Here is a 100,038-nt window from a genome sequence, read left to right on the forward strand (position 1 = left end):
CAGAACAGGCTGCATTGTTTTTCCAGCTCATCAACACCCGGTATGAACGTGGATCTATCATCCTCACTTCAAATAAAACTTTTGGCAAGTGGGGTGAGATTATGGCTGATGATGCAGTCGCCACTGCAACTCTGGATAGGCTCTTGCATCATTCCCATGTGGTGAGCCTTAAAGGCGATTCGTATCGTATGAAAGACAGAATGAAGATTGGAGCCGTTGGCTTCTAAAGATTTTTGCCGGAACTCTGCAATTTAACTCCGATGAAAAACTGCAATTTCATTCCGGTGTTGACAGTGTACATTAGCGTAGTCTCTTCCAGGCACTGCTGATATAGTTTGGATGAACCTCCTATTCCTCGGCCAATTCCTGTAGGGGTCATAGCAATACACTCCTTTTTTCTTTGTTCATTTGGAGCCTCTGCTATTTCCCGTTTCCTATACAGATGGTGTTTCTGAAGCGCTTACGTTCTTATGTCTGTTTATCTCACTACCTAAACCACATTTTGAGGTAGTCCTGGCAATTATGTAGTTTAAACTCCGTAATTCGATACTCCTGAATCCCCGCTTTTACAAGAGGATCACCATCGCAGAACTTTTCAATATCATCGCATTTAACAACGATAATGCCGCCGCCTATTTCTGCTTTGGGGCCTGATACAAGGATTGAGCCATCATCGAACCCAGATTTTAAATACTCAAGATGTGCGTCAATTGCTTTTTGCAGCTCACTTTTTTCAGGGAGGTCTTTTGCAAACGTTCCTTCCAATACATAATATTTCATGTCCTTTCTCCTTCTCCATTTTGCTTGTTTTTTCCACAACAAGACAAGCAAGTATGAATTCTAATGATTTTTGGCAATAGAAATTGGAATCCTGATGAAACTTATCATAAGTGCGATTGACAGTATCATCGCAAAATGGAATGGCATTTGCAGGCCTTGTAAATGAAAGAGTGATCGAACACCATCAATAAAAATGGGGGATGAAAATTGCCCCAAATACAGCATCGCGCTCATAATTGCCATTGCAGAAGTCATTTTTTCCTTATCAACATGTAAGGCTATTTGGGCATTTAATAGTGGTACCATTATGCCCAAACCAACGCCAAGGGAAAACAGACCGAAAATAATCGTAATAACATGATTCATAGAACTCAAGCCTAAAAGGCCCAAGGCCAACATTCCAGATGCAAAATATTTCGTATACCTACCAACATTTTTTACAATAGAGTACAGTGCCAATCCGATTATAAAAGAAGTGATATTTTGTACCGACATAAGTAGTCCGATGAACGAGGTGGGAACCAGATTCTCTTTTGTTACAATTATCGAGAAATTGGACGGTACAGTGTAAAATATGACCATGGTTATAAACATGGCGAAAACATAAGGTGCTATTTTGCGAATACTTTTTATATCAATGCTGCTTTTTGTCTTGCCCATCTTCGATTTCGGTAGAATCCAAATTACCAGAATCACAACAAACAGCCCGAGAAGGTAGATGGCGAAACTGTACCGCCAATTCAATGAAACCAGATATCCCGAAAGCACCGTGGCCATGATTCCTCCAAGGTTGTTCATGGCCGAAGAATAGCCCATCAATTTCGATTGCTCATTTTTATCAAAAAAGTATGCGATCAACCCGGTCGACAAGGGCATAATCAGCCCTACGCCTATCCCCAAAATGCTTCTAAATGCCAAAAGTAAATAGATGTTATTTACAAAGCCTGCCCCACATCCACCGATAAGATAAAGGAACAGACCGCTGATGGCGATTGTTTTTGATGACAGCCTGCTCGATATTAAACTGAAAAGCAGCGATGTAAAAATGATAAATAGTGCTGGCAAAGTTATAATCAGTTTAATCAGTAGAGGATCTACTTTGCTGAAATAGTTTGCTATCTCACCTAATGCGGGTGCCACAGCAGCGCCTGACATTACCGTAACCAATGACAGCGATAGTATAGTAATTTTAAGTTTTCTCATCTTATTTCCCCTGCGTTACTTTTAACGCGTTATGTGACATTACCGTGAGCTTTTGAATGATAGAATCTCTTTCCGCATCATTCATGCCTTCGCCGATAATATCCGTCCAGTTTTTAAGTACTTTAAGAATGATCGGTTGTATCTCAATCCCTTTCTTTGTCAGCCGGATATTATAGGATCGTTTATCGATCTGGCTTTTTTCTCTAATGATATATCCTTTGTTTTCAAGGTTTTTCATTACTCTAGTTGTAAGAGCGTCGTCAATGATAATCATATCGGACAAGTGCTTTTGATTAATCCCATCGCCTTCAGCGCCAAGATTGACCAGATAGATATACTCCGAGGAACTTAAGCCATATGGTTTTAATTCCCTATTAAGATAAATCTGTGCTTGCCTGTGAAGAATGGAAATCCATTTACCAATGCTTTTTATTTCCTGTCGATCCAAGGATACCTACTCCTTTTTATTTGACATATCAAGTAAATTGTAAAAAAAATTACCTGATATGTCAACCATATGCAAAACATTCTACACTACATCTAAAGTTTCAGCTAATCGATACATAATGGGCGAAGTGCTTTTTCTATATACCTTTTTGCTGGTTATGTTGACCAATTGTCTATTTCCAGCTCTTTACTCGCTACAAGAATTACATTTTACTTTTTTCATGCCTCGTTATGCTGTAAATAAAAGGATCTGCATCGATCGCCTATCATTTGATGACAAGACACCGCAGTGTATCATAGAGTTTGATAGTGATCATCTTCCCCGTACAAAAAAGCTCTAGGGGGAAACCTCACCGACGGTATCATCGCGAAAATGGATTACAACCTCTTCACGGCTTCTTTTATGCCGCACCTTCAAATAGAGGGTCCTCGAATCGCGGTCGTAATACCAGCCGCCGGCATCGTAATATTGAAACTGTCTGGTACCGTTCCATCTGATACCATACAACTCGATATAAGCAAACGGAGGCACGTTCTTAATCACCATATGATGGGTGGAGCCCGTCGGGAAAGAAAAGCTGATGGTATAGGCGTCCTGTGACCGACTGGCCGAAATGCTTTGTGCAACGGTCCAGAGTGCGACATCGGAACCCAATTCCTTATAAAGAAAGGTATGCCTGGGATAATAGCGGTTCTCCGCAAGAAGCGAATAGACCATTTCGGGAAGCAAATAGCCCTCTTTCCGCTCTTTTTCGTTATTTCGTAAGGGACTCAGTGTCGCAGGCAACACGCCGTTCTCATCCGAAAGGGAAAGGACCGAAACCACCATTGTTCGACCCAGCTCTTCGAAGAGCGCTCGATTTTCCCCCCTGCCGATCTCCTGTAGGTAGTAGCCCGCTTTCAATGTAGCCTTCACATCAACCTTGTCGTTATCGAAAAGAAAGAGACCGTCATCCGCACGCCCCAGCCGCGGCAGTAATAGAGAATCTATCAGCCCATAAAGCTCTTCGTATCCGGGAAACCGTTCCGGATAAAGATTGCCCACATCAACATAGACCTCCACCATACCCGCCAGCTGAAGCGCAGTCATCTTTTTCCCCTCGAAGGCATCTGTTTTAAAGCACTCGGAAACCGCCCGCAGCAGTGCTTTATCACCGGAAAAGAGTAGATACTCGGCAAGATGATCAACCTCGGAAAAGAGTGCCGGGTTGGAACTGCGTGCATAATTTCTTAATTTTGTATTGATAGTCGAGGCCTCTGCAGACCTCGCCTCATCCGTCATGACAAGGGATCCCACATAAGGGGCCGAAAGGTAGGTGACATTCTCTTTATGACGAGTGCTGATACCCTTTATCGCATTCAGATCAACAGTATCTCTGCGACGAAAGCCTTCGGCAACCATGCCAACCAAAGCAGACTCCTGAAACTGTCGACCGCCGTCAGGGCTGCTCCAGGTATCGCTTCCCGGATTGTATCGTCCGCTCTTCCAGCCCACATAGGCCTTTTCAAGATAATCACGTAGGTTTTTTTCATAGTTGTCTCTGGAAACCGAAGGATTTCCCTGAAAAAACCAATAACGAACTGGATTTTCTCCTGGATTTTGGAAAAAACTAAGACGGCTTCCCTCGCCCTCAAAGCTGATGGTACCATCCTCGGCAATATCACTTTGCTGCAAATTAATGAGCACCGAACCCTGCTCCCGATCAAGAAGCCTTGCGGGAAGAAAATCCAGCGAAGAAAGAGTCCAATCGCTTTCCGGGGTAATAAGAACACGACTAACACCACTCTCTTTCGGGAAAAGGGTCTGAATCATAAGGAGCTGATCACCATTTTCCCGGAGAGATGAACTGATTTCCAGGGTAACTCCCTCTTTGTACTCAACACGAATTTTTTGTTGTTCACCAATAACGTCGGCAAGGGTGAGGGCTTTTGGTTCCGACGCATCACCGATGTAACCGAACACCTGGCTGTCGAGATCGATGGTGCTGCCGAAAAGTTTCAACGTGGCAGATACCCCTCCGCCACTTCTGGTGCCCGATACCGCGGCCTGAGATACCTGATAACTGAACCCCTGTCGGGCCCCGGAGGTTTCAAGATGAATAAAGGCTCCGGTGAGCAGAAGATAGATCACCGGTATAAGGTAGTAGTGAAATCCCAGCTTTGTCTTCATTTCAGATGATTGTATCAATGAGGCCCGCCCTGTTCAACCTTGTCTTAAACACCCCGCGGCGGGTATAGTACGAGGAATGAAACCGATAATCCGAATGATGGAGGCGGCCCTTGCCGCCATCGCGATGTTGCTCCTTTTTTCTCTCTTGATCACTGCTTGTGCAGGCACGAAAGAGGCGGAAAAAACGGTCCAACCTGAGGTGGAGATTCCTCCTTACGAAAGTATCAGCTCCCTCCTCGCAGCAGGAAAGCCCGAAGAGGCCTTGGAAGCCTTTGAAAAAGCCTATGCCGATGATCCCGATTCATTTGAAACTGCGTTGCTCCGCTCAGGGCTTTTAGTAAGTATCGGTAAAACCGATGAGGCAAAAGAGGCCCTGAAGACGGCTCTCGAAAAAGAACCTGATAACCCCGATGCTCTATTCACCGGTGCCTTGATTGCCGGACTTGACGGTGAGCGAAGCCAGGAGAAAGCATTGCTGGAATCCGTTGTGGAAAAGGCGCCCGACCATGGCAGAGCCCTTGCCGCCCTGGGTGAGTTGTACATGGAGGATAAGGAATACGATAAGGCTGAAGACTCCTTTGAAAAAAGTATCGAAGCGGAACCGGATAATTTCGTTGCACGGGCAGGCTACGGAAACCTGCTACTGAGGCAGAAAAAATATGAAGAGTCCGTCGAACAGCTCAACAAGGCGGTAGAGGAGTTTCCCGATTACCCCTTTTCCTATGTGGACAGAGGCAAGGCAAAGGCGGGCCTGGGAGATACACAGGATGCAGTCACCGATCTAAGCAAGGCGATAGAACTCGATCCCGAACACTACTGGCATTATATCGATCGGGGTAAACTTTATTTGTATCAAGGCGACATAGAAAAGGCTGAAGCAGATTTCACCTCTGCAAAGAAGATCGATCCCGATTACTTTCTCTCCTACGTCTACCTCGCAGGGATCAACAGCGACAAGAAAAATTGGTCCGGAGCCCTTGCCGACTACAAGGCCACGATGGAACGGCGGCCCGATTACTACTACGCCTACGAACCGGCAGCCACGGCGGCTTTTCTTTCGGAGGATTATGCCTGGGCCGCAGAAATGTATCAGAAAGCCTACGAAAACGAGCCTGATGAACACGGCTACGCCCTTATGCATGGAATCAGTTTGTTTGAGGCGGGAAAAGAGCAAGCAGCACAAGCATATTTTAGAGAAAAGATGGGAACGCTGCCCCGGGATACCTATTACTATGATATTGCACGGACTTTTGTCGAACGGGGATATGACGGCTATCTTGTTTCAAAGTTGAATCTGGAAAAGCAAATGCCCTTGAAAATCAGGGCCTATTTCTACCTTGGCCTCTTCTACCGTTGGGCCGGAAGCGATACCCTGGCAAACCGTTACCTCGGAGAGGTCAGGGACAATGCTCTCTTCGGAATGTTCGAAACCGAAATTGCCGAAAATCTGCTTGAAAAGGAAGGACCTTCTGAAGATGCAAAGAATTGACGAAAGCGACACCATTACGCGCTTACAGTTTGAAGGGAGAGAGATCATCCTCCTCGGTACGGCCCATGTCTCCAGAGAAAGCGTCGATGAGGTTCGAGGTACCATCGAGGCAGAATCTCCGGATCATGTTTGCGTAGAGATCGATGCCGGCCGCTATCGCTCCATGACCGAGGGACAAAACTGGCAAAGCATGAGCATCGGAAGCGTACTGCGCCAGCGCCGGGGCTTTCTTCTTCTTGCAAACCTTGCCCTCGCCTCCTTCCAGCGTAAGCTTGGAAGCGAGCTGGGAAACAAACCGGGAGAGGAGATGATGGCAGCTATCGAGGCGGCAAAATCGGTGGGTGCCGATTTTAGCTTCTGCGACCGAGAAATCCAGGTAACCCTCCGCAGGGCCTGGGCAAAAAGCTCCTTTTGGAACAAAAACAAGATGATTGCCAGCCTTTTCGGATCCGTTTTCGGTTCGGAAAAATTGAGTGAAGAAGAAATAGAACAGCTAAAGCGGAAAAACGCGCTGGAAGAGATGATGGGAGAGCTGGCCGGGTATCTTCCTTCGGTCAAGGAAGTTCTTATAGATGAGCGGGATCGCTATCTTGCAACAAAAATCTTTGAAGCACCGGGAAAAAAAATCATTGCGGTCATAGGTGCAGGCCATGCGGAAGGAATCGTTCATATCCTGGACGAACTCTCCAAAGGGAATATGGACCGAGACCTTTCCGCAATCGAAGCGGTACCTCCTCCGGCAAAGATAACAAAGGCCCTGCCGTGGATCATTCCGGCAATCGTTATCGCAATCATCGCCTACGGCTTCGCCCGTTCGGGTCTGGGCCAGGGGATCGAGATGTTCGGCTACTGGGTTGCCGTCAACGGGGCCCTGGCCGGCCTTGGAGCGATTATCTCCCTCGCCCATCCTATTACCATTCTGGTGACCATTGCTGCTGCCCCCTTTACAAGCCTCAATCCGACCATCGGCGTCGGTATCGTCTCGGGCATCCTGGAAGGGGCCTTGCGGAAACCGCGGGTTTCCGACTTTGAACACCTTCACGACGATATTCTTTCGGTAAAGGGCTTCTTTCGGAACCGTTTTACCCACGCCCTGATTGTCTTCTTTCTCACCAGCATCGGAAGTTCAATCGGCACCTTTGTTGCCTTTCCCTTTTTGCTGAGCCTTCTCCACTAAGGCTTGGCGGACCCGGCCTTGAATATTGCCTTAACAGCCTCGCCGATGGTGGCAACCCGGACCTCGCCGCCATCGGAACGGGACCTCTCCTTTCCTGTCGATTCCGGACCGACAAAACGCTGAAAGCCCAGCTCAGCTGCACTTTTACGCCGACGGTCCATATGCCCGGTGGGGCGAATCTCACCGGCAAGACTAACCTCACCGGCAACGGTGACCCCCTTCGGTATGGGAATCCCGGTCCTCGCCGAATAGAGGGCCATGGCCAAAGGCAATTCTATTCCCACTTCGCTGATCTTCATTCCCCCCGCAACATTGACGTAGATATCCTGATCGGAAAAGCGTAAGGAAAGATGGCGTTCAAGCACAGCCGCAATTCTGCTCACCCGGCCAGGATCGATGCGGTCCGAATAGACCCGACTGTAGCCCCCTTTTGCAGGAACCGTCAGGGCCTGAAGCTCAACCATGAGAACCCGGCTCCCCTCATAAACAGGTGCCGCAGCAATACCTGGAGGGATCTCGCCCCCCCGCCGTACCAGGAATATCTCCCCGGGATCGGCAACCTGATGAAGGCCGTCGGCCTCCATGGAAAAAAGTCCCAGCTCATCCACCGATCCAAAGCGGTTCTTTGTCGAGCGAACAATGCGCAGGCCGCCATCGGCAAGGTCGAAATAAAGGACCGTATCCACCATGTGTTCGATCACCTTCGGCCCGGCTATCGAGCCTTCCTTAGTCACATGGGCCACCAGAAAAAAAGCGGAATCCTCCTCCCGGGCCCAGTCGATCAATTCGTGACAACCATACTTCAGCTGATTCACCGTACCGGGAACCTGTCCCGCCTCCTGGCTGATAAGGGTCTGGATCGAGTCCATCACCACCAGTTGGGGACGGGTTTTACGGAGAACCGACATGATGCGATCAAGATCGGATTCACAAAGAAGGTCGACGGCGGAGGCATCAAGGCCCAGGCGATCGGAGCGCATCTTAATCTGAGCAGCCGACTCTTCACCGCTGATATAAAGGGCCCTGGTACCGGGAAGGGCCGAGGCCACAAGCTGCATCATCAGGGTTGATTTCCCAATACCCGGCTCTCCGCCAATGAGAACGGCGGAACCGCGCATCACCCCTCCGCCGAGAACGCGATCCAGCTCCTCAATCCCGGAAGAAAAGCGAAGCCCCTCGGCCGCCGCTACCTGGTTCAGGGCAATCTCCGATGCCGGTAGCTTTCTTGTTTTTTCGTGAGCCTTGCTTCCTCCACTGCTCACGCTGCTGCTTTCCTCCCGAAAGGTGTTCCAGCCTCCACAGGAGGGACACCGTCCCAACCATTTCGGCTCCTGATGGCCGCACTGTTCACAGGTAAAGAGGGTCCGCTTTTTTGCCATTGTTGCTGCTCCTTTCTTGCACCGTCGTTCCGGCAGGTATAGTATCATACCATGGTACGGAAAAAGAACGACAAAGCAATCGGTGCCGGCTTTGTGCCCCAAGAATTTCTCCGGGAAGGAGAAGATGAGTATCGATTCAGGAACGCCGGAGACCTATCCCGCTCCTACCGCGCCCTTTCGGCCCGGGAAGTGGAAATTCTCGTACGAAACGGCAATTGTGCCGACGACTGGAACGCCATTCTTGTCGCCGAGGGGTTCAACCCCGAGCGAGTGGAACGGTGTACCTTCCACGGCAAGATTAGAATCGGTGCCCTGGAGGAGGGGTACCTCGAATATCACGATCTCAAGCTTCCTATCGGTATCAGGGATTCGGTGATCATCTCCTCGGACATCGGTGACAACGTGGCCATCAGGAACCTCGGTTACCTCGCTTTTTACATTATCGAAAACGAGGTAATCCTTATGAGTATCGAGGAAATGGTCACCACAAACCATGCAAAATTCGGAAACGGCATTGTCATGGAAGGAGAAGATCCCAATGTAAGGATCCGGCTCGAGATAGGAAACGAGAACGGCAAACGGGCGATCTATCCCTTCGACGGCATGCTCTCCGCCGATGCCTACCTCTGGTCCCGTTTTCGTGATAACCAGTCACTTATACAAGCTTTTGAAGCCATGACAGATGCCGCCTTTGAGCATCGTCGCGGCACCTACGGCAGGATAGGCACCGGATCGGTCATAAAAAGCTGCAGGATACTCAAGGATATCAAGGTCGGCGAGGGAGCCTACATCAAGGGTGCAAACAAGTTAAAGAACCTCACCGTCAACAGTAGCGCAGAGTATCCAAGCCAAATTGGTGAGGGAGTGGAGCTGGTAAACGGCATCATCGGTTATGGTTGCCACCTCTTCTATGGCGTAAAGGCCGTTCGCTTTATTCTTGCAAACCATTCGAATTTGAAGTACGGAGCACGACTGATCAACAGCTATCTCGGTGAAAATTCAACCATAAGCTGCTGCGAGGTTCTCAATGCCCTGATTTTTCCGGGCCACGAACAGCACCACAACAACAGCTTTCTCTGTGCAGCCACGGTTCTCGGCCAATCCAATATCGCCGCCGGGGCAACGATCGGCTCAAATCATAACAGCAGAGGCCCGGACGGAGAGCTCTTCGCCGGAAGAGGATTCTGGCCGGCTCTTGCGACAAGCTTGAAGCATAACAGTAAATTCGCAAGCTATACCCTCCTGGCAAAGGGTGCTTACCCGGCAGAGTTGCATATTCCGCTTCCCTTTACGCTGGTTTCAAACAACGAAACAAAGGGAAGGATCGAAATGATGCCGGGTTACTGGTTCCGCTACAACATGTATGCCCTTGCAAGAAACTCCTGGAAATACGGAGTCAGGGACAAACGGAAGGACCCGGACCAGAAGATTGAATTTGACTTCCTCGCTCCGGACACAGCCGAAGAGATGCGAAAAGCTCTTTCGCTTCTGGAAATCTGGGCGGGGTTATATATTGATAATATCATTATATCATCTGATGACAATATTAAAACATCACTTCTCGATTACACCTTTGCGTTTCATCCCCTGCCGGAAATTCCGCCGGTATTGCGGCCCATTGCAGCTCGAGGCTCAGCTTGGTTCGAAATCCAGAAGGAAGCGGCCGACGAAATCCCTGTTCCCGCTTACGGCATCGAAAAGAGCAAGAGAGATACGATCATCATACGAGCTTTTACAGGGCGTCGCTGGTACAGGGAGATGATACTGCTCTACGGCGTGGAACAACTGGCGGCCTTCTGCTCACGACACGGCTTCTCCCTTTCGGACGGAATCGCCGTTCTGGAAAAAAAGGCCGCAGGGGTCCAGACCGTATGGCACAATATCGGCGGACAACTCATAAGTGATGCCCAAATGCGGAAACTCCAATCAGATATCGTCAGCGGCGATATCGATAGCTGGCACGGTCTCCACCAACGTTACCGGGAACAGGGAATAAGCTACCCCGATGAAAAAGCGGCCCATGCCTTCTCTCTCTTCAGGACGTTTCATTCAGGTCCCATTGAAGATGCTCTTGATCGGGCAGTCGAAATCCGTGAGCTCATTGCCCGGAATACAAGGCAAAGCAGGGAGAAGGATTACCAAAACAACTTCAGAAAGATGGCTTACGCCTCACAGGAAGAGATGTATGCGGTGCTTGGAACCATTAAGGACGACTCTTTTATCAAGAGCATAGAAGAGAAGGCTGTAAGCTTTCGAAAAGAGCTGAGGCGCTTAAAAAAGGGTATCTCGGTTACTGATAATATCGAATAGCCGTTCAAGATCGTCCATCGAGTAGTAGGCGATCTCGATCTTTCCTTTTTTAAGGCTACCACGAATAGTTACTTTGGTTCCCAGGGCATCGAGAAATTTCTGCTCTATGGAGCGCAGTTCCGGAGCGCGGTTGGCAGGAGTCTTTTCCTCTTTCTGCTCCGTCGCCCGCATGCCTTTGTTTAAAGCGGAAGCCTGGTCCTCGGTCTCCCTGACCGAAAGCCCGTGCTGAAGGATTCTTCCGTAGAGAATCCGCTGATCCGCCGGATTGAGGACCGACAGGATGGCCCGGGCATGACCTGCGGTCAATTCTCCCTTTACCAGAGAATCCTGGACATCTTCCGGCAGCTTTAGCAAACGAAGACTATTGGCAACCGTCGAACGCTTCTTCCCAACCTTCCTGGCAACTGCATCCTGGCTCAAATTCATCGCGTCCATGAGGTGACGATAGGCCTGAGCCTCCTCAACAGGATTCAGATCCTCTCGCTGTACATTTTCTACCAAAGCGATTTCCAGCTTATCCTCTTCGCTGAAAGCGCGAATAATAACAGGAATCTCGCTCAGGCCGGCAAGTCGGGCCGCCCTGAAACGTCGTTCTCCCGCTACAATGGTATGAAGGCCGTGCGCCGACTCCTCATCCACGATAATCGGCTGTATGACTCCTTGGTTCCTAATCGAATCTGCAAGCTCCCGCAATGCTTCCTCATCGAAATGCTTTCGAGGCTGATCGGGATTGGTGCGGATCTTCCGCAAAGGGAGGCTTGAGACATCCCCCTTGAGCTCTTCAGGAAGCTCCAGAGAATCATCAGCCTGATGAATAAGGGCCTCAATGCCCCGGCCCAGGGCTTTTTTAGACACGATGAATTACCTCCTGGGCAAGTTTTTGATAGCTTTTCGCACCAATACAACTCGCATCATACTGGTTGATCGGAACGCCATGGCTCGGTGCCTCGGAAAGACGTACGTTGCGGGGAATAATGGTTTTAAACACCTTCTCCTTAAAATAACCTGCAACCTCCTGAACCACTTCATTGGCTAATTTTGTTCTGGAGTCATACATGGTGAAAAAGATGCCACCTATACCCAGATTGGGATTCAAAGACTTCTGGACTCGCCGAATCGACTGTAACAGAAGACTTAGGCCCTCAAGGGCAAAATATTCGCACTGCAAAGGAATAAAAACATGAGAAGCCGCTGCCAGCCCATTGAGGGTCAATAAACCAAGGCTGGGAGGGCAATCAATAAAGATATAATCAAACTCCAGCTTTGAGGCAGCAAAGGCATTCCGAAGAAAAAACTCCCGATCCTTCTCTTCAATCAATTCGACATTGGCACCGGTAAGATCGATGTTGGACGGTACGACAAAAAGGTTCCGCACCGTCGTCTCCTGAACGGTTTCATCCAAAGGGCTTGTACCCATAAGAACATCATAGGCCCCCGGTCGTCCCTTATCTGCACCGACGCTGCTGGACAAATTTCCCTGGGGATCAAAATCGACCAGAAGAACTTTCTTATCGGCTTCGGCTACATAAGCCCCGATATTAACGGCCGAGGTCGTTTTTCCGACACCGCCTTTTTGATTTGCATATGCAATGATCTTACCGCTCATACAAGCGATTATACATGAAAACGTCGGTGTAGGAAACTCCTCTTGACTTTATCCTACTGAAACACTACGTTATCATAAGCATATATGCAAGGAGATTTCCATGGAACTGGAACTTGAAGGAAAGGTAAAAAAGGCCATTCAAGATATCCGACCTTCGTTGCAAGCAGATGGTGGCGATATTGAATTGGTTACGGTAGGAGAAAACGGGAAGGTCTCCGTTCGACTCACCGGGGCTTGTAATGGCTGCCCAATGGCCCAAATCACCCTAAAGCAGGGCGTAGAGCGCTATCTGAAAGAGACCATCCCCGAAATCAAATCGGTGGATGCCGTCTAATCTGCTTTTACGTCTCAAAAGCCCGGTCGAAATACTTAAAAGCGGCGGGCTTTTTTTATATCCTTTTACTTTGAAAATAGTATAATCTGGTATAAGCTAAATATATAAACTTTATCAGGTAAGTGACCGATAGAATATCTAAAGGACTTCACATGATAACAACCAGGCTTGAGCGGGAACGAGTGGAATCTCTGATTCGTGCCATTCCAAAAACAGAAATACACCTCCACCTCGAAGGTATGACTGGTGTGGAAACCGTTTGGAAACTAAAAGAAAAAAATCATCTTGATTTCCCCGGTATCACCACCCGTGAGGAGTTGGTGCGACGTTTCCAGGTCAAAAGCCTTGATGAGTTTATCGACCTTTTTATCAATGTGATACAAAATTGCTTTCAAGAAGAAGAGGATATCGCTTATCTGATCGACGATGCCAGTCGCTACCTTATTGAAAACAATGTCTCCTACGCTGAAATATTCTTTGCTCCGAGCAAGTTTGTCCAAAATGGGTTTAGCTTTTCTCGCATCGCAGACCTTTTGGACGAGGGAGCGGCAAAGCTAAAAGCCGAAAAGCAGATCGAGGTGAAATTCATCATAGATGTTTCCAGAAGCTTTGGAAAAGAAAACGCCATGCGGAATTTGAATCTGACCCTTTCCAATCCGAAATCATCGATCATCGGAATCGGGCTTGGCGGGGCTGAAAGCCAAGGACCTGCTATAGATTATATTGATGTTTTTACCCAAGCAAAAACGGCTGGTCTACATGTTGTCGCTCATGCTGGTGAGGATGTCGGACCGGAGTCCGTATGGAGCGCTGTGCAAGACCTGGATGTGGAAAGGATTGGTCATGGCATCAGTTCAATACAGGATCCAAAACTGATGAAACTGCTTGCCGATCGCCAGATTCCACTTGAAGTTTGCCCGACCAGTAATGTCTTCACTAGAAAATATGTCAGTGCCTATGAGCAACATCCGATTAGGCCTTTTTATGAACAAGGTTTGTATGTCACCCTTAATACCGATGATCCTTCGATTTTCGGTGTTGAGCTTGTAGAAGAGTATTATAAAATGTATGAGCACGGTCTGTTTTCAATTCAGGAACTTATCGCCATCATGAAAAACGGGATCTACGCAACTTTCCTTGCCAAAGAAGAACAGGATAGGCTTTGGAATAATGCAGAGAAAGCAATAGCAGCGTTTCCCGATCAGGATGTCCTGAAGGGATAGTTGCGCTTTTACTACTGTCCGGAATCGTGGTGGCCCCTTCTGCCCCAATCCTATTGCCTCAATCACTTCTCTCCAAAAGGCCACTGATTCTTTAGAACAGGGCATGAAAAAGCATGTGCACCATAAGGATTCGGAATACTACCTAAAAAAACGCCCCATCTCTGGGGCGTATTGTTTCACGTGAAACACTTTCTATGTTTGAGGCTGATCCTCTTCTTCATCTTTATCATTCATGACACGAGCAACATCCACCACTACATCGGGAGCAGTAATGGTAACGATATTTACGCCCTGTGCTGTCTTCCCCTGAACAGGAACATCTGAAACATGTAACTTTATGGTATTTCCCTGACTTGTGATGCAGACAAGATCGTCTTCCTCCAAAACAGAAAGAACTCCAACGATTTCACCGCTTCTTTCACTTGTCTTATAGGCTATTTGCCCCCGTGTACCTCTTCCATGAAGAGAAAAGTGATCATATTCAACCCTCTTCCCCAGTCCATTCTCACTAAGAAGGAGCATCTTCTCGTTATCCTCAACACGGAGGATACCGGCAAGCTCGTCATCTGATTGAAGTCGTATTCCGGTAACTCCCCGGCTGGCACGCCCCATGGCACGTACCTGATCCTCATGAAAACGAAGAGCATTTCCATTACGGCTGACAATAACAATTTCACTGTCTCCGTGGGTAAGAACCGCGGTAATTAATGTATCTCCGTTGTCAAGTTTTATGGCGATAATTCCACGTGTCCTAGCATTACGGAAATCACTGGTTTTTACCTTTTTGACAATACCCCTGGCCGTTGCCATGAAAAGATAATGTTCCTCGCTGAATTCCTGCAAACTCACAATAGTGGTAATATCCTCATTTGCAGATATTTCAAGAAGGGCCTTTATGTGGGTCCCACGACTTGCCCGGCTGCCTTCGGGGATCTCATGGACCTTCATCCAGTAGGCTTTCCCTTCATTTGTAACAAAAAGGATATAATCGTGCGTACTGGCGATGAAAAGGTGCTTGATGAAATCCTCGTTGATCAGTTTTGCAGAAGAAGAGCCCTTTCCTCCCCGCCCCTGGTTTCGATAACTGGAAACGGGAACACGTTTGATAAAGCCTTTATTGGAGACCAGCACGACCATATCCTCTTTTTGGATAAGATCCTCGATGTTGATCTCCTCGACCTCATCGGCAACTATATCGGTTTTTCGGTCATCTCCGTACTTCTGGGCGATCTCCTCCGTTTCATCCCGGACAACACCCAATATTTTCTGTTCACTGGAAAGAAGGTCCTTGAGATAGGCAATAAGGGCGAGAACTTCACGAAGTTCTTCTTCGATCTTTTTCGTTTCCAAACTGGTGAGCTTCTGAAGCCGCATATCGAGAATTGCCTGAGACTGCCGCTCGGAGAGCTTAAAACGCTCCATCAAGCGTTCGCGAGCCTGATTAACATCACTGCTTGATTTGATGATCTGAACCACTTCATCGATGTTATCAAGAGCAATTTTTAAGCCTTCGAGGATATGGGCCCTTTCCTCAGCCTTTTTCAGATCATAACGGATACGCCTGGTAACGACCTCAACCCTGTGACGAACAAAATAGTGGACCAGCTCCTTTAGGTTGAGCTGCTTTGGCATACCGTCGACCAAGGCAAGGTTGGTAACATTGAAATTCTGCTGCAACGCCGTGTGGCTGAAAAGCTGATTCAATACGATCTTGGGTACTGCTCCCCGTTTCAGTTCTATAACAATACGCATTCCGTCGCGGTCCGATTCGTCCCGCAGATCGGAAATACCGTCGATTCTTTTCTCTTTTACCAGATCGGCAATCTTTATGATGAGATTCGCCTTATTGACTGCATAGGGAATCTCGGTCACGATGATCCGATCCTTCCCGCTTTTGGTTGTTTCAATAACAAACTTAGACCGAACGGTAATTTTACCCTTTCCCGTTCGAAATGCCTGTTTAATGCCCCTTCTTCCGAAGATGATACCACCGGTTGGAAAATCAGGCCCCTTGATGTATTTCATCAAATCATCAATGGAGATATTGGCATCGTTGATGTAGGCAACTATTGCCGCACACACCTCGCGTAGGTTGTGGGGAGGCATATTCGTTGCCATACCGACGGCAATTCCGCTTGCACCATTGGTAAGTAAATAGGGAAAAGCCCCGGGAAGAACCAGAGGTTCTTGCATCGAATCATCGTAGTTGGGACCGTAATCGACGGTTTCTTTCTTGATGTCCTTGAGCATCTCCTCCGCAACACGGTCCATCTTCGCTTCCGTATATCGCATTGCCGCCGGAGGATCACCATCAACCGATCCGAAGTTACCCTGAGGCCTAACCACCGGATAACGCATGGAAAAATCCTGGGCAAGCCGAACCAGGGCATCATAAATCGACTGGTCGCCATGAGGATGGTATTTACCAAGAACATCACCGACAATACGTCCACACTTTTTAAAGGCTCTATCCGATCGAAGACCCATCTCACTCATCGAATAAAGGATACGACGATGAACAGGTTTTAAGCCGTCCCGTACATCAGGTAGGGCACGGCTGACGATGACGGACATCGCGTAGTTGAGGTAAGATCCCCTAACCTCTTCTTCTATTGAAATAGGAATTACTTCTCCCTTTATCTCTTCCACTCGAGCAACCCTTATCCTTCTTAACTATATCACTATGCTATATATCGAGATTCGATACCATCAGAGCATTATCTTCAATGAACTTTCTCCTGGGCTCGACATCCTCACCCATCAATGTAGAAAATATCTGATCTGCTTCAACAGCATCTTCAAGTCGTACCTGCATGATTTTTCTTGAATCCGGATCCATGGTGGTCTCCCACAGCTGATTCGGATTCATCTCACCAAGACCCTTATACCGCTGAATGGCAACCTTCTCGGTCTCCTCGGCAAACAGGGATTTCATGATCTTCTCACGATCCTTTTCGTCGTATGCATACGTAACTGTTTTTCCCAGCTGCATCTTGTAAAGAGGAGGCATAGCAATATAGACATAACCCCGCTCGACCAGTTCCGGCATATAGCGAAAGAAAAAGGTAAGCAGCAAGGTTCTGATATGACTTCCGTCGACATCGGCATCCGCCATGATGATCACCTTATGGTATCTGACCTTACTAACGTCAAACTCTTTTCCGGCTCCCGCTCCCAGGGTCGCAATGATAGGCTGTAGCTTGTCGTTGGTGAGTACCTTGTCGGCCCTGGTCTTTTCGACATTTAGCATCTTTCCCCAAAGGGGCAATATGGCCTGAAACTGACGATCTCTACCCTGTTTGGCACTACCACCGGCACTGTCTCCCTCAACGATATACACTTCGCTTTTGGAAGGATCCTTTTCGGCACAATCGGCAAGCTTTCCAGGAAGACTTGAACTCTCTAAAGCGCTTTTACGGCGGGTAAGATCACGGGCTTTCCGCGCTGCAATACGAGCACGAGCCGCCATGGTAATCTTTTCGAGGATTTTTTCTATCAGCTTGGGATTTTCCTCAAAATAGTAAGTCAAATGCTCGGCAACAAGAGATTCGACAACGCCCCGTACCTCGGAGTTTCCCAATTTGGCTTTTGTTTGCCCTTCAAACTGGGGATCGGGGACCTTCACGGAAACCACGGCTGTCAGACCTTCCCTGACATCATCACCGGAAAAGGTCTCGTCCATTTTTTTGGCAAACTTTGATTTTTTCAGGAAATCATTAAAGGTCCTGGTAAGGGCCGTTTTAAAGCCGACAAGATGGGTTCCGCCTTCCCTTGTGTTGATATTATTGACAAAAGAAAAGATATTCTCGCTGTATCCCTCGTTATATTCAAGGGCACACTCCAGATCGATACCGTCACGGATTCCCTCGAAGTAAATAGGCTCCTTATGAATCGGCTTTTTGCTTTCGCTTAAGAAACTAACGAAGCTTTTTACACCGCCCTCAAACTGGAACTCCTTTGTCTTCTTCTGAGGAAGGCGCTCATCTTCTATGATGATCCTGATGCCCTTATTTAAAAAAGCAAGTTCCCGAAGACGACGGGAAAGGACATCAAAACTAAATTCCACCGTTTCAAAGATCTCACCATCCGGCTTAAATCGAGTAATCGTACCGTGACGCGTGGTCTCACCTACAGTGGCGACATCTTTCTCGGGATTTCCCCGATCATATTTTTGATAGAAAATAGAGCCGTCACGATGAACAAATACGTCACACCACTCGGATAATGCATTTACAACGGAAACACCAACACCGTGGAGCCCTCCGGATACCTTATAGGTATCCTTATTGAACTTTCCACCGGCATGGAGCCTCGTCATGACGATTTCGAGAGCGCTTACACCCTCTTCTTTGTGGAGATCGGTTGGAATTCCTCGTCCGTTGTCTTCAACACGGATGATGTTTCCCTTTTCAATGACAACTAAAATTTCGTCGCAAAAACCGGCAAGAGCCTCATCAATGCTGTTGTCAACAATCTCATAAACTAAATGATGCAGCCCTTCCGGACCGGTAGAGCCAATGTACATTCCCGGCCTTTTTCGAACTGCATCCAAACCCTTTAACACTTGAATGTTCTGGGCGGAATAACTGTTTTGCATGTGTGATACCTGCGTAAAATCTGATAGAGAATAGTTAAGTATACCCTCTTCCACATAAAAAGTAAACGCCTTGCAAACTCCATGGGGCTGCGCTAAAATAAACCTTTCTACTAAACTTCATTGATATATGACCTAAGTGTTGATAAACTGTGGATAAATTATGGAAAGAGTCAGCTGGATAGGTAACAGCAGACCACTTTTGTGTATAGTTGTTTATCTATTTATAATTTCTTTACCAATATGGAATTAATAATGACGGTAAAGCAATTGGAGGTATTTGCGACCTTTTAAGTTCTTTTGGCTCCGTACATTAGTAAAAAGCAGCATGTGTATAACTTGTGAATAATTCTTATAGTATTGAGGCTTTTAATGAATACACAAAGCAGGTGGGACTTTTCCATCTTCTGGCAGGAAGCATTGAACCAGTTGAAAAACGAACTATCGGATCAGGAGTTTGTTATGTGGTTCAGTAACATCTCCTATCACTCCTCCGAAGAAGGAAAGCTTATCCTTTCGGTTCCCTCGGCATTCTACCGGGATCAGGTAAAACAGCGCTATATCAGTATAATAAAAGAAAAGCTCTACGAACTATCAGGTTTTCAACTTGAAGTCGATTTTATCGTTACAAAGCGGGTAACATCGGAATCCCAGAAGGATAAAAATGAAGTTGCTAACCCTCCTCATCCCCCCATGGCGGCAGAACCGCTAGCCGGATCACTCCCGTCGGTCAAGAATGATCCTCCAAAAAAACACCCCGATCTCAGACCCGATTACACGTTCGAGAATTTCGTTATTGGTGAGAATAACACCCTTGCAGCAAACGCTTGCATGGCCATCAGCAAAAATCCGGGAACTGCCTATAATCCCTGTCTGATATACGGGGGAGTCGGCCTTGGAAAGACGCATCTCATTCAGTCGATCGGAAATTATGCATGGGCACATAATCCCGACATAAAAATTGCTTATGTCACGGCAGAAACCTTTACCAACGAATTTATAGAGGCGATTCACCATAACAAAAATCATCAATTCAAAAATAAATATAGAAAGGTCGATATCCTGCTCATCGACGATATCCATTTTCTCCAGGATAAAACGGGGACTCAGGAGGAACTCTTTCATACCTTCAATGCCTTGTATGAAACAAATAAGCAGCTTGTTTTTACCTGCGACCGTCCGGTGTCAGAGCTGAAACAGCTGACCGATCGCCTGAGAAGCCGATTTGAACGTGGACTCAACGTCGACCTTCAGGCCCCCGCTTTTGAAACAAGGTTTGCCATTTTGAAGCAGAAGGTAGAAGAGAAAAAGGTACCGATAAACGATGAAGTTATCGAACTCATTTGTCGAAACGTCACTACAAATGTAAGGGATCTCGAAGCTGCACTAACACGACTTATTGCCTATGCAGATCTCTTGCATAAGAAAGTGACCCTCGATATTGCCAGGCAACAACTCAAAGATGTCTTTTCCAATCCAAAAATGAGTAATATCACCGTTGAAATGATACAGCGCGTCACTGCCGAATACTTCAATCTCTCCCCTAACGACCTTCGTGGTAAAAAAAGGACAAAAGCCATTGCCTTTCCCCGACAGATCGCCATGTATATTACCCGGGAAATAACCGAATTCAGCACTACGGAGGTCGGTCTGGAATTTGGGGGAAGAGACCATACTACGGTTATGCACGCCTGCCAACGAGTAGAAAGCAGAATGCAAACCGATCCCAGCCTGGAACCAATAATCCAACGCATTGTACGGCAAATCAAAGAGTACGGGACAAAATAATGAAAAGATGGTACAACTATGAGGAAGATATGTGCATGAATGCCGAAGGCTGTGGATATGTGCATTTTCATGGAATAACCTTTACAAGTTATTCAGATGGGCAACTATTTCTTTCAAAAGAAATTATGGCGGATATTAACATATTCACCGTGCCTATTATTACTACTATTAATTAATATATACTGTAGGTAGGAGAGGAAAGATGAAATTTACCTGCGAAAAAAACGCATTGTTGAAAGAAATTTCCATTGCCCAGGAAATCATCTCTACAAGAAATGCACTTTCAATTCTTTCGAACGTACTTCTCGAAGCCGACGATGGGTCCCTGACCATAAAAGCGACAGACTTGAAAGTAAGCTTCGAGACCAGAATACCAGTTGAAATTGCTGCTCCCGGAAGTACTACGGTCTTTTGTGACAAATTTTTGGGAATTCTTCGTTCCCTACCGGAAGGTGATATCGAGGTTGAACTGGTCGACAACAGAGTTATGATACGGCCCCTCTTTCAGAAGATCAACTTTCAGCTTAAGAGTATTGCCGGAGATAAATTCCCCGAACTGCAGGAAGTATCCGAAGATCTTTATTTTGAGATTCCTCAAAAGGATCTTATTGAGATGATAGGCCAGACGATCTTTGCTGTTTCCGATGATGAGACTCGTTATTACATGAACGGAGTCTATGTGGAACAGGATGGTGAAAGTATTTCCATGGTGGCTACCGACGGGAGAAGGCTTTCCCTTATCAAACGGCGAATAGAATCCGAATTGAAGGAATTCGACGCCGTGATCATTCCTCCAAAGGTTCTTCAGCTTATCAGAAAGCTTTCATCGGGAGAGGGAAATCTGAAAATTGCCATTTCCGACCGGAATATATTCGTTCAGTTCGATGATCAGCGGATTACCAGCAACCTCATTGAAGGACAATTTCCTAATTATCGTCGGGTCATTCCCGACAGTCAGGACTACCAGTTGGTTGTAAATCGTGATCAGCTTGAAGAGGCGCTTAAACGTGTATCGCTTTTGGTTGAGCAGAAATCAAGAAGGGTCTATCTCAGTGTTGAGAACGCAATGATGCGACTTACCAGTGAAGAGAGCGATATCGGTGTCGCCAAGGAAGAACTTTCCTGTAGTTATGAGGGACCCGAGACCACCATAGCGTTGAATTATCTTTACCTTGCCGAACCTTTGAAGGTTATGCGTTGTGAAGAAGTCGTTCTTCGTTTTACTGAAGCAAATAAAGCGATCACCCTCGAACCGGTTCCTGAAGGCGATTATTTCCATATCATTATGCCGATGCAGCTGGATTAAGTGAAGCCATGGGGTTTTTGGCCCTGAAAACATATCAATATAGAAACCTAAAGGACGCGGAGGTGTGCCTTGATGCACCCCGCGTTTTTCTTGTAGGGGAAAACGGCCAGGGAAAGAGTAATCTGCTCGAGGCTATTTATCTATTGAGTTTTGGTTCTTCTTTTAGAACAAGGCGGGATCAGGAGCTTATCCGCCGGGGATGTGGCGAACTTGCGCTACATGGAAAAACCGCCGAGCATGATATATCCTTTTTGCTTTCAGGTAAGAATGGGACAACAAAGAGTATTAAACTCGATGGAAAGCCAATTACCGATCGAAAAGAGCTTGTACGTATATTTCCTGCCATTGTTTTTTGTCACGACGATATCTCATTTGTAAACGGATCGCCGGAAAGAAGACGCTGGTTTTTCGACCAGACAATGAGTCTTCATGAACCGCTTTTCATCGATACCCTTCGATCCTATCGCAAAATTTTAAAATTACGAAATATGGCTTTAAAAGGAGATCGCAGAGATCTCCTTGATGTTTATGATATACAGTTGGCAAGGGCCGGGATGGAGATCCAGGAAAAGCGGAGAGAGGCAATAGAAGGCTTTAATACAACATTTTCTTCACTCCATGAGAAGGTTTCGGGTCTGGAGGGGGAAATGAAGATTGCCTACCGTCCCAGTTGGAAGGGATGTAAAGGCGAGGAAGATGTTGTTTTCCTTCTTCATCGCAGGAGGGAGAGTGATTTCGAGATGAAGACCTCCGGTTCCGGTCCGCATCGAGATCGTTTTGCCTTTCTTCTTGAGGGAAAGGATTTTTCTTCCATTGCTTCCACCGGTCAACTTCGGCTTCTTTCCCTGCTTCTTAGGGTTGGACAGGCCCGGTTTTTTTATGAGAAGTGCGGGAGACGGCCGGTGCTGCTACTTGATGATGTACTTTTGGAGCTTGATCCGAAACGGAGGCAGCGCTTTTTGGAAACGCTGCCGGAGGCCGATCAGATTTTTTTTACCTTTCTTCCCGATAGGCAGTATTCTGAACTGAAGGGAAACGATACCATGCTCTTACGGGTAAAAGAGGGTGAGTTTATTGAAGAAGAATAGGAGGCCGAATGAAAAAGGCATCGGAAATTCTGTCTCAGTTTTTTGATCAGGCACAGCTGGAAAAAGCCCAGAAATACAGCTCTTTTTTCCGTAGTTGGAGAACAATCGTCGGTATTGATATTGCGAGTCACACTCGGGTAAGGGAGATAGAGCGGGATGTTTTAATTGTGGAGGCGGATCATCCGGGTTGGGCTCAGATGATAGAATTGAAAAAAAGACGAATTCTTCGGGATATCAATAAAAAGTACCCGGAATTTTCTTTGAGTAATATCAGGGTATGGATTGTACAGCAATTAGGGGCTGGCGATTCGGTAGAACGAGAAGAAGGCAATAGAAATGAGTGGCACTATGAGCCTCTTCTTTTCGGTGAGAAAGAAAAAAATGAGAAAAAAAATGCCGGTGATGACGGCCGTTTGCAGCAGATGCTTGATAGTATTGGGAAGATGGTCAAGGCCTCTGAGAAGGATAATCGCCATTGACATTCCCGACGGATGCAACGTATACTTTGTCACTCATTGGGACAAAAGCGCTGTATAGCGATACAATAAGGAGTTGCTTCTATGAAAAGGACTTACCAGCCTAGCAGGGTAAAGCGCAACAGAAAATTCGGCTTTCGAGCACGCATGAAAACCCGCGGCGGGCGGCTTGTTCTTGCCAGACGCCGAAAAAAAGGCAGAAAAAAGCTTTCTGTTGCTGATGAGAAAAAGCCTTACTAAGAGGGATAGATTGAAACACTCGGCCGACATCGGCCGAGTGTTCTCTTCACGAACCAGGGTGTCCTGCCTTGGCGCGAAACTGATGTATCGAATAAACAATACAAAAAGGAACCGTTTTACGGTTACCCTGGTTAGAAAGTATGGAAATGCCGTTCAGAGAAATCGGGCGAAACGAGTAGCCCGAGAGTCTTATCGGCTCATTAAACCGGAAATCCGACAGGGATATGACATGGTTCTGCTTTTGTATCGATCTGAAGATACATTGTCCAATCGTAGCCGTCAATTGAGCGACTTATTACACAAGGCACAACTTCTTGGAAAGCGGCACCCGCTTCTTCCCTCGACCAACGACCAGTAGGAGAAGGTATGGACAAAAGAACTTTGCTGGCGGTTATTCTTTCAACCATTGTTATTTCCGTCGGTTTCATGATTCAAAACACGTTTTTTGCTCCTCCCCATCCCGAGGTACCGGCTGTTACAGAACAGGCGGATGCTTCCAGGGATACAAATGCTTCCGATAGATCAGTTTCATCGAATGAGAATTCTCAACAGCAGCCGACGGCTCCTGTTTTACAGGCCCAAGGTATCACTCCTTTTGGTGATGAGCCTGGAGAGAAGATGATTTCTCTCGAGACAAAGGTATTTAAAGCAACCTTCAGTAGCCGGGGGGCTCTTTTGACCAGCATGAAGTTGAAAGAGCACTTTGAGAATGGAAAACCGCTGGAGATGATTTGGCGGGGAAACGATGAAGAGGGGGCTTTTGGTATATCTTTTGGTGGACCGGAAAGAGATATAACAAATGTTCCGTTTTTTGTCCGGAATATCGATGAGAATACGCTCGAGTTTTACCGTGAGTTTGCGGTACAGACCTCTTCAGGTCCCGTTCCCTTCACTTTGACCAAGCGCTTTCGCTTTGCTCCTTCCGATTATCTTTTCGAGGTTTCGGTTAAGATTGAGAATAGTGTGAATGCCTATCCGGCTCTCGACGAGGATGGCTATGCCTACACGCTATCCTTTGGTCCTCAGATTGGTCCCCAGGTTGAAAAAATGGATGGTAGATACGCCTATCGTCGTTATTTTACCTATGAAAACGGGAAACAGAAAAATTATCGAATGAAAAATGGTTCTGTTTCTGTCGATAATCGGGTAAGTTGGGCCGCTGTACTTGGAAAGTATTTTGCAGTTATCGGAGTTCCCGATGCAACCGATTATGATCTTCTTTTTACCGAAGGTTCCGAGCCCGGTTTGTCGACAACTTCGCGGCTTTTCTTTTCCAGACCTCTTCTGAAAAGTAGCGTAAGCGAGGATGTTTTTCGTTTTTACATGGGACCGAAGATCAGCCGTGTCCTGACAAGGTATAACGATCCGGATAAAAATGGCTTTGGAACTCGTGACCTTCATCTTGAGGATGTTATGGACCAGGGGCGTCTGCTTGGCTGGCTTGAAGTCATAATGAAAAAGATTCTTGTCTTCTTCTATTCGATTATTCCCAATTGGGGTGTAGCCATCATTCTTCTTACTATTTTAGTCAAGGTCGTACTGTTTCCGATAACACATAAAAGCTACGAATCGACTAGTAAGATGCAGATGCTGCAGCCCAAGATGAAGGAGATTCAGGATAAGTATCGGGACAATCCAAACAAAATGAATCAGGAAATGGCGGAGCTTTATAAACGGGAAAAAGTGAATCCTATGGGAGGATGTCTTCCCATGCTTCTTCAAATGCCGATGTTCATTGCTATGTACGGCCTTTTTAACAAGTATTTCGACCTTCGTGGCTCCTCGTTTATTCCTGGTTGGATTACCGACCTTTCGAGCCCTGAGTCAATATATAGTTTTGCACCCTTCAAGATTCCGATTCTGGGATGGAGCGATATACGTTTGCTTCCTATGCTTTTTGTTGCAACGATGATCCTCTCCAGTAAGATGATGCAAAGTCCCTCTTCTGCAGGAAGCCAGAACAGTAGCATGAAGATGATGACCTACATGATGCCTATCTTCTTCTTCTTCTTTCTTTACAATGCTCCCTCCGGGCTGCTGGTTTACTGGATTGTTACCAACGTGCTGACGATAGGACAGCAGAAGGTAATCTCAAATATGCAGAAGCGTAAGGAGGAAGGGTGATGAATGTGACATCCCGTTTACTCCAAGGAGATAAAACATATGGTAAAAGAATTCGAAGGAAAGACCGAAAAGGAGGCGATCGATAACGCAGTTTCAGCACTGAATATTGACCGTGAAGAGTTTGACGTTGAGGTTGTCGAATCCGTTAAGGGTGGCCTTTTCCGAAAAGGTGCGGTAAAGATCAGGGTTTTCATTGAAGATGACGATGATGGCTTTGATGTCGGTGATCGTTACAGCGAAGATGTTGATCCTCAGGCCCAAGATGATTTTGAAAAGGCCTCGGTGACGTTTCTTGAAACACTGATCGAAAAAATGGGTTTTCCTGGTACGGTTTCTATCAATTTCCGGGAAGAAAAGAAAATTGGTTTGACGATTGATTCCCAACATTCCGGTATTCTGATAGGAAAAAAAGGAAAAAATCTTGATGCTTTGCAGCTTTTGGTTAATGTTTATTGCGGGAAGCTGCATGAGGGACGCCGGGTTATTGTCGATGCTGAGAATTATCGAAGCAGACACGAGGAAAGCATTATCCGTCTTGCCGACAGAACAGCGGCACAGGTGCGGAAGACTAAGCGTTCCCGACTTCTTGAACCGATGAATCCCTTTGAAAGGCGATTGGTCCACACTACCTTGAATGATATCGATGATGTGGAAACCAGGAGCGAAGGCGAAGGCCTTTATAAACAAGTCCGGATCATTTACAAGGGTTCGGCAAACTATTAAAATTATTATCAATATGAGTTAAGGATGACCCCGACCTGCTTAGTAGGTTGGGGTCGTTTTCTCTTTTTCGTATGTAGGAGAAAAGCTATGGATACAAAAAGGAAAGTACTTTTTACTTCAGAGTCTGTCAGTGAAGGACACCCCGATAAGGTATGTGATCAAATTTCCGATGCCGTTCTTGATGCCTGTTTGCGGGAGGATCCCACTTCGAGGGTTGCCTGTGAAACCTTTACAACTACGGGGATGGTTCTTGTCGGTGGAGAGATCAGTACCTCTACCTACGTTAATCTTCAGGATGTGGTTCGAGGTGTTGTGAAGCGGATAGGGTACGATCGGCCGGAGTATGGCCTTGATTGGGAATCCATGGCTGTTATCGATACGATTCATAATCAGAGCAGTGACATCTCTATGGGCGTTACCGCAGGTGAGAATAAGTATAAATCCCAGGGAGCCGGGGATCAGGGAATGATGTTCGGTTTTGCCTGCAATGAAACCGAAGAGCTTATGCCGGCACCCATCATCTTTGCCCATCGGTTGTTGCAAAAAGCGGCAGCGGTACGAAAGTCGGGAGAATGTTCCTGGATGCGACCGGATGCAAAGAGTCAGGTTACCGTTCAATACGAAGGGGGAAAGCCGGTGCGGATCGATACCATCGTCATCAGCCATCAGCATAGCCCTTCTGTTTCAATAAAAGAGATAGAAGCGAGTCTCCGTAAACGGGTTGTGGAACCTGTTCTCGGTGATACGGGACTGATAGACGAGAAGACGCGGTTTTTCATCAATCCGACGGGACGCTTTGTGATAGGAGGTCCTCATGGTGATTCGGGACTTACCGGTAGAAAGATTATTGTCGATACCTACGGCGGTATGGGGCGTCACGGCGGAGGGGCTTTCAGCGGAAAGGACCCAAGCAAGGTAGATCGTTCGGCCGCTTACATGGCCCGTTATGTGGCGAAGAATATTGTCGCGGCAGGATTGTGTGATCGTTGTGAGTTGGAGCTCTCCTATGCCATTGGTGTCCCCTTCCCTATTTCCATTATGGTGGATACCTTTGGAACGGCTGTTGTGTCCGAAGAACGAATTGAGACTGCTGTTGAGAAGGTTTTCGACCTCTCTCCAGAGGGTATTATCCGGGAATTGGGCCTTTTGGCGCCTATCTACGAAGCGACGGCGGCATACGGTCACTTTGGAAGAGACGGTTTTTCCTGGGAACGGGTAGACAGGACCGAAGAGCTGAAAAAGGCCGTTGGTTGATACGGCCATAGATGGAAGGAATTACTTCTCTCTTAATTCTCCTGGCTTTTCTTGGTGGGGGAATGGTTTGTGCCAAAAGCACATTTGCACCCAAGCCAAAAGGGGTCACGTGCATAATTGCCGTTATACTCCGTGTCTTACTGCTTTTCATGGGTATTAGAATCGGCCGTCTCGGTATGAATATCCGGGAAGTACAAACCATTGGCCTTCTTGGCTTGGTATTTGGGATTGCAACGATTTTCGGAACAGTCTTGTTTCTTATCATTCTAAACGGACTGTCGGGCGGAAACGAGTCGAAACATAAAAGAGGACGTTCCGAGTCACGACGTCCTTCTCCTAAAAGGTTTCTTTGGGAATCTCTTGGATTGTTTTCTTTTGTTATTGTCGGCATTGTGGCGGGAATGGTTCTTCCTTTTGCTTCCCTCATCCCGAATGAAGCCGGAACCTGGACGCTTTATTGTTTGCTCTTTTTCATCGGAATGCAGATGATGCAAAGCGATATGAAGTTTGTCTCTCTGCTTCGGGACCGAAGAATGCTTCTATTGCCTCTTGTTACGGCATCAGGATCGATTTGCGGTGGGATCGTGGTCTCTCCCCTCTTTCACCTCTCAGTGGGAGAAGCTGCGGCTCTCTCGGCCGGCTTTGGTTGGTACAGTTTATCGGGGGTGCTTATCTCTGATCTCGGAAATCCGTTGCTTGGTTCCGCCGCATTTCTTGTCAATCTTGTAAGAGAGAGCCTTGCTCTTTTCATGATACCCCTTTTGGGAGGCTTGGGCCTTCCCCATCTTGCTATCGGCGTCGGAGGGGCCACTTCAATGGACGTCACCCTTCCCCTTGTGGAAACCAGCTGCGGGGCAGGGTATGTTCCTCTATCTATTGCCCACGGGGCACTTCTTTCGCTTCTTGTCCCCTTTCTCGTTCCCTTTTTTTGGGGTTTTGCCTGATTTATGTGAGAAGTCTGATTTTGGTAAAGATGTAATCAAGAGAGTCTCGTTTTAGTACCGTTCGAAAAAAACCGGTGTCATCCAGTTGAGAGGTGTTTTTCCCGTCGTTTTTCCGGTATTTTTCATCGACGTCTTCATTGAACCAGTGAACAAGCGATATTTTTCCTCCTTTGATTTCTATCGCCGTCATTCCTCGTTTTCCGATTACGCAGCCGGAATTAAAAACGGAAGGAGCAAGGGTCTGGCTGCTGTATAAAGAACTTATTGCCTGCTCTTTGCCCTTTGTTATGATGGATTTGTCGATCTCTTTTTTGATTTCCTCGATTTGCTTTTCAAGAATTTTCTGTTTTTCGTCGCCGGATTTTGCATATCTGCGTAGAAGATTTTCGATTTTGTATTTAAGAGAGTCAAGTTTTGAAAGGGATTCAAAAAGGGGGCGATGGGTATGGCCGATGATGGATACTATGTTTTTTTCAATGGAAAATTCGTAGGTCCGCTTTTCGATTTTAAAGCGCCTGCTCTTGTCGTGTGCGACCGAATAGTGTTTGATTCGTAAGGGTTTTGCAATGAAGCGGAGCAAAAGACCCGATATTTCATTGAATTTTTCGTAAAAATAGCTGGGCTGATGGCCATGGAAGAGAAAAAGCGTCATACCCTTATAATTCAACTTGAGTGATTCGTAAAGTTTGTAGCGCAGGGGCTCTCCAGGGAGATTAAAAAGTTTCGAATCATGATTACCCGAAAGCTTATAAAGGCGGTTTTCTGCATCGAATGCATCAAAAAGCGAATATAGGTTCTTCCATGTAGAGCGGATTTCGGCAAGTGTATAACGATGAAGCTCCTCAATATCTCCGTTGAGGATTAGGGTATATCCCTTTTCGTAGTAGTAGTCATGGAGAGCAGTCTGGAAGAGTTCGGCATTGGGACGAAAGTCGTCTCCATATTTTCCGTTTCCGACGTGAAGATCGCTGAAGATGACAAACCGCTGATTGTCATGTATCTCAATCTCTTTTGCCTTTGCATAAAGCTCTTCGAGTTTGAGATGGTAGAATTGCTTGTTCATACTATTCTTAATTATAAAAAATTGATGACTCTTTTGTGAATAGCATATGAAAAAATGATTAGTTGAAGTGACGGCTATGCTCGTATCGGAATGGTGCAGCCTCGTCGCTTAAAAAGAAGGTAAACCTGCTCGGCTGTAACACAATGCATGATTTTTTCCCTGAATGAATCGTTACGGAGCAAACGGACAAGGGTTGAGAGGGCGCTTAAATATTCTAATTGTGTTTCCGGAGGATTTGCAACAAGAAAAAGAAGGTGAACGGGTTGAAAATCGATGGCATCATACTCAATTCCTTCCTGACTGATTCCCAAAGCGACATAAACTTGATCGATTCCCTGACAGGTTCCGTGAGCAACCGCAATACCTTTGCCGAAACCGGTACTCTGTAGCTGCTCCTTTCTCATTACTTCACGATAAAAATCATCGGCCCAAGGCTTGTTAGCAAATTGTCTTGCATGAGAAACGAGCTCACGAATGGCCTGGGATTTATTTGTCTTGGATAACTGACAGATGCCGTTTTTCCCAATCAACCTGCACAAGGTAACCATAAAACCACCTACAGTATAATATCGACATTTTGTAGCTTTTACAAACAAAAAAAAGCAGATAATCTTTTCTTATGGCAACACTTATTGTAGAAGGATACGACAGGCTTATTACCGCAAGCCCGGCAATTTCTTTGCTTAATACCTTGCTTAGGGAAGGCATCCCAATTTCTCACCTTTGCGGAGGAAAGTCCCAATGCGGTACCTGCAGGGTGAAAATCCTTGACGGGGAGTCTTTTTGTAGTCCGATGGGTGAGAGGGAACGTCTGCGGCTTTCCGGAAAAGAAGGAACACTTCCGGCGTCTGTCAGGCTTGCATGTCAAACCTATATCAGAGGCAAGGTTATGATACGGATACTGGCCTCCGGTCGTTCCTTTGACAAAAAAGAATAGACAGGTAACGATCATTCGTTTATGATCGTAATGGAACCGGTTCCAATTAATCGATTGAAGCGTGTCATGAAAAAGCAAACGATAAATGATGTTGCCCGCCTTTCGGGCGTGGGTAAGGCTACGGTTTCTAGAGTTTTTTCAGGTTCTCCTCTTGTTTCTGAAACCACAAGAGAGAAGGTGCTGGAGACGGCACGTGAAATTGGTTACCGCCCCAATCCCGTTGCCCGTGCTTTGACCACCGCAAAGACCGGGAATATTACCATCGTTCTTCCGAGCCTTCAGTCCTTTGTCATGTCACAGATCGTTAGGGGTGCCATGTTTGCAGCTAACAAAAACGGCTATAGCCTTTTTGTTCTTGATTCGGGTGAGGATTCGGATAAATCCGGAGCCGATTACTCGAACCTACTCCATGAACACGCCAGCGACGGTGTCATATTCTGCTATGAAAGTGCTCGTCAGCAGATGGAATCGGTTTCATTACGTCGTCCGGTACTTTTTCTGGAAAGTACTCCTACAAAGGAGAGTCTGGATTGCATACGCACGGACAACAGGACAGGGATGCGGCTTTTGGTTGAGCATCTTTCCGAACTTGGACACAGACGCATTGCCGCTGTTTTTGGAAGGCGGAGTGCCTACTCGGAAAATCGCTATATCCATTTTATTGCTGCAATGGAAGGCGTGGGTTTACCGGTAACCGAGGATCAGCTTTTGTTCAGTAATTGGGCCATTGAAGATGGATATCGAGATTTCCGATCTCTCATGGAACTTCCATTCTCTTCCCGGCCGAGTGCTATTATTTTTATATCGGATTTTATGGCAACCGGTGCACTTCGTGCTGCAGCCGATATGGGAATTGCGGTACCAAATGAGGTCAGTATTGCTGGCACCGATGATGCCGAGACAAGTGCTTTTCTTATTCCCAAGCTGACTACCCTTGGTTTTGACCCCCATGGGCTTGGGGAAAAGTCAGTGCAGCAGCTGATACGGCGAATCCAATATCCCGATGAGGAGGCTCTGCATCTTGTTGTGCCGGTTATGTTACGAAAACGGGGTTCCACCGGCCCGGTGAGATGTTAATCCTTTTGTCTATTATCCGGCCGTGAGGTTGGAAATAAATCCGGATTTGGTAAGGAGCATATGCAATGAAAAAAGCAATTCTGAATCTCCCCACCGCCCTCTACACTGGGCGGGGTTGTCGCTCTGGCCTTGCGGAGTGTATTCCTCAAGGAGCAAAAGTTGCGCTGGTAACGGATAAGGGGCTGGTCGGCGCCCCACCCCTCGATTTGGTGACAACAATTCTCGATGAGGCAGATATTTCCTGGAAACTAATTTCCGATATCGATCCCAACCCCGATGAGGAAACGGTGCTTAGGGTAGTCAAAGCGGTTAAGGCGATGAAGGCCGACGTTATAGTCGCCATAGGCGGAGGAAGTCCCCTCGATACTGCGAAGGCCGCCGCTTGCATGGCACGGAACGATGGGCCGCTTTCAGACTACCAGTGGGAGGGAAAACCCTTTGCAAACGCTCCCCTTCCGCTCTATGCACTGCCGACAACCGCAGGTACCGGCAGTGAGGTGACGGGAGTGGCCGTCATCACCAGCAGAAACATGAAAAAGGGCATTAATGCCAGGGAGATTTTTCCCAAAGCCGCTTTTGTGGATCCTGAGTTGATGCTAGGTCTTCCACCCTATCTTACCGCGATCACCGGAATGGATGCCCTGACCCATGCCATAGAAGCCTATGTCGGCTTAGGGGCCAATCCATTTTCCGATGCGCTTTGTGAAAAGGCCATCGAATTAATTGCGGATCATCTTCCCCGGGCCTTTTCTTATGGCGGTGATATTGAGGCGCGGGAGGCGATGGGTACTGCCAGTTCTCTTGCCGGTCTTGCTATGGACCAGGCAGGGCTCGGCATCGTTCATAGCCTTTCAAGTCCTGTTTGTGCCTATCTTCATGTTTCTCATGGCTTGGCAAATGCCATGCTGCTACCGCATGGAATGCGATACAATCTGCCTGCCAGACATGAGAAATTTGCCGTTGTTGCCGAATTGATGGGTTACGATACCACTGGAATGAGTCCCCGGGATGCGGCTGAGGCGGCTGTTGTTGCTGTGGAAGATTTGCTGGAAGAATTGGAGCTCGGCTCCGCAATTGAGGAGGTCGTACACAATGCGGTCGACTTCGAGGAGTTCGGAAACAATGCCTCCAAGATGTTTCTCATCCGAAACAACCCCCGGGGTGCCGATTCCAAGGCCTGCCGTTCGATCTTTGAATCAATTTTCTAAGAAGTAGCAACGATGAAATTCAGGGATACCGAATTGATGCAGTAGCGTAAGCCTGTAGGCTGCGGGCCGTCTTCAAAAAGATGGCCGAGATGGCATCCGCACCGGGCACAGAGCAGCTCGGTGCGGATCATGCCGTGACTACTGTCGGTACGGCGTTCCACTCTCTCCTGATCGATGAGATCCATGAAACTGGGCCATCCGCTTCCCGAGTCGTATTTTGCTTCCGAACGAAAAAGTGGTGTCCCACAGCCGGCACAGTGGTATGTTCCTTTCCTGTGTTCATCCCATAGGTTCCCGGAAAAGGGGGCCTCCGTCCCCTTCATCCTGCACACATAATATCGTTCCGGGCCGAGTTTGTCCCGCCATTCACTTTCACCGTGGGGCATCTTACTGGACGATTCCATAATAGCCTCCTTATATTCTTAACATACTCATGTTAAGCAAAAGGAGTCCACATCGATGAACCAAATTATCGAAACCATTTTGCAAAGAAAAAGTGTACGCCATTATGGGGCCGGAGAGATCTCAAAGGAAGACCTCGAGACGATTATGCGTGCCGGAATGGCTGCTCCTTCGGGAATGAATAAACAGCCGTGGGCCTTTGTTGCCGTACAAGATCGGCAGCAGCTCGATATGCTTGGCGATGCTCTTCCCTATGCGAAGATGCTTCTTCAGGCAACAGCGGCCGTTATTGTCTGCGGGGATCTGCGCACGCTTTCCGATGAAGAGGCAAAGCTGTGGGTGCAGGATACCTCTGCGGCAACCGAAAACATCCTTCTGGCGGCAGAAGCTCTCGGTTACGGAGCCGTCTGGACCGCCGTGTATCCGGAAGCCGACCGGATGAAACCGGTGGTTGAGATTTTAGATCTTCCTGAGCGCGTCATTCCCCTGAATGCTATTGCTGTCGGCCGACCTCTCGAGGATCGTGACCGGCCCAAAAATAAGTGGAAGCCGGAAAAGATTCATTACGATCGCTGGTAGAAAATAAAAGGCCGACCCAGTTTCCGGGGCCGGCCTTTTGTATTGAAAATTCTTAAACGAATTCTTAGATCTGGATACGGGCGTTCAGACCGCCGCCTAAGGACTGAGTGGTAAAATTGTACTGGGCGTTCAGGTCCAGTTTCAGTATCGTCAGATTGAAGCTTAGCCCGCCGAATGCCCTAAAGGATCCGCCGCTGGCATCGGAGTAGACCACAAAACCGTCATCGGTGATTTCCACATCGTAATTATCTTCCACAGCATCTACATCGCCAGTTATATCAGCATTAACACCGCCACCGGCCCGCGACCATCCGTAGGAATAGCCTGCCCCGAGGTAGGGGGTGAGGATGAGCAGAGACTTGCTTGCCTGGATCGAGAGGTCTATTGCGTGGGTCTTCCATGCAAAGACAGCATCGGGATTACCTATATTAAGGGTTTCTCCGCCGGGGAAATTAATCTGATTTGACATTCCTGTGGTTTCCATGGCAACCGAGCCGTTGAGGTAGGTATAACCGAGACCCACGCTGACTGCGGGAATAAGCAGACGGCCTTTGAGAAGGGGATAACGAACCTGAAGCCCTGCCAGGATATATTCAGCGGTAAGGCCGGTTGAACCTTCAAGGGCATCACCCATCCCAGGGGTGAGATAACCGAATTTTGCGCCAATATCGAAGGGGATAAAAGGAAGTCCCAGTCGTGCGTCGACAGCGTAGCCGGGTAGGGGAACTCCCAAGCCGGAATCCGTTATCTCGCTGGGAAGTTCAAAGCCTAACGCACTTGCAACATCCTCAAAGGCCTCCTTGGGAATGGTAACCGCTGACACCGAAAGGCCGATACCAAAATGGGGGAAGCCCTTTACCCTGGCATCCGACCAGGTGAGGCCGGTGGCAGCAGCCGCGAACGGCAAGGCCTCGGCAACATCATCGGCAAAGGTGGCAAAGGATGATTCAAGATCGGAATATTGTATATCCCCAAACATCGGCACTGCTATCAACAGGGCCAGGATCATCACTGTAATGACTCTTTTCATAAAACCTCCTTGGTGTTGATACCGCTATTCTACTATAACGCACTTTCGAATCGGTTTCAGGAACCCTTTGCGTTCTTTTTCGCTTAGCGCTACTATGTAAGCGTAAGTGATTTTCGAAATAAAGTCCAAGGAGAGAGTCATGCAGGCAATACGGATACGCGACGGTATTTATCGCATTAGTGCCAACATAGGAAATAAAGATCTCTTTGAAGGAATTTGGCCCCTTCCTAATGGAGTGAGCCTCAATTCCTATCTTGTAAAAGGAGAGAAGGTAGCGCTTATCGATCTTGTGAAGGATTGGGACGATGCTCCGGGACAAATTGCGTCTCAGCTTGCATCGGTAGGTGTCTCTTTTGATCAGATCGATTATTTGATTATCAACCATATGGAACCGGATCACACCGGGTGGTTGCGGGAGCTTCGTGAAAAAAACCCGAAGCTGCAGATTCTTGCCAGTAAGAAGTCAATTCCCCTGATAAAGAATTTCTACGGCATTGAAGAGGGTGTGAAGGCCGTAAGTTCAGGCGATAGCCTTGAACTTGGGAACGGTAAGACGCTGCTCTTCGAGGATACGCCAAATGTTCACTGGCCGGAAACGATGGTTACCTGGGAGCGTTCTTCAAAGGTACTTTTCAGCTGCGATGCGTTCGGTGCTTTCGGCGCCATGGGAAACAAGGCCTTTCATGATGAACTTTCCGCCAGTGAAAAGGATTTTTTTGATCGCGAAACCCTCCGCTACTATGCCAATATCGTTTCCACCTTCAGCCCCTTTGTCGAACGAGCAATTAAAAAGCTTGAAAATCTGGAAATCGATGTAGTGGCGCCAAGCCATGGCCCTGTTTGGCGGGAAGAACCCGAAAAAATCATCGAACAGTACGCTCAGTATGCCTCCTGGATGAAAGGGCCTGCTCTTCCCGAGATTACCTTTGTCTGGAGCAGCATGTACGGCAATACCCAGAGAATGGTCGAACCGGTTTTGGAAGGGATACAATCTGAAGGGGTTCCTGTCCATGTGCACCGGGTGCCTCAGGAACATGTCTCTTTTGTTCTGGCGGATGCGTGGAGATCAACGGGTATTGTGCTTGGTATGCCTACCTATGAGTATAAGATGTTCCCGCCGATGGCGCATGTACTTGATATTCTTGATCGAAGTCATGTCCAGAATAGAACCGCTTTTAGATTCGGCTCGTACGGCTGGTCGGGGGGTGCACAGAAACAGCTTGAAGAGTTTGCTTCCTCGATGAAATGGAACTGCATGGAGGCTCTTGAGTTCGCAGGTGCACCTGATGCAGACGACCTGGCATTGGGGCGCAAGCGAGGGGCTGAACTTGCCCGTGCCGTAAAAAAAATGTGTCAAGCCGACAAATAAGAGCGTTTGTTTGTTCTTCTTGGCATGGTACAATTCAGCGTATGAAAATTCGTGCCGGGCAATTATTACTTGAACGTCCAGGTTTGATCTTCATCCTTTTCCTTGGGATGGGGATCAACCTTGTCGGCTACTACATTGTGTATTGGCTGGAGCTGCCGCTGTTTCTCGATAGCGTAGGAACATTTTTGGCTGCTGCCGTTTTAGGTCCGTGGTTGGGTGCCGCCTGCGGCCTCTTTTCAAATCTCTTGATTGGACTTATCGACAATCCTGTTATGATCCCCTTTGCCCTGGTCAATATCGTTATTGGAATTATTGTCGGTCTTTTTTCCTGGCATTTTCGTTTTCGTTCTCTTTTTGTGGTTATTATTGCGGCGCTGGTTTCTGCCCTTGTTAGTTCATTATTGGGTACCGTGATAACTGTATTTGTTTTCGGCGGAGTCAGCGGAGGGGTTATCGACGCTTTTGTTGCAGGTATGGCAACTTCCGGTAGAGAAATTTTTTCATCCACGTTCCTTGTCAGGCTTCCGGTCAACATTGGCGATAAATTGTTCAGCGCCTTTCTCATCCGGATTTTCCTGCTGTTATTTCCGGAACGGTGGAAAGGCTATGCTTAATGAGGAAGTTCTTTGCCGCTTTATTTTTTTCTCTCGTTATTTGTGCTCCGGAGATTTTTTGTCTACAGAATCTGACGGTAGTGGGGGGAGCAAACGGTAACGTTCCCTATGAATACCTTGATGACAAGGGCCGCCCCAGGGGAATACTGGTGGATATATGGGATCTTTGGTCAAAAGAAAGTGGGGTTGAGGTTTCCTATCTCCTGGTTGATAACATCAAAGATGTCATTGATCTTGCCGGAAAAGATACATCCGGTCCTATTGTGCTTGCTCATGATCGTATCCCCGGTTTTTCCGATGATGCCGGCCGGTTTGAACATGGTGAGGTCTATTATGAGGTTCGACCTTCCATTTTCTATCACAAAAGGATCAGCGGTATTGTCAGGATTGAGGAGATGGCCGGATATGTGGTGGGGGTTGCTGCCGATTCCGGGATAGAAGAGCCCCTTGCAGAGGCGTATCCTTATTTGGTGATCAGAAGCTATGACAGCCGACAGGCATTGTTGGCTGCCGTCCTGAGCCATCAAATTCATCTTTTTGTCGGTTACCCCCCCTCAATTATTCATGAGATTGGTATCACCGGAAATGCTCGTGCATTTCGTTCGGGGAAGGCTCTTTCGTTTTCAATGCCCTTTGCACCTGTGCTGGTAAAGGGCCCGAAAGAGCTTCTGGAAAATATTCAAGAAGGCTTTTCCTCAATGAACGCCTTTGCTCGCAGTCTTGCAATTCACCGGCAAACTGGTTTCTTCAGGGGATGGTCGATCCGCTGGCCGCTAATAGCAGCGGTGGGCCTCGTTCTTATGGTTGGCTTGCTTTTTTCTCTCTTTTGGTTCTGGAAGCTTCAATTGGACAATCGCATTCGTCAGGCAACCGATGCTCTTGTCGAGCAGCGTCGGCAGTTGGAGACTTCCAGGGATGCACTGGCACATGCCCTTCGTGAGAAAGAAATTCTTCTCAAGGAGATTCATCATCGAGTTAAAAACAATCTCCAGATTATTTCAAGCTTGGCCAATCTTATCCGGAATACAGGAGGTACCACCGACGAGGGACGGGATCCCTTTGCCGAACTTCAGAGCCGTGTTGTATCGATGGCGAAAGTACATGAAGTGATCTATACCAACGAGCAGTTCGAGCAGGTTCCTCTGCGGGATCTCATTAAGGAGATAAGTGAATTGCTTATCTCTTCCATCGGGATGGGCCTGGCTATTCGTTTGTCGGTCACGTGCGATAACCTTGCCATAAATGTTGGTGATGCGACGGCTTTTTCTCTGATTATTCACGAGGCGGTGACGAATGCAATTAAACATGCCTTTGCTTCGGGGAGAAATAATATACTAGAAATTCTTGTACGCGAGATTAACAATACGGTTGTTTTGTGCATAAAAGATAATGGTGCGGGCTTTCCAGCTGAACTTGATTTTGACGGAAAGAATCATTTGGGACTTTTCATGATAAAGCAGCTGGCTACACAATTACGCGGCGAACTTGCATTGGATAATTGCGGGTACGAAGGTTCCGGTGCTCAGATAACGGTAAGATTTCCCCTGCCGGAAGCCCGCTTTGGGGGGCTTCCGGAGGGGAATAATAGAGACTACCTGCGACGATAGCCTCCCATTCCAGGCGCAGGCACCATATGGTTCGAATCATCGTAATCTGATTCGAAACAGCCCCATTCCTCATGGAATCTTCCGGGACCTCCGGGACCCATATGGCCGTAGAAGCGGGAAAGGTCATATGTCTGACCGTCTATGGTCGCTTTCACCAAGCGAAGATAGACCGCATCACTTGTAGTTCTTGCCGGCCGCCAGTTTGCGGGAGCAACAAATCCCTCAACGCTTACATTTTCTCCATTGGAAAGTTCAAGACTGTCTGCTAGAAACATGGGGAACATCAAGCGATAGATTTTCCCGTCGTCTCCTTTCAACTCGGGAAAGCCTGAAAAGCTTGCATAGATCTTTCCGCTTACGGTTACTGTTTGGTAAGGATTGCCCTGAAAGTCTTCATCTTCCTGGGCTCCCTCTGCAAAAAGGGTAGAGCCGGAAGAAAAAATCATTCCAGCAGCAATAATGAACATGATCGTGTATCTTTTCATTGAACGCCTCCTTCGGTTTTCGTTGTCTGATACCAATAATAGGCCGGTGATGTGAACCGAATGTGAACGGCTTGTGTTACTGTTGCGAATTTTGGCAGTGAATCACCACCAGGATTCCTGACACTACCTGATACCGCCCTTGCTCCCCGCCAGTGGAACATGGTACCATCCCACTCTCTCGGAAGGAGTGTTTGTATGGACATCCTTGAACAGATCAAAAGTGAGTATCCCAACTACAACAGCACCAGAAAGCGTATTGCTTCGTTTATTTTGGAAAATCCGACTCGCTGCTGTTTTCTCTCTTTGAAGGAATTTGCTGAAGAGGCTCGTTCTACCGAGGTCACTGTTCTCAATTTTTGCCGTTCTCTGGGGCTCGGACGCTATGTCGAACTAAAAAAAGCTTTGCAATCGCATGTATTAATCTGGACACGACCCGCGGATCGAATGAAGGCCCTTGCAAGTCGAAGCAGCGACAGTAACGAATTGTTCGACCAGGTGGTTAAGTCGGAGCAAAAAGCCCTGCGAGCGACCTTTGAGCATAACGGTCCCAAGCAAATTCTTTCTTTCATTCAGATGATACGGAAGGCTCGCCGGGTTTTTGTAGCCGCACATGGTGCAAGTCGTATTTTCTCTTCGGTTATTACCTACAGGCTCTCGCTTTTGGGGGTTGATATCAGCGAATTGGATATGGATAATCCCCATAAAACGATTTTTCGGCTGTTAAGCTGTAATCCTGCAGAGAGCCTTTTAATCGCTATAGCAACACCTCCGTACGGAAAAAGTACCATTGCAACTACCCGAATGTGCCGGTCCCGGGGAATCCCCGTGGTTACCATTACCGACAGTACCCTTTCTCCCTTGGTTGCCATGGCTGAGACCGCACTGATTTGCCCGACGGAATTGATGGGGCTCACCAATTCTCCCACCTCCATTATGGCGATCATCGATATTATTGCCGTACTCTTTCTTGCCGAGAAACAGGAGGACGAATTCTCCCGCCAAGAGGCTGTTACACAGCAATATGAACATTATCTTAAATTATTCAATAACGAATTATAGTTAAAACTTTAAATTAAAGTTTATATTGACCCTCTCCCCCAGCTCTGATACCATCTATCTAACCTTTTTCGGGGGCTCTTCTCATGTGGAAATATATCCTCAAACGACTCTTGATGATGATTCCTGTGCTCATCGGTGTGACCTTTATTGTATTTTTTATCATGGCACTGACTCCAGGCGATCCTGCTGCAATTATCCTTGGTGATCAGGCTAGTGCCGAGGCCCTTGCCCTGAAGCGGATCGAACTTGGACTCGATAAACCCATACCGATACGTTACCTCAACTACGTAAATGATATGCTTCATGGGGATCTAGGTACCTCATACAAAAATCAGATCAAGGTATGGGATCAGGTGTGGGATAAGTTCCCCAACACCGCTATTCTTGCCGTTGCCGGTATTTTGGTTGCCCTCTTGATTGGAATTCCGGTTGGTATCCTCTCTGCAAAAAAGCAATATACCTTCATGGATAACTCCTCGATGGTGCTTTCCCTTATAGGCGTGTCCATGCCCAACTTCTGGCTTGGGCTTCTTCTTTCTCTCTTTTTCGCATTGAAACTTGGCTGGCTGCCCTCTCAGGGGATGGGAACAGGTTTCCTTCCCTTATTGAGAAGCCTGGTTCTCCCGGCTATCACCCTGGGAACAGGGGCTGCCGCAACCGTTGTTCGAATGACCCGATCTTCCATGCTTGAGGTGATCCGCCAGGATTATATCTCTACTGCAAGGGCAAAGGGACTCTCCGAAAAAGCCGTCACCAAACACCATATGCTGAAGAATGCGATGATTCCGATCGTTACGGCGGTAGGTTTGCAATTTGGGCAGCTGCTCGGAGGGGCGATGCTTACCGAAACGATTTTCTCATGGCCGGGGCTTGGACGACTGATGGTGGATTCGATTACCAGTAAGGACATCCCGATGGTCCTTGGGGCGGTAATTTTCATGGCGGTTATGTTTTCATTTGTAAATCTTCTCGTGGACATTATTTACGCGTTTATCGATCCGCGCATCAAAAGTCAATACGATAAGGCTGGGGTAAAACGGATTGGCTTTAAAAAGAGGGGTATTGCAGCATGAGTAGCGAACCCAAGGCTCGTTCCCTCTGGAAAGAAACCTGGAGAAGGCTGAAAAAGAACAGGCTTGCCGTTGCTGGTATGCTTTTTTTAATTGCCCTGGTGCTGATCGCCATTGCAACGATCGTCATAGACTTGGTGATGCACAACGCAATCTATAATGACTATGTCATTAAACAGAACCTGCGACTTCGTCTGAAAGGGCCCAGCCCCGAGCACATTTTTGGCCTTGATGAGTTCGGCCGGGATATTTTCCTTCGTATGATTTGGGGAATTCGCTATTCGCTCTTTATGGGGACGATTGCGATTGCCCTATCCACCATTGCCGGCGGCATACTTGGGGCGATCGCAGGCTATTACGGCAAGGCGACCGACAATATCATCATGCGTTTCATGGATATTCTGCTTGCCATTCCATCCATGCTTTTGGCAACCGCTATTGTTGCCGCCTTAGGAACGAGTCTTACCAACCTGCTTTTGGCGATTGCCATCAGCTATGTACCCACCTTCGCCCGTACCGTCAGGGCTTCGGTGCTGACGATCAAGGACCAGGAGTTCATTGAAGCGGCAAGGGCTCTAGGGGCGGGAGACGGAAGGATCATCTTCAAGTACATCATTCCGAATTCACTTGCACCTTTGATCGTCCAGGCCACATTGGGCGTTGCAGGTGCGATTTTGTCCATAGCCGGACTCTCGTTTTTAGGGCTCGGCATTCAGCCTCCCACTCCTGAGTGGGGATCGATGCTCTCGAGTGCCCGTTCCTACATTCGTGAGGGGTGGCACATCACCGTTATCCCGGGGCTCGGCATCATGCTAACCATTTTGGCACTGAATGTCATGGGTGACGGGCTACGCGATGCACTTGACCCGCATCTGAAGAACTGAGGAGCGTAACGATGGACGAGCCTTTGCTCACGGTAGACAACCTGACCGTTAATTATGAAACAGACGATGGTATTGTGCAGGCGCTGAACGGGGTCTCCATTTCTGTGGGGCAGGGAGAGACACTTGGCTTGGTCGGGGAGACTGGGGCGGGAAAGACAACCCTTGCAAGGGGAATCATGCGCCTGGTTCCTTCTCCTCCGGGAAAGATCAAATCCGGATCAATCATGTTCGAGGGTAGGGACTTGCTGAAGCTGAACGAAGCCGAGATGCGAACCGTTCGCGGGAAGTCCGTTTCCATGATTTTTCAGGATCCGATGACCAGCCTGAACCCAATCTTAAGCATCGGTGAACAGATACAGGAGGTGATTGCCACCCACAATCGGGAACTCTCGAAGGAAAAGCTGCGGAAGCAGGCGAACGATATGCTGGAATTGGTTGGAATCTCCGCAGATCGGGCGCATGAATTTCCTCATCAGTTTTCCGGCGGGATGAAGCAGCGCGTCATTATTGCCATCGCCCTTGCCTGTAATCCGAAGCTGTTAATTGCCGATGAGCCAACCACGGCTTTGGATGTGACCATCCAGGCGCAGGTTTTGGACATGATCAGGACCCTGAAGGAAAAGATGAATACGGCCATGCTCCTGATTACCCATGATCTTGGGGTTGTAGCCCAGAACTGCAACAGGGTGGCGGTTATCTATGCAGGAGAGATTGTCGAAATGGGGACTATTCGTCAGATATTCAAGAATCCGACCCACCCATACACCATTGGGTTGCTCGAATCGATTCCTTCTCTTGCAAAAGAGGTTCATCGCCTCAATCCGGTTAAGGGAATGATGCCCGATCCCACCAATTTGCCGGTGGGGTGCAAATTCAACCCTCGGTGTAAGCATGCCTTCGAACCATGCTATGGCAAGGTGCCGCCGCTTACCGATATTGGCGCTGGTCAGCTGGTCAGATGCTATCTCGCAAAGGATAAGAGTTGATATGGCAGAGAAACAGGAGATTCTGAGAGTTGAGCACCTGAAGAAATACTTTGATACCCCCTCGGGATTGCTTCATGCGGTTGATGACCTCTCCTTTTCCATCAACAAGGGAGAGACCCTCGGAGTAGTCGGCGAATCGGGCTGTGGTAAATCGACCCTCGGCAGGACCATCCTTCGGCTTCACGAACCGACAAGCGGGAACATTTGGTTCGAAGGTCGGGAAATTACCAGTTGCAACAAACGGGAGATGAAAAATCTGCGTAAGCATATGCAGATCATTTTTCAGGACCCTTTTGCCTCTCTTAACCCCCGTATGACCGTGGGAGAGACCATTTCCGAGAGCCTTCTCATCCAGAAGCTTGTTGGAGGGAAAGATAAAGCCAGGCTCGAGAAAGAGGTGACGGAATTGATGGATATGGTGGGTATAGCCCCCCGGCTCATCAACAGCTATCCCCATGAGCTGGATGGTGGTAGGCGACAACGGGTTGGAATTGCCCGAGTGCTTGCCCTCAAACCTCTGTTTATCGTGTGTGATGAGCCGGTGTCCGCCCTTGATGTCTCGATTCAGGCACAGGTACTCAACCTGATGCAGGATCTTCAGGAGGAATTCGGCTTTACCTATCTGTTCATTACCCACGACCTTTCGGTGGTAAAGCATCTTTCCAATGAGATTTTGGTTATGTATCTGGGAAAGGTGGTGGAAAAAGCCCCGGCTTCCGCGCTTTTTGCCAATCCGCTCCATCCCTATACACAGGCCCTGCTATCGGCCATTCCCGTTCCGGATCCCGATTTTCCAGTCAGCCGCATCTTACTGGAAGGGGAATTGACAAGCCCTATCGATCCAAAACCGGGATGCCGGTTTGCGCGACGCTGCCCTAAGGCAACGGAGGCGTGCCTGAAAGGGGATATTCCCTTTGTTGAGGTTGAGCCGAACCACTTTGCGGCTTGCATCATGATTGGTAAGACTTGATAGCCCCGCTTTGCAGGGTAAAACGATATCAAGAAAAAGGAGAGAAGCATGAAAAAAGCTCTGACATGTTTGCTGTTCTTGCTCATCGCCTGCTCTTTTGTTTTTGCTAATGGAGCAAGTGAGGCATCCGCCGCTTCCGGTGGGTACAAGGACACCATCACCTTTGCACAGGGAGCGGACGTTACCTCGTTTGATCCCCACATTGGAAAGGAAACTCCCGCCGTGGCCGTGACCAACCACATCTACGATACCTTGGTGGATATCGATTCGGTCAGCGGTGAGGTGGTTCCTCAGATTGCGGAACGATGGGAACAGATTTCCGATGTTTCCTACAGGTTTTTCATCCGTAAGGGATTAAAATTTCACAACGGCGAGGATCTTACTGCCGATGATGTGAAATTCTCCCTTGACCGGGCCATTGCCAGTGCAGCGGTTTCCTACATCGTTGATTTTATCAAGGATGTAAAGGTTGAGGACGACTATACCGTAGTGGTGACCACCAAGGCCCCCTATGCTCCTGCCTTGCGTAACCTTGCGGTTCCCTTTGCCGCTATTGTTCCGAAGGACTATGTGGAGGCAAATCCCGACATTCTCAAGACCAAGCCCGTCGGTTCCGGGCCGTATAAATTTGTCTCATGGGCCCAGAGTGACAGCTGTAAGCTTGAGGCCTTCGACGACTATTATGCCGGTGCTCCGAAAACCAAGTACCTGGTTATGAAGGTTATTCCCGAGGCTGCTCAGAGGACCATCGCGCTGGAGACCGGCGAGGTGGATCTGTCCTATGATATTCTTACCTCCGACCTGAAGAGGGTAAGAGAGAATGAAAAACTTACTCTCTACGAAGCACCCTCCCTTACCTGTTTCTATATCTCCATGAACATGAGAAAGAAACCCTTCGATAATAAGCTGGTCCGACAGGCGATCAACTACGCCATCGATCGACAGCTTTTGGTTGATACGGTAAACAGCGGTACCGGTGCTCCTGCCGATGCCATCATTGCACCGGCGGTTTTCGGCTACTACTCTCCGGGACAGTATGACTACAATCCCGAGAAGGCTAAGAAACTGCTTGCCGAGGCCGGTTATCCGAATGGCTTCTCCTGTAGTCTTTGGGTCAATAACAATCAGACCCGTGTTGAGATGTGTCAGGCGATTCAGGAGATGCTCAGAGAGGTTGGTATCACCTGCAAGATCGAAGTAATGGAATTTGGTGCCTTCATCAGTCGTTCCACCAGCGGTGAGCACGATATGGCTTACTTCGGCTGGGTTACTTCCACCAAGGACGCTGATTACACCTACTACTCCCTGGAGCACTCATCACAGCAGGGTGCAGCCGGAAACCGTACCTTTATCGCCGATCCCGAGGTCGACCGCCTTATCGAGCTTGCCAGGACCAATACCGATACGGACACCCGTCGCGAAGCGTATAAGGATCTTGCAATTCTGCTCAAGGATATTGCCAACAACGCTCCGATTATTTATACCGCAATTACGGCGGGTTCGAGCAATAAGGTCGAGAACTTTGCTCTCGACCCCATTGGATATCACAAACTCGAAGGTGTCACCGTTCATAATTAGTCGTTCATATTTCGGGAAAAGGGGCCCCAAAGGGCCCTTTTCCCATCTATAGGAGGAGAGCATGTTGTTATCTGAAATGACTTGGCCGCAAGCCGAGAAGTATTTCAAGGAATCGGATTTAGTCATTATTCCCATCGGAAGTATCGAATGCCATGGAAAACATATGCCTTTGGGGACCGATACTCTTATTCCGGACAAAATCATCGAGCTTTTGCGTAGGCAGGAGGACCGATTTCTTATTGCTCCGACGATTCCTTACGGCGCCTGTGAAAGCTTGTACCCCTTCCCTGGGACCGTCAACCTGGGAACGGATCTTCTGTACGAGCTGGTGAAAAAGATTGTGGAAAATCTGAAACGGCACGGAGCAAAGAAATTCGTTGTGCTGAATGGGCACGGTGGAAATATTAAGGCGCTGGAACGTATCGGCTACGAGTTGGATGCTGATGGCTGTCTCATGGCGATTCTCAATTGGTGGCTCAATGTTTGGGAGATGAACCCCGAATGGAAGGGCGGGCACGGCGGTGGCGAAGAAACGGCAGCCGTTATGGCCATTGATCCCGACCTGGTCGACCGCTCTTATATCGATTTACCCCTTGAAATCACCGATCTATCCGATACGATCAAGGGGGCCGGTTTTAATACGGTGCAGTACGACAATATCACCGTTACGATTCCGAGACTGACCAATCACGTAACCAGCAACGGCTGGATCGGCCCCGATCATCCGAAATATGCCACCGTCGAGTGGGGGAGCGAGATGCTCCAAACCTTTACAAACTTCATGGTTTCCTTCCTGAAGGAATTCGAGAAGGTAGAACTGTAGGCAAACATGGACAAACAAGCAAGTATACGGAGAATTCAGCGTCTGAGCGACGCAAACGGCATCTCGGGATTCGAGGATGCGGTGGTAGAGCTTATTAGGCAAGAGGCAGAGGATCTTGGGAACTTCAGTGAAGACAGCCTCCGCAATCTTTATCTGGAACGCAGCGGCAACGGAAAGGACAGACCCGTTCTCCTTCTTGATGCTCATACCGATGAGGTAGGCTTTATGGTGAAGGCGATCAGGCCTGACGGGATGCTGGAGTTCATTACCATCGGAGGGTGGGTTCCTTTCAATATCCCTGCACATTTGGTCAGGGTACGTAACAGAGACGGTCTCTATATCCCCGGCGTGGTCGCAAGTAAGCCTCCCCATTTTCTCACCGAAGCGGAGCGCAAGGCTCCTCTGGAGGTTAAGGATCTGGTTATTGACGTTGGTGCAAGTTCGGCGGAAGAGATTGAGCATGAATATCTGATAGAGATAGCCGCTCCGGTGGTTCCTGATGCCCACTGCAGCTACGATGAGGTGCATGATATCCTCATGGGCAAGGCCTTCGACAACCGCCTCGGATGTGCGGCCGTTGTTTCCGCCATGGAAGAGCTTCGGGGGGATGAGCTGCCGCTTAATGTAGTAGGGGCCTTTGCTTCTCAGGAAGAGGTCGGGACCCGAGGGGCCGCCGTTACGGCACAGCGTGTTACTCCCGATCTTGCGATCGTTTTTGAGGGGTGTCCCGCCGATGATACGGTGGTTCCCGCTTATCAGGCACAGACCGTGCTGAAGCGCGGGCCGATGCTTCGTCACATTGATGCCCGTATGATTACGAATCCCCGCTTTCAGCGCTACGCGCTTGATATAGCCAAGAGGGAGGCCATTCCCGTGCAACGCGCCGTTAGGACCGGTGGTGCAACCAACGGTGCCCCTATTCATCTTTCCAATCAAGGAGTTCCCGCCATCGTTGTTGGTATTCCCGTTCGCTATGCACATACCCATTACGGGATATCCTCATATAGCGACTTCGCCCACGGGGTTGAGCTTGCAGTGAAGATCATACGGAATATCACACACGATATTATTGCCGGTTTTTGACATGGGTATTGGAAGGATGTTTCCACTGGAAGCGGTGGGCAACAAACGGCAGGAGTATCCTGCTTCCCTTGGTTCCGATGTGTGTTTTTGCATGTCCGGACGATGCGCAATCTATGCTTGTTTACTGGATCTTTTGCCTTCAGATAGCCGGCGGGTGGTCTACGCGCCGGCATATACCTGCGAAACGGTCCTTGCTAGCTACCTGAAGGCCGGCTATTCCTGCAGGTTTTACGATATTGATCCGGAAGGATTGCGACCCCGGTTCCGCGAAGAAGAACTTGATGAAATTTCGCTTCTTTCCCTGTGCGGATATTACGGTGTTTCCACCTATGATCGGGAATTCGTGAGGAGATGCGCCGAACGCGGCATTGTTATTATACACGACACGACACATACTCCTTTTCAGCCGGACCCTGCGGCGGATTACATTGCGGGCAGCATGCGAAAGTGGATGGGGATAGCCTGTGGAGGAATTGCCGCGAAACGAAAGGGACATTTTTCGATCTCCCCCCTTCCTGTAGATCCAGAACATCTTGCCGGACGCTACGCTTCCCTTGAGTTAGCCGGAAAAGCACAAAAGGGTGATTTACATGCGTCCTCCGAGGCTTCATCCGTTTTCTGGGAGACGGAAATGGCTCTCAGAAAAAGTTTTGATGCCTATGGCAGCGATGAACAATCTCGACGAATTCTCGAATACTATCCCTATGACGATATGATTGCACGAAGACGGGCAAACTACGGCCTTCTGCTGGGACTGCTCGGTCCTCCGACGGGCTGGGCGCCTGTTTTCCCACTCCTGCCTGAGAATGCGACACCAAGCCATTTTTCACTTTATGCGGATGACCGGGAGGACCTGCGTTCCTTTCTTGCCCAGCGGGATGTCGCTACTACCGTCTACTGGCCCATTCCCCCGATGATTGGGGACATTTCTTCCTACCCCGGGGCAGAGTGGATCTACAATCATATCTGCTCGATCCAGATTGACCAGCGCTACGGCGCCGAGGATATACGACTGCTTGCTTCCTGTCTTAATGCGTACAGCGGGAGCTGATCTCTATGCTTCGTGTCCCTCTTCCCGCACCTGAAACCGTGCGACCAGTTCTTCCAGTTGCTTGACACTACCGGAGTTCTGGTCCCCTGCATTTGATACATTCTGGGCCGCCTGGGCAATTTCGAGAATCCCAAGGGCCATCTCTTCCATGCCTGCCGTCGACTCTGCAGAGATATTCTGGAGGGTTTCCAGACTGGATGCAATCGCGGCAACCTTCTGGTCCATTTCACCCGACGAATTTTGCACATCCTGGGTTATTTGGACCAGAGAACCCAATGCCTCAACAATCTGTCCGCTACCGATGGAAAGCTCCTGGGTGGCATTTTGCATTTCGTTCATACTTCGGGAGACTTCCTTGATCATCTGGAGCATCCTGTCGAACATTTCTCCGGTTCGCTCGGTCGATTTGTCCGTGACGGAGATGTTTTCGATAACCTCTTTCAAGCTTTTAGAGATCTCTTTGGCGGAATTTGAGCTCGATTCGGCAAGGTTTCTGATTTCGTCGGCAACAACCCCAAAGCCCTTACCGGCCTCTCCAGCATGAGCCGCTTCAATTGCAGCGTTCATTGCAAGGAGATTGGTTTGGCTGGCAATAGAGTCGATCACCTCGATCATCTCCATCATGACATCAGCAGATTCGGCCACCTTTTTCATGACTTCCCGGGTGATTCCCATTTCGCTGCTGCCCTGTTCGGAGGTATGCTCAAGCTCTTCGGCAATTTTCAGTTTTTCGGCACTGGAATGGGCGATGGAGTTGATACTTGCGGACATCTCTTCGATTGAAGCCGAAGATTCGGTAATTGCCGAGGCTTGACTCTGAATCTGTTCATTGACCCGCTGTATAAAGTCTCTTACCTCGTCGGCCGAGCTTTTTGAGGAATGGACCTCCTCATCCAGATGATGCATCTGGTTTTTCATCTGGTCGCTGTTTGCTCTGATTTCCTCCACGGCCGCCGCTGTTTCGGTGGAGCTGGATGCAAGGTCTTCACTGATACTTCGGGTATTCCTGGTTACCTTTCCGATATCGAGAATCATCCCGTGGAGTGAAGAGACAAATTTATTGAAGTAATCCGAAAGTTGCCCGATTTCATCCCTTGAATCGACACTGCTGCTTACGGTGAGGTTCCCGGCACTGACCGCTTCGAAGTTCTGAATATACTCTTTCAACGGTCTGGTAATCATTTTGATGCTGAACCAGAGAAAGAGGCCCAGAAGGAACATAATCGAGACCGAGAGAAGCGTGATTTGTATCGCCGCCCTGGCCGTCGTGGCCTTTGCAGCTTCCAGACTGCTTATGATCTCAAAAGCCCCGTGGATTTCACCCACCTGCCATCCCTCTTTTATCCCACCGATGGGATCGGGGGTTCCGGCCGGTGAGCCGTGGCAGAGAAGGCACTCCTGGGTCAGCTTAATGGGACGAAAATAACGGATCTGGTTTTCCTCGTAGATCACTTTCTCTTCGAGGCCTTTTGCTTTCAGCTCTTCAAGAACCTTTGCCTCAAGTTCCGTCGGCTCGTTCTCCGGGTTACGGGGTGAAACCTTCGGGACACGAAACTGATAGTTGGCCTTTTCAGCATTTTCTTTTGCAATACTGATGGCGGTGATGATGGGAACGGCTTCGAGGAGTTTATCCCTGTCGCCCTCGGCGGCAAGATCATCAAAATTTCGAATGACCCCCATATTGATCTTATGGGCCATATTTTCTCGTGCCGCTTCCGCAGTGTAAACTACCGCATGGCTTTTTTCCAGGATTGCCTTTTCCGCCTGGCTCCCGATTGCGTTGGTAAAAACCACAGAGAAAATAACAGAAAGAGTGACAATACCCAGCAGTGCAATGGTCAAAATCTTAGCCGCAATGGGAATGTCTTTAAACCGGGTCATGGAACTCCTCCGAACAGGGCTCATTTTTTCTTATTTTATATGTTTTCCAGCAATTTGATAAGAAAGCCCCAAAGCTTTTCCACCGAGGGAATATTGAGCCGTTCTTCCGGAGTATGAACCCCCGGCATTTCCGGCCCAAAGGATATCATTTCCATACCCTTCAGTTTATCGCCGATGACACCACATTCCAAGCCCGCATGGATGGCAGCATGGGAGGCTTCCTCACCGGTAAAATCACGATAGATTCGTTTGCATTCGGCAAGGAGTTTACTGTTCGGATTGGGCGTCCAGGCAGGATAGCGTGAATAGTGGCGCACCTGACCGCCTGCGACACATATTGCGGCATTCACTTTTGCCGCTATGTCGTCAAGGGCACTCATGATCGAGGATCGCTGACTTGTCAGGACCTTCACCGTCGCGCTACAGCAGCCCTTTTGGGTTTCGATTGCTGCAAAGTTGGTACTCGTTTCAACCAGCCCCTCAATGCTCCGACTCATTGCCGCCACTCCGTGGGGCATGATACGCAGCATATAGCATATTCGGTCTGTAGACGAACGGTCGAACTGTTCGTCGGCTTCGGTATCCTGTTCAAAGATGAGGTTGAAGCCCGGTGCATTATCGCCCAATTCCGCTTTGATCTCCTTTCCGATTGTTTTCGCCAGCTCCTCTGCTTCGGCGACTTTCTCCTTTGAAAGGGTGAAACGGGCATGACATTCTCTGGGGATGGCGTTATGTTTTCCTCCTCCGTCGACGGAAACGAGGTTGAAATCTCCCAACTTCCGCAGTTCCCAGAGCAGTCTGCCGACAAGGCCGATGGCATTACCACGACCGAGATGGATTTCGCCTCCCGAATGTCCACCCTGGAGCCCTTCAATCGTCAACGTATAGCAGACCCGCCCCTGCGGTACAGCCTCGCTTGTAATCGGTAACATACCTTCGGTGTTGACACCTCCCGCACAGCCGATATAAAAAACCCCCGGTTCCTCCGAGTCGAGGTTGAGAAGGATTTTTCCGTCGATTATGGAGGGATCAAGACCCATTGCCCCAGTTAAGCCCGTTTCCTCGTCAACGGTAAAGAGTGCTTCAATAGGGCCGTGGCTGATTTCATCAGATGCAAGGACCGCCAGGGCCATGGCAACCGCAATGCCGTTGTCGGCTCCCAGGGTCGTTCCGTCGGCTTTGAGCCAGTCGCCGTCGACTACAAGTTTGATAGGATCAACGGTAAAATCATGCTTTGTCGTACGGTTTTTTTCGCATACCATATCGAGATGGCCCTGGAGGACGACTCCCGGATGGGCCTCCTTACCGGCAGAAGCACCCTTCTTTACCGCAATATTGCCCGCCGCATCGACTTTCCAGGCCATATGATGCTCTTCTGCGAATTGCCGGACATAATCACGAACCGCTGCCTCGTTGCACGAACAGCGGGGAATCTTGCTGATGGCCTGAAAATAGTGCCAGACCGAAACGGGTTTTCTTCCTTCCAAAGGGTTATTATTCATAGATGGCTCCTTAGTTTGTACATTTACGCCACTATAGTACCATATACCGATGTGAGCTCATATCTTTTTGACGGAAAATTAAAAAAAGGGGGCCGATTTTTGTTGCGGGTGGCACTATCTTATTACTATCTTTGGTGTCTGATAAAAAATGATGAAAAAATGGGACAACCTATTGACGGTTTAAAATGAGATGGGTATTTTTTGTTACCGAACAGTCGGTAACTTTATATGACGGATAAGCAGAAACGAAGAAAAGAAGAGATCATCGAAACCGCATTTCGAGTGTGGTCGGAGAGCTTGTTTAAAAAGACCAGCCTCTCAGCCGTTGCGGCGCGTATGGGAATAAGTAAAACAGCATTGTACCGCTACTTTTCGGGAAAAGAGGCATTACTTCTGGCTATGGAAGAATTTTTTCTTCGTTTGTACAACCGCTTATGCGATGAGGTGGTCAGGCATCGAGGCGAAAGGAGTGTTGCTGAGGCGCTGGAGGCGTATAACCGTATTTTTGTAGGCTTTTTTGCAAGGAACCCTCACTACCTCCGGTTTGCTCAGATTCGATTTATCCGAAAGCCTGAAGTCGGCGATTCCTTTCTTGCCATGACCTTTCGGAGAAATATGGATCTTTTTCCTGCTGAGCCTCTTGCAAGGGAGTTCGGCTGGAGGATGGCGCAGATACCGGTGATTGTTCGCTATATGCTGTCGGTTTCGAATTTTCTTCTTACCGCCGAATATTTCGGAAACGGAGAAGATGGTTGAGAGACTTCTGGAGGTAAACCGTCGCTTGATTATCTCGGGAATCGGCTTGAACGATGAACGGCGAGTACCCGATTTTAAGGTAATCGAGGAGCAATGTACCCTTTCCGAAAGGGATTTTCCCGAAACCGACCGAGTGATTTGTGCCGTAAGCGAGGTGGTCGCCGAGAATGGCCTTTGGAATACCACGGTGGAAAAGATCGCACATCGGCTGGGGATGAGTAAAAGTAGTCTCTACTTCTACTTCGAGAACCGTGACGAAATGCTGTGGAGGTTGATTGATCGGGAACGGCAGGCTTTTGGTGCATTGGTCATTAGGGAGATTGAACCAATAGGGCCCTTTGCCGATCAGCTTTACGCCTATTTTGTATTGTATGCACGCTATTTGTGGGGACGACCGGAGTTCTTGGCAACGATGAACTGGTATCGCTTCCAGGATATCTCTTTCCATCCACCCGAGGATCCGCTCTCTGGCGTGCTCAGATATTATCGATTTATCGAAGAGGCAGTTGAAGCGGGCGTTGTGTCGGAGAAGGTCCCTCTGGTTAGTTTCTTTCGGCTTTTGAATTTTTTGCTGATGCAGGAACTTTCCGACCATTTTCGAAGTGGTGATGACATAAAGCAGCTTTTTCCGGTCCTGCGGACGCTGCACCAACTTTTGTTGTATGGAGTACAAGGAGCGTAAATAATGAAACATGCTTGGTTCTTGCTATGCGCGGCGATGTTGTTTCCCGCCGCTCTGTTTGCCGGCGGAAGCCGGGAAAGCGGGACTGATACGGATTTTTCTTCTCTTGACGAATTGAAAGAATTTGCAACCCCCTCTTTGGATGAGAACGCGATAGCGAGGGCGGTGGATTCGGAAGCTCCTGCGGATATCACAGACGGAGCAGGTGAGGCTGCATTGCTTTCCAGAGAACGCATGCGGCAGAAAGAGGAGTTGACCGTTGATGTGGAGAAGGCGGTACGCCTGGCACGGGAATACAATCTGAGTCTGAAGGCCAGCCAGCTTGGTCTTGTTAAGAAGCGCCGGGCCCTGAGCACGGTCTGGAACAGTTTTCTTCCGACGTTACAGGTTTCCACTACGCTGAACAGGATGAATGAGGCACCAACCAGTTTTGATTTTAGTACCTTTTCGGCCTATGAGCTTTCTCCTTGGAATCAGAGCTTCGGAGTCGATGCAAGTCTCTATTTGAACCTGGCGCTTTTCGACGGGATTACCGCGACGAGGTTGAACTATGAGTCGGGACTTGTCGATTATGAGCAGGCGCGGAAACAGCTTGAGCGGGATGTCCGCAAGAGCTTCTACAACCTTTTGCTGATGCAGCAGAACCGGGCCCTTTTCGTGCAGCAGATCGCCGCTGCCAAGGACCGCTACGATCAGGCGAGGGTCAACTATCAGAACGGTTTGGTTCCTGAGTTGACGATGCTCTCGGCCAGGGTCGCCTGGGAGAATCTGAAGCCGAATCTGGAGTCGATGGATCTTGGCTACGATCAGACCCTTTCCGGTTTTAAGATGACCTTGGGGCTTTCCCAGGATACGGAGCTGCATCTCGATGGTGAAATTTCGGCAGATCCCATCGATCTTGAAGCCGATTCTCTGATCGATCAGTACCTTACCGGGAGACTCGATATCAAGTCGCTTCTGTACAGTCTCAAGAACTTGGATGTACAGCGTCGTGCGACCATCTCCCAGGCCCTTACCCCCGGTCTTTCCATAGGCTGGAGCTATGATCCGACCATGAACGACCCCTTTGGCGGGGGGTATTTCAATTCGGACAACTGGGAGCAGCCGAGCGGTATGTTCCGAATCACGGTTTCGATGAATCTGGAAGGCTTTCTGCCCGGCAGCAAAACAAAGGTTGAGCTGGCCGACCTGGAAGACGACAAGAGGAGCCTTCGGCTCAGCCTGATGCAGGCGATTGAGGGCGCCGAAATGGAGATTGATTCGCTTATAAAACAGTTGAACCATTCGAAAAACAGTATGACCAGCCTCAATCTTAATATTGAACTGGCCGATCAGGCCTATCGGATGGCTGAGGAGGCCTATCGTGCCGGAAGCAAGGAGCTTTTGGAGGTACAGAATGCGGAGATCGAGCTCAATAATGCGAAATATGAGCTTTTGAAAGAGAAATATAACTACGTGACGGGCTTGTTGGACCTTGAATATGCGTTGAATACAACGCTGGATAAGATAAAGGAAGGAAACGATGAATAGGAAAACCGTTAGCGGAAAAGCGGGAATTGCAGGGCTTTTGCTGATGCTTTTTGCACTGCTCTTTGTTACCGGATGCGATAAGCTCCCCGGTCGGGGGAATAAGGATGATACTGCCAAGGCCGGATCTGAGAAAGCTGCTGCAGAAGAGGATAAGTCGGAAACGATTTTTGCCGTGAGCGCCACCGAGTCGGTGACAGGCCAAATTTACAATTATCTCAATGTAAATGGTGATGTTGTGTCAAAAACCACGGTTGATACCTACCCCGACGTAGCAGGAAAACTGAGTAGAATTCTGGTAGAGGTGGGGGATACTGTTCGCAAAAATCAGGTTATTGCGGAGGTGGATCCCTCCAAACCCGGTATGAACTATGCGGCAAGTCCGGTGAAGGCTGCCATTACGGGAACAATCACCAGTATTCCCGAAGAGGTCGGCTCCATGGTAAGCCAGCAGTCCCCAATCGTGAGAATTAGTCGGATGGATGAGTTGCAGATTGAAACCTACGTTGCCGAGCGTTTTATTAGTAGGATGAAGGTGGGCCAGCGGGCTTTGGTTAGTCTCGATGCCTTTCCCGGAAAAACCTTTATGGCAAAGGTCATTGAGCTGAGTCCCCTAGTAGACGCCTCCAGCCGAACCATGGACCTGAAGCTTGATTTTGTCGGTTCTGCCGATGGGGTGAGAGCCGGAATGTTCGCTAAGATCAAAATCATCACCGAGGATAAGGAAGGGGTCGTGAAAATTCCTTCGGCAGGGGTTATCGAACGCTTTGGTGAAGACTATGTCTTTGTAATAAAAGATGAGTCCAGTGTCGAAAAGCGTAAGGTGACGGCCGGTATTGAGATCGATGGCAAGCAGGAGATCCTGGAAGGGCTTTCCGGCGGTGAGACCATCGTCATAAGGGGCCAAACACTTCTTGAAGACGGATCTTTAGTGAAAGTCGTTCAGAAGGTGGAACCTCTGCCCGTTAAAGATTCTATCGACTAATAACGGAGTTTTGTATGAGCGTATCAAAAACCGTCGTTGGCAAGCCAACGACGATATTTATCATTTTCCTGCTTTTAATCGGCCTCGGCATCTATTCCACGAGCGACCTGGCCATTGATCTCTATCCGGAGATCGAACCGCCTGTTCTCGTTGTATTTACCGGATATGCCGGTGCAGGGCCCGAGGAGATTGAGAAACGGATTACCCGAACCCTTGAAGGTTCTCTGTCGAACGTGAGCAACATCGAGAGTATCACCTCCACGAGTTCGGAGGGGAGCAGCATGGTCATGGTTGAGTTCACGTGGGGAACCGACATGGCCGAGGCTGCAAACAGCATCAGAGACAACCTGGAATTTGTTAAAGGGGCCCTCCCCGACGAAGCAGACAGCCCGATGATCTTCAAATTCGATCCCTCAATGATTCCGATTATGGGATTAACCTTGTCGGGAAACAGAACCCCAGAGGAATTGCGGCAGATTGCCGAGGACGTGGTACAGTCGAAGATCGAGCAGATCGAAGGGGTGGCCCTGACAAGTGTGAGTGGGGGACGTGAGCGAATTATCCGGGTAGAGATTCCGCAGGACCGCCTGGAAGCCTATGACCTTACGCTTACGCAGATTTCCAGCATGCTGCAGGGCCAGAACGTTCAGGTTACTGCCGGGAGTATCGTTGAAGGGAACATAGACTATCTGGTTACCACCAGCGGTGAATATGACAGTATCGATCAGATCAAAAATACGGTTATAAGCTACAAAAGCGGAAGTATGGCCGGTACGAGCGGAGATGGTTCCGCTGGTCAGCGTACGGTTCGTCTTCGGGATATCGCCGATGTATACGACGGCTATAAAGATGCGGACAGCCTTGTCTATATAAACGGAGAGCCGGGGATACAGATTGTCATTCAGAAACAGAGTGGCACCAATTCGGTTCGGACCGCAGACAATATTCGGAACAGGTTAGAGCGGATCAATAAGCAGGTTCCCGAAGGAATCACGGTAACCGAGACCTTCAATACGACAGATATCATCAAAGCCTCTCTCAATCAGGTTTCAAGCAGTGCCATTACCGGCGCCATTCTGGCGATTATCGTCTTGTTCGTTTTTCTCCGGAGCCTGAAAAGTACCTTTATCATCGGCCTGACAATCCCTGTTTCTTTGGTTGTTACCCTGATGTTGATGTACTTTTTCGGTCTGACCCTTAACATCATGACGCTGGCGGGGCTTGCCCTTGGTGTTGGAATGCTTGTCGATAACTCCATCGTTATTCTTGAAAATATCTATCGCTATCGGGAGAAGGGGGCCAAGCTCACGGCCTCCGCCATACTCGGCAGCCAAGAGATGATCAACGCCATTGTCGCTTCTACTCTGACCACCATCTGTGTATTTGCCCCGGTCGTGTTGTTCAAGAGCCAGCTTGATGTGGTCGGAGAGCTCCTTGCGTCTCTTGCTTTTACCGTTGTCATCAGCCTTTCCGCCAGTCTTGTGGTTGCCATGACCCTTATTCCCGTTCTTTCGAGCCACTACCTTCCCCTGACAAGCCGCAGGCAGCGTCCTATACGGGGGGGGCCTTAAGGCAATAGACGGGGTGATGGAACGTTTTTTTCAGGGACTTGAAAACCTGTATGCGTCGATTCTCAAGGGGGTCCTCCGTCATAAGATTATAACGATTGTCGTGGTGCTTGGTATCTTTCTTTTTTCACTTACCCTGATTCCGAAGACCGGTTTTGAGTTTATGCCAAGCATGCAGGAGGATCAGGTTAACCTGGGTGTGGAACTTCCGGTGGGAACAAAGCTCGAAATCACCGAGACTGTTCTCAAGCAGATGGAAGATATTATTCGTAGCGAAGTGAAGGGCTATGACGACATCATTACCGAAGTGGGTGAAGCCTCTTTTTTCGGACTCGGCGGAAGTGCCATCGGCTATAAGGGGAACATCAGGATCATGCTTCCTTCCTATAAGGAACGGATCGATTCTTCCGATGATATGAAACAGAAATTGCGCAAGCACTTCAACGATTTTCCTTCGGCGGTATTCTCCTTTGACAGTAGTCAGGGGGCTAGTTTCGGCGGAACAACTCCCATCGATATTCTGATCAAGACCGAAGATTTAACTAAGGCAAAGGATATTGCGGAAAAAATTCGTGACATTTTGAAGACCATGCCCGAGATAACAGAGCCGCAGGTTGACCTGAAAGATGGATTACCAGAGGTAGAGATTGTCATGGATCGAGACAAGATGTACTCCCTTGGCCTTAACGTTTACTCGGTAGGCCAGGAGATTCAGGCAAATCTCGATGGTATTACCGCAAGCCAGTTCCGTGATGGTGGAAACGAATACGATATCGTCATGTTTCTTGCCGATGAGGATAGAAACCAGATTCTCGATTTGAATAAGGTTTTCGTCAATAATCAGATGGGGCAGCGTATCCCTCTTGCCAGCTTTGCCAGATACCAAAAGGGTACCGGGCCTATTAGCATCAATAGGGAGAATCAGACCCGTGTTGTGCACGTAACCGCTGGAACGGTACCGGGAACTGCCCTGAACGAGGTAGCTGACCGGGCCCAGCAGCTGATTAATCAGGAAATTCCTGCCGATGAGGATGTGCTCATTGAATTCTCCGGCGATTATGAAGATTTGCAGAAGTATGGCATGAGATTTGTCGCAATCATTCTTGTTTCCGTGTTCCTCGTATTCGGGGTCATGGCCAGCCAGTTTGAGTCCTTTGTCGATCCGTTTATTATTCTTTTTGCGATTCCGCTTTCCCTGATCGGCGTCATCATGATCTATTTCTTTACCGGACAGATCTTCAACATCTTGACGGCAGTCGGTCTGGTTATGCTTGCGGGAATCATCGTGAACAACGGGATCGTACTGGTCGATTACACCAATCTGCTGAGAAAGCGCGGCATGAATATCCATGATGCCTGCGTGGAGGCGGGGAGAAACCGGCTTCGTCCTATCCTTATGACCACACTGACAACGGTCCTCGGACTGATTCCCATGGCCTTTTTTCCGGGTGAAGGCTCGGAGCTTGTGCAGCCGATCGGTAAATCAGTGGTTGGCGGCCTTTCGGTTGGCTCTCTTTTCACCTTGCTTCTCATTCCTGTGATATATGCAATTGTTAATGGGGTTGGTGAGCGTCGTCGGGAAAAACGGGAGGCACGTAAACTGACCAGGCAGAAAAATCGTTTGGAAGGAGATGAGGCATGAAACTGTTACGGGTTGAGATCATTGCCAACCGTTCTATCGAAGAAGATATGCATGATGCGTTTCGTAAAGCGGGAATTGTGCGTCATTATACGAAATTTCCTGTGGTTCATGGGGTCGGTACTTCCGGCCCCAGACGGGGTGATCATGTTTGGCCCGAGGAGAACTTTGTTCTTACCACTTATTGTGAGGAGGAAGAACTCGATGCTATTGTTACCTTGGTGCGCGAATTAAAGGAATTTTTCCACGACGAAGGGATAAAGGTTTTTGTTTCAAAGGCAAAGGAAGTTCTCTGAAGCTATTCCACCTCTTCGAAAGAGGTGGAATTCTCGGACGGATCATTATATAGTATAGCAATATGAAGAACAAAGAGCTTCGTAAGGAGCCTTCCGCCCAGGAACTTTTGAAGATCATTTTTAAATATATAAATCTCATTGCAAATGAACGGGATGTCGATCGTCTTCTTATTGCACTGGCCGATATGGGCCGGGATCTGATTACGGCCGATCGCTGTACTGTTTGGTTGGTTAACCAGCAGCGGGGAGAGTTATGGAGTAAGATTGCCCACGGGGTCGACCGTATCGTTATCCCCCTTTCGAAGGGAGTTGCCGGTTATGTGGCTACTACCGGAAAGAGCATGATCACCAACGATGCCTATGCGGATGAGCGTTTCGATAAGCAGGTTGATAGTGAAACCGGTTATCGCACCAGAAGTATTATTGCGCTTCCGATTCGTGATTCGGCCGGAGAGGTGATGGGAGTATATCAGGCGATCAATAAAATGTCCGGGGAGGACGGCTTCACCGAACGGGATTTAGAACACCTGCAGCTTGCTGCAAGCTATACCGGCAGTGAACTTGAGGCTGTTACCCTCCAGGAAGAGATTGAGCAAACCCAGCGGGAGATGATCGTTACCCTCGCAGAGGCCGGAGAAATGCGTTCAAAGGAGACAGGTGGACACGTCAGGCGGGTCGCCGAATACTCCTACCTTATTGCTCTGGCCATGGGAATGGATGCAAAGGAGGCCGAACTATTAAAAAAGGCCTCTCCCATGCATGATATAGGCAAAATTGCCATTCCCGATGCCATCTTGTTGAAAGAGGGCCCGCTCACCGATGAAGAGCGGGAGGTAATGAAGTCCCACACCGCAATTGGTTATGATATGCTGAAGTATTCGACAAGGGATCTTTTGAAAACATCGGCGATTGTTGCGTACCAACACCATGAAAAATGGGACGGCAGCGGTTATCCGCAGGGTCTTGTTGGAGAGGAAATCCATATCTATGGTAGGATTACCGCTGTTGCCGATGTATTTGATGCGCTTTCCTGCGACAGGGTCTACAAAGCGGCCTGGCCCAGAGATAAGATTGTTGCATTGTTCAAAGAGGAGCGTGGACGTCACTTCGATCCCGCACTTTGCGATATCATGGATGGGTTGTGGGATCAGCTGTACGCGATTAAGGGGCAATATTCTCACTAAACGTTTTGAACTTTGATCAAAGAAGCCGGGCTATCAAGTCGATAAGTTTTTTGTTTCCCTCGATTGTGCGTTTTGCCACCGCTTCGAGACACTCCATGTTTTTTACCCCTGCGTCATCCATCTCTTCACTACAGCCGTCAAGCAAAGGGTTAAAGCGGATATATGTTACTCCGGGGAGATGATTCAGCTGATAATCGACGCACTTATTTTGTCCCGTGCTCATCATTCCGAAAAGCGGGACATTGTTTTGCGGGAGGACCCACTCCACATAGCCCCAGCTTTTGATCTGTTTATAGCTTAATCGTTGTTCCAGTCGTCCTGAGCCGAGAGAAAGGATGAAGAATTTTTTGGCAAGGGGAAAAAGCCTGCGAGCCTCCACATAGGCACACATTGCCGGATTATTGGCAAAGACCCCGCCGTCGACAAGGCAGAATGCATCATTACTGTCCAGGCCTGTAACCTCGACCGGTGAGAAGTAGGTCGGAGCGGCCGAGGAACCTCTTGCTGCATCCTTTAGATAGAAATTCTCCTCTCCCGGAAGATTTTTCATAATGATGGGGCGGGCCGACAGGGTATCGTAGCTTGTTATCAGAACCCTTCCCAAGGCATCCCGAAGGGTGAGGTCGCCGAAGATATCTTCAAGTACACGATCGAAATTTCCCGCATCATACTTTTCCGCAAAGGCTTGGCGAACTGTATTCAGCTGTTTGAAGATATACCGTGGGAAAATCTCCGTTCCCTTTTCTCGGTACAAGCGCGCAATCTCTGCGGCGCTGTATTTAGGACGAGCTTTTGTGGATAAAATGTTGATAAGCCTGGGCATAAGCGGTGCCTTTTTAGCGTTTTCTTCGGGAGAATCTGTGGGTAATTTACTCGTTTGTGGAACGGCTAGACCGAGGCTTATGAGGCTGCCGGTACTTGTTCCCGCCATGATATCGAAGCAGCGGCAGAACGGTTTTCTTCTTCCGATGTTGTTTCGTTTTTTCTCAATCTCCTCGAGGATGAGCGCGGCAAGATACCCACGAATTCCTCCTCCGTCTACGGATAGGATGCGAATGGTTCTTCCTGGAGCCACTCGGCTATACCAGAGCGATTTGATGTGGTTCATGCCGATACCTCGCCTTCGGTAATATCCCGGATCCAAAGCCTGCTTCGAAAACGAAGAAGACCCATGATCGTTTTACACACCTCTTCCATTCCCAACAACAAAAAAAGCAGGTGAATAGGAAGTTCCCATACAAAGGCTCCCAAGAATGCGAGGGGGACCCCCACGAGCCAGACTCCGGAAAGATCCACAAAAAAGCTGAAGGCCGTGTCGCCTCCTGCTCTAAAGATACCGATGACGGTGTGAATATTAAGGGCCTTAAGTGGAAAGATAATGGGGAAAAGACGCAGAACTTGGGCCGTCATTAATTTTACCTGGTCGCTTACATTGAAAAGGCCGGGAATGAAACGAGCAAGAAGGAGTGCTCCGAGTCCTACGACTGCTCCGAAAAAGAATCCTATTGCAATGAAATGCTTCCCGGCTGTGAAAGCTTCCTCTCTCTTTCCCATACCGACCCGCTTACCAATCATGACCGCACAGGCATTACTTGTTCCCATAAAGATAATAAAAAGAAGATTGCTTGCGGTATCAACGATATTCATTGCTGCAATTACCCCGGTTCCCATTCTTGCAAATACAATCTTGTAGACAACCATACCGGTTGCCCAGGCCATTTCGTTGAGAATAACCGGGGTTGCGGTCTTGAGAAAACGACGGACAAAAGAGCGGTTGAAATCAAAAAAAACCCGGACGGGAGCGGCCAAGATATTTTTTTTGACAAAGATTGCATGGTAGAGGATGATCAGTTCCAGGCCTCGTGAAATTGTGGTTGCCAGGGCCGCTCCGGCAACTCCCATTTGAGGAAAGCCGAATTTCCCGAAAATAAAGAGATAATTGAGGATGATATTTGCTATTATCGATGCTGTCGTTGCCCGCAGTGGGGTAACTGCTTCTTCGATACTGCGCAGGCTTACCGATGCCAGAACACTTGCCGCAACAAAAAGATAACTTATCCCCACCACCCTCAAGTATTCGATACCGACCGTTACGACTGCTTCGTCGGTAGTAAAAATCCTGAGGATCTGGTCGGGGATGGTGAGAGAAAGAAGACTAAAGAGTATGGCGGCTGAACCCGCGAAACTAAAGGCAAAGCCAACGGTTCGGTGAATCGACGGGATATCTTTTTTTCCCCAGAACTGGGCGATAAAGACCGATGCGCCGCTTGAGACCCCGAAAAAGAAGAGAAGTGAGAGAAAAAAAAGTTGATTTGCCAGCCCAACTGCTGCAATCTCCACCTCTCCAAGCTGACCAAGCATAAGGGTGTCTACGACTGAAAGGCTTGATATGAGAAGATTCTGAAGTGCAACGGGGACGGCAATGCGAAGCAGCTCTTTTCGGAAAGAACGATCTCCGAATAGCTGATCAGTAACGTGCATACATACCTCTTATATTGTGCTCTGACTCTACGATGCTTTTAAGCTTTGGGCAAGCACAGAAAAAAAGTACCTGATGTATTGAAACCAAAATTTCAAGCCTTTATATTGAGCTTGCCTGCAAATTTGATATAGTGTTGATTGTCATGGAAAAAATAGTGACTCAAAAGGACATTGCGCAAGCCCTGCATATTGGTCAAATGACAGTATACAGGGCCCTTCATAATAAAGGGAACATTTCTCCTGAGTTACGAGAGCGCATACTCGCCTACGCTGACGAGGTCGGTTACCAAGCCAATCGGGCGGCTCAAACCTTGGTGCAAAAAAGGATAACTCGTATTGCAATTTTCTCTACTGATACGCCTCGTTTCTTTTGGGATTCTGTAGAGTCCGGAATAGGACTTGCGAAAGAACAGGTTAAACACTTCAATTATTCCGTGGAGTACTACCGTATTGGTAATAAAAATACTCCTAAGTATCTTTCCACCTTGAAAGATGTCATAACTGAAGGGGTGGATGCCGTCGGGCTTGTCAATAATGAAGAATATGATATGACTGCAATTTTCCGAGTATTGGATGATGCACAGGTTCCTTATATTTTGTTCAATATTGATGCTAAGGAGTCTCATCGCCTTTGTTATATCGGCCCTGACTATGTGGGAGGTGGTCGGCTTGCCGCCGAATTTATGGGGAAATGCGTGGCAGGAACGTCGAAAATCCTTGTAATAACCGATGATCACACAAAGCAGAATATTTCGGCGGAAGTTAATCATTTGCGTATTGACGGCTTTATGTCCGTGATGAAAGAGAAGTATCCATCCATCATTAATATTGTACAGGGCGTCGACCTTGAACAGTCCCCGATGGATATCGAATCCGAACTTAAGGCTATAGTAAACGGATCCGGGCAGCTGTTTGATGCAATATACTTGGTACCTCCGATTAATCAGCCTCTTATGAGGATTCTTGCCGAATCAAAAAGGCCGCTGCCGAAGGTCCTTTTACACGATACCTTTCCCGGCTACAAAGAGTTTTTTGCAAGAGATATGATAACGGCAATTATTTTTCAAAACCCTATTCAGCAGGGTTTTTACGCTGTCAAGGTCCTTGAGGAGATGGTGGAAACCGGCTTTATGCCTCGGGACGATATTCATTTGGTGCAGGAAGTTATGTTGGCTGAAAATAGTGATCTTGATAAAAATCACCTGTCATTTGACTGATATGCAGTGATCGTATGATGCACTATATGCAGGCTTCTTTTTCTTGACACATTGATTTACCCATGGTATACGTATATCAAGCTTAGCTAAGCTATTTTTTAACGATTCAGCTAAAAAAGCCTTTGCCATGTAAATGGTAATTTCCCAGCAAGGAGGGGAACATGAAGAAGATAGGGGTAATTAGCGTATTGCTTATTTTTTTGAGCACGTTTACCTATGCATCAGGAGATCAGGAAGCGGGAAAGACCGAATTGTTTTTTTTCTGTGGCCATGGTGATCTTGAAGAGGGAACAAAGGAGATAATTGCGGCGTACGAAGAGACGCATCCCAATATAAAAATTACAACGATTTTTAATTCAAAAGATTATGCAACGCAATTTCAATCGATGATGGCAACCGATACATTGCCTGATATCGTTATGGTTGATCAGGAACGACTGAAGGAATTTGTTGCTGCAGATATGTTATTGGATCTAAGCGACAGGCCCGTTGCATCTCGCCTGTTTGATGTTGCGAAGGAACCGAACATGATAGACGGAAGGCTTTATTCTGTTCCGTTTCATCTCCAAGGCTATGGGATGTTGTACAACCCGAAATTGTTGGCGCAAGCACATATCAACAAGGTCCCTTCTACTTTATCTGAATTGAAAGCCGCGGTCGACAAACTCAATGCTGCCGGGATTACTCCTTTTACTTCGATGTTTAATGAAACGTGGGCGGCCGATCAGTACCTTTTGTTCGGAATCAGCCCGATCTTAAACCAGGACCCCAGCCTGATTACGGGTCTGTATAATGGTAGGGTGAAATTCAGTGATACAAAATTTTCCGAGGTATTTAACTATATCGATATCCTCAAGGATAATGTTCCGGAAAATCCCTTCTCATATTCGTTTGGAGAAGGAGCCAGTTATTTTGGACAGGGGAAAGCTGCATTGGCAATCCACGGAGATTGGATTTTGAGAACGGCACTTGCCGTCAATCCTAATCTGGATGTCCATTTGGCAGCGTTGCCATATTCGGACGTGAAAGAAAATAACAAGATTGTCGTTGGTGTGGCAAACGGGCTTGGGATCATCAAGAATAGCAAGCACCTGCAGGAGGCAATAGACTTTTTCGATTACTATTCGACCCTTGAATCGGCCCAGATTCTTTCGAAATACAATTTTTCGTATGTTCCTCAGAAGGGATTTGATACCAAGGGACTCCATGCCGTTTATACCGATATCTCCGAAGCGTTAGACCAGGGCAATGTTATTCCCTGGGAATGGTTAAAGGTCGCTCCCGGTGGGGTGAAGCTGGAAGCCGGACAGTCGATGCAGGCTTATCTCAGTAACCAAATTTCCCAGGCCCAGGTCATGGAAAATGTCCAAGCGGCATTTGATGATGCAGTAAAATAAACCACTATGTACGTCTTGGTTGCTCCTCTCGAGTCGGATATCGGGAGCAACTAAGAGTATGAACGAAAATCCGATAACAAGCATATGAGATGCATATTCGATGAAAAAGCACTATTATAGCGCAGATTATTTTTTGTTTATTCTTCCGGCATTTTCTTTATTCTTTCTTTTTTTCCTGATTCCGGTCTTCAATGGGGTACGCTATAGTTTTTTTGAATGGAACGGCATATCCGCGGCAAAGACATTTGTAGGTCTTGAGAATTTCAGAAATGTTCTTAACGATAAGATCTTTTTCGAAGCTTTCAAGAATACGTTGAAATTTACCGTCGTACATGTACTAACCGTAAATCTTCTTGCACTTTTATTGGCGACCCTCCTGACAAAGCCTTCTGTTGTCGGGCGAAACTTTTTTCGCGGGATATTCTTTTTGCCGAATGTCCTTAGCCTCATTGTGGTCGGTCAGATTTGGAAATTTTTTCTTGGTCAAGCTTCATTCGAATTAGGAAAAAAGATCGGGGTTGCATTGTTTCAGATAGGATGGCTGAGTGATCCACACGTTGCTCTCTATTCGACGATCATTGCTTCGGTATGGCAGGCTACGGGGTGGTATATGCTGATCTATATTGCCGGGATAACGGCAATACCTCGGGAACTGTATGAGGCTGCAACAATCGACGGAGGCCGTCAGGTTTTTGTTTTTCGGCATATCACGTTACCGCTGCTTATCCCGTCCCTGACCATATGTATTTTCCTTTCGACAATCAATTCTTTACGGGTATTCGATATTGTCTATGCAATGACGGGCGGTGGACCTGGTCATGCAACGGAGACTGCCTTACTAAATATTTATAATACGACATTCAATTCTTTCAAATACGGATATGGGACGGCAAAAGCCATTGTGTTGCTGATTGTTATTATTGTTGTTTCATTTGCACAAATTATATTGCTGAAACGCAAAGAAGTTGATTTGTAGAGGGAAAGATGACAGTAGAAAAACTGCTCAAAACCATTCTTCTTTATATTATTCTCATCATAGGTGTCAGCATCTTTATTGCTCCTTTCTACTTTGTAATTATAAATTCCTTAAAGACAAATTCGGAATATCTAGTATCAAAGCTGGTTCTTCCCTCCTCATTCTACTTGGACAATTATGTTGCAACCATCGAGATGATGAAATATGGAAAAACTTTGCTAAATTCGATTATTATTACAGCTTTTTCCGTCTTTGGAATTCTTGTGATAGCTTCGATGGCTGCATATAAGATTGCAAGGACGAAAGGTATACTAAATACCATTTTATTTTTTCTCTTTTTAAGTGTATTTGTTGTTCCGTTTCAGTCCGTTATGATTCCCATAGTGGTGATGGCCAGACGATTGTCTTTGATGAACAAACTATATGGTATGGTTCTGGTCTATCTGGGTTTGGTTTCTCCGACCGCAATTTTTCTGTACAGAGGATTCATTCAGACCATTCCCCTCTCTTTGGAAGAATGTGCACAGATCGACGGCGCTTCGGTATATCAGATTTTCTTTCGAATTGTTTTACCGTTATTGAAGCCTATTACCAGCACCATTATCATCCTCCTCGGTCTTCAGATCTGGAATGATTTTCTTCTACCCCTTCTTATGCTGCAAACGCCTAAGAACTATACGCTGCCCTTGGCTACAATGCGCTTTTTCCAAACATATAATACTGCTTGGGGAAATATTCTGGCAGCGACGGTTTTGTCTTCAATACCTATGATAATCCTTTTTTTCTCAGCCCAAAAACAAATTGTACAAGGTGTAACCTCTGGTGCAATAAAAGGATAGGATAAAACATGAATATAATAAACACGACTCCTTTTTCTGCGGATAAGGACGGTATGGTCTGGAAAGGCGGCCGTGAGACCGTAATGGTGCAGGCCGTATTACCGGGAGTGATTAGGGTAGAAGCTTGGCAAGCCCCATCCTGTACGGAAGATTATTATACCATTGAGGCTTGTCATGCTTCAATAAGCGATAACGACTTATCAATACGGATTGAGAAAGAAAAGGCACAGCTATCTTCGGGTGACCTTCAGGTTGAAATTTCATCGGGAGGGCGGCTTAGCTTTTCGAATGTACAGACAGGCCGGTTGCTTTTTCAAGAAGCCGACTGGCTGCCTGGTAACCCAACTCTTTTCCCAAAGAGTCGAGCGTACAAAAGAAAAAATGGGGCTTGGAATATACAACAATTGTTTCTTTCACAGGACGAAGAAAAATTTTACGGCCTCGGACAACATCGGAACGGATTGTTCAATTATAAAGGTGCTGTTATTCCCTTATGCCAGCAGAATGGGGAGACCTCGATTCCCTTCCTTCTGTCTTCAAAAATGTATGGCTTTGTATGGAATAATCCGTCGTTGGGGCAGGTGGAATTGGTGAATAACCGCACCTGTTGGGTAGCGGAGGAGGCACGAAAAATTGATTACTACGTCATCACCGGGAGTGATTATAAAACAATCTATTCACGGTATGCAGATGTAACCGGCCATTCGCCGCAACTTCCTTTTTGGGCTACCGGTTTTTGGCAAAGTAAGTTACGGTATGCTTCCCAGGAAGAAGTTCTGAACGTTGTGGATGAGTACCAAAGACGAGGAATACCGTTATCAGCAATCGTCATTGATTATTTACATTGGACACGCATGGGAGATTTTGAGTGGGATGAGCGTTTGTGGCCTTCACCGGAAACAATGGTCGAAACATTGCGGCAGAAGGACGTAACCCTCGTCGCTTCGATATGGCCGGCAATAAATCCTAAGTCGAAACATGCGGAAGAATTATCCAAGAAAGGGTACCTGGTCGATTCTGTAAAAGGAATGAATCTTTTTTTCCCATTTTTTGATACGAATGATATTCCTCCGCTCTTTCTCCAATATTATGATGCCACCAATCCTGATGCACGCACCTATTTTTGGAAGAAAGTGAAGGCGATGTATTACGACAAGGGGATTAAAAATTACTGGTTGGATGGATGTGAGCCGGAGATATATCCCTTTGATATGGATAATCTTTTGTTTTCCCTGGGAGATGGGAAAGCCGTTGCCAATCTTTACCCCTTGTGCCACCAAAGAGGGATAGCCGAAGCATTACGTGCGGAAGGCGAAACGGATTTTGTGCTCTTGTGCCGCTCCGGCTGGCTTGGAACACAACGCTTTGGTTCTGCCCTTTGGTCTGGGGACATTTTGTCGAATTGGCAGACCTTTGCCGACCAGATTCGTGTAGGCCTGCATGTCGGTATGAGTGGTATCCCGTGGTGGACTTCCGATATCGGAGGTTTCATGGAGGGCAATATCCATGATGAAGGATTTCAGGAACTGCTTATACGGTGGTTCGAATATGGAATTTTCTGTCCTTTATGCCGTCTTCATGGTAATAGGGATCCCAGACCGGAAAATCCTACGGAATCCGGTGCAGACAATGAGGTTTGGTCCTTCGGTGACAAAGCCTATAAAGTTTTGCAAAAGATGCTTAGAATCAGAGAGAAGCTACGGCCGTATATCTACCGGGAAATGGAACGAACTTCTCAGGATGGACTTCCTATGATGCGGCCGTTATTTTTCGATTATCCGGAGGATTCGGCTTGTTGGGATGTCGGAGATGAATACCTATTCGGCTCTCAAATCCTTGTCGCACCCGTACATGAAAAAGGTGCTATCGGCAGAAGCCTCTATCTACCCCAAAATCGGCAATGGATGGATGCGTGGACAGGAACCTTGCATGAAGGAGGTGTCCGACTTCAGGTTTCTGCACCATTAGATATGATTCCCGTTTTTCTATCACCGGATTGTGATGAAAGTGTGGTGCAGGCATTTCGAGAATAGTACCTTTGATACGCGGAAAATGTGGTATTATGAGTGCAGTTCTGGAGAAGGAGAGAAAGTGGAAGAACTTGATGCATTGACAGTCACCGTAGTTGCGGAGGATTCCGTTGCTTACGAAACCCCTTATTTGGGACAGCACGGCATTTCTCTTTTCCTCAATGCTGTTCGGGGTGAGACAAGTGTCAACATTCTCATGGATGTCGGACAAAATCCGAAAGCACTTTTAACCAATATGGAATTGCTTAGTATTTCACCTGGATCAATTGATATGATCGTTTTGACCCACTGTCATTACGATCACACCCAAGGTCTTGTTGAGATTATCAAAGCGACGGGGAAAAGAAACCTTCCTGTCGTTGCACATCCCGATCTTTTTCGCGTACATGTTATTACCGACCCTTTTTTGCGCTATATCGGAGTACCGGGAGAGGACCGAAACAAAGTGGTGGAGGAAGCAGGGGGAATTTTGTGTCTCGTTTCCGATCCCTTGGAACTTATGCCGGGCCTCATGACGAGTGGAGAGATTCAGATGCTTACCGACTATGAAGAGGTTGGTATGGCATTGAAAACCATTCGAAACGGGAACGTATCAGAAGATTCTGTTGTTGATGATCTAAGCCTCTTCGCTGTGGTAAAAAATAGAGGGTTAGTCGTTATGACGGGCTGTGGGCACAGGGGAATTGTGAATATTGTCCGGCAAGGGGTCCGAAATACCGACACTCGGAAGATTGCATCTGTTATTGGGGGCTTTCATCTTATTGAATCTTCCGATGAAAAGATCGAAAAAACGGCCGAAGGCTTGAAGGATTTGGATATTGATTCGGTGAAGGCCGGACACTGTACCGGTTTTAAGGCCCAGGTTGAGCTTTATCATGTGTTTAAAGATGCCTTTTCTCCCATGCACGCCGGAGATATATACCGATTCTGATGTTGTGGGACCGTCTTAAGCGATAGGCGGTCCCACCGCTTGTCTATGATTCAGGCCATCTGTCCATACGGGAAAGAATTTCTTTTTTATTTCTGCTGATCCCTACTAAATAGACCAGATAGCCGACTATCATCCAGACGGCCGCATACAGGAGAGCCTTCCAGCCCTGAAGGATCAAAAGATAGACCGAAACAGCCAATCCAAGTGCAGGAAGACACAGGAATCCTTTTTTCCTGTATATTCCAGGAAGCTTGTCGACTAATTCCGGGAATTTTTTTCTTGCCATCAGGACGGCAATATGGGTGATGATCCAGTTGTACAGGAACATCGCTACAATAATTTCGGCGACAAGCTGAATCGTTCCGGAAATAATCAAGATAATGGCAAGTGCCGACGTAGCAATGAGTCCGAAGGCCGGTGTCCCGAATGTATTTACCGATGCAGTTTTGCCTCCCAAGATTCCATCTCGGGACAGTCCGAAAAACACCCGCGCCGCTACTGCCTGCTCACCGTTATGTGATGACAAAATCGCTGCCCATGCAACAATAACGATAAAGACGACACCGAAAGGCCCCATGAAGGTAGAAGCTACCGCAGCATAGGGGGCTTCAGATGCTGCAAAGTCCTTCCAGGGAAGCACTGCTGTTGAAACGAATGCCGATACAACATAGAGAAGTGTGGGAATTAAAATCCCTAGAATGATTCCCCAGGTAATGGTTTTTGCGGGATTCTTTGCTTCTTCCCCAAGATCTGCTGCCAAGGTCAATCCTGCATAGGAAAAAAGGAGCAACGATGTGGCCTTCATGACTCCGGCAAAACCCAGGGGTGATCCCATCATGATGTTTGCCCCCTTCATATGCGGAAAGGCTAGGATTATGTATATGAATATTCCCGCAACCATAAACAGGAAAAGGACATTCTGTACGATTTTCACGGTTTTTAAGCCGGCCCAATTGATAAGGGAAAATAGTATTGTAACTACAACCGCACCAATAGTGGCTGGAAAGACTATCGATGTTCCTGGAAGGGCGTTTAGGTAATTAATGAAGGCTTGTGCTGTAATTGCAACCGGTCCGATAACGGCAAGCCACATTCCCCAACCTGATAAAAAGCCAAGAGGCTTTGAAACGATTCTGGTTGGATACACGTAGCTCTCGCCGCCTTCCACCGGATGCATAAGGTTGAGAAATATTGTGCTTATACCGACGAGAATAACGGGGATGGCGCCTATTGCATAGGCGAGCCAGGTAAGCGAACCTGCGAATTGAGCCGCTATTCCGGTAACGATAAATACACCGGCTCCGATAATAATGCCCGATGTAATTGCCGTTACGTCAAGAATGCCAAGTTCCCTGTGGAGCCCGGTTCCTTTTTGAGACATACAAACCTCCTGAAAAAGATATTGCTTCTATGTATAGATATATTTACATGCCGACACCATTGGGTCAAGCTTAAGGATGTCGGTTCTTTTCCGGAGGGACTAAAGCTGTCTGGCCAAATCCGATCAGATCACTCCTGCCTGCCTGTCTAAGGGCTTTACGGACGCGGTCGTAGTTTTTCGGTCTGTTGAATTGAAGCAGGGCGCGCTGAAGATGCCGTTCTTTTTCACCTCGTGGGACGAAGATCGGTTTCATGGTTCTGGGATCGATGCCGGTGGCCCACATGCAGGTTGATAGGGTTCCCGGGGTGGGGTAGAAGTCTTGTACCTGGTCGGGAATAAAACCGCTTTTTTTCAGGAAAAGCGCCAACGCAACCGCTTCGTCGAGGGTGCTTCCGGGATGGCCGGCGATCAAGTAGGGAATGAGGTATTGCTTCTTGCCTATCCGTTTCGTCTCTTCGTAAAAAAGGCGGGAGAATTGTTCATATACCTCTATCGGTGGTTTTCCCATGGCTTCGAGGGTTCGGGGGCCGGCATGTTCGGGCGCAACCTTGAGCTGCCCGCTGATGTGATGTGCAACCAGTTCCTTTAAGAATCTTCTGTTTTCATCCAGCAGGAGATAGTCGAAACGAATACCGCTTCTGATGAACACCTTTTTTACGCCGGGAAGCCTGCTCAGGCTCTCCAACACGTCGAGATAGGCCGTATGATCGACCCTGAGCGATGGGCAGGGTTTGGGAAAGAGACACTGGCGGTCGCTGCAGGCACCTCGACGTTTCTGTCCCTCACAGGCTGGTGCATGAAAATTGGCGGTGGGACCGCCGACATCGTGGATATAGCCTTTGAAATCGGGATCGGTTATAAGTTTTTGGGCTTCCCGGATGAGGCTTTCCTTGCTTCGGGGCGTAATGATCCGCCCTTGATGAAAGGTGAGTGCACAGAAACTGCAGCCCCCGAAACAGCCCCGGCTGCTGACAAGGGAGAAGCGTACCTCCTGGAGCGCAGGGATGCCTCCCGCTTTTTCATAGGAAGGGTGGGCCTTACGGCTAAAAGGCAGTTCGTAGACCGCATCAAGTTCCTCCGTTGTGAGGGGAAAGGGAGGAGGATTGTGGACTATGAAGCGATCCCCGCAAGGTTCTATGAGGGTGGCGGCCCCATAGGGGTCGGCATGTTTCATCTGGAGTGCAAAATGTTCGGCATAACGTGTGCGGTTTTTGATGAGTGCCTCGTGCGAGGGTAAAAAAACGGTTTTTGACCTTGTGATATTATCATCTGGTGATAATATGATACTGTCATATACAGTATCATTTTTCCCGACGACCCGGACCAAACCGCGAATTGTTTCCACATTGGGCTGGCTTTCTTTTTCGACAGCCGCTTCTAATGCCGCCGCCAGAGCAAGTATGGTAGTTTCAGACATCCCGTAGAGAAGATAGTCGGCCTTAGCATCGAGAAGGACCGAACGGCGGATGGAATCACTCCAGTAATCATAGTGGCTTAGACTTCTGAGGGAGGCCTCAAGCCCGCCGAGTGCGACGGTAACCCCTTTAAAGGCCTGCCTGATCCGACTGGTATAGACTACCAGACTCCGGTCGGGACGCAGGCCGGCTTTGCCGCCGGGCGAGTAGGCGTCTTCCCTTCTGGGGTGCCGTGATGCACTGTAGTTTGCGACCATTGAGTCAAGATTTCCGGAGGTGACCAGAAAGGCAAGACGAGGCCTCCCAAAACGGCTGAAATCCTCTATGTTTCTCCAGTTCGGCTGAGCTATGATCGCGACACGGTAGCCGCGGCTTTCCAGAAGGCGACCGATAAGGGCTGTCCCAAAGGAGGGATGATCGACATAGGCATCCCCGGAAACGATGATGAAATCGGGGATCGCTGTTCCATACTGTGCCTTGAATTCCTGCTCTGTGAGGGGCAGGAATTCGGCGTGGTTCTTGTGCATTGCACTTGAGTATAGAAGAAAGCCGACGCTATAAACAGGGGTCACATACCAACGGGGAAGAGGGTTCCCTGTTTATCCAATAGCCGCTGTTCGATACCATTGACAATGGCCTCGAAGTCTTTGTTCTGCTCCACAAAATCCAAGCGATCCGCGGGAACTATCAATATCGGGGCAAGGGTGAAATCGTTGATCCACCGATCGTAGAGCCGATTCAGCCCCTGGAGGTATGTGTCGGAAATGGAGGCCTCGAAATCCCTTCCCCGAAGAGCAATACGTTTTTTTAGGGTTTTCACCGATGCCCTGAGATAGACGATTAGGTCGGGCGGGGGAAGCATGGTGATAAGGGTATGATACAGTTCCAGGTAGGTTTCCCAGTCGCGCTTTACCATGGATTGCTGTTCGTAGAGGTTTCTGGCAAATACTTCTGCATCTTCGTAAATGGAACGATCTTGCACCACAGAGAACGGATCTTCTGCCAAAAGGTGATGAGTCCTGACCCGGTGCGTGAGGAAAAAAGTCTGGGAATGGAAGGCCCAGCGTCTCATATCCGAATAAAAGTCTTTGAGGTAGGGGTTTTCCGTCACCGGCTCGTAATAGGGCCTAAAACCAAGCCGATCGGCCAGCTTTTTCACGAGGGTGGATTTTCCCGCACCGATATTTCCCGCAAGCACGACATATTTTTTCATGGTTCAGCGTTCCCGGATCTATACTCTATGCACTTCGGGAGCGCTGAACAAGGGGACTGGTCAGCTGTAGAAGGGAGAAATTTCCGTCTTCCCCGTCATGCCGCAGGATTCTCGGATGATCATTCTTGTTTCGGCATTAATAGTTCGGGCCGGGGCATCCGGATGTTCGATCCTCCAGAGGAGGGTTTCCAGGGCCAAGTTACCAATTTGTTGTACGGATTGATGAATGGTTGTGAGGGGAACTCTCAGCATTTGAGCGTAATGTACATCGTCAAATCCTACTATCCTGAGATGTCCCGGAACAGAAATACCGGCGGACTCGCACGCACCTAAAAGCGCCGAGGCCGTTTCGTCATTGCCGCAAATCATATTGAAGGGGGGGGCCTCGGGATGGTCGAAACGAGAGGTTATATATTCGAGTTCCTCAGGATTGACCAGGTGGATCCATTCTGCTTGAGGTATGATTCCATAATCGATGAGAGCGGTACGGTAGCCCCTCAATCTGATTGAAATCGTGTACGCGGAGTATGGACGGGCGAGGAAATCGATCCGTTTTTCTCCGTGCCTGAGATAATGACTGGTTGCCATATATGCCGCACGAAAATTATCGATGCCCACGAGATCAAGATTACTGCGTTCCGGGAAGGGGAGATAATCCGAGTCGATCAGGACAATAGGAATCCCGGCATCCTGAAACATTGATATGATTTTTCGATTGATCTGATCGAACGAGGGGCTCAATTCAAGGGGTTCGAAGAAGACGCCTGCAATGTGGTGGTCAATATAGCGTTGCGTAACATCGACTAAACTCTTTGCTGCTTCCGTTGTTCTGATTTCCGAACCACTCCAGAGAAGTGAGCATTGATTTTTCTCCGCATTGGCAGCGATCTGCGTACAAATTGGTTCGAAAATCTCTCCTTTACCAAGGCCAGGTACCAAGAGCCCAAAAAGACGGTTGTTGAATCTGTTTTTGTAGGAATGGAAGTTGTTAACGAAACTTCCGGATCCTGTTTTTCGAACAATGATCCCCTCTTCCTGAAGAGCGTTCAATGCACGGGTGACTGTCGGCCGGGAGACCTTAAAGCGTGAGGCCAGTTCAACTTCTGTCGGCAAGCGGTCACCGGCATGATATCTACCGTTTTCAAGAAGATTTCGAAGTTTATCATAGATATACTGATATTTGAACTGCATGCGCTCAACTTTGTTTGTCACCTTTCTCTGCCTTTCCTTCTGTCGTTTCGCCGTCTCAGTATAGCGAGGTGAATGCCTTCGGAAAAGCGATCCCCCTTGCATTTTTCGTTCTTTTCCATCAATGCATGTTTTTACTGCATTTAAGTATACAGGATTGTAATATGATATTATCATATTTGTAATATTTTTTCTTGACAAATATGCAGTTTGTGCAGCTACAATGTATGATAACAATGTTTTAAGGAGGAGTTTATGAGAAAAGTAGTGCTGATACTGCTTTGTGGCATGTTGCTTGTCGGAACACTGTTTGCCGGTGGGCAGGGAGAAGGTGAAAAAGTTCTTCAGGTGGCGGCTACCTTCGGCGATCTTGGAAATCCCTTCTTTTTTACCATGGGTAAGGGAGTCGAAGATGCAGCAAAGGCAATTGATCCCAATGCAAAGGTCACTGTCCAATCGTCGGGCTATGATCTCAATACCCAAACCAGCCAGATGGAGAATTTCATTGCGAATGGTGTGGATATTATTATCTTGAATGCGGCCGACACAGCAGGAATTGCGCCTGCCGTACGGAAAGCAAAAGAGGCTGGTATTATCGTGGTTGCCGCTGATGTAAATGCAGATGGCGGAGTCGATGCAACGGTTACCTCCAATAATTATCAGGCTGGTACCCAGGCTGGAGAATACATTGTAAAGAGGCTTGGAGGGAAGGGAAACATTGTTATTATCAATGGCCCTCCTGTGTCCGCCGTTATCGACCGGGTGAATGGAGCAAAAGAGGTTTTCGCCAAGAATCCGGGAATCAAGATTCTCTCCGACAATCAAAACGCCGGTGGCAACCGTGAAGGCGGGCTTCGCGTTATGACTGATCTTCTTACCGCTTACGACAACATTGATGCGGTTTTTGCTATCAATGATCCAACCGGTATCGGAGCCGATTTGGCGATCAAACAGGCAAAACGCGGTGATGAAATGTTTGTTGTCGGTGTCGATGGTGCTCCCGATGCTGTGGTTGCACTCAACGATACGAGCAGCTCTTTTGTCGCCACCCCATCACAGGATCCGTACACCATGGCTACAAGGGCCGTGCAGGTGGCGTATGAAGTAATACAGGGGAATCCCCCTAAAGAAAAGCTGATACTTATCCCAACCACATTGATCACCAGGGACAACGTTAGTGAATACAAGGGCTGGACCGAACCGGAATAGGTTTATCGTTCGGACTATGCAGTGTGATAGTGGCGGCCTCCGAATGAGTGAGGTCGCCACCATGTACTACTTACGGGGGATGTATTTCATGGATGAACAAGATCGAAAGGAACCGATTCTTTCCGTCCGGAATCTGAGTAAACGCTTTCCCGGCGTACAGGCACTGGACGGGGTTTCTCTGGATATTTATGCCGGAGAAGTCCACGTACTCATGGGAGAAAACGGTGCCGGAAAAAGTACGTTGATGAAGATTCTTGCCGGAGTCTATAAGGCTGACGAAGGAGAGATTCGTATAAACGGGCGGTTGGTTGCTCCCGAAAATCCGCTTCAGGCCATGGCACTTGGGGTTAACCTAATCAATCAGGAGCTTGGCGTTGCCACAAATTTGACGGTGGCGGAGAACGTCTTTATGGGAAGCGAGCCGCATCGTTTTGGGGTGATAGACCGGCACCAGATGGCTATTCGGACTCAGGAGGTTTTGAAAAAACTTGGTGCCCCTTTCCAACCGGAGGTGCGGGCTTCCCTCCTTAAAGTTGCCGAGCAGCAGCAGGTTGATATCGCTCGTGCTCTTGTACATAACGGCAGAGTACTGATTATGGATGAGCCTACCGCAGCACTAAGCGAGAGGGAGATCGACAGGCTTTTTGATCTTGTCCGCAGCCTTCGGGAACAAGGCCTGGCCATTGTTTATATTAGTCACCGTCTCGCAGAGGTATCGGTAATAGCGGATAGGGTATCCGTTTTGCGAGACGGCCAATACATCGGAACAGTCACGAAAGATAATATGAATAATGAAACCATCGTAAAGATGATGGTTGGGCGTTCATTAAAGGATTTCTACGAACATCAAACCGCCGAGAAAAAAGATGACAACTACCTGGTTGTTAAGCATGTGTCGGACGGCAAACGGGTAAAAGATGTTTCCTTTCAGGCTGCGGCAGGTGAGATCCTTGCTCTCTCGGGGCTTGTTGGTTCAGGACGGACCGAGCTTGCCCGTTTGATATTCGGAGCGGATAAGCCATTGACGGGCGAAGTAATCGTCGAAGGGAGAAAACTGACGATTACTTCACCAAAGGATGCAATTCACCAGGGGATTGGTTACGTACCAGAAGATCGAAAAATAGAGGGGCTTTTTCTGGGCATGAGCAGTCAGGAAAACATCGTTATGAATGTCATGGAGCAGAAGGCGCGTTTCGGCATCTTAAATAGGAAAGAAAACGTCTCCATCACTGACCATGCAATAAAGCAGCTGAACATCAAGCTTTCCAACCCAAGAAACGCGGCGCTCTCGCTTTCCGGAGGAAATCAGCAAAAGCTCCTTCTCGCCCGTTGGTTACAAATCAAACCGAGGGTTTTGATTCTTGATGAACCGACCCGGGGTGTTGATGTGGGAGCCAAAAGTGAGATCTATAAACTGATCGGAGAAATTGCCCAAAACGGCGTTGCCGTTGTTTTTATTTCAAGTGAGCTGCCTGAGGTCGTGGGCCTTGCTCAACGGGTGCTGGTCATGCGCGAGGGGCGAATCACCGCAGAATTGCGGGGACCTGAGCAAATCAATCAGGAAATCATTATGGCATATGCAACGGGCATTCGAAAACCGGACTACACTTTTTCCGCATGAATTCGTGAGGGGGAGAGAAAAAAATGAGTTCAAACAATTTGGCGACAAAGTTAAAGCAGCAGAATTCTGCGATTTGGGAAAGCCTCGGAATCCTTCCGATTTTACTTGTGATTGTCATTCTATTTTCACTTTTAAGCGGTAATTTCCTGCGACCGACAAATCTCATGAACATTCTGAGACAGGCTTCGATTAATATCGTGCTTGCAGCCGGTATGACTCTTGTTATCTTAACCGGCGGTATTGATTTATCAGTTGGATCTATCTTGGCAAGTACTGCCGTGGTCAGCCTCTTGGTATCGTTGAATCCCTCCTTGCAGGCCTTTACGGTCATCGTCCCCTTACTTACAGGTTTGCTTTTTGGTGTGATAAATGGGGTTTTGATTGCTTATGTAAAGTTGCCCTTCTTTATTGTTGTTCTGGGAAGTATGACAGCTCTTCGAGGGGCCTCGTATCTTTTGGCGAATGGTACCACATTGATTAACAATGATTTGAATTTCGCCTGGATCGGTAACGCCTATCTCGGCCCTTTCCCCTGGCTGGCCATTATAGCCCTCGCGGTCATCGCCATCATGTGGTTTATCCTAAGAAAAACCGTTCTCGGTGTACATATTTATGCCGTAGGAGGAAACCCAACTGCCGCTCGGCTAACCGGTATCAACGTAAGTTTTGTTCTTGTTTTTGTGTATGCCATGAGCGGCCTGCTTTCCGGCCTTGGTGGGATCATGACTGCCAGTCGTCTTTACAGTGCATCCGGACTTTTAGGAAATGGCTACGAACTTGATGCCATTGCTTCGGTTATCCTGGGGGGAACCAGCATCTCCGGCGGCAGCGGAAGTGTTGTTGGAACATTAGTGGGGGCCCTGATTATTGCGGTGCTGAATAACGGGCTTACCCTTATGAATGTCTCTTATTTTTGGCAATTGGTTGTACGTGGCATCGTTATTATTGTTGCGGTATTAATAGAACGATTTCGCCATCGGAAAAAAGTCTGAAGATCATATTTGACATGTATTTAGGCATCGATCTGGGGACCGGTTCGGTGAAGCTTATGCTTCTCGGGCCGGATGGAGCTGAGCATACCGTCTCTCGTTCGTATGAGGTTTCCTCTCCCCATAGCGGCTGGGCGCAGATTGACACGGATATATGGCTTGCGGCCTTGTTTTCATGTATCCGGGAGCTTCCCGGGGTGGAACATGTGAAAGCCATAGGGCTTTCCGGCCAGATGCATGGCATTGTTCCGTGCTCGGGAATGAGCGGAACCGCGCCTGTTGCTTTGGGGCCGGCCATTACCTGGGCGGATCAGCGGGCGGCGGAAACCTTACCCGACTATAAGGCCCTTTCCGAGCAAACCCTTTCGAAGCTGGGAAATCCCCCTTCCGCCGGGATGGCCGGACCGATTCTTTTATGGCTTAGGGACCACATGCCCGAACTCTTTGCCAAGATCGATATTGCGTTTATGCCAAAGGATTTTATTAGGGCTACGCTGACGGGAGATCGTCTGACCGACTATTCCGATGCAAGTGGAACACTATTGTACGATTTTTCGATACGAGGGTGGTATGCAGATCTTCTTAGGGCGATTGGGCTTGATACGGCTCAACTTCCTCAAATTCGGGCAGGCAATAGTATTGCAGGTTTTGTCAGCGACGATGCCGCTCGTCGATTCGGACTTCCTTCCGGAATCCCTGTAGCGGTGGGGGCGGGTGATACCCCAGCCGCTTTCTTCGGGACAGATTTGCATGATCCCGGGACCGGGCAGATTTCCATCGGAACGGCCGCCCAGATCGGTGTTCCGATGGCGGAACGGAACATTCATACGGTCATGAACCTCAATCATTTTGAGGGAGTACGGCCTGGCTCACGGTATCGGATCGCTGCAATGATGAACGGCGGTCTTGCGCTTGAATGGGTACGCCGTCAACTGGGTTTTTCCTGGCAGGAACTTTATCGTTCTCTGGAACGACGGGGACTTGAGACTCCGTCGGATCTTATCTTTATCCCCTATCTTTCAGGAGAACGGACACCTCATATGGACCCTGATGCACGGGGGGCATGGATAGGCCTTTCGCTCCATCATCAACGGGAGGATCTTGCCCTGGCGGCACTGCTGGGGGTGGCCTCAACTATCCGTCTCGGCCTTGCTACCCTCCTCTCGGCGGGAAATTCTTCAATTAACCGGCTGCGCCTCGTAGGAGGTAGCGCCAGGTTTCCCTTCTGGCGAAAGGTTCTTGCCGCAATGCTGGAACGGGACCTATTGGTTTCTCAGCAGACCGATACTTCGGCACGGGGAGCCGCCCTTATGGCGGCGGAAGCTATCGGGGAAAGGCTTTTTCCCTCCCTCGGCTTTGATTGCGAGTATGCCGAAAGTTACTCGTGGATGAAAGATTATTTCCAAAAACAACAGGACCTCTATTATAAAGTTTTCTAAATTCGGGCAATTCTGAGCTGATACCGCTATAATGGAAGGCAATGGAGTGGATATTTCATGGCTGATAACACCGTTGTCATTTTGTGGTTTTCTATCGTATTTCAATTAATGGCGGCTGCCTATGCGCTATTTCTCATTCGAGTGACCGGATTACGATATTCCTGGATTTGTATATCTCTCGCTTTGATTCTCATGAGCGTCCGACGAATCGTTTCGCTTTCGAGCGGGCTTTTAGGGGTCGCTACGATGGGGGAACCCCTATATGAAGCAATTGGGCTTTTGCTTTCAATGCTCGTTTTTTTGGGAATTGTGGGGATTCGTTCTATCCTTGTCGAGTGGAGAAAGAATCAGACCAAGGTGGAGGCGCTCCTTCAGGAAAAAGAGATGATACTGAGAGAGGTGCACCATAGGATCAAAAATAATATGTCCACGATACTCAGCTTTCTTTCGCTTCAAGCCGAAACACTGGGTTCGTCACCGGCAAGAGCCTCAATTGAGGAGGCGGAAAATCGTGTTCGAAGCATGATGATTTTGTACGATAAACTGTACAGGGGCGAGAATGTCGATGCTTGTCCCATCGATCATTATCTTCCCTTGCTAATCGATCAGATTCTTGCAACCTTTCCAGATAGTGAGTCGGTCGAGGTTGAGAAGAGTATCGGAAATTTTGAGCTGGATGCAAAACGTCTTTCCTTGGTTGGGATTATCGTCAACGAACTTTTGACGAACAGCATGAAATACGCTTTTTCCGATGCAACACGTGGACATATTCGTGTGCGTGCAGAGCTGGAATCCGGACAGGTCCTGATTCGCTTTGAAGACAACGGAACGGGAATCCCTGCTCATGTCGATTTTGATGGTACCTCGGATTTAGGCCTCCGAATGATTAAGGCGCTTACCACTCAGCTTGAGGGTACCGTTCAACTGGAACGGGAAGAGGGAACCTGTATTTCAATATCCTTCCCGTTCCAATAGATCTTTTCAAATGGAAAAACGCTTCAGGTTATCTTCGATCCTATTTACGGCCTCGACCGATTCTGAAAAGAGATCCTGTAATGTAACCATCGAGCCGGTAACCTCCTGAACACCCGCGCTAATCTCCCTGATTCCCAGAAGGATCTCTCTGCTTACCCCCTGTAGGCCATTCATCGATTCTGCAATTTCACCTGCACCGTTATTGATTTCCGAAGAGGCTGACTTGATGGATTCTGTTATTTCCGTAAGCTCATTTATCGCAATATTGATTTCATCCGCCCCGGTATTGATTTCTCCCATGGTAGAGGAGACTTCCTGAAAGGAACTGGCTAGATTGGTAACTCCCAAACGGAGCCGGGCAAAGGAGGACTTGTTTTCCTGCGCCGATTCCTGGGCCTCTTGTATGATCGCATTTACTTTCCCTAATGTTTCGGCAATTTGTTTGGAATTAGATGAAGTTTCTTCTGCAAGTTTTCTGATCTCATCGGCCACAACGGAAAATCCCTTTCCCGCTTCTCCCGCATGAGCAGCCTCAATAGCAGCGTTCATGGCCAGAAGATTGGTCTGCGTGGAAATATTGTTGATGACACCGATTACTTCGAGCATTTGTGTTGAGAGGGCGGCAACATTATCAATAACCATACCAGTTGATTCGATGTTATTGTCGGTTTGTTCAATAACGGAGATCAGTTCGGGAATTTCCTGTTGCCGATTTTGTGATATTCGGGCAACATTTGCTATGGATGCGGCCATCTCCTCAACGGCGGCCGACGATTGGATGACGGCACCGGCCTGTTGTTCGACCTGGTTGGTCATATCTTGAATATTGGTTCTAATCTGTTCGACGGCGCTACTCGATTCTGAAACCAGCCCGTTTTGCCGTTCTATATGGTGTCCGATTGATTCGGTGTTGGCACGTATTTCCGTAACCGATGCCGATACTTCGTCGGTGGAGGTTCTGAGCGTGGTGTTTACCGCGGAACTGGTATCTGCAGATTCCTTAACGCTGACGATGAGAGATCTGACGGTTGCGAATCCTTCATTGAAATGACGTACCAGTTGACCGAACTCATCCTTTCGGCGGAACTCGGTTTCCAAAGTGAAGGAACCGATGGAAAGATTCTGGGCATACTGCATGACCTGTAGGAGACCCACGTGAATGGTTCTAATTGATAGGAATGCGACTAACGCGCTTATCAATATGATGGCTGCCATCAATAGAAGGGTGAGACGATTAACAAGGCCATTATTGGCTTCGATTGCGACAACGGCTTGATCTAGGCCCGCCGTATGGTCGTCCACCAGATCCCGCATGGTGCGGGAAAGACGTTCGGCCACCGGGTCGAATTCGCCCATCATCGGATTTCCTTTGGAGGGCCCCCCGTTGATGTAGGCATTCGCCATTGCTTTGCCTGTATCGTAAAATGCATCAAGGTCTTGTTTAAAGATGCGGAGGGTTTCGACTGCGGAGTTTTCTTCTTTGGATGCATAGGCTTTGATAAACGTATCGATCCTCTTCTGTGCATCGTTATAGTAGGATTCCGCTTCGTCAAAACCGTCATCATAACCAGGAGCGGCCCTTGTTGCCGATATATCTGTAAGCCATTGTTGAATTTGTATTACGTCTTTCTCAATCGTCAGGAAGCTGAGTGTTTCGGGTAGAATTTCATTTTTTAGATTATGAATTTTCTGACTGTTCATCTGATTACCGCGAAACGTAATGATTTCTATGCCGGCAAACATGAGAATAAGAAGTAAAAAACTTCCAAGCAATTTCCATTTTATCGACTGGATCGAACTATTCATGGCATCTCCTATTACAATTATCTTATTGGAAATAGTGGCGATATTCCATGAAAACTTTTATCTTATCATATAGCTAAGGAGTATTTTTTGAAATACCTAAGAAAGACCAGAATTGTGGCGACGATAGGGCCTGCCTGTGATGATCTTGCAGTACAGAAAGAACTTCTTAAAACAGGAGTAAATGTTGCCAGGTTCAATTTTTCTCATGGTAATCACGAGGAGCAAGCCAAGCGGATAGCCTCGATGAGGCGTGCTTCCGAGGAAACTTCGCTTCCCGTTGCCCTAATGATGGATACGAAGGGACCGGAAATCAGAACTGGGAATGTGAAGGGCGGAGAAGAGTTTGCCTTACACAGCGGTTTTGAAATCGTTTTGACCTCCCGTCAAATTGAGGGGACCAGAGAAGAGCTGTCGGTGAGTTATCAGAATCTTCCTTCCGAGGTAGAGGCCGGGGATCATATTTTTATTGCAGATGGGGTTATCGATTTGGAAGTCCTTGCAGTCTCAGGTCCTGATATTCGTTGTTTGATTCGTAACGGCGGAATGCTTGGCAGCAAGAAAAACGTGAATGTTCCTGGCGTAAAGGTTGGTTTGCCGGCTATCACGGAGAAAGACCGTGAGGACATTCGTTTTGCGGTCGAGTATCAGATGGACTACATTGCAGCCAGTTTTATCAGAAGGCCTGAAGATGTTGAAGAAATTCGCGATATTCTCAAACAATACCATTCTTCTATCCGTATCATTGCAAAGATAGAGAACCAGGAAGGTCTTGATAATATTGATGACATCATTCGGATTTCCGACGGAGTGATGGTTGCAAGAGGGGATCTTGGGGTACAGCTTTCGACGGAACAAATTCCTCTGGCCCAGAAACGGATCATTGGAAAGTGCATGAGGCAAGGGAAGCCCGTTATTACCGCCACTCAGATGCTTGATTCGATGATCCACAATCCGAGCCCTACCAGGGCAGAGCTAACCGATGTTGCAAACGCTATTTTTGACGGAACCGATGCTGTCATGCTTTCTGGTGAGACAGCAGGCGGTGCATTTCCTGTACGGTCGGTTGAAACCATGGGACGCATTGCCGAGGCTGTCGAAACGAGTGATGAATATCGACGGCGGTGCACCCAATGGTTTGAGACTGTACAACGTCCGAAAGATATAGGTCATACTATTGCACGGGCCGCTTATGTTGTTGCATCCGACATTGATGCTTCCGCAATTGTCGCTCCGACGCTTCGGGGAAATACTCCCCGAATTCTGAGCAACTATCGACCGAACCAGCTCATTATTGCCGTCACCACCTCTGAGGAAAGCTATCGTCAGCTTCTTCTGCACTGGGGAATTTTTCCGATTTTATCTGCTCCTGTGAAAGATTCCGAGATGATGATCCAGAATGCCTTGAGGCTTGCACGTGAGCATGGGTATGTGGCCCCTCCTGACCGCGTGGTTACCACGGCGGGGATTCCTCTTAACTCTCCTCAACCCCTCAATACGATCAAGATCCATTTTCTTGGGACGATCCTAAATAGAGGTCATGCCGGTATGGGGGATCGCTGTTCCGGGGCTCTTGTTAAGGCTGAAAATTTTGAACTTGCCCAGCATCGTCTTCGCTGGGATGGAACGGAGATTTTGTTAACCTGCTCCGTAGGAAAAGAGTTTTTCCCCCGACTTTCTTCTTTGCTGGGAATTGTTATAGAGGGGGAGCTTTCTCTGTCTCCCGAGGAGGTTCGAAAGATCGCTCCTAAGATTGTAATCATTGCCGATGTCCCTAACGCCATGGATAATTTTGAGGATGGGCAGCTGGTGACTCTTGATGGCCAGGAAAAGATTATTTACGAGGGCTTTATGTGACGGACAGTAAAAGATTGAGTCCTGTTTATCACCAATATTCGTAACAGTAGAATTTTCTTTCCCCTTTTCCTTGTTGACAGCCTCGGCGGCAAAGATTATTATAAATTCATACTTATTTAGTATGTTTTATACATGGAGGGATACCATGGTAAGCACCGAAGCGGTATGGAAGGCGCTTGAAGACGTCATTGATCCTGAACTGGGCTACTCTGTTGTGGAACTCGGCTTGATATATCGTGTCAAAGTCGAAGGAACGCGAGTGGAGATCGATTTTACCCTTACATCCTTCGGTTGTCCTTTGGCTGATCTTCTTACCGCCGATATCGAAGCGGCTGTTCGATCCTTACATCCTGCTTCAGAGCCTGTTACGGCCCTGGTTTGGGATCCGCCGTGGGGGCCTGAACGGATGAACGAAGAGGCCCGGTTGGACCTTGGGTATCCCGTATAGGCGAAAGGAGGAGAGTGTATGTCTGTTTTAACAATAAAGGGGCTTCACGCCAGTATAGATGGAAAGCCCATTCTCAATGGGGTCGATCTGGTCCTCAAAAGCGGTGAGGTCCATGCCCTTATGGGGCCCAACGGTTCGGGTAAGTCGACTCTGGCGAATGTCATCATGGGAAATCCCCGCTACAGGGTGACCGGAGGTACGATTGATCTGGATGGTACCGATATTTTGGCGCTCCCTGTACATGAACGAGCACGTTTAGGGTTATTTCTTGCCTTTCAATATCCCGTGGAGATCCCCGGCCTCAGCATGGCTAAATTTCTGCGGCGTGCTGCAGAAACACGTCTTTCCCAAGGCCAGAACCTTCGTGTTTCTTCCTTTTTGAAGGATGTGCGTGCCGATATGGAGCGCCTTTCCTTTGATGCGGCTTTTTTGAACCGTTCCCTCAATGACGGATTTTCCGGCGGAGAAAAAAAACGAGCGGAGATTCTCCAGTTGCTTACCCTGGAACCAAAACTGGCTATCTTCGACGAAACCGATTCGGGTTTGGATATCGATGCCATCAAAAGCGTTGCTGCGGGCATCGAACATATGCGGGGACCTGATTTCGGCGCCCTGATTATCACCCATTACCGACGTATCCTGGATTATCTGGCACCGGAGTTTGTTCATGTCCTGTATCAGGGGCGTGTGGTCCTCAGCGGGGGGAATGAGATTGTTCGCGAGCTCGAGGAGCGGGGCTATGACTGGATTAAGGAAGGTTACGGCGAGGCGGGCGGCACACCGCTTGTCACGGAGACGAAAACGTCTCAGGCTGCCCATGTCTGAAACGAACACCATGGAAGCGGTAGCGGGCATAGGTGATGATGCCTACAAATTTGGCTTTCATTCCCCTGAGCACTCCATCATCAAGACAAAAAAAGGACTTTCCGAAGAGGTGGTACGAGAGATTTCGGCTGCCAAAGGAGAGGCTGCCTGGATGCTCGAGTTTCGACTTGCCGCTTTGGAAACTTTTCGCAAGATGCCCATGCCCTGCTGGGGAGCAGACCTCTCGGGAATAGATTTCGACGATTACTACTATTATGCCAAGCCTGTGAATGAGCAAAGCGGCTCTTGGGAAGATCTCCCCCAGGATATCCGTGACACCTACGAACGATTGGGAATCCCGGAGGCGGAGCGCCGATTCTTAGGCGGGGTGGGAGCCCAGTATGATTCCGAGATGGTGTATCACAAGATCCGGAAAGATTTTGAATCAAAGGGCATTCTCTTTATGGATACCGAAACAGGAGAGCGCGAACACGAAGAGCTTTTTCGTAAGTATTTTGCCTCCGTTGTCCCTCCGGCCGACAATAAATTTGCGGCCCTCAACGCTGCCGTCTGGTCCGGCGGTTCCTTTGTCTATGTGCCCAAGGGGGTAAAGGTTGATATCCCCCTTCAGGCTTACTTCCGTATCAATACCAAGAGCCTGGCGCAGTTCGAACGTACTCTGATCGTGGTGGATGAGGGGGCCTTCGTTCACTATATCGAGGGCTGTACCGCACCTATATATGCAAAGGATTCCCTCCATACCGGGGTGGTTGAGATCGTCGCCCTCCCCGGGGCAAGGGTGCGATATTCGACCATACAAAACTGGTCGACCAATGTATACAACTTGGTTACCCAGCGTGCCAAGGCGCATGCGGGAGCCACCGTCGAATGGGTAGATGGTAACATCGGTTCGAAAAGTACCATGAAGTACCCCTGCGTTATCCTTGCGGGAGAAGGGGCCCACGGAGAGGTCCTTTCGATTGCCTTTGCAGGCCGGGGCCAGGAACAGGATGCCGGCGGCAAGATGATACACCTGGCGAATAACACCTCCAGCGTCATCACTTCCAAGTCCATCAGTAAGGATGGCGGAATCTCCAGTTATCGTGGGCTTGTAAAGGTTGCTCCGCATCTGCGTGGTGTGAAAAGTAAGGTTGAGTGTGATGCCCTCATCCTGGATGAGGAATCTACAAGTAATACCTACCCTACAATGGATATTCAGACTGACGATGTACGGATGGAGCATGAGGCAAAGGTGTCGAAAATCTCAGAGGATGAACTTTTCTACCTCCAGAGCCGGGGTATAGATGAGGAAGAGGCCGCCAAAATGATTGTAGCCGGCTTCATAGATCCTCTTGTTCGGGAACTCCCCATGGAATATGCGGTAGAGCTTAATCGTCTCATCGATCTTGAGATGGAAGGAGCGGTAGGATAATGAACGAAAGGACGATGGAGGCTATCCGGCTTTCCTGGCTGAGCGAGCACAAAAACAAAGCGGAGGCTGCCTGGAAGCAGCTCCCCTGGCCGGGAAGAAAGAACCCCCAGTGGAAGAATAGCCCCGTCTCGCTTTTTGAGGCGGAAACCTTTACTACAGAACAGGATTGGGAAGAGCATGCCTGGGATACCGTTGATACCGCTTCTGACCCGCGGGCCACAGCGTCCCGTGCTATTGATGATGACAGCTATGCTGCTGTCCTCCGTCTTGTGGATGGCAAACCCGACTTTGATAAGCAAACCATAGAAAGCCGGGGAATTGAACTCTCTTTTGGAGCGGCCCCCGAGTGGGGAGCCCGTTTTATAGAGGCCTCTGATCTGTCGGACAAACTCCATGCCCGGCTCTTTGCCGAAGCGGCGCCGGTAATGAGCCTCTCGATAGCATCTGACGTGAATCTTGCAGGCCCAATCCTTTTGGATTGGGTGGATGGTCGACACAATTTCTATGCGGCACCGCTCATTTTTCTGAAGATAGGGGAGGCGGCACAGCTTCGCCTTACCCTGTGCTGGCGTAATCCCGACGGCCGAAAAACGCGTCTTTTTCTCTCTCCCGCTCTTTTCGTCGATCTTGGACGAAACGCCCGTCTGGACCTTTTTGAGCTTGAGCACCTTAGTCACAGGGATCGATTCCTCGACTATCCGGTTGCCATTTTGGAAGAGAAGGCGGAACTCCGCTGGAGCCGTGGCATCTTTGGGGTTGGAGTGTCAAAGAGTACAATTCTTGCCCGCCTGGAGGGGCGGGCCTCCCGTTTCGATTTTGCCGCGGCTTATGCATCTCCAGACAAGAGCCATGTTGATATTTCAGTGACACAGCGTCATATTGCGCCTTTTACCTGGTCCCGTTCTCGCCTGGATGCCGTGGCGGATGGAAGCGGCAAGGCTATTTCCCACGGTCTCATTGAGGTGAAGGAGTCCGCTATCGGTACCGATGCCTATCTTTCTACGAAGACTCTGGCCCTTTCTCCACATGCCAAGGCGGTAAGTCTGCCGGAACTTGCGATCAAGACGAATGATCTGACTGCCAGTCATGGTTCCACTGTCGGTACCATCAGCCCCGATGAGCTTTTCTACCTGGCCAGTCGTGGGATCGCGCCATGTGAGGCAAAGACCCTTATCGCCGAAGGTGTCCTCGGCCTTATTCTTGAAAGAACACCTCCCGAGCTGACCGATATCCTGGAATCTCTTATAGAAGATGCACTAAAAAACGAATCGGAGGTTGCTCATGACTAATATAATGCAAACCGGAGCCCGAGGTTTGTTGAAGGGTGCTGCCTTTGATGCTGCCGATGCCAAAGCTCAAGGTATCCGTGAAGATTTCCCCATTTTGACCGCCAGCCTGACTAAGCAGGGGGCTCCTCTGGTCTATCTCGACTCGGCTGCCACTTCACAAAAGCCAGGAGCCGTGATCGATGCGATTGTTGACTACTACGAAAACACAAACGCCAACGTCTACCGTTCCATCCATCGGCTGGGTGAGAAGGCAACAGCGGCCCTGGAGTCGGGAAGGGCCGCTGTTGCCGATTATATTGGCGCTGCATCCAGCCGGGAGATCATCTTTACCCGGGGGACAACGGAATCCTTCAACCTTCTGGCCTCCAGCTTGTGCCGAAGATTTGAAGCCGGGGATGAGATCATCTTAAGCGAAATGGAGCATCACGCGAACATTGTACCCTGGCATATGGCCGCCAAAAACTATGGGGTTGTTCTCAAATTTCTTCCTTTGAACGAGGCCGGCGATCTTGAGCTATCCGATCTGGACCGCCTGTTGAACCCGCGGACCAAGCTGGTCTCTCTTACACACATCTCTAACCTTCTGGGTACGATAAACCCCATAGGTCAGATAGCTCCCTTGGTGCATGCCCGGGGAGCGCTTTTGGCCGTTGATGCGGCCCAATCTCTTCCCCATATGCCCATTGATGTGAAAGCCCTTGGCGCGGATTTCCTGGCATTTTCCGGCCATAAGGCCTTTGCTCCCATGGGAATCGGCTGTCTCTATGGGCGCCAAGAGCTTTTGGAAAGTCTTCCCCCGTGGCAAGGCGGGGGAGAGATGATATCCGCGGTAGGCCTCCACGGTTTTTCCGTCAATGAACTACCCTGGAAATTCGAGGCCGGTACCCCAAATGTGGAAGGGGTGGTAGGACTCGAGGCGGCTCTTGATTATATGCGAAGGCTCGATCCTACATGGATCGATACCTGGACCGCCTCTTTGGCTGCCTATGCAATCGAAAGGCTTGAAGCGATACCGGGGGTGACGGTCCATGGTGCACCCCGCCTTCGAGCTGGGCTCTTTCCCTTTACCCTGGCTGGGGTCCATGCTCACGATTTGGCCGCCTTTCTTGATCGCAGCGGTATCGCCGTGCGTGCCGGAAAGCATTGCGCCCATCCTCTTTCCGACAAACTGGAGCTTCTCTCCAGCTGTCGTGCCAGCTTTCACGCCTATTCCACACGGGCGGATGCGGACGCGCTTATCAAACGCCTAACAGCTGCGGCACGCCGAGGAGTGATAGTATGAGCAGTATAGAAAGCGAGGTCGGCCGCGAGATTATCTACGATCACTATACGCGGCCACGGCATTTTGGTGCCCTCGGCCCTGATGCTGTAATGCTGGAAAATCCTTCATGTGGAGATACCGTACGTCTCAGTATAAGCGGTGGTATTTCTCCCGATGATTCAGAGACTCTGGAATTTCGGTTTGAGGGAAAAGGATGTTCCATCAGTCAATCCTCCACCTCCATGATGGTCGAACTGCTTTCGGGCAAAAGCCGCGGAGAGGCTATTCGCATAACGGAACATGTGCTCTCGGTCTTTCGGGGAGAGCGTGATCCCCATATTTTGGAAGACTTGGGGGATATCTCCGCGCTTGCCGGGATTGCCCGCCTTCCCGTTCGCGTAAAGTGTGCGGCCCTGGCCTGGCAGGGGGCTCTTAAACTTTTGCGGCAGCAAGAGCGAGAGCATTCGGAAGTGGAGCGATAGTCCCCTCTATTAGCGCCTGATACTTTCCCGAAGAATCAAGGCTCCGCCTACAAGCGAGCGGACCGTGGGGCTTCCGGGCGCCTCGATGCGGTTGTGAAGCTGTTTGACGGCTATGCTGGCGATGTCCCGTTTTGATACCTCTATGGTGGAAAGGGGGGGATCGGCCTGGGCCGACTGAGGGAGATTGTCGAAACCCAGCAGCGATACATCTTCTGGAATTCTAAAACCGTGGTCTTTGAGGGCCTTCATGGTGCCAAGGGCCATGATATCGTTGGAACAAATATAGGCTTTATGCGTAAGCTTTTTATGTTCTTCCAGGTAAGCGTTCATATCGCGATACGCTCCGTGAAAGGTTGATTCGACGGAAATAATATCCGGAGTCATGTCCGGATAATACGAAATGCTTTCTTTATACGCGTTTTCACGAATTCTGAAGTTTGAGATATCGGAATAACTAGCGACAAAGCCGATTTCCGGAAACCCGAGCTCTTTTAAATAGATAAAAGCCTTATAGATAGAACTCTTGTTATCCATATCCACAAAATCAAAGGGCAGATATTCGTTGTAGGTATCGATGAAGACTATAGGAATGGTAGTGGTGGAAAAAAGCAGCATGTCATCCCGGTTTAATTCCGTAGCAAGAACGATTGCCCCTGAAATTGATGGTTCCTGCAGTGCGCTGGCGATGATATCGGCTACGGATGTATGGGCAAAGGAAACCACCTCAAGTTTGTAGTCGAGTTCCTGTGCCCCTGAAGTGAGACCATCAAGATAATCGGCGATAAACACATCATGGTCGCGGTTGATGACTTGGCCATGCTTCGCAATTCTTAAGAATTTTATGGTCCGTTGTTGTGATGCTGCACCATGATTTTTATTGTAATCAAAATGGCGTATTGCTTTCAGTACCCGGTCTCTGGTCTCCGGACTGATGTTTCCCTTGTTGTTGAGAACAAGCGAGACTGTTGCACTGGAAACCTCGGCATAATTTGCAATATCTTTCAGTGTTACTTTCACTCCGTATAAGTCCTTTTCCATTTTTTGCTATCTAAGTATATCCGCGGAGTTATATTTTAGCAATAAAATAGTAAAAATTTTACCACCTTTTACTTTGCAAATATTCGTATATAGGCATTTTTCGTGCCGAAAACTACCTAAAAATAAAACTTGACAGCGAAAAAAAAGCATTGTACCCTATGTTAGTAAAACGTTAACTAAACGTTTACCAATATTAGTAGTTAAAGATTTACTAACTGTAAGGGGAAAGTATGAAAAAACTTTATGGTCTTACAACAGCCATGATTACGCCCTACGACAATAAGGGGAAGCTTAATCTCGACATGGTTGGTGAAATGACCCGCTTTCAAATAGAGCGGGGGACGCATTGTCTCTATCCCGGTGGTACGACCGGCGAAATGTACCTTTTATCGGAAGAAGAACGAAAGGCCCTGGCCAAGGCTACCGTTGATGCGGGTAAGGGAAAAGCGAACATTTTTATTCATGTAGGTGCGATGACCCAGGATGAAACCATTCGCCTTGCACAACACGCCAGCGAGATCGGAGCAGACGGTATTGGTGTTGTGACCCCTTCCTATTTTAAGGTTACCGATGGGATGATGGTGAACTATTTTACAACGATTGCAAACAGTGTTCCGAAAGATTTTCCCATCTATCTATACAATATCCCGCAATGTTCGGGAAACGATTTAAAGCCGGACACCATTCGTCAGATCATTGACAAGGCTCCCAATGTGGTGGGCATTAAGTATAGTTTCGCCGATTTTGTCAGGACCATCGAATATGTCGGAATCGCTGAAGATTTTTCCGTAGTCATCGGAGCCGATATTCTTTTCCATTCCGGTCTTGCCATGGGCTGTACCGGAACCGTCTCCGGGGTTGCCTCTGTTTATCCCGAGCCCTTTGTTGCCATCTACGATGCCTTTCTCAAGGGCGACCAGGAAAAGGCCCGGCGGATTCAGAAAAAAGCGGTTGAAATCGCCAACCTGCTGAAGAATGGTTCGAATATGTCCTATTTTAAAACAGCGCTTAAACATCGGGGATATGATGTCGGGGGTATGCGCGCACCTTTGATGGATTTGTCCGATGAAGAACAGCAGCGGCTCGTCGAGCAGCTTAAAGCATGGGAAGACTCGGCTCTCGGCGAGTTTTGATCCCGATAACCTTTTTATTTTACAAGAAGGAGTAAGAACATGAAGAAGAAGATCACTATGGTACTGATCGCTTTGCTGGCGGTCGGTACTCTCTGTTTTGCCAATGGTCAGACCGAAGGCAAGCCTTTTCCTGCCAAGGAAGTAACCATTGTCGTTCCCTATTCTCCAGGTGGCGCTTCCGATACCGTGACCCGGATCATTGCAAAAAATACCGAATCTGCATTGGGCGTTCCCGTAATCGTCACCAATAAGACCGGTGCTTCCGGTTCCATCGGTATGGATTATGTGAGAAAAAGCACACCCGACGGATATACCATCTCCTACATGCCTGTTGAATCCACCATGGTAAGTGCTCTTGGCTATACCGATCTCGCTCCCGCAGATTTTGATTTCGTAGCAGGTGCCATGACCCTTTCCGCCGCCCTTACCGTTCGTGCGGACGCGCCCTGGGACAGTGTCGAGGAGTTCCTTGCATATGCAAAAGCGAACCCCGGCAAGCTGAACATCGGTAACTCAGGCACCGGCTCTATCTGGCACATCGCAGCCGCCTCGATCGAAGAATCGCAAGGCGTTCAATTCAACCACGTTCCTTTTGAAGGTGCGGCTCCTGCCATTGCAGCTCTCCTCGGCGGGCATATCGACGCTTTGACGGTGAGTGATGCAGAGGTGCTTCCCAATGTAAAGAACGGGGACTTTAAAGTCCTTGCCGTAATGGGAAACGAACGATCCACTACACTTTCCGAGGTTCCCACCCTCAAAGAGCTGGGAATCGATGTTGCCGTATTCGGCTGGGGTGGGTTTGCCGTTCCCAAAGGAACTCCCGATGATGTCAAGGCAATTCTCGGTGCCGCTTTTAAGGTTGGTATTGGATCTGCTGATTTTGCCCAGCTGTGTAAAGAACGAGGTTTTACCCAGAAATATATGACCGGCAAGGAAATTCAGGAATTCGCACAGGAACAGTATGAATACTATTCCAAACTGATCCCCAAACTGGGAATTCATTAAGATCGAAAGATTTGGTTGGGAGGCGGGCCGAAAAGCCTGCCTCCTCTTCCATAGCGAAGGGAGTTTTATATGCTGTATGGAGATCTTGTCTTCGGGGCCGTATCTCTGGGCTTAAGCGTTTGGTTTTTCATTATGAGTCTCGGTTTTAAGTCGGGTTCCCCACTCAATGGCGTTCCCGGTGCCGGTTTCTTCCCCGGAGTTATTTCTATCCTCATTGCCCTTGTTTCAATTGTTTTGATGGTGCAGGGGTTTCGACAAAAACGACACTATTTTCAACCGATCAAATCGATAAAGGAGATGCAGGCAAACACCAGAACCCTTTTTCTTACTGTAACTTCTTTGGTGATTTTTATGCTTCTCTGGAAGTTTGTGCATTTTTTTATTGCCATTGGGGCCTTTATTTTTTTCCTCAATATACTGTTTCGCCAAAAGCTTCTTGTCAACATCATCTACACGGTGGTCAGCATCACATTTATCTATTTGACGTTCGGAAAAATTTTTCACGTTATGTTCTGATCAGGAACGGAAGGTTATTTGTATGGGTATATGGTTACACGTGCTGCAATCGCTTCTCAACCCCGGAGTGCTTCTCTATTTGCTGTTCGGGGTGGTAATCGGGAGTTTTCTCGGGGGGCTTCCGGGCTTAACTGCAACCATGGGGATTGCGATTCTTACCCCGATTACATTTTGGTTTAGCCCGGAGAAGGGCTTCGCAATGCTTATCGGGGTCTGGAATTCGGCCATCTGGGCCGGAGGGCTTACCGCGATATTGGTCAATACCCCGGGAACTCCGGCATCGATTGCCACCACCTTTGATGGTTTTGCCCTGACGCAGCAGGGGAAGGCGAAGCTTGCTTTGCAGATCAATACGGTTTTCTCTGTGTTCGGCGGGCTCTTCAGTACGCTGATTTTGATTGTTGCGGCCTTTCCCCTTGCTAAACTGGCCATCAAGTTTGGACCGGCCGAATACTTTATGCTGGGGCTTTTCGGTCTTACCATGATGATTTCGGTTTCGGGGAACTCCTTAACAAAAGGAGCCTTGATGGGCTTTGCCGGACTACTGGTTTCGACCGTCGGCCTTGACCCCATCCTGGCAGCAAAGCGCTTTACATTCGGCATTACCGATTTGCTGATGGGCGTTTCGTTCATCCCCGTGATGATCGGTATGTTTGGTGTGGGTGAAGTGCTGTATCAGATTTCTGTTTCCAAAAGCGATGATTTTATCGAACGGGATGAGAACGCTTCTGGCAAGCCTATCGATTTTGGAGGAGAACGTTTAAGTCTGAAGATGATCTGGGAGATGGGGCCGCTTGCTTTTCTGATGGCGGCGGTTGCCACGGTCGTTGGTGCTATTCCAGCTGCGGGAGGCGACATTGCATCTATCATTTGCTGGGGACAGGCAAAACGCTTATCCCGGCATCCGGAAAAATATGGTAAGGGATCGGAAGAGGGACTTGCCACAAGTTGTATTGCCAACAACGGCGTTCTTGGTGGCGCCCTGACGACCATGTTGACCCTTGGTATTCCGGGAGATGCTGCAACCGCTATCATGATTGGTTCGCTCATGATGTATGGAATGCAGCCCGGACCGCGAATGTTCGTGGAGAGCAAGGAGTTCGTTATCACCATCATGCTGCTGATGATTTTTGCCAATATCATCATATTGATGTATGGACTGCTTACCACCAAGGCATCGATCAAGCTTTTATCGGTGAAAAAACAGTTTATCTGGGTGACGGTTCTGATTCTTTGTATTGTCGGCTCCTTTGCCTTGAATAATTCGATGTTTGATGTCGTAGTCATGCTGATTGCGGGTTTTCTCGGGTTTTTTATGAAGCGGATGGATTATGCGCCGGGGCCCTTTATTCTTGGGCTGCTGCTCGGGAAAATTATCGAATCGAATTTGCGTCGGGCGCTCTCGCTGACTCAGGGAAGCTACAGTTTCCTTCTGACTCATCCCATCGTCATTGTTCTTGAGGTATTGATCATACTTGCACTGATTGGGCCTCTCGTAAAAAAACTGCGCAATGGCCGAAAAGCTGTTGCCTGAAAACATCTTTGCTGGAAGAGGAGAATTATGAAGAAATTTCTTAACGCCCCTGAGTCTTTTGTTGATGAAATGCTTGAGGGAATTATGGCTGCTCATCCTGATCAGATGAGCTATGTGAATGATGATATCCGCTGTGTTGTGAGAAAAGATCTTTCAAAGAAGAAGGTTGCTCTTGCTTCAGGCGGGGGCTCCGGTCATCTTCCCACCTTTATGGGCTATGTAGGAGAAGGGATGCTCGACGGCTGTCCCGTCGGCGGGGTATTTCAATCCCCCAGTTCCGACCAGATGTATGAAGTAACCAAGGCTATAGATCGCGGTGCCGGGGTTTTGTATATCTACGGAAACTACAGCGGGGACATCATCAATTTCGACATGGCCGCCGAACTTGCCGACTTCGACGATATTCGTGTCGAGACGGTGGTGGCCGCCGATGATGTTGCCTCCGCTCCGAAAAACGAAACCGAGAAGCGTCGGGGGGTCGCCGGGATCTTTTATCTTTTTAAAATCGCCGGGGCCGCGGCGGAGGCGGGAATGGACCTGGATGAGGTAAAGCGGATTGCCGAAAAGGTGAACGGCCGGGTTGCAACCATGGGCGTTGCCCTTTCACCCTGTATCATCCCCGATGTGGGGAAGCCCTCTTTTACTATCGGTGACGATGAAATGGAGATCGGTATGGGCATTCATGGGGAACCGGGAATCAGGCGGGGAAAGCTTCGCAGTGCCGATGAAGTCGTCGATGAAATTCTTCCGAAGCTTATCGATGATCTTTCTCCCGAATCCGGCAGTGAGGTATCGATCCTCGTCAACGGACTCGGCGCCACCCCGAAAGAGGAGCTTTATATCATCTACCGACGTATCGCTCAGGTGTTGAAGGAACGGGGATTGAAGCCGGTAAAGATTTATTGCGGCGAGTTTGCCACATCCATGGAGATGGCCGGTTTTTCCATCTCTATGATTTGTCTTGATGATGAACTGAAAAAATTCCTTGCCGCAGCAGCCTGTACGCCTTTCTTTGAGCAGCGAAAACTGGAGTTGTAGCCATGGCTGAACGAACGAAAGAACGTGCGGCTGTGGATACCGTGCTTGCCTCGATATCGGGGATCATGTCCGAAAATCGTGAATTTCTGATCAAGATAGACGGGGTGATCGGCGACGGAGACCTCGGCATCACCATGGATAAAGCCTTTTCTGCTGCGGCAGGAGGGGTAGTCTCCCTCGATGAACCTCAGGTTTCGAAGGCCTTGATCGCGGCAGGAAAGATCATGGCAAAGAATGCTCCCTCGACCATGGGAACCTTAATGGCTACCGGTTTTATGTATGGTGGTAAGGCCCTGGGCGAGGAAGAGATACTCAGCGCCGGAGGTCTGTACATCTTTTTTAAGGGCTTTCTTGAAGGGGTGGAAAAACGCGGAAAGGCAAAGCCCGGAGAAAAGACTCTTCTCGATGTTTTGGACCCAGTGGTCCGTGCTTTGGAGGCAAAACAGAAGGCCGACCTTTCAGATGCCCTTGATGCTGCAATGAAGGCGGCCGAGGAAGGTTTAAAGGCCACCGAACTGATGGTTTCCCAACACGGCAAGGCCGCCATTTACCGGGAACAAACGCTTGGAAAACAGGACCCCGGAGCAACGGCGATGCTCTTCGTCGTAAAGGGATTCCGGGAGGCGCTTACAACTCTGTAGCCTGGGTACAGCCTGGGAGAAATAGGTATGTTCCGTATTGTGTGGGAATTACGGACGCTAATTATGCCGCCTGATATGAGGGCGGCTTTTTTTATTCAGATTGATATTTTTGTATCTTCAGTCACAAATGCTTTTGGGATGTGTCTAAATAATTGAAATCAATCAAATATATAGGAGTAGGTAGTGATGAAGATTCTGACTATTCTGGGCAGTCCGAAAAAAAACGGTAAAACAGCTTTTGTGCTGGATCTTTTTGAAGAAAAAATCAGGCAAAAAGGAATCTCAGTAAAAAGAATTAATATAATCGATTACAATATCGGCGGATGCAAGGGATGTATGGCTTGTGTACAAAAAAAGAATGAGCCGGGCTGTATCCAGAAAGATGATGTACCGGCTCTCTTTAAAGAACTGATACGTGCTGATATGATAATGTATGCTTCACCACTTTACGGATGGGATGTAAGCAGTCAAATGAAAACCTTTTTTGACAGACATTTCTGTCTTGTAAAAGATTATAAAACCCCTGAACATGTTTCTTTGCTTGAAAATAAAGATATTCTTACGCTTACGACCTGTATGGGAGAAAAAGTTGGGAACACAGATCTGGTATCTATTTTCTACGATAGGTTCGCAGGCATGCTTGGTTGCCGAAGCCTTAAACAATTTGTAGTTACTCAGTCGTTTAATCCTGATTTCTCTGAAAGAGCAGAAGAAGTTGCTCAGAGAATGGCTAATGAAATTATCTGAATGCATAACGGCGGCCAAGGCGGGAAGTTATTCCGCTTTGGAGGCCCTTATAAAGCACAACCAGGATTATTTATATAATCTTGTTGTACGTTTTTTGGGAAACTCTCTGGATGCGGAAGATGCTGTTCAGGAGATCTTGATCAAAATGATTACAAGGCTTTCCTCATTTAGAGGCGAGAGTAGTTTCAGGACATGGTTGTACCGAATCACGGTTAACCATATCCTGAATATGAAGCGTTCTAAACATGAAGAAGTTTTTACTTCATTTGAAGACCACAAGTTTTTTATCGAAAATCTGCCGGATGACTCTTTAAATGGACTCTTTGCGTATTCAGAAGAAAAACAGCAGCGCATGACAGAAGAAACAAAAATACAATGTCAGATGGGGATGTTGCTTTGTCTGGAACGGGAAAATCGAATTATCTTTATCCTGGGTGCCGTTATGGGAATTGATTCCCTCACCGGATCGGCGGTTATGGACATAACACCGGAAACTTTTCGGAAACGGCTCTCACGTTCCAGGAAACAGCTATCAAACTACATGAACGGGAATTGTAGTTTGATTAATACCAACGGCGTTTGTAGCTGCAGAAAGAAAACCAATATTCTTATACAAAAAGGATATGTTAATCCTGAAAACCGTATGTTTTACACTACTCATCTTGAAAAAGTTATGGAACATGTAAAAAGCTATTCTCAATATGCAGACGATATGCTTGAGAAAAGGGTCGACGATTCTTTTCGGGAACATCCCTGGCTAAGCCTTCCGGCTTCTATCGTTCCGCTTAAAGATATCATACAGAACATGGAGGTTTCCTGGGATAAATCAAAGCTTCTATAGAGATACTAAATTTACCAAACAAATGGAATTAATCGATATTTCGTGGTTTGAGAATATTCTTTAACTACTGTCCGGAATCGTGGTGAAAAATGAATAAAATCTCCTTTTCTCGTAGTTACTTATAGTAAGAACTACCAGAAAAAGGAGTGTTCCCATGTTCCATCCCCCCTTCTGCCCCAATCCCCATTGCCTCAACCACTTCTCTCCAAAAGGCCAATGGTTCTTTAGAACAGGCTCCTACTCCACCAAAACCTCCCCCCGCATCCAAAAGTTCAAATGCAAAACCTGCCACCTCTCCTTCTCCACCCGCACCTTCAG

General features: G+C 48.2%; 91 protein-coding genes. 66 read left to right on the forward strand and 25 right to left on the reverse strand.

The features are described from left to right. A partial coding sequence (locus F459_RS22480; protein WP_020613778.1) for an ATP-binding protein occupies nt 1–227 on the forward strand: 227 nt, incomplete at its 5' end. A gap of 259 nt (nt 228–486) precedes the next feature. Here the strand turns inward: F459_RS22480 and F459_RS0116290 are convergent. The 4 genes from F459_RS0116290 to F459_RS0116305 form a co-directional block, all read right to left on the reverse strand. After that, a complete protein-coding gene (locus F459_RS0116290; protein WP_020613780.1) occupies nt 487–780 on the reverse strand; it encodes a YciI family protein in 294 nt (97 codons plus the stop codon). Nucleotides 781–840: 60 nt separating this feature from the next. Next, on the reverse strand, nt 841–1,983 hold the full coding sequence (locus F459_RS22485; RefSeq protein WP_020613781.1) for an MFS transporter: 1,143 nt from the start codon (nt 1,981–1,983) through the stop codon (nt 841–843). 1 nt (nt 1,984) lies between these two features. Beyond that, nucleotides 1,985–2,431: a MarR family winged helix-turn-helix transcriptional regulator gene (locus F459_RS22490; protein WP_020613782.1), complete on the reverse strand. Its 447-nt coding sequence runs from the start codon at nt 2,429–2,431 to the stop codon at nt 1,985–1,987. Between the two features lie 336 nt (nt 2,432–2,767). After that, nucleotides 2,768–4,600 (reverse strand): hypothetical protein, encoded by a 1,833-nt coding sequence (locus F459_RS0116305; RefSeq protein ID WP_020613783.1) that lies wholly within the window; start codon nt 4,598–4,600, stop codon nt 2,768–2,770. Between the two features lie 76 nt (nt 4,601–4,676). On the opposite strand from F459_RS0116305, the gene F459_RS0116310 reads away from it, so the two are divergent. Both F459_RS0116310 and F459_RS0116315 read left to right on the forward strand, forming a co-directional pair. Then, the gene (locus F459_RS0116310) at nt 4,677–6,089 is read left to right on the forward strand and encodes a tetratricopeptide repeat protein (RefSeq protein ID WP_245540203.1); all 1,413 of its coding nucleotides are present in this window, start codon (nt 4,677–4,679) and stop codon (nt 6,087–6,089) included. Beyond that, nucleotides 6,076–7,266, forward strand: a complete 1,191-nt coding sequence (locus F459_RS0116315; RefSeq protein WP_020613785.1) for a TraB/GumN family protein — start codon at nt 6,076–6,078, stop codon at nt 7,264–7,266. The genes F459_RS0116310 and F459_RS0116315 overlap by 14 nt, the downstream gene beginning before the upstream one ends. Here F459_RS0116315 and radA read toward each other — a convergent pair. Further along, nucleotides 7,263–8,645, reverse strand: coding sequence for a DNA repair protein RadA (radA, locus tag F459_RS0116320; RefSeq protein WP_020613786.1), 1,383 nt, complete (start codon nt 8,643–8,645; stop codon nt 7,263–7,265). The genes F459_RS0116315 and radA overlap by 4 nt on opposite strands. A gap of 51 nt (nt 8,646–8,696) precedes the next feature. Between radA and F459_RS0116325 the strand changes: the two genes are divergently transcribed. Next, nucleotides 8,697–10,955, forward strand: coding sequence for a DUF4954 family protein (locus tag F459_RS0116325; RefSeq protein WP_020613787.1), 2,259 nt, complete (start codon nt 8,697–8,699; stop codon nt 10,953–10,955). Here F459_RS0116325 and F459_RS0116330 read toward each other — a convergent pair. Both F459_RS0116330 and F459_RS0116335 read right to left on the reverse strand, forming a co-directional pair. After that, nucleotides 10,917–11,810, reverse strand: a complete 894-nt coding sequence (locus F459_RS0116330) for a ParB/RepB/Spo0J family partition protein (protein ID WP_020613788.1) — start codon at nt 11,808–11,810, stop codon at nt 10,917–10,919. The two genes, F459_RS0116325 and F459_RS0116330, sit on opposite strands and share 39 nt — an antisense overlap. Continuing rightward, nucleotides 11,803–12,561: a ParA family protein gene (locus tag F459_RS0116335; RefSeq protein WP_020613789.1), complete on the reverse strand. Its 759-nt coding sequence runs from the start codon at nt 12,559–12,561 to the stop codon at nt 11,803–11,805. Before F459_RS0116335 ends, F459_RS0116330 begins: the two co-directional genes overlap by 8 nt. Before the next feature lie 100 nt (nt 12,562–12,661). Between F459_RS0116335 and F459_RS0116340 the strand changes: the two genes are divergently transcribed. Beyond that, nucleotides 12,662–12,895 carry a NifU family protein gene (locus F459_RS0116340; protein WP_013256831.1) on the forward strand — a complete coding sequence of 78 codons (234 nt, stop codon included), beginning with the start codon at nt 12,662–12,664 and terminating at the stop codon, nt 12,893–12,895. Nucleotides 12,896–13,047: 152 nt separating this feature from the next. Continuing rightward, a complete protein-coding gene (gene add / locus F459_RS0116345) occupies nt 13,048–14,118 on the forward strand; it encodes an adenosine deaminase (RefSeq protein WP_020613790.1) in 1,071 nt (356 codons plus the stop codon). Between the two features lie 192 nt (nt 14,119–14,310). Here the strand turns inward: add and gyrA are convergent, their stop codons facing one another. Together gyrA and gyrB are read right to left on the reverse strand one after the other, a co-directional pair. Further along, nucleotides 14,311–16,767: a DNA topoisomerase (ATP-hydrolyzing) subunit A gene (gene gyrA / locus F459_RS0116350; protein WP_020613791.1), complete on the reverse strand. Its 2,457-nt coding sequence runs from the start codon at nt 16,765–16,767 to the stop codon at nt 14,311–14,313. A 37-nt stretch (nt 16,768–16,804) separates the two neighbouring features. Further along, on the reverse strand, nt 16,805–18,715 hold the full coding sequence (gyrB, locus tag F459_RS0116355; RefSeq protein WP_020613792.1) for a DNA topoisomerase (ATP-hydrolyzing) subunit B: 1,911 nt from the start codon (nt 18,713–18,715) through the stop codon (nt 16,805–16,807). Nucleotides 18,716–19,084: 369 nt separating this feature from the next. On the opposite strand from gyrB, the gene dnaA reads away from it, so the two are divergent. From dnaA to F459_RS0116410, 10 genes are all read left to right on the forward strand, one after another. Next, nucleotides 19,085–20,500 carry a chromosomal replication initiator protein DnaA gene (gene dnaA, locus F459_RS0116360; protein WP_020613793.1) on the forward strand — a complete coding sequence of 472 codons (1,416 nt, stop codon included), beginning with the start codon at nt 19,085–19,087 and terminating at the stop codon, nt 20,498–20,500. A 202-nt stretch (nt 20,501–20,702) separates the two neighbouring features. Next, the gene (gene dnaN / locus F459_RS0116370; RefSeq protein ID WP_013252627.1) at nt 20,703–21,806 is read left to right on the forward strand and encodes a DNA polymerase III subunit beta; all 1,104 of its coding nucleotides are present in this window, start codon (nt 20,703–20,705) and stop codon (nt 21,804–21,806) included. 8 nt (nt 21,807–21,814) lie between these two features. Further along, nucleotides 21,815–22,894, forward strand: a complete 1,080-nt coding sequence (gene recF, locus F459_RS0116375; RefSeq protein ID WP_020613795.1) for a DNA replication/repair protein RecF — start codon at nt 21,815–21,817, stop codon at nt 22,892–22,894. Nucleotides 22,895–22,902: 8 nt separating this feature from the next. Continuing rightward, complete coding sequence (locus tag F459_RS22495) at nt 22,903–23,373, forward strand: DUF721 domain-containing protein (RefSeq protein WP_020613796.1); 471 nt, start codon at nt 22,903–22,905, stop codon at nt 23,371–23,373. 81 nt (nt 23,374–23,454) lie between these two features. Continuing rightward, entirely contained in the window at nt 23,455–23,610 is a 156-nt protein-coding gene (gene rpmH, locus F459_RS0116385; RefSeq protein ID WP_013252630.1) for a 50S ribosomal protein L34, read from the forward strand. Nucleotides 23,611–23,620: 10 nt separating this feature from the next. Further along, the gene (gene rnpA, locus F459_RS23685) at nt 23,621–23,968 is read left to right on the forward strand and encodes a ribonuclease P protein component (RefSeq protein ID WP_245540204.1); all 348 of its coding nucleotides are present in this window, start codon (nt 23,621–23,623) and stop codon (nt 23,966–23,968) included. A gap of 8 nt (nt 23,969–23,976) precedes the next feature. Continuing rightward, nucleotides 23,977–25,734 carry a membrane protein insertase YidC gene (yidC, locus tag F459_RS0116395; RefSeq protein WP_020613798.1) on the forward strand — a complete coding sequence of 586 codons (1,758 nt, stop codon included), beginning with the start codon at nt 23,977–23,979 and terminating at the stop codon, nt 25,732–25,734. Between the two features lie 39 nt (nt 25,735–25,773). Beyond that, nucleotides 25,774–26,457, forward strand: a complete 684-nt coding sequence (gene jag / locus F459_RS0116400; protein ID WP_020613799.1) for an RNA-binding cell elongation regulator Jag/EloR — start codon at nt 25,774–25,776, stop codon at nt 26,455–26,457. 87 nt (nt 26,458–26,544) lie between these two features. Beyond that, nucleotides 26,545–27,711 (forward strand): methionine adenosyltransferase, encoded by a 1,167-nt coding sequence (metK, locus tag F459_RS0116405; protein WP_020613800.1) that lies wholly within the window; start codon nt 26,545–26,547, stop codon nt 27,709–27,711. Nucleotides 27,712–27,860: 149 nt separating this feature from the next. Beyond that, nucleotides 27,861–28,655, forward strand: coding sequence for a lysine exporter LysO family protein (locus F459_RS0116410; RefSeq protein WP_245540205.1), 795 nt, complete (start codon nt 27,861–27,863; stop codon nt 28,653–28,655). A 1-nt stretch (nt 28,656) separates the two neighbouring features. On the opposite strand, the gene F459_RS0116415 is transcribed toward F459_RS0116410, so the two are convergent. Continuing rightward, on the reverse strand, nt 28,657–29,718 hold the full coding sequence (locus tag F459_RS0116415) for a metallophosphoesterase (protein WP_020613802.1): 1,062 nt from the start codon (nt 29,716–29,718) through the stop codon (nt 28,657–28,659). Nucleotides 29,719–29,792: 74 nt separating this feature from the next. Further along, nucleotides 29,793–30,266, reverse strand: coding sequence for a PTS sugar transporter subunit IIA (locus F459_RS0116420; RefSeq protein WP_020613803.1), 474 nt, complete (start codon nt 30,264–30,266; stop codon nt 29,793–29,795). Between the two features lie 71 nt (nt 30,267–30,337). Here F459_RS0116420 and F459_RS0116425 point away from each other — a divergent pair, with 71 nt between their 5' ends. From F459_RS0116425 to F459_RS0116435, 3 genes are all read left to right on the forward strand, one after another. Further along, nucleotides 30,338–30,655: a 2Fe-2S iron-sulfur cluster-binding protein gene (locus tag F459_RS0116425; protein WP_020613804.1), complete on the forward strand. Its 318-nt coding sequence runs from the start codon at nt 30,338–30,340 to the stop codon at nt 30,653–30,655. A gap of 66 nt (nt 30,656–30,721) precedes the next feature. Beyond that, on the forward strand, nt 30,722–31,732 hold the full coding sequence (locus tag F459_RS0116430) for a LacI family DNA-binding transcriptional regulator (protein WP_154651717.1): 1,011 nt from the start codon (nt 30,722–30,724) through the stop codon (nt 31,730–31,732). A 65-nt stretch (nt 31,733–31,797) separates the two neighbouring features. Continuing rightward, a complete protein-coding gene (locus F459_RS0116435; protein WP_020613806.1) occupies nt 31,798–32,940 on the forward strand; it encodes an iron-containing alcohol dehydrogenase family protein in 1,143 nt (380 codons plus the stop codon). Here the strand turns inward: F459_RS0116435 and msrB are convergent. Continuing rightward, complete coding sequence (msrB, locus tag F459_RS0116440; RefSeq protein WP_020613807.1) at nt 32,937–33,344, reverse strand: peptide-methionine (R)-S-oxide reductase MsrB; 408 nt, start codon at nt 33,342–33,344, stop codon at nt 32,937–32,939. The two genes, F459_RS0116435 and msrB, sit on opposite strands and share 4 nt — an antisense overlap. A gap of 55 nt (nt 33,345–33,399) precedes the next feature. On the opposite strand from msrB, the gene F459_RS0116445 reads away from it, so the two are divergent. After that, nucleotides 33,400–33,921, forward strand: a complete 522-nt coding sequence (locus tag F459_RS0116445) for a nitroreductase family protein (RefSeq protein WP_020613808.1) — start codon at nt 33,400–33,402, stop codon at nt 33,919–33,921. 64 nt (nt 33,922–33,985) lie between these two features. On the opposite strand, the gene F459_RS0116450 is transcribed toward F459_RS0116445, so the two are convergent. Further along, nucleotides 33,986–34,951 (reverse strand): DUF6588 family protein, encoded by a 966-nt coding sequence (locus tag F459_RS0116450; RefSeq protein WP_020613809.1) that lies wholly within the window; start codon nt 34,949–34,951, stop codon nt 33,986–33,988. 139 nt (nt 34,952–35,090) lie between these two features. Between F459_RS0116450 and F459_RS0116455 the strand changes: the two genes are divergently transcribed. The 3 genes from F459_RS0116455 to F459_RS0116465 are packed head-to-tail and all read left to right on the forward strand — an operon-like array spanning nt 35,091 to nt 38,541. After that, complete coding sequence (locus F459_RS0116455; RefSeq protein WP_020613810.1) at nt 35,091–36,320, forward strand: FprA family A-type flavoprotein; 1,230 nt, start codon at nt 35,091–35,093, stop codon at nt 36,318–36,320. A 41-nt stretch (nt 36,321–36,361) separates the two neighbouring features. Then, nucleotides 36,362–36,934 (forward strand): ECF transporter S component, encoded by a 573-nt coding sequence (locus tag F459_RS0116460; RefSeq protein ID WP_020613811.1) that lies wholly within the window; start codon nt 36,362–36,364, stop codon nt 36,932–36,934. Further along, entirely contained in the window at nt 36,934–38,541 is a 1,608-nt protein-coding gene (locus F459_RS0116465; RefSeq protein WP_020613812.1) for a sensor histidine kinase, read from the forward strand. Before F459_RS0116460 ends, F459_RS0116465 begins: the two co-directional genes overlap by 1 nt. Here the strand turns inward: F459_RS0116465 and F459_RS0116470 are convergent. Further along, the gene (locus tag F459_RS0116470; RefSeq protein WP_020613813.1) at nt 38,526–39,026 is read right to left on the reverse strand and encodes a hypothetical protein; all 501 of its coding nucleotides are present in this window, start codon (nt 39,024–39,026) and stop codon (nt 38,526–38,528) included. The genes F459_RS0116465 and F459_RS0116470 overlap by 16 nt on opposite strands. Nucleotides 39,027–39,221: 195 nt before the next feature. On the opposite strand from F459_RS0116470, the gene F459_RS0116475 reads away from it, so the two are divergent. From F459_RS0116475 to F459_RS0116515, 9 genes are all read left to right on the forward strand, one after another. Continuing rightward, on the forward strand, nt 39,222–40,085 hold the full coding sequence (locus tag F459_RS0116475; protein WP_020613814.1) for a MurR/RpiR family transcriptional regulator: 864 nt from the start codon (nt 39,222–39,224) through the stop codon (nt 40,083–40,085). A gap of 83 nt (nt 40,086–40,168) precedes the next feature. Further along, nucleotides 40,169–41,158 carry an ABC transporter permease gene (locus F459_RS22500; RefSeq protein WP_020613815.1) on the forward strand — a complete coding sequence of 330 codons (990 nt, stop codon included), beginning with the start codon at nt 40,169–40,171 and terminating at the stop codon, nt 41,156–41,158. Next, complete coding sequence (locus F459_RS0116485) at nt 41,155–42,039, forward strand: ABC transporter permease (protein ID WP_020613816.1); 885 nt, start codon at nt 41,155–41,157, stop codon at nt 42,037–42,039. The genes F459_RS22500 and F459_RS0116485 overlap by 4 nt, the downstream gene beginning before the upstream one ends. Before the next feature lie 11 nt (nt 42,040–42,050). Further along, a complete protein-coding gene (locus tag F459_RS0116490; protein WP_020613817.1) occupies nt 42,051–43,025 on the forward strand; it encodes an ABC transporter ATP-binding protein in 975 nt (324 codons plus the stop codon). Nucleotide 43,026: 1 nt separating this feature from the next. Next, nucleotides 43,027–43,995: an ABC transporter ATP-binding protein gene (locus F459_RS0116495; RefSeq protein ID WP_020613818.1), complete on the forward strand. Its 969-nt coding sequence runs from the start codon at nt 43,027–43,029 to the stop codon at nt 43,993–43,995. Between the two features lie 48 nt (nt 43,996–44,043). Next, nucleotides 44,044–45,573 (forward strand): ABC transporter substrate-binding protein, encoded by a 1,530-nt coding sequence (locus F459_RS0116500; RefSeq protein WP_020613819.1) that lies wholly within the window; start codon nt 44,044–44,046, stop codon nt 45,571–45,573. A gap of 61 nt (nt 45,574–45,634) precedes the next feature. After that, nucleotides 45,635–46,396, forward strand: coding sequence for a creatininase family protein (locus F459_RS0116505; RefSeq protein WP_020613820.1), 762 nt, complete (start codon nt 45,635–45,637; stop codon nt 46,394–46,396). A gap of 6 nt (nt 46,397–46,402) precedes the next feature. After that, nucleotides 46,403–47,479, forward strand: coding sequence for a M42 family metallopeptidase (locus F459_RS0116510; protein WP_020613821.1), 1,077 nt, complete (start codon nt 46,403–46,405; stop codon nt 47,477–47,479). A 1-nt stretch (nt 47,480) separates the two neighbouring features. Further along, nucleotides 47,481–48,530 (forward strand): PLP-dependent aminotransferase family protein, encoded by a 1,050-nt coding sequence (locus F459_RS0116515; RefSeq protein ID WP_020613822.1) that lies wholly within the window; start codon nt 47,481–47,483, stop codon nt 48,528–48,530. A 3-nt stretch (nt 48,531–48,533) separates the two neighbouring features. Here the strand turns inward: F459_RS0116515 and F459_RS0116520 are convergent, their stop codons facing one another. Both F459_RS0116520 and F459_RS0116525 read right to left on the reverse strand, forming a co-directional pair. Then, the gene (locus F459_RS0116520) at nt 48,534–50,411 is read right to left on the reverse strand and encodes a methyl-accepting chemotaxis protein (protein WP_020613823.1); all 1,878 of its coding nucleotides are present in this window, start codon (nt 50,409–50,411) and stop codon (nt 48,534–48,536) included. A gap of 35 nt (nt 50,412–50,446) precedes the next feature. Beyond that, a complete protein-coding gene (locus F459_RS0116525; RefSeq protein ID WP_020613824.1) occupies nt 50,447–51,913 on the reverse strand; it encodes an aminoacyl-histidine dipeptidase in 1,467 nt (488 codons plus the stop codon). 228 nt (nt 51,914–52,141) lie between these two features. On the opposite strand from F459_RS0116525, the gene F459_RS23290 reads away from it, so the two are divergent. The 8 genes from F459_RS23290 to F459_RS0116560 all read left to right on the forward strand — a co-directional run bounded on the left by F459_RS23290 (nt 52,142) and on the right by F459_RS0116560 (nt 60,550). After that, a complete protein-coding gene (locus F459_RS23290) occupies nt 52,142–52,669 on the forward strand; it encodes a TetR/AcrR family transcriptional regulator (protein ID WP_020613825.1) in 528 nt (175 codons plus the stop codon). Next, a complete protein-coding gene (locus tag F459_RS0116535; RefSeq protein ID WP_020613826.1) occupies nt 52,662–53,351 on the forward strand; it encodes a TetR/AcrR family transcriptional regulator in 690 nt (229 codons plus the stop codon). Before F459_RS23290 ends, F459_RS0116535 begins: the two co-directional genes overlap by 8 nt. Nucleotides 53,352–53,354: 3 nt before the next feature. After that, nucleotides 53,355–54,881, forward strand: coding sequence for a TolC family protein (locus F459_RS0116540; RefSeq protein ID WP_020613827.1), 1,527 nt, complete (start codon nt 53,355–53,357; stop codon nt 54,879–54,881). Further along, nucleotides 54,874–55,863, forward strand: coding sequence for an efflux RND transporter periplasmic adaptor subunit (locus F459_RS0116545; RefSeq protein ID WP_020613828.1), 990 nt, complete (start codon nt 54,874–54,876; stop codon nt 55,861–55,863). Before F459_RS0116540 ends, F459_RS0116545 begins: the two co-directional genes overlap by 8 nt. A gap of 14 nt (nt 55,864–55,877) precedes the next feature. After that, nucleotides 55,878–57,434, forward strand: coding sequence for an efflux RND transporter permease subunit (locus tag F459_RS24575; protein ID WP_281167865.1), 1,557 nt, complete (start codon nt 55,878–55,880; stop codon nt 57,432–57,434). A 16-nt stretch (nt 57,435–57,450) separates the two neighbouring features. After that, nucleotides 57,451–59,073: an efflux RND transporter permease subunit gene (locus F459_RS24580; protein WP_281167866.1), complete on the forward strand. Its 1,623-nt coding sequence runs from the start codon at nt 57,451–57,453 to the stop codon at nt 59,071–59,073. Next, nucleotides 59,070–59,366: a PG0541 family transporter-associated protein gene (locus F459_RS0116555; protein WP_020613829.1), complete on the forward strand. Its 297-nt coding sequence runs from the start codon at nt 59,070–59,072 to the stop codon at nt 59,364–59,366. Before F459_RS24580 ends, F459_RS0116555 begins: the two co-directional genes overlap by 4 nt. Nucleotides 59,367–59,428: 62 nt before the next feature. After that, nucleotides 59,429–60,550 carry an HD domain-containing phosphohydrolase gene (locus tag F459_RS0116560; RefSeq protein ID WP_020613830.1) on the forward strand — a complete coding sequence of 374 codons (1,122 nt, stop codon included), beginning with the start codon at nt 59,429–59,431 and terminating at the stop codon, nt 60,548–60,550. A 16-nt stretch (nt 60,551–60,566) separates the two neighbouring features. On the opposite strand, the gene F459_RS0116565 is transcribed toward F459_RS0116560, so the two are convergent. Together F459_RS0116565 and F459_RS0116570 are read right to left on the reverse strand one after the other, a co-directional pair. Further along, entirely contained in the window at nt 60,567–61,658 is a 1,092-nt protein-coding gene (locus F459_RS0116565) for a patatin-like phospholipase family protein (RefSeq protein ID WP_020613831.1), read from the reverse strand. Beyond that, nucleotides 61,655–63,031 (reverse strand): MATE family efflux transporter, encoded by a 1,377-nt coding sequence (locus F459_RS0116570; protein WP_020613832.1) that lies wholly within the window; start codon nt 63,029–63,031, stop codon nt 61,655–61,657. The genes F459_RS0116565 and F459_RS0116570 overlap by 4 nt, the downstream gene beginning before the upstream one ends. A gap of 143 nt (nt 63,032–63,174) precedes the next feature. On the opposite strand from F459_RS0116570, the gene F459_RS0116575 reads away from it, so the two are divergent. The 6 genes from F459_RS0116575 (at nt 63,175) to F459_RS0116600 (ending at nt 70,421) form a co-directional block, all read left to right on the forward strand. Next, nucleotides 63,175–64,248, forward strand: a complete 1,074-nt coding sequence (locus F459_RS0116575) for a substrate-binding domain-containing protein (protein ID WP_033301936.1) — start codon at nt 63,175–63,177, stop codon at nt 64,246–64,248. A 161-nt stretch (nt 64,249–64,409) separates the two neighbouring features. Further along, nucleotides 64,410–65,645, forward strand: a complete 1,236-nt coding sequence (locus F459_RS0116580; protein ID WP_020613834.1) for an ABC transporter substrate-binding protein — start codon at nt 64,410–64,412, stop codon at nt 65,643–65,645. A 100-nt stretch (nt 65,646–65,745) separates the two neighbouring features. Beyond that, nucleotides 65,746–66,621 carry a carbohydrate ABC transporter permease gene (locus tag F459_RS0116585; RefSeq protein ID WP_020613835.1) on the forward strand — a complete coding sequence of 292 codons (876 nt, stop codon included), beginning with the start codon at nt 65,746–65,748 and terminating at the stop codon, nt 66,619–66,621. 8 nt (nt 66,622–66,629) lie between these two features. Beyond that, nucleotides 66,630–67,460, forward strand: coding sequence for a carbohydrate ABC transporter permease (locus tag F459_RS0116590; RefSeq protein WP_020613836.1), 831 nt, complete (start codon nt 66,630–66,632; stop codon nt 67,458–67,460). Between the two features lie 8 nt (nt 67,461–67,468). Next, complete coding sequence (locus tag F459_RS0116595) at nt 67,469–69,493, forward strand: glycoside hydrolase family 31 protein (protein ID WP_020613837.1); 2,025 nt, start codon at nt 67,469–67,471, stop codon at nt 69,491–69,493. Between the two features lie 58 nt (nt 69,494–69,551). Continuing rightward, on the forward strand, nt 69,552–70,421 hold the full coding sequence (locus tag F459_RS0116600; protein WP_020613838.1) for an MBL fold metallo-hydrolase: 870 nt from the start codon (nt 69,552–69,554) through the stop codon (nt 70,419–70,421). 43 nt (nt 70,422–70,464) lie between these two features. On the opposite strand, the gene F459_RS0116605 is transcribed toward F459_RS0116600, so the two are convergent. From F459_RS0116605 to F459_RS0116620, 4 genes are all read right to left on the reverse strand, one after another. Further along, nucleotides 70,465–71,802, reverse strand: coding sequence for an APC family permease (locus F459_RS0116605; RefSeq protein ID WP_020613839.1), 1,338 nt, complete (start codon nt 71,800–71,802; stop codon nt 70,465–70,467). Nucleotides 71,803–71,872: 70 nt separating this feature from the next. Further along, nucleotides 71,873–73,744: a YgiQ family radical SAM protein gene (locus F459_RS0116610; RefSeq protein WP_245540206.1), complete on the reverse strand. Its 1,872-nt coding sequence runs from the start codon at nt 73,742–73,744 to the stop codon at nt 71,873–71,875. A 41-nt stretch (nt 73,745–73,785) separates the two neighbouring features. Further along, nucleotides 73,786–74,430 (reverse strand): deoxynucleoside kinase, encoded by a 645-nt coding sequence (locus tag F459_RS0116615; protein WP_020613841.1) that lies wholly within the window; start codon nt 74,428–74,430, stop codon nt 73,786–73,788. A gap of 60 nt (nt 74,431–74,490) precedes the next feature. Further along, complete coding sequence (locus F459_RS0116620; RefSeq protein WP_033301950.1) at nt 74,491–75,642, reverse strand: LacI family DNA-binding transcriptional regulator; 1,152 nt, start codon at nt 75,640–75,642, stop codon at nt 74,491–74,493. A gap of 231 nt (nt 75,643–75,873) precedes the next feature. Between F459_RS0116620 and F459_RS0116625 the strand changes: the two genes are divergently transcribed. The 5 genes from F459_RS0116625 (at nt 75,874) to F459_RS0116645 (ending at nt 81,851) form a co-directional block, all read left to right on the forward strand. Then, complete coding sequence (locus tag F459_RS0116625) at nt 75,874–76,827, forward strand: ABC transporter substrate-binding protein (protein WP_020613843.1); 954 nt, start codon at nt 75,874–75,876, stop codon at nt 76,825–76,827. An 88-nt stretch (nt 76,828–76,915) separates the two neighbouring features. Continuing rightward, nucleotides 76,916–78,448, forward strand: coding sequence for a sugar ABC transporter ATP-binding protein (locus F459_RS0116630; RefSeq protein ID WP_026295076.1), 1,533 nt, complete (start codon nt 76,916–76,918; stop codon nt 78,446–78,448). A gap of 23 nt (nt 78,449–78,471) precedes the next feature. Then, the gene (locus F459_RS0116635) at nt 78,472–79,440 is read left to right on the forward strand and encodes an ABC transporter permease subunit (protein ID WP_020613845.1); all 969 of its coding nucleotides are present in this window, start codon (nt 78,472–78,474) and stop codon (nt 79,438–79,440) included. A gap of 14 nt (nt 79,441–79,454) precedes the next feature. Further along, nucleotides 79,455–80,876 (forward strand): xylulokinase, encoded by a 1,422-nt coding sequence (locus tag F459_RS0116640; protein WP_020613846.1) that lies wholly within the window; start codon nt 79,455–79,457, stop codon nt 80,874–80,876. A gap of 57 nt (nt 80,877–80,933) precedes the next feature. Beyond that, entirely contained in the window at nt 80,934–81,851 is a 918-nt protein-coding gene (locus tag F459_RS0116645; protein WP_020613847.1) for a sensor histidine kinase, read from the forward strand. Nucleotides 81,852–81,857: 6 nt separating this feature from the next. Here the strand turns inward: F459_RS0116645 and F459_RS0116650 are convergent, their stop codons facing one another. Next, nucleotides 81,858–83,657 (reverse strand): methyl-accepting chemotaxis protein, encoded by a 1,800-nt coding sequence (locus tag F459_RS0116650; protein ID WP_020613848.1) that lies wholly within the window; start codon nt 83,655–83,657, stop codon nt 81,858–81,860. A gap of 87 nt (nt 83,658–83,744) precedes the next feature. On the opposite strand from F459_RS0116650, the gene pyk reads away from it, so the two are divergent. The 7 genes from pyk to sufU all read left to right on the forward strand — a co-directional run bounded on the left by pyk (nt 83,745) and on the right by sufU (nt 91,227). Further along, a complete protein-coding gene (pyk, locus tag F459_RS0116655; RefSeq protein ID WP_020613849.1) occupies nt 83,745–85,511 on the forward strand; it encodes a pyruvate kinase in 1,767 nt (588 codons plus the stop codon). Between the two features lie 121 nt (nt 85,512–85,632). Further along, on the forward strand, nt 85,633–85,959 hold the full coding sequence (locus F459_RS0116660) for a metal-sulfur cluster assembly factor (protein ID WP_245540207.1): 327 nt from the start codon (nt 85,633–85,635) through the stop codon (nt 85,957–85,959). Nucleotides 85,960–85,977: 18 nt separating this feature from the next. After that, nucleotides 85,978–86,784 (forward strand): Fe-S cluster assembly ATPase SufC, encoded by an 807-nt coding sequence (sufC, locus tag F459_RS0116665; protein WP_020613851.1) that lies wholly within the window; start codon nt 85,978–85,980, stop codon nt 86,782–86,784. After that, nucleotides 86,777–88,195 carry a Fe-S cluster assembly protein SufB gene (gene sufB, locus F459_RS0116670; protein ID WP_020613852.1) on the forward strand — a complete coding sequence of 473 codons (1,419 nt, stop codon included), beginning with the start codon at nt 86,777–86,779 and terminating at the stop codon, nt 88,193–88,195. Before sufC ends, sufB begins: the two co-directional genes overlap by 8 nt. Further along, complete coding sequence (locus F459_RS0116675; RefSeq protein WP_020613853.1) at nt 88,195–89,484, forward strand: SufD family Fe-S cluster assembly protein; 1,290 nt, start codon at nt 88,195–88,197, stop codon at nt 89,482–89,484. The genes sufB and F459_RS0116675 overlap by 1 nt, the downstream gene beginning before the upstream one ends. Next, nucleotides 89,477–90,766: an aminotransferase class V-fold PLP-dependent enzyme gene (locus F459_RS0116680; protein WP_020613854.1), complete on the forward strand. Its 1,290-nt coding sequence runs from the start codon at nt 89,477–89,479 to the stop codon at nt 90,764–90,766. The genes F459_RS0116675 and F459_RS0116680 overlap by 8 nt, the downstream gene beginning before the upstream one ends. Beyond that, a complete protein-coding gene (gene sufU, locus F459_RS0116685) occupies nt 90,763–91,227 on the forward strand; it encodes a Fe-S cluster assembly sulfur transfer protein SufU (RefSeq protein ID WP_020613855.1) in 465 nt (154 codons plus the stop codon). Before F459_RS0116680 ends, sufU begins: the two co-directional genes overlap by 4 nt. Nucleotides 91,228–91,236: 9 nt before the next feature. Here sufU and F459_RS0116690 read toward each other — a convergent pair whose 3' ends face one another. Beyond that, complete coding sequence (locus F459_RS0116690) at nt 91,237–92,265, reverse strand: LacI family DNA-binding transcriptional regulator (protein ID WP_245540208.1); 1,029 nt, start codon at nt 92,263–92,265, stop codon at nt 91,237–91,239. A 230-nt stretch (nt 92,266–92,495) separates the two neighbouring features. On the opposite strand from F459_RS0116690, the gene F459_RS0116695 reads away from it, so the two are divergent. The 8 genes from F459_RS0116695 to F459_RS0116730 all read left to right on the forward strand — a co-directional run bounded on the left by F459_RS0116695 (nt 92,496) and on the right by F459_RS0116730 (nt 99,720). Then, on the forward strand, nt 92,496–93,398 hold the full coding sequence (locus F459_RS0116695; RefSeq protein WP_020613857.1) for a dihydrodipicolinate synthase family protein: 903 nt from the start codon (nt 92,496–92,498) through the stop codon (nt 93,396–93,398). Between the two features lie 39 nt (nt 93,399–93,437). Beyond that, complete coding sequence (locus tag F459_RS0116700; RefSeq protein WP_020613858.1) at nt 93,438–94,403, forward strand: tripartite tricarboxylate transporter substrate binding protein; 966 nt, start codon at nt 93,438–93,440, stop codon at nt 94,401–94,403. Between the two features lie 69 nt (nt 94,404–94,472). Next, on the forward strand, nt 94,473–94,919 hold the full coding sequence (locus tag F459_RS0116705; protein ID WP_020613859.1) for a tripartite tricarboxylate transporter TctB family protein: 447 nt from the start codon (nt 94,473–94,475) through the stop codon (nt 94,917–94,919). Nucleotides 94,920–94,941: 22 nt separating this feature from the next. Further along, nucleotides 94,942–96,453, forward strand: coding sequence for a tripartite tricarboxylate transporter permease (locus tag F459_RS0116710; protein WP_020613860.1), 1,512 nt, complete (start codon nt 94,942–94,944; stop codon nt 96,451–96,453). A gap of 27 nt (nt 96,454–96,480) precedes the next feature. Further along, nucleotides 96,481–97,491, forward strand: coding sequence for a dihydroxyacetone kinase subunit DhaK (locus tag F459_RS0116715; protein ID WP_020613861.1), 1,011 nt, complete (start codon nt 96,481–96,483; stop codon nt 97,489–97,491). A 2-nt stretch (nt 97,492–97,493) separates the two neighbouring features. Continuing rightward, on the forward strand, nt 97,494–98,132 hold the full coding sequence (locus F459_RS0116720) for a dihydroxyacetone kinase subunit L (RefSeq protein WP_020613862.1): 639 nt from the start codon (nt 97,494–97,496) through the stop codon (nt 98,130–98,132). Nucleotides 98,133–98,318: 186 nt separating this feature from the next. Further along, nucleotides 98,319–98,879: a flavodoxin family protein gene (locus F459_RS0116725; RefSeq protein WP_020613863.1), complete on the forward strand. Its 561-nt coding sequence runs from the start codon at nt 98,319–98,321 to the stop codon at nt 98,877–98,879. Further along, nucleotides 98,866–99,720 carry an RNA polymerase sigma factor gene (locus F459_RS0116730; RefSeq protein ID WP_020613864.1) on the forward strand — a complete coding sequence of 285 codons (855 nt, stop codon included), beginning with the start codon at nt 98,866–98,868 and terminating at the stop codon, nt 99,718–99,720. The genes F459_RS0116725 and F459_RS0116730 overlap by 14 nt, the downstream gene beginning before the upstream one ends. A gap of 115 nt (nt 99,721–99,835) precedes the next feature. Here the strand turns inward: F459_RS0116730 and F459_RS0116735 are convergent. Then, nucleotides 99,836–100,038: hypothetical protein (locus F459_RS0116735; RefSeq protein WP_026295079.1), on the reverse strand; the 203-nt coding region annotated here is incomplete at its 5' end.

The sequence above is a fragment of the Sediminispirochaeta bajacaliforniensis DSM 16054 genome (assembly GCF_000378205.1).
Lineage (GTDB): Bacteria > Spirochaetota > Spirochaetia > DSM-16054 > Sediminispirochaetaceae > Sediminispirochaeta > Sediminispirochaeta bajacaliforniensis.

What these genes read in the sequence shown, in the direction of transcription:
- F459_RS0116335 (WP_020613789.1), bottom strand. Translation starts at nt 12,561, where the DNA reads ATGAGCGGTAAGATCATTGCATATGCAAATCAAAAAGGCGGTGTCGGA.
- F459_RS0116625 (WP_020613843.1), top strand. Translation starts at nt 75,874, where the DNA reads ATGAGAAAAGTAGTGCTGATACTGCTTTGTGGCATGTTGCTTGTCGGA.
- F459_RS0116545 (WP_020613828.1), top strand. Translation starts at nt 54,874, where the DNA reads ATGAATAGGAAAACCGTTAGCGGAAAAGCGGGAATTGCAGGGCTTTTG.
- F459_RS0116635 (WP_020613845.1), top strand. Translation starts at nt 78,472, where the DNA reads ATGAGTTCAAACAATTTGGCGACAAAGTTAAAGCAGCAGAATTCTGCG.
- F459_RS0116505 (WP_020613820.1), top strand. Translation starts at nt 45,635, where the DNA reads ATGTTGTTATCTGAAATGACTTGGCCGCAAGCCGAGAAGTATTTCAAG.
- F459_RS0116465 (WP_020613812.1), top strand. Translation starts at nt 36,934, where the DNA reads ATGAGGAAGTTCTTTGCCGCTTTATTTTTTTCTCTCGTTATTTGTGCT.
- radA (WP_020613786.1), bottom strand. Translation starts at nt 8,645, where the DNA reads ATGGCAAAAAAGCGGACCCTCTTTACCTGTGAACAGTGCGGCCATCAG.
- F459_RS0116495 (WP_020613818.1), top strand. Translation starts at nt 43,027, where the DNA reads ATGGCAGAGAAACAGGAGATTCTGAGAGTTGAGCACCTGAAGAAATAC.
- F459_RS0116305 (WP_020613783.1), bottom strand. Translation starts at nt 4,600, where the DNA reads ATGAAGACAAAGCTGGGATTTCACTACTACCTTATACCGGTGATCTAT.
- F459_RS0116590 (WP_020613836.1), top strand. Translation starts at nt 66,630, where the DNA reads ATGACAGTAGAAAAACTGCTCAAAACCATTCTTCTTTATATTATTCTC.
- F459_RS0116445 (WP_020613808.1), top strand. Translation starts at nt 33,400, where the DNA reads ATGAACCAAATTATCGAAACCATTTTGCAAAGAAAAAGTGTACGCCAT.
- F459_RS0116710 (WP_020613860.1), top strand. Translation starts at nt 94,942, where the DNA reads ATGGGTATATGGTTACACGTGCTGCAATCGCTTCTCAACCCCGGAGTG.
- F459_RS0116325 (WP_020613787.1), top strand. Translation starts at nt 8,697, where the DNA reads ATGGTACGGAAAAAGAACGACAAAGCAATCGGTGCCGGCTTTGTGCCC.
- F459_RS0116695 (WP_020613857.1), top strand. Translation starts at nt 92,496, where the DNA reads ATGAAAAAACTTTATGGTCTTACAACAGCCATGATTACGCCCTACGAC.
- F459_RS0116315 (WP_020613785.1), top strand. Translation starts at nt 6,076, where the DNA reads ATGCAAAGAATTGACGAAAGCGACACCATTACGCGCTTACAGTTTGAA.
- F459_RS0116720 (WP_020613862.1), top strand. Translation starts at nt 97,494, where the DNA reads ATGGCTGAACGAACGAAAGAACGTGCGGCTGTGGATACCGTGCTTGCC.
- F459_RS0116455 (WP_020613810.1), top strand. Translation starts at nt 35,091, where the DNA reads ATGCAGGCAATACGGATACGCGACGGTATTTATCGCATTAGTGCCAAC.
- F459_RS0116690 (WP_245540208.1), bottom strand. Translation starts at nt 92,265, where the DNA reads ATGGAAAAGGACTTATACGGAGTGAAAGTAACACTGAAAGATATTGCA.
- F459_RS0116470 (WP_020613813.1), bottom strand. Translation starts at nt 39,026, where the DNA reads ATGAAAAGATACACGATCATGTTCATTATTGCTGCTGGAATGATTTTT.
- metK (WP_020613800.1), top strand. Translation starts at nt 26,545, where the DNA reads ATGGATACAAAAAGGAAAGTACTTTTTACTTCAGAGTCTGTCAGTGAA.
- F459_RS23290 (WP_020613825.1), top strand. Translation starts at nt 52,142, where the DNA reads ATGACGGATAAGCAGAAACGAAGAAAAGAAGAGATCATCGAAACCGCA.
- F459_RS24580 (WP_281167866.1), top strand. Translation starts at nt 57,451, where the DNA reads ATGGAACGTTTTTTTCAGGGACTTGAAAACCTGTATGCGTCGATTCTC.
- F459_RS0116560 (WP_020613830.1), top strand. Translation starts at nt 59,429, where the DNA reads ATGAAGAACAAAGAGCTTCGTAAGGAGCCTTCCGCCCAGGAACTTTTG.
- F459_RS0116575 (WP_033301936.1), top strand. Translation starts at nt 63,175, where the DNA reads ATGGAAAAAATAGTGACTCAAAAGGACATTGCGCAAGCCCTGCATATT.
- F459_RS0116615 (WP_020613841.1), bottom strand. Translation starts at nt 74,430, where the DNA reads ATGAAAAAATATGTCGTGCTTGCGGGAAATATCGGTGCGGGAAAATCC.
- F459_RS0116565 (WP_020613831.1), bottom strand. Translation starts at nt 61,658, where the DNA reads ATGAACCACATCAAATCGCTCTGGTATAGCCGAGTGGCTCCAGGAAGA.
- F459_RS0116580 (WP_020613834.1), top strand. Translation starts at nt 64,410, where the DNA reads ATGAAGAAGATAGGGGTAATTAGCGTATTGCTTATTTTTTTGAGCACG.
- F459_RS22500 (WP_020613815.1), top strand. Translation starts at nt 40,169, where the DNA reads ATGTGGAAATATATCCTCAAACGACTCTTGATGATGATTCCTGTGCTC.
- msrB (WP_020613807.1), bottom strand. Translation starts at nt 33,344, where the DNA reads ATGGAATCGTCCAGTAAGATGCCCCACGGTGAAAGTGAATGGCGGGAC.
- F459_RS0116485 (WP_020613816.1), top strand. Translation starts at nt 41,155, where the DNA reads ATGAGTAGCGAACCCAAGGCTCGTTCCCTCTGGAAAGAAACCTGGAGA.
- F459_RS0116500 (WP_020613819.1), top strand. Translation starts at nt 44,044, where the DNA reads ATGAAAAAAGCTCTGACATGTTTGCTGTTCTTGCTCATCGCCTGCTCT.
- F459_RS0116645 (WP_020613847.1), top strand. Translation starts at nt 80,934, where the DNA reads ATGGCTGATAACACCGTTGTCATTTTGTGGTTTTCTATCGTATTTCAA.
- F459_RS0116630 (WP_026295076.1), top strand. Translation starts at nt 76,916, where the DNA reads ATGGATGAACAAGATCGAAAGGAACCGATTCTTTCCGTCCGGAATCTG.
- F459_RS0116310 (WP_245540203.1), top strand. Translation starts at nt 4,677, where the DNA reads ATGAAACCGATAATCCGAATGATGGAGGCGGCCCTTGCCGCCATCGCG.
- F459_RS0116430 (WP_154651717.1), top strand. Translation starts at nt 30,722, where the DNA reads ATGAAAAAGCAAACGATAAATGATGTTGCCCGCCTTTCGGGCGTGGGT.
- F459_RS0116510 (WP_020613821.1), top strand. Translation starts at nt 46,403, where the DNA reads ATGGACAAACAAGCAAGTATACGGAGAATTCAGCGTCTGAGCGACGCA.
- F459_RS0116415 (WP_020613802.1), bottom strand. Translation starts at nt 29,718, where the DNA reads ATGAACAAGCAATTCTACCATCTCAAACTCGAAGAGCTTTATGCAAAG.
- F459_RS0116460 (WP_020613811.1), top strand. Translation starts at nt 36,362, where the DNA reads ATGAAAATTCGTGCCGGGCAATTATTACTTGAACGTCCAGGTTTGATC.
- F459_RS0116290 (WP_020613780.1), bottom strand. Translation starts at nt 780, where the DNA reads ATGAAATATTATGTATTGGAAGGAACGTTTGCAAAAGACCTCCCTGAA.
- F459_RS0116700 (WP_020613858.1), top strand. Translation starts at nt 93,438, where the DNA reads ATGAAGAAGAAGATCACTATGGTACTGATCGCTTTGCTGGCGGTCGGT.
- F459_RS0116730 (WP_020613864.1), top strand. Translation starts at nt 98,866, where the DNA reads ATGAAATTATCTGAATGCATAACGGCGGCCAAGGCGGGAAGTTATTCC.
- F459_RS0116450 (WP_020613809.1), bottom strand. Translation starts at nt 34,951, where the DNA reads ATGAAAAGAGTCATTACAGTGATGATCCTGGCCCTGTTGATAGCAGTG.
- jag (WP_020613799.1), top strand. Translation starts at nt 25,774, where the DNA reads ATGGTAAAAGAATTCGAAGGAAAGACCGAAAAGGAGGCGATCGATAAC.
- F459_RS0116490 (WP_020613817.1), top strand. Translation starts at nt 42,051, where the DNA reads ATGGACGAGCCTTTGCTCACGGTAGACAACCTGACCGTTAATTATGAA.
- F459_RS24575 (WP_281167865.1), top strand. Translation starts at nt 55,878, where the DNA reads ATGAGCGTATCAAAAACCGTCGTTGGCAAGCCAACGACGATATTTATC.
- F459_RS0116650 (WP_020613848.1), bottom strand. Translation starts at nt 83,657, where the DNA reads ATGAATAGTTCGATCCAGTCGATAAAATGGAAATTGCTTGGAAGTTTT.
- F459_RS0116595 (WP_020613837.1), top strand. Translation starts at nt 67,469, where the DNA reads ATGAATATAATAAACACGACTCCTTTTTCTGCGGATAAGGACGGTATG.
- dnaN (WP_013252627.1), top strand. Translation starts at nt 20,703, where the DNA reads ATGAAATTTACCTGCGAAAAAAACGCATTGTTGAAAGAAATTTCCATT.
- gyrB (WP_020613792.1), bottom strand. Translation starts at nt 18,715, where the DNA reads ATGCAAAACAGTTATTCCGCCCAGAACATTCAAGTGTTAAAGGGTTTG.
- F459_RS0116640 (WP_020613846.1), top strand. Translation starts at nt 79,455, where the DNA reads ATGTATTTAGGCATCGATCTGGGGACCGGTTCGGTGAAGCTTATGCTT.
- F459_RS0116520 (WP_020613823.1), bottom strand. Translation starts at nt 50,411, where the DNA reads ATGACCCGGTTTAAAGACATTCCCATTGCGGCTAAGATTTTGACCATT.
- dnaA (WP_020613793.1), top strand. Translation starts at nt 19,085, where the DNA reads ATGAATACACAAAGCAGGTGGGACTTTTCCATCTTCTGGCAGGAAGCA.
- F459_RS0116340 (WP_013256831.1), top strand. Translation starts at nt 12,662, where the DNA reads ATGGAACTGGAACTTGAAGGAAAGGTAAAAAAGGCCATTCAAGATATC.
- yidC (WP_020613798.1), top strand. Translation starts at nt 23,977, where the DNA reads ATGGACAAAAGAACTTTGCTGGCGGTTATTCTTTCAACCATTGTTATT.
- rpmH (WP_013252630.1), top strand. Translation starts at nt 23,455, where the DNA reads ATGAAAAGGACTTACCAGCCTAGCAGGGTAAAGCGCAACAGAAAATTC.
- F459_RS0116475 (WP_020613814.1), top strand. Translation starts at nt 39,222, where the DNA reads ATGGACATCCTTGAACAGATCAAAAGTGAGTATCCCAACTACAACAGC.
- recF (WP_020613795.1), top strand. Translation starts at nt 21,815, where the DNA reads ATGGGGTTTTTGGCCCTGAAAACATATCAATATAGAAACCTAAAGGAC.
- F459_RS0116675 (WP_020613853.1), top strand. Translation starts at nt 88,195, where the DNA reads ATGAACGAAAGGACGATGGAGGCTATCCGGCTTTCCTGGCTGAGCGAG.
- F459_RS0116420 (WP_020613803.1), bottom strand. Translation starts at nt 30,266, where the DNA reads ATGGTTACCTTGTGCAGGTTGATTGGGAAAAACGGCATCTGTCAGTTA.
- F459_RS0116610 (WP_245540206.1), bottom strand. Translation starts at nt 73,744, where the DNA reads ATGCACAAGAACCACGCCGAATTCCTGCCCCTCACAGAGCAGGAATTC.
- F459_RS0116555 (WP_020613829.1), top strand. Translation starts at nt 59,070, where the DNA reads ATGAAACTGTTACGGGTTGAGATCATTGCCAACCGTTCTATCGAAGAA.
- F459_RS0116680 (WP_020613854.1), top strand. Translation starts at nt 89,477, where the DNA reads ATGACTAATATAATGCAAACCGGAGCCCGAGGTTTGTTGAAGGGTGCT.
- F459_RS0116515 (WP_020613822.1), top strand. Translation starts at nt 47,481, where the DNA reads ATGGGTATTGGAAGGATGTTTCCACTGGAAGCGGTGGGCAACAAACGG.
- F459_RS0116660 (WP_245540207.1), top strand. Translation starts at nt 85,633, where the DNA reads ATGTTTTATACATGGAGGGATACCATGGTAAGCACCGAAGCGGTATGG.
- F459_RS0116435 (WP_020613806.1), top strand. Translation starts at nt 31,798, where the DNA reads ATGAAAAAAGCAATTCTGAATCTCCCCACCGCCCTCTACACTGGGCGG.
- F459_RS0116540 (WP_020613827.1), top strand. Translation starts at nt 53,355, where the DNA reads ATGAAACATGCTTGGTTCTTGCTATGCGCGGCGATGTTGTTTCCCGCC.
- F459_RS0116535 (WP_020613826.1), top strand. Translation starts at nt 52,662, where the DNA reads ATGGTTGAGAGACTTCTGGAGGTAAACCGTCGCTTGATTATCTCGGGA.
- F459_RS0116585 (WP_020613835.1), top strand. Translation starts at nt 65,746, where the DNA reads ATGAAAAAGCACTATTATAGCGCAGATTATTTTTTGTTTATTCTTCCG.
- sufU (WP_020613855.1), top strand. Translation starts at nt 90,763, where the DNA reads ATGAGCAGTATAGAAAGCGAGGTCGGCCGCGAGATTATCTACGATCAC.
- F459_RS0116725 (WP_020613863.1), top strand. Translation starts at nt 98,319, where the DNA reads ATGAAGATTCTGACTATTCTGGGCAGTCCGAAAAAAAACGGTAAAACA.
- F459_RS0116525 (WP_020613824.1), bottom strand. Translation starts at nt 51,913, where the DNA reads ATGAATAATAACCCTTTGGAAGGAAGAAAACCCGTTTCGGTCTGGCAC.
- F459_RS0116570 (WP_020613832.1), bottom strand. Translation starts at nt 63,031, where the DNA reads ATGCACGTTACTGATCAGCTATTCGGAGATCGTTCTTTCCGAAAAGAG.
- F459_RS0116715 (WP_020613861.1), top strand. Translation starts at nt 96,481, where the DNA reads ATGAAGAAATTTCTTAACGCCCCTGAGTCTTTTGTTGATGAAATGCTT.
- F459_RS0116605 (WP_020613839.1), bottom strand. Translation starts at nt 71,802, where the DNA reads ATGTCTCAAAAAGGAACCGGGCTCCACAGGGAACTTGGCATTCTTGAC.
- F459_RS0116425 (WP_020613804.1), top strand. Translation starts at nt 30,338, where the DNA reads ATGGCAACACTTATTGTAGAAGGATACGACAGGCTTATTACCGCAAGC.
- sufC (WP_020613851.1), top strand. Translation starts at nt 85,978, where the DNA reads ATGTCTGTTTTAACAATAAAGGGGCTTCACGCCAGTATAGATGGAAAG.
- F459_RS22485 (WP_020613781.1), bottom strand. Translation starts at nt 1,983, where the DNA reads ATGAGAAAACTTAAAATTACTATACTATCGCTGTCATTGGTTACGGTA.
- F459_RS0116705 (WP_020613859.1), top strand. Translation starts at nt 94,473, where the DNA reads ATGCTGTATGGAGATCTTGTCTTCGGGGCCGTATCTCTGGGCTTAAGC.
- F459_RS22495 (WP_020613796.1), top strand. Translation starts at nt 22,903, where the DNA reads ATGAAAAAGGCATCGGAAATTCTGTCTCAGTTTTTTGATCAGGCACAG.
- sufB (WP_020613852.1), top strand. Translation starts at nt 86,777, where the DNA reads ATGTCTGAAACGAACACCATGGAAGCGGTAGCGGGCATAGGTGATGAT.
- F459_RS0116410 (WP_245540205.1), top strand. Translation starts at nt 27,861, where the DNA reads ATGGGTATTAGAATCGGCCGTCTCGGTATGAATATCCGGGAAGTACAA.
- add (WP_020613790.1), top strand. Translation starts at nt 13,048, where the DNA reads ATGATAACAACCAGGCTTGAGCGGGAACGAGTGGAATCTCTGATTCGT.